This is a genomic window from Bacillus sp. AFS041924 (assembly GCF_002577195.1).
GTDB lineage: Bacteria > Bacillota > Bacilli > Bacillales > Bacillaceae_G > Gottfriedia.
The window spans coordinates 1-115,343 of record NZ_NULG01000020.1 but is presented as its reverse complement, the minus strand read 5'-3'; the positions used below and the strand labels follow the sequence as shown (position 1 = coordinate 115,343).

The 115,343-nt window shown below is 33.4% G+C and carries 98 protein-coding genes, 6 pseudogenes and 1 other annotated feature (1 of these 105 running past the window's edge); of the genes and pseudogenes, 88 read left to right on the top strand and 16 right to left on the bottom strand.

Features of this window, described 5'->3' with window-relative positions:
- The 4 genes from COC46_RS07525 to COC46_RS07510 all read left to right on the top strand — a co-directional run.
- Positions 1–2,066 carry the 3' portion of a DEAD/DEAH box helicase gene (locus COC46_RS07525; protein WP_098809125.1) on the top strand. Its footprint begins 1,135 nt before the window's first position, so the window shows 2,066 of its 3,201 coding nt (coding positions 1,136–3,201); its start codon lies off the left edge, out of view; the stop codon is at positions 2,064–2,066.
- Between the two features lie 175 nt (positions 2,067–2,241).
- Positions 2,242–3,606 carry a 4-aminobutyrate--2-oxoglutarate transaminase gene (gene gabT, locus COC46_RS07520; RefSeq protein ID WP_098809124.1) on the top strand — a complete coding sequence of 455 codons (1,365 nt, stop codon included), beginning with the start codon at positions 2,242–2,244 and terminating at the stop codon, positions 3,604–3,606.
- Position 3,607: 1 nt separating this feature from the next.
- Positions 3,608–5,032 (top strand): aldehyde dehydrogenase family protein, encoded by a 1,425-nt coding sequence (locus COC46_RS07515; protein WP_098809123.1) that lies wholly within the window; start codon positions 3,608–3,610, stop codon positions 5,030–5,032.
- Positions 5,033–5,362: 330 nt separating this feature from the next.
- Positions 5,363–6,067, top strand: coding sequence for an HAD family hydrolase (locus tag COC46_RS07510; protein ID WP_098809122.1), 705 nt, complete (start codon positions 5,363–5,365; stop codon positions 6,065–6,067).
- Between the two features lie 122 nt (positions 6,068–6,189).
- On the opposite strand, the gene COC46_RS07505 is transcribed toward COC46_RS07510, so the two are convergent.
- Positions 6,190–7,038, bottom strand: a complete 849-nt coding sequence (locus COC46_RS07505; RefSeq protein WP_176545090.1) for an MBL fold metallo-hydrolase — start codon at positions 7,036–7,038, stop codon at positions 6,190–6,192.
- A gap of 554 nt (positions 7,039–7,592) precedes the next feature.
- Here COC46_RS07505 and COC46_RS07500 point away from each other — a divergent pair.
- The 8 genes and pseudogenes from COC46_RS07500 to COC46_RS07465 all read left to right on the top strand — a co-directional run bounded on the left by COC46_RS07500 (position 7,593) and on the right by COC46_RS07465 (position 13,518).
- Positions 7,593–8,389 (top strand): annotated as a pseudogene (locus COC46_RS07500) (SDR family NAD(P)-dependent oxidoreductase).
- Positions 8,390–8,936: 547 nt separating this feature from the next.
- Positions 8,937–9,260 (top strand): PadR family transcriptional regulator, encoded by a 324-nt coding sequence (locus COC46_RS07495; RefSeq protein WP_098809120.1) that lies wholly within the window; start codon positions 8,937–8,939, stop codon positions 9,258–9,260.
- Between the two features lies 1 nt (position 9,261).
- On the top strand, positions 9,262–9,639 hold the full coding sequence (locus COC46_RS07490) for a DUF1048 domain-containing protein (protein WP_098809119.1): 378 nt from the start codon (positions 9,262–9,264) through the stop codon (positions 9,637–9,639).
- 18 nt (positions 9,640–9,657) lie between these two features.
- Positions 9,658–10,002: a DUF1048 domain-containing protein gene (locus COC46_RS07485; RefSeq protein ID WP_098809118.1), complete on the top strand. Its 345-nt coding sequence runs from the start codon at positions 9,658–9,660 to the stop codon at positions 10,000–10,002.
- A gap of 79 nt (positions 10,003–10,081) precedes the next feature.
- Complete coding sequence (locus COC46_RS07480) at positions 10,082–10,843, top strand: ABC transporter ATP-binding protein (RefSeq protein ID WP_098809117.1); 762 nt, start codon at positions 10,082–10,084, stop codon at positions 10,841–10,843.
- Positions 10,843–11,607 carry an ABC transporter permease gene (locus tag COC46_RS07475; protein ID WP_098809116.1) on the top strand — a complete coding sequence of 255 codons (765 nt, stop codon included), beginning with the start codon at positions 10,843–10,845 and terminating at the stop codon, positions 11,605–11,607. The genes COC46_RS07480 and COC46_RS07475 overlap by 1 nt, the downstream gene beginning before the upstream one ends.
- A gap of 384 nt (positions 11,608–11,991) precedes the next feature.
- Positions 11,992–12,495: a GNAT family N-acetyltransferase gene (locus tag COC46_RS07470; protein WP_176545089.1), complete on the top strand. Its 504-nt coding sequence runs from the start codon at positions 11,992–11,994 to the stop codon at positions 12,493–12,495.
- Positions 12,496–12,798: 303 nt separating this feature from the next.
- A complete protein-coding gene (locus COC46_RS07465; RefSeq protein ID WP_098809114.1) occupies positions 12,799–13,518 on the top strand; it encodes a YoaK family protein in 720 nt (239 codons plus the stop codon).
- A gap of 47 nt (positions 13,519–13,565) precedes the next feature.
- Here COC46_RS07465 and COC46_RS07460 read toward each other — a convergent pair whose 3' ends face one another.
- Together COC46_RS07460 and COC46_RS07455 are read right to left on the bottom strand one after the other, a co-directional pair.
- Positions 13,566–14,270: a DUF554 domain-containing protein gene (locus COC46_RS07460; RefSeq protein WP_098809113.1), complete on the bottom strand. Its 705-nt coding sequence runs from the start codon at positions 14,268–14,270 to the stop codon at positions 13,566–13,568.
- 27 nt (positions 14,271–14,297) lie between these two features.
- Positions 14,298–15,272 carry an NAD(P)H-quinone oxidoreductase gene (locus COC46_RS07455; protein WP_098809112.1) on the bottom strand — a complete coding sequence of 325 codons (975 nt, stop codon included), beginning with the start codon at positions 15,270–15,272 and terminating at the stop codon, positions 14,298–14,300.
- A 612-nt stretch (positions 15,273–15,884) separates the two neighbouring features.
- On the opposite strand from COC46_RS07455, the gene COC46_RS07445 reads away from it, so the two are divergent.
- From COC46_RS07445 to COC46_RS07435, 3 genes are all read left to right on the top strand, one after another.
- Positions 15,885–16,451: an RNA polymerase sigma factor gene (locus COC46_RS07445; protein ID WP_098809110.1), complete on the top strand. Its 567-nt coding sequence runs from the start codon at positions 15,885–15,887 to the stop codon at positions 16,449–16,451.
- Positions 16,426–16,938: a hypothetical protein gene (locus COC46_RS07440; protein ID WP_098809109.1), complete on the top strand. Its 513-nt coding sequence runs from the start codon at positions 16,426–16,428 to the stop codon at positions 16,936–16,938. Before COC46_RS07445 ends, COC46_RS07440 begins: the two co-directional genes overlap by 26 nt.
- Positions 16,939–17,018: 80 nt before the next feature.
- Positions 17,019–17,486, top strand: coding sequence for a hypothetical protein (locus COC46_RS07435; RefSeq protein ID WP_098809108.1), 468 nt, complete (start codon positions 17,019–17,021; stop codon positions 17,484–17,486).
- A 51-nt stretch (positions 17,487–17,537) separates the two neighbouring features.
- Here COC46_RS07435 and COC46_RS07430 read toward each other — a convergent pair whose 3' ends face one another.
- On the bottom strand, positions 17,538–18,050 hold the full coding sequence (locus COC46_RS07430) for a GNAT family N-acetyltransferase (RefSeq protein WP_098809107.1): 513 nt from the start codon (positions 18,048–18,050) through the stop codon (positions 17,538–17,540).
- A 258-nt stretch (positions 18,051–18,308) separates the two neighbouring features.
- On the opposite strand from COC46_RS07430, the gene COC46_RS07425 reads away from it, so the two are divergent.
- From COC46_RS07425 to COC46_RS07365, 13 genes are all read left to right on the top strand, one after another.
- Positions 18,309–18,680 (top strand): VOC family protein, encoded by a 372-nt coding sequence (locus COC46_RS07425; protein ID WP_098809106.1) that lies wholly within the window; start codon positions 18,309–18,311, stop codon positions 18,678–18,680.
- Between the two features lie 326 nt (positions 18,681–19,006).
- Positions 19,007–21,280 carry an AAA domain-containing protein gene (locus COC46_RS07420; RefSeq protein ID WP_098809105.1) on the top strand — a complete coding sequence of 758 codons (2,274 nt, stop codon included), beginning with the start codon at positions 19,007–19,009 and terminating at the stop codon, positions 21,278–21,280.
- Between the two features lie 95 nt (positions 21,281–21,375).
- Positions 21,376–22,551: an amino acid deaminase/aldolase gene (locus COC46_RS07415; protein ID WP_098809104.1), complete on the top strand. Its 1,176-nt coding sequence runs from the start codon at positions 21,376–21,378 to the stop codon at positions 22,549–22,551.
- The gene (locus COC46_RS07410; RefSeq protein WP_098809103.1) at positions 22,539–23,846 is read left to right on the top strand and encodes a D-arabinono-1,4-lactone oxidase; all 1,308 of its coding nucleotides are present in this window, start codon (positions 22,539–22,541) and stop codon (positions 23,844–23,846) included. The genes COC46_RS07415 and COC46_RS07410 overlap by 13 nt, the downstream gene beginning before the upstream one ends.
- A gap of 170 nt (positions 23,847–24,016) precedes the next feature.
- The gene (gene efeO, locus COC46_RS07405; protein ID WP_098809102.1) at positions 24,017–24,865 is read left to right on the top strand and encodes an iron uptake system protein EfeO; all 849 of its coding nucleotides are present in this window, start codon (positions 24,017–24,019) and stop codon (positions 24,863–24,865) included.
- Position 24,866: 1 nt separating this feature from the next.
- Positions 24,867–26,117, top strand: coding sequence for an iron uptake transporter deferrochelatase/peroxidase subunit (gene efeB / locus COC46_RS07400; RefSeq protein ID WP_098809101.1), 1,251 nt, complete (start codon positions 24,867–24,869; stop codon positions 26,115–26,117).
- A gap of 9 nt (positions 26,118–26,126) precedes the next feature.
- Positions 26,127–27,839 carry an FTR1 family iron permease gene (locus COC46_RS07395; RefSeq protein WP_098809100.1) on the top strand — a complete coding sequence of 571 codons (1,713 nt, stop codon included), beginning with the start codon at positions 26,127–26,129 and terminating at the stop codon, positions 27,837–27,839.
- Positions 27,840–28,080: 241 nt separating this feature from the next.
- Positions 28,081–28,599 carry a peptide-methionine (S)-S-oxide reductase MsrA gene (msrA, locus tag COC46_RS07390; protein ID WP_098809174.1) on the top strand — a complete coding sequence of 173 codons (519 nt, stop codon included), beginning with the start codon at positions 28,081–28,083 and terminating at the stop codon, positions 28,597–28,599.
- A 96-nt stretch (positions 28,600–28,695) separates the two neighbouring features.
- Entirely contained in the window at positions 28,696–30,135 is a 1,440-nt protein-coding gene (locus COC46_RS07385; RefSeq protein WP_176545088.1) for an MDR family MFS transporter, read from the top strand.
- A 25-nt stretch (positions 30,136–30,160) separates the two neighbouring features.
- A complete protein-coding gene (rarD, locus tag COC46_RS07380; protein WP_098809098.1) occupies positions 30,161–31,096 on the top strand; it encodes an EamA family transporter RarD in 936 nt (311 codons plus the stop codon).
- 30 nt (positions 31,097–31,126) lie between these two features.
- Positions 31,127–31,603, top strand: coding sequence for a Cys-tRNA(Pro) deacylase (gene ybaK / locus COC46_RS07375; RefSeq protein ID WP_098809097.1), 477 nt, complete (start codon positions 31,127–31,129; stop codon positions 31,601–31,603).
- Positions 31,604–31,624: 21 nt separating this feature from the next.
- Positions 31,625–31,885, top strand: coding sequence for a DUF1294 domain-containing protein (locus COC46_RS07370; RefSeq protein ID WP_098809096.1), 261 nt, complete (start codon positions 31,625–31,627; stop codon positions 31,883–31,885).
- Positions 31,886–32,114: 229 nt separating this feature from the next.
- Complete coding sequence (locus tag COC46_RS07365; protein ID WP_098809095.1) at positions 32,115–32,414, top strand: SMI1/KNR4 family protein; 300 nt, start codon at positions 32,115–32,117, stop codon at positions 32,412–32,414.
- Positions 32,415–32,454: 40 nt separating this feature from the next.
- Here the strand turns inward: COC46_RS07365 and COC46_RS07360 are convergent, their stop codons facing one another.
- Both COC46_RS07360 and COC46_RS07355 read right to left on the bottom strand, forming a co-directional pair.
- Positions 32,455–33,678, bottom strand: coding sequence for an MFS transporter (locus COC46_RS07360; protein ID WP_098809094.1), 1,224 nt, complete (start codon positions 33,676–33,678; stop codon positions 32,455–32,457).
- 418 nt (positions 33,679–34,096) lie between these two features.
- Positions 34,097–35,281 carry an alanyl-tRNA editing protein gene (locus COC46_RS07355; RefSeq protein ID WP_098809093.1) on the bottom strand — a complete coding sequence of 395 codons (1,185 nt, stop codon included), beginning with the start codon at positions 35,279–35,281 and terminating at the stop codon, positions 34,097–34,099.
- A gap of 147 nt (positions 35,282–35,428) precedes the next feature.
- Here COC46_RS07355 and COC46_RS07350 point away from each other — a divergent pair, with 147 nt between their 5' ends.
- The 6 genes and pseudogenes from COC46_RS07350 (at position 35,429) to COC46_RS07330 (ending at position 38,862) form a co-directional block, all read left to right on the top strand.
- The gene (locus COC46_RS07350; protein WP_098809092.1) at positions 35,429–35,689 is read left to right on the top strand and encodes an autorepressor SdpR family transcription factor; all 261 of its coding nucleotides are present in this window, start codon (positions 35,429–35,431) and stop codon (positions 35,687–35,689) included.
- 49 nt (positions 35,690–35,738) lie between these two features.
- Positions 35,739–35,846 (top strand): DUF1648 domain-containing protein, encoded by a 108-nt coding sequence (locus COC46_RS23110; protein WP_369700029.1) that lies wholly within the window; start codon positions 35,739–35,741, stop codon positions 35,844–35,846.
- A complete protein-coding gene (locus tag COC46_RS22145; protein WP_176545084.1) occupies positions 35,806–36,117 on the top strand; it encodes an SdpI family protein in 312 nt (103 codons plus the stop codon). Before COC46_RS23110 ends, COC46_RS22145 begins: the two co-directional genes overlap by 41 nt.
- Positions 36,118–36,129: 12 nt before the next feature.
- Positions 36,130–36,333 (top strand): annotated as a pseudogene (locus tag COC46_RS07340) (SdpI family protein); the annotation flags it as partial.
- 123 nt (positions 36,334–36,456) lie between these two features.
- On the top strand, positions 36,457–38,079 hold the full coding sequence (locus COC46_RS07335; RefSeq protein ID WP_098809089.1) for an ABC-F family ATP-binding cassette domain-containing protein: 1,623 nt from the start codon (positions 36,457–36,459) through the stop codon (positions 38,077–38,079).
- A gap of 327 nt (positions 38,080–38,406) precedes the next feature.
- Positions 38,407–38,862, top strand: coding sequence for a YkvA family protein (locus tag COC46_RS07330; RefSeq protein WP_098809088.1), 456 nt, complete (start codon positions 38,407–38,409; stop codon positions 38,860–38,862).
- Between the two features lie 67 nt (positions 38,863–38,929).
- On the opposite strand, the gene COC46_RS07325 is transcribed toward COC46_RS07330, so the two are convergent.
- Positions 38,930–39,406, bottom strand: coding sequence for a nucleoside deaminase (locus COC46_RS07325; protein WP_098809087.1), 477 nt, complete (start codon positions 39,404–39,406; stop codon positions 38,930–38,932).
- Positions 39,407–40,202: 796 nt separating this feature from the next.
- Here COC46_RS07325 and COC46_RS07320 point away from each other — a divergent pair.
- The 3 genes from COC46_RS07320 to COC46_RS07310 all read left to right on the top strand — a co-directional run bounded on the left by COC46_RS07320 (position 40,203) and on the right by COC46_RS07310 (position 43,965).
- The gene (locus tag COC46_RS07320; protein WP_098809086.1) at positions 40,203–41,375 is read left to right on the top strand and encodes a lactate 2-monooxygenase; all 1,173 of its coding nucleotides are present in this window, start codon (positions 40,203–40,205) and stop codon (positions 41,373–41,375) included.
- 309 nt (positions 41,376–41,684) lie between these two features.
- The gene (locus tag COC46_RS07315) at positions 41,685–42,437 is read left to right on the top strand and encodes an ABC transporter ATP-binding protein (RefSeq protein WP_098809085.1); all 753 of its coding nucleotides are present in this window, start codon (positions 41,685–41,687) and stop codon (positions 42,435–42,437) included.
- Position 42,438: 1 nt separating this feature from the next.
- A complete protein-coding gene (locus COC46_RS07310; RefSeq protein ID WP_098809084.1) occupies positions 42,439–43,965 on the top strand; it encodes an ABC transporter permease/substrate-binding protein in 1,527 nt (508 codons plus the stop codon).
- Between the two features lie 445 nt (positions 43,966–44,410).
- On the opposite strand, the gene COC46_RS07305 is transcribed toward COC46_RS07310, so the two are convergent.
- The gene (locus tag COC46_RS07305; RefSeq protein ID WP_098809083.1) at positions 44,411–44,599 is read right to left on the bottom strand and encodes a hypothetical protein; all 189 of its coding nucleotides are present in this window, start codon (positions 44,597–44,599) and stop codon (positions 44,411–44,413) included.
- Between the two features lie 263 nt (positions 44,600–44,862).
- Here COC46_RS07305 and ilvE point away from each other — a divergent pair, with 263 nt between their 5' ends.
- From ilvE to COC46_RS07250, 10 genes and pseudogenes are all read left to right on the top strand, one after another.
- Positions 44,863–45,753 carry a branched-chain-amino-acid transaminase gene (gene ilvE / locus COC46_RS07300; RefSeq protein ID WP_098809082.1) on the top strand — a complete coding sequence of 297 codons (891 nt, stop codon included), beginning with the start codon at positions 44,863–44,865 and terminating at the stop codon, positions 45,751–45,753.
- 6 nt (positions 45,754–45,759) lie between these two features.
- Positions 45,760–47,427 carry a dihydroxy-acid dehydratase gene (gene ilvD / locus COC46_RS07295; protein ID WP_098809081.1) on the top strand — a complete coding sequence of 556 codons (1,668 nt, stop codon included), beginning with the start codon at positions 45,760–45,762 and terminating at the stop codon, positions 47,425–47,427.
- Positions 47,426–47,661: a binding site (T-box leader), on the top strand. Its footprint overlaps the gene before it by 2 nt.
- Positions 47,662–47,760: 99 nt before the next feature.
- Positions 47,761–49,449, top strand: a complete 1,689-nt coding sequence (gene ilvB / locus COC46_RS07285) for an acetolactate synthase large subunit (protein WP_255294845.1) — start codon at positions 47,761–47,763, stop codon at positions 49,447–49,449.
- Positions 49,449–49,964 carry an acetolactate synthase small subunit gene (gene ilvN / locus COC46_RS07280; RefSeq protein WP_098809078.1) on the top strand — a complete coding sequence of 172 codons (516 nt, stop codon included), beginning with the start codon at positions 49,449–49,451 and terminating at the stop codon, positions 49,962–49,964. Before ilvB ends, ilvN begins: the two co-directional genes overlap by 1 nt.
- Before the next feature lie 9 nt (positions 49,965–49,973).
- The gene (ilvC, locus tag COC46_RS07275) at positions 49,974–51,014 is read left to right on the top strand and encodes a ketol-acid reductoisomerase (RefSeq protein ID WP_304362829.1); all 1,041 of its coding nucleotides are present in this window, start codon (positions 49,974–49,976) and stop codon (positions 51,012–51,014) included.
- 3 nt (positions 51,015–51,017) lie between these two features.
- A pseudogene (locus COC46_RS07270) lies at positions 51,018–52,139 on the top strand (2-isopropylmalate synthase); the annotation flags it as partial.
- Between the two features lie 41 nt (positions 52,140–52,180).
- Positions 52,181–53,248: a 3-isopropylmalate dehydrogenase gene (leuB, locus tag COC46_RS07265; protein ID WP_098809075.1), complete on the top strand. Its 1,068-nt coding sequence runs from the start codon at positions 52,181–52,183 to the stop codon at positions 53,246–53,248.
- On the top strand, positions 53,245–54,639 hold the full coding sequence (gene leuC / locus COC46_RS07260) for a 3-isopropylmalate dehydratase large subunit (protein ID WP_098809074.1): 1,395 nt from the start codon (positions 53,245–53,247) through the stop codon (positions 54,637–54,639). Before leuB ends, leuC begins: the two co-directional genes overlap by 4 nt.
- On the top strand, positions 54,617–55,192 hold the full coding sequence (gene leuD, locus COC46_RS07255; protein ID WP_098809073.1) for a 3-isopropylmalate dehydratase small subunit: 576 nt from the start codon (positions 54,617–54,619) through the stop codon (positions 55,190–55,192). The genes leuC and leuD overlap by 23 nt, the downstream gene beginning before the upstream one ends.
- Positions 55,193–55,431: 239 nt before the next feature.
- Positions 55,432–56,157 carry a YwaF family protein gene (locus tag COC46_RS07250; RefSeq protein WP_098809072.1) on the top strand — a complete coding sequence of 242 codons (726 nt, stop codon included), beginning with the start codon at positions 55,432–55,434 and terminating at the stop codon, positions 56,155–56,157.
- Between the two features lie 88 nt (positions 56,158–56,245).
- Here the strand turns inward: COC46_RS07250 and COC46_RS07245 are convergent, their stop codons facing one another.
- The gene (locus COC46_RS07245) at positions 56,246–56,689 is read right to left on the bottom strand and encodes an immunoglobulin-like domain-containing protein (protein WP_141550878.1); all 444 of its coding nucleotides are present in this window, start codon (positions 56,687–56,689) and stop codon (positions 56,246–56,248) included.
- A gap of 434 nt (positions 56,690–57,123) precedes the next feature.
- Here COC46_RS07245 and COC46_RS07240 point away from each other — a divergent pair, with 434 nt between their 5' ends.
- The 12 genes from COC46_RS07240 (at position 57,124) to COC46_RS07185 (ending at position 70,850) form a co-directional block, all read left to right on the top strand.
- Entirely contained in the window at positions 57,124–57,972 is an 849-nt protein-coding gene (locus COC46_RS07240) for a DegV family protein (protein WP_176545087.1), read from the top strand.
- Positions 57,973–58,897: 925 nt separating this feature from the next.
- Positions 58,898–59,905, top strand: coding sequence for a zinc-dependent alcohol dehydrogenase family protein (locus tag COC46_RS07235; protein WP_098809069.1), 1,008 nt, complete (start codon positions 58,898–58,900; stop codon positions 59,903–59,905).
- 182 nt (positions 59,906–60,087) lie between these two features.
- Entirely contained in the window at positions 60,088–61,236 is a 1,149-nt protein-coding gene (locus tag COC46_RS07230) for an acyl-CoA dehydrogenase family protein (protein WP_098809068.1), read from the top strand.
- Between the two features lie 29 nt (positions 61,237–61,265).
- Positions 61,266–62,417, top strand: coding sequence for a thiolase family protein (locus tag COC46_RS07225; RefSeq protein ID WP_098809067.1), 1,152 nt, complete (start codon positions 61,266–61,268; stop codon positions 62,415–62,417).
- Positions 62,418–62,447: 30 nt separating this feature from the next.
- Positions 62,448–63,218, top strand: a complete 771-nt coding sequence (locus COC46_RS07220) for a 3-hydroxyacyl-CoA dehydrogenase (protein ID WP_098809066.1) — start codon at positions 62,448–62,450, stop codon at positions 63,216–63,218.
- Between the two features lie 335 nt (positions 63,219–63,553).
- Positions 63,554–64,774: a phospholipase D-like domain-containing protein gene (locus COC46_RS07215; protein WP_098809065.1), complete on the top strand. Its 1,221-nt coding sequence runs from the start codon at positions 63,554–63,556 to the stop codon at positions 64,772–64,774.
- A 189-nt stretch (positions 64,775–64,963) separates the two neighbouring features.
- The gene (gene argC, locus COC46_RS07210) at positions 64,964–65,995 is read left to right on the top strand and encodes an N-acetyl-gamma-glutamyl-phosphate reductase (RefSeq protein WP_098809064.1); all 1,032 of its coding nucleotides are present in this window, start codon (positions 64,964–64,966) and stop codon (positions 65,993–65,995) included.
- A gap of 13 nt (positions 65,996–66,008) precedes the next feature.
- A complete protein-coding gene (argJ, locus tag COC46_RS07205) occupies positions 66,009–67,232 on the top strand; it encodes a bifunctional ornithine acetyltransferase/N-acetylglutamate synthase (protein WP_098809063.1) in 1,224 nt (407 codons plus the stop codon).
- Positions 67,233–67,246: 14 nt separating this feature from the next.
- The gene (argB, locus tag COC46_RS07200) at positions 67,247–68,017 is read left to right on the top strand and encodes an acetylglutamate kinase (RefSeq protein ID WP_098809062.1); all 771 of its coding nucleotides are present in this window, start codon (positions 67,247–67,249) and stop codon (positions 68,015–68,017) included.
- Positions 68,010–69,173, top strand: a complete 1,164-nt coding sequence (locus COC46_RS07195; RefSeq protein ID WP_098809061.1) for an acetylornithine transaminase — start codon at positions 68,010–68,012, stop codon at positions 69,171–69,173. The genes argB and COC46_RS07195 overlap by 8 nt, the downstream gene beginning before the upstream one ends.
- Positions 69,174–69,326: 153 nt before the next feature.
- Positions 69,327–69,794, top strand: coding sequence for an NUDIX domain-containing protein (locus COC46_RS07190; RefSeq protein WP_098809060.1), 468 nt, complete (start codon positions 69,327–69,329; stop codon positions 69,792–69,794).
- Positions 69,795–69,935: 141 nt separating this feature from the next.
- Complete coding sequence (locus COC46_RS07185) at positions 69,936–70,850, top strand: aminoglycoside phosphotransferase family protein (protein WP_098809059.1); 915 nt, start codon at positions 69,936–69,938, stop codon at positions 70,848–70,850.
- 147 nt (positions 70,851–70,997) lie between these two features.
- On the opposite strand, the gene COC46_RS07180 is transcribed toward COC46_RS07185, so the two are convergent.
- Entirely contained in the window at positions 70,998–72,077 is a 1,080-nt protein-coding gene (locus COC46_RS07180) for a site-2 protease family protein (RefSeq protein ID WP_098809058.1), read from the bottom strand.
- 226 nt (positions 72,078–72,303) lie between these two features.
- On the opposite strand from COC46_RS07180, the gene COC46_RS07175 reads away from it, so the two are divergent.
- From COC46_RS07175 to COC46_RS07150, 6 genes are all read left to right on the top strand, one after another.
- On the top strand, positions 72,304–73,767 hold the full coding sequence (locus COC46_RS07175; protein ID WP_098809057.1) for a long-chain-fatty-acid--CoA ligase: 1,464 nt from the start codon (positions 72,304–72,306) through the stop codon (positions 73,765–73,767).
- 181 nt (positions 73,768–73,948) lie between these two features.
- The gene (locus tag COC46_RS07170) at positions 73,949–74,710 is read left to right on the top strand and encodes a hypothetical protein (RefSeq protein ID WP_098809056.1); all 762 of its coding nucleotides are present in this window, start codon (positions 73,949–73,951) and stop codon (positions 74,708–74,710) included.
- 638 nt (positions 74,711–75,348) lie between these two features.
- Positions 75,349–79,512: a S8 family serine peptidase gene (locus COC46_RS23010; protein WP_098809055.1), complete on the top strand. Its 4,164-nt coding sequence runs from the start codon at positions 75,349–75,351 to the stop codon at positions 79,510–79,512.
- A gap of 582 nt (positions 79,513–80,094) precedes the next feature.
- Positions 80,095–81,543, top strand: coding sequence for a sensor histidine kinase (locus COC46_RS07160; protein WP_098809054.1), 1,449 nt, complete (start codon positions 80,095–80,097; stop codon positions 81,541–81,543).
- Complete coding sequence (locus COC46_RS07155) at positions 81,540–82,226, top strand: response regulator transcription factor (RefSeq protein ID WP_098809053.1); 687 nt, start codon at positions 81,540–81,542, stop codon at positions 82,224–82,226. The genes COC46_RS07160 and COC46_RS07155 overlap by 4 nt, the downstream gene beginning before the upstream one ends.
- Positions 82,227–83,215: 989 nt before the next feature.
- Positions 83,216–84,811, top strand: a complete 1,596-nt coding sequence (locus tag COC46_RS07150; protein ID WP_098809052.1) for an FMN-binding glutamate synthase family protein — start codon at positions 83,216–83,218, stop codon at positions 84,809–84,811.
- Between the two features lie 168 nt (positions 84,812–84,979).
- On the opposite strand, the gene COC46_RS07145 is transcribed toward COC46_RS07150, so the two are convergent.
- Positions 84,980–85,900 (bottom strand): S66 peptidase family protein, encoded by a 921-nt coding sequence (locus tag COC46_RS07145; RefSeq protein WP_098809051.1) that lies wholly within the window; start codon positions 85,898–85,900, stop codon positions 84,980–84,982.
- Positions 85,901–86,059: 159 nt separating this feature from the next.
- On the opposite strand from COC46_RS07145, the gene COC46_RS07140 reads away from it, so the two are divergent.
- The 6 genes from COC46_RS07140 (at position 86,060) to COC46_RS07120 (ending at position 92,883) form a co-directional block, all read left to right on the top strand.
- The gene (locus COC46_RS07140; protein ID WP_098809050.1) at positions 86,060–87,244 is read left to right on the top strand and encodes an amidohydrolase; all 1,185 of its coding nucleotides are present in this window, start codon (positions 86,060–86,062) and stop codon (positions 87,242–87,244) included.
- A gap of 154 nt (positions 87,245–87,398) precedes the next feature.
- On the top strand, positions 87,399–89,033 hold the full coding sequence (locus tag COC46_RS07135) for a peptide ABC transporter substrate-binding protein (protein ID WP_255294842.1): 1,635 nt from the start codon (positions 87,399–87,401) through the stop codon (positions 89,031–89,033).
- Positions 89,034–89,383: 350 nt separating this feature from the next.
- On the top strand, positions 89,384–90,058 hold the full coding sequence (locus COC46_RS07130) for an ankyrin repeat domain-containing protein (protein WP_098809048.1): 675 nt from the start codon (positions 89,384–89,386) through the stop codon (positions 90,056–90,058).
- A gap of 55 nt (positions 90,059–90,113) precedes the next feature.
- Complete coding sequence (locus tag COC46_RS07125) at positions 90,114–91,082, top strand: DUF4822 domain-containing protein (protein ID WP_098809047.1); 969 nt, start codon at positions 90,114–90,116, stop codon at positions 91,080–91,082.
- A gap of 711 nt (positions 91,083–91,793) precedes the next feature.
- Entirely contained in the window at positions 91,794–91,916 is a 123-nt protein-coding gene (locus COC46_RS22660; RefSeq protein ID WP_255294841.1) for a hypothetical protein, read from the top strand.
- Positions 91,917–92,151: 235 nt separating this feature from the next.
- Complete coding sequence (locus COC46_RS07120) at positions 92,152–92,883, top strand: SIMPL domain-containing protein (protein WP_098809046.1); 732 nt, start codon at positions 92,152–92,154, stop codon at positions 92,881–92,883.
- Positions 92,884–93,585: 702 nt separating this feature from the next.
- Here the strand turns inward: COC46_RS07120 and COC46_RS07115 are convergent.
- Entirely contained in the window at positions 93,586–93,855 is a 270-nt protein-coding gene (locus tag COC46_RS07115; RefSeq protein ID WP_098809045.1) for an excalibur calcium-binding domain-containing protein, read from the bottom strand.
- 486 nt (positions 93,856–94,341) lie between these two features.
- Here COC46_RS07115 and COC46_RS23105 point away from each other — a divergent pair, with 486 nt between their 5' ends.
- From COC46_RS23105 to COC46_RS07085, 7 genes are all read left to right on the top strand, one after another.
- Positions 94,342–94,521: a hypothetical protein gene (locus COC46_RS23105; RefSeq protein ID WP_369700027.1), complete on the top strand. Its 180-nt coding sequence runs from the start codon at positions 94,342–94,344 to the stop codon at positions 94,519–94,521.
- Positions 94,522–94,532: 11 nt separating this feature from the next.
- The gene (locus tag COC46_RS23100; RefSeq protein ID WP_369700026.1) at positions 94,533–94,685 is read left to right on the top strand and encodes a sugar-binding domain-containing protein; all 153 of its coding nucleotides are present in this window, start codon (positions 94,533–94,535) and stop codon (positions 94,683–94,685) included.
- A gap of 4 nt (positions 94,686–94,689) precedes the next feature.
- The gene (gene lsrK, locus COC46_RS07105) at positions 94,690–96,252 is read left to right on the top strand and encodes an autoinducer-2 kinase (protein WP_098809044.1); all 1,563 of its coding nucleotides are present in this window, start codon (positions 94,690–94,692) and stop codon (positions 96,250–96,252) included.
- Between the two features lie 19 nt (positions 96,253–96,271).
- Entirely contained in the window at positions 96,272–96,640 is a 369-nt protein-coding gene (locus COC46_RS07100) for a cupin domain-containing protein (protein WP_098809043.1), read from the top strand.
- A gap of 3 nt (positions 96,641–96,643) precedes the next feature.
- A complete protein-coding gene (lsrF, locus tag COC46_RS07095) occupies positions 96,644–97,435 on the top strand; it encodes a 3-hydroxy-5-phosphonooxypentane-2,4-dione thiolase (RefSeq protein ID WP_098809042.1) in 792 nt (263 codons plus the stop codon).
- Between the two features lie 777 nt (positions 97,436–98,212).
- Positions 98,213–98,635 carry a hypothetical protein gene (locus COC46_RS07090; protein WP_098809041.1) on the top strand — a complete coding sequence of 141 codons (423 nt, stop codon included), beginning with the start codon at positions 98,213–98,215 and terminating at the stop codon, positions 98,633–98,635.
- Positions 98,636–99,317: 682 nt separating this feature from the next.
- A complete protein-coding gene (locus COC46_RS07085) occupies positions 99,318–102,833 on the top strand; it encodes a S8 family serine peptidase (protein WP_098809040.1) in 3,516 nt (1,171 codons plus the stop codon).
- 335 nt (positions 102,834–103,168) lie between these two features.
- On the opposite strand, the gene COC46_RS07080 is transcribed toward COC46_RS07085, so the two are convergent.
- A complete protein-coding gene (locus COC46_RS07080; RefSeq protein WP_141550877.1) occupies positions 103,169–103,387 on the bottom strand; it encodes a hypothetical protein in 219 nt (72 codons plus the stop codon).
- Between the two features lie 550 nt (positions 103,388–103,937).
- On the opposite strand from COC46_RS07080, the gene COC46_RS07075 reads away from it, so the two are divergent.
- The 3 genes and pseudogenes from COC46_RS07075 (at position 103,938) to COC46_RS07070 (ending at position 108,755) form a co-directional block, all read left to right on the top strand.
- Positions 103,938–105,020 (top strand): HupE/UreJ family protein, encoded by a 1,083-nt coding sequence (locus COC46_RS07075; RefSeq protein ID WP_098809038.1) that lies wholly within the window; start codon positions 103,938–103,940, stop codon positions 105,018–105,020.
- A 93-nt stretch (positions 105,021–105,113) separates the two neighbouring features.
- A pseudogene (locus COC46_RS23095) lies at positions 105,114–106,085 on the top strand (metallophosphoesterase N-terminal domain-containing protein); the annotation flags it as partial.
- A gap of 147 nt (positions 106,086–106,232) precedes the next feature.
- On the top strand, positions 106,233–108,755 hold the full coding sequence (locus COC46_RS07070) for an outer membrane protein assembly factor BamB family protein (RefSeq protein WP_255294840.1): 2,523 nt from the start codon (positions 106,233–106,235) through the stop codon (positions 108,753–108,755).
- 935 nt (positions 108,756–109,690) lie between these two features.
- On the opposite strand, the gene COC46_RS22140 is transcribed toward COC46_RS07070, so the two are convergent.
- Positions 109,691–109,846 carry a hypothetical protein gene (locus tag COC46_RS22140; RefSeq protein ID WP_176545083.1) on the bottom strand — a complete coding sequence of 52 codons (156 nt, stop codon included), beginning with the start codon at positions 109,844–109,846 and terminating at the stop codon, positions 109,691–109,693.
- A 240-nt stretch (positions 109,847–110,086) separates the two neighbouring features.
- On the opposite strand from COC46_RS22140, the pseudogene COC46_RS07065 reads away from it, so the two are divergent.
- The 5 genes and pseudogenes from COC46_RS07065 to COC46_RS22135 all read left to right on the top strand — a co-directional run.
- Positions 110,087–110,632: pseudogene (locus tag COC46_RS07065) on the top strand (gamma-glutamyltransferase); the annotation flags it as partial.
- A 22-nt stretch (positions 110,633–110,654) separates the two neighbouring features.
- A pseudogene (locus COC46_RS07060) lies at positions 110,655–111,226 on the top strand (chromate transporter).
- Positions 111,192–111,560 (top strand): chromate transporter, encoded by a 369-nt coding sequence (locus COC46_RS07055; protein WP_369700025.1) that lies wholly within the window; start codon positions 111,192–111,194, stop codon positions 111,558–111,560. The pseudogene COC46_RS07060 and the gene COC46_RS07055 overlap by 35 nt, the downstream one beginning before the upstream one ends.
- 44 nt (positions 111,561–111,604) lie before the next feature.
- Complete coding sequence (locus tag COC46_RS07050; protein ID WP_255294839.1) at positions 111,605–111,832, top strand: hypothetical protein; 228 nt, start codon at positions 111,605–111,607, stop codon at positions 111,830–111,832.
- A gap of 237 nt (positions 111,833–112,069) precedes the next feature.
- The gene (locus tag COC46_RS22135) at positions 112,070–112,225 is read left to right on the top strand and encodes a hypothetical protein (RefSeq protein WP_176545085.1); all 156 of its coding nucleotides are present in this window, start codon (positions 112,070–112,072) and stop codon (positions 112,223–112,225) included.
- A gap of 185 nt (positions 112,226–112,410) precedes the next feature.
- Here COC46_RS22135 and COC46_RS23090 read toward each other — a convergent pair whose 3' ends face one another.
- Both COC46_RS23090 and COC46_RS22655 read right to left on the bottom strand, forming a co-directional pair.
- Entirely contained in the window at positions 112,411–112,593 is a 183-nt protein-coding gene (locus tag COC46_RS23090) for a tyrosine-type recombinase/integrase (protein ID WP_369700028.1), read from the bottom strand.
- A 183-nt stretch (positions 112,594–112,776) separates the two neighbouring features.
- The gene (locus COC46_RS22655) at positions 112,777–112,992 is read right to left on the bottom strand and encodes a tyrosine-type recombinase/integrase (RefSeq protein ID WP_255294843.1); all 216 of its coding nucleotides are present in this window, start codon (positions 112,990–112,992) and stop codon (positions 112,777–112,779) included.
- A 247-nt stretch (positions 112,993–113,239) separates the two neighbouring features.
- Here COC46_RS22655 and COC46_RS07035 point away from each other — a divergent pair, with 247 nt between their 5' ends.
- Positions 113,240–114,424, top strand: a complete 1,185-nt coding sequence (locus COC46_RS07035; RefSeq protein WP_141550876.1) for an FtsK/SpoIIIE domain-containing protein — start codon at positions 113,240–113,242, stop codon at positions 114,422–114,424.
- A gap of 319 nt (positions 114,425–114,743) precedes the next feature.
- A complete protein-coding gene (locus COC46_RS07030; RefSeq protein ID WP_304362828.1) occupies positions 114,744–114,947 on the top strand; it encodes an alpha/beta-type small acid-soluble spore protein in 204 nt (67 codons plus the stop codon).
- The last annotated feature ends 396 nt before the right edge of the window (positions 114,948–115,343 follow it).

The following is a 115,343-nucleotide window of genomic DNA, read 5'->3' as shown; positions in this document are numbered from 1 at the left end:
AGCTATATTTAGATCGAATAAAAAATAAATTACTTGCAGGACTTGAATTTCATTATAATCGCATCATGATTAATCCACTAGATAAAAGAGAACTCCAACTTAGTAAAACATTAATTAGAGATGAAGAAAAAGAATTGGAAATTTTACAATTAATGGAGGATAGTTCTTTTTCAAAAACAGAAGGTGGTTATTTCTTACAAAATGAAGAGCTCGAATACGAGTTTTTAAGAAATATAGTTCCGAAACTTGAAAAACTAACTAAAATTTATGCAACGACTGCAGTTAGAAATAGAATTTTTAAAGAAAGTAAGAAACCTCAAATACGTGTTAATTTAAAAAGAGAACGAAACAATTGGTTGGAATTTAAATTTGAATTAGATATTCCTGAGAAACAAATTAAAGAGGTTTTATTAGCTTTAAAAGAAAAACGGAAATTTTATCGATTAAATGATGGCACCTTGTTTTCACTTGAAACGAGAGAGTTACAAGAAATAAAGCGATTTTTAAATGCAGTTCCTACACAGGAATTTGATTATGAAAGTGTATTAAATTTACCGATAAAAAATGGACTATATTTATTAGATTCTATTGAAGAAACTAGTTTATTTAAAATTGAAGATCGATTGAATCATTTTTATAAAAGTTTAATAAATCCAAATGAAGCTGAAGTTGAAGTACCTAAAGCATTGAAAAATATGTTAAGAGACTACCAAATATTTGGGTATAAATGGATGAAGAATTTAGCGAAATTCGGATTCGGTGGAATTTTAGCGGATGATATGGGGCTAGGGAAAACAATCCAAAGCCTTACTTATATCCAATCAGTTTTAAATGAAATCCGTTCATCTAATGAACCAATTCTGATTGTATGTCCAACTGCACTAACATATAACTGGTTAAGTGAAGTATTTAAATTTACACCAGATATTCAGGCGATTGTCATTGATGGTAATAAAAATGAGAGACTGAAAATACAGAAAGAAATAGAAAGTATTGATGTACTGATTACATCCTATTCATTATTAAGAAATGATATTAAGTGGTACGAAAAGCAAAAGTTTCACACAGTCTTTTTTGATGAGGCACAGAATTTTAAAAATCCTTTTACTCAAACGGCTAGGGTTGTAAAAAGGATAAACGCTGATCAGCGGTTCGCATTAACAGGAACTCCAATTGAAAATTCACTAGAGGAACTTTGGGCAATTTATCATGTGGTTTTTCCAGAGTTATTTGGAGGGTTAAAGGAATATAGTAATTTGACAAGAAAAACGATTGCTAAAAGAGTCCGACCTTTCTTGTTAAGGAGATTAAAAGAAGATGTTCTTAAAGAACTTCCAGAAAAAATCGAATCGAAGGAATCCGTCGATCTTCTTCCGGAACAAAAGAAATTATATGCTGCCTATTTAGCAAAATTACGTCATGATACATTAAAGCATTTGGCGGTAGATAAGTTTACATTGGGAAAAAATCATATTAAAATTTTAGCCGGATTAACACGTTTAAGACAAATTTGTTGCCATCCTGCATTGTTTATAGATGGATACAAAGGTAGTTCTGCAAAGTTTGAACAACTACTTCAGTTAATCGAATCTTCAAAATTAGCTGGTAGAAGGGTATTGATTTTCTCTCAATTTACTAAAATGCTTGACTTAATTGGTAGAGAGTTAGCAAAAATGGGAGAGGAATTTTTCTATTTAGATGGTCAAACTCCTTCGAGCGAACGATTAACGATTTGCAACAGATTTAATTCTGGTGAACATGACTTCTTCTTAATTTCATTAAAGGCTGGAGGAGTTGGACTCAACTTAACGGGGGCAGATACTGTCATTCTTTATGACAATTGGTGGAATCCTGCAGTTGAAAACCAGGCTACAGATCGAGCATACCGGTTTGGACAAATGAATGATGTTCAAGTAATCAAACTGATTGCTAAAGGAACGATTGAAGATAAGATGATTGAACTTCAAGAGAAGAAAAAACAGTTAATAGAAGAAATCGTTGAAACGAATGAAAATAAATCATTTAATTTAACCGAAGAGGACTTACGTGAGTTATTAATGTTTTAAGCAGTAATTGCCGCTCTCCCTGAGTGGCTTTTTCCCTTGGAAAAAGAACAGTTTGTTGCAAAGTTTTATTTCATTCTTAAATAGATAAAAGCGAGTATATTAGTAATGAAGCTAATAATTTTAGTAAATTAATAGACCGTAAATGAAATAAACTTTTTGAAAGGGAGAGCTTAACATGAGCAATAATCGAAAGTTTGTTAATGTCTCAGCTGGAGTTCCAGGACCTAAAGGGAAAGAATTAATTGAATTACGTAGTCAATTTGTCCCGAATGGAGTTGGAAATAATACACCTGTTTTTGTAGAAAAGGCGAACGGCTCAATCGTGGAGGATGTAGATGGAAATAAATTTTTAGATTTTGCTGGAGCGATTGGCACCTTAAACGTAGGTCATACTCCTAGTAATGTTGTACAAGCGATTAAAAATCAATCAGAACGTTTAATCCACTCCTGCTTTCATGTAGGAATGTATAAACCTTATATTGACTTAGCTAAAAAATTAACTGAAATTACACCTGGGGATTTTCCTAAAAAAACTATTCTATTAAATAGCGGTGCTGAAGCAGTTGAAAATGCTGTTAAAATTGCTAGAAAGTACACAGGGCGTTCTGGAATAATTTCATTTACGCGAGGCTTCCATGGAAGAACTTTATTAGGTATGTCGTTAACAAGTAAAGTAAAACCATATAAATATAAAATGGGACCATTTGCCCCTGCTACGTATAAAGCTAAATTCCCTTATTTATCAAATCGACCAATCGAGTTATCTGAAGATGAGTATATTAATTTTTGTATTTCTCAATTCAAGGATTTTCTATTAACAGATGTTTCACCAGAGGAAGTGGCTGCCGTTATTATGGAGCCTGTGCAAGGTGAAGGTGGGTTTATTGTTCCGCCAAAGAAATTTGTCAAAGAAATATATACAATATGTAAGTCACATGGAATTTTGTTTATAGCTGATGAAATACAAACAGGTTTTGGTCGAACGGGTGAATTATTTGCTTCGACATATTTTGAAATTGAACCAGATTTAATCACAATGTCAAAGTCAATTGCAGCGGGGGTACCAATTAGTGCTGTGACAGGTCGATCTGAGATAATGGATGCTGCATCACCTGGTGAACTAGGTGGAACATATGGTGGAAGTCCATTAGGATGTGTAGCAGCGCTTGAAGTGATTGAAAAAATTCAAAATGAAAAACTTTGGATTCGAGCAAGAACAATCGGAGAAAAAATTAAATCATTTTTTAATGAACTGAAAAATGATATCTCGGTTATTACTGATATTAGAGGACTTGGAGCTATGGTAGGCGTAGAATTTACGAATCCTTCTTCTGGTCAGCCAGCAAAAGAATTTGTTGCTGCTTTAACAAAGAAATGCTGTGAAAATGGAGTAATTGTTCTAAGTGCAGGTGTTCATAGTAATGTGCTCCGGTTCTTGACTCCTTTAGTTATTACTGATGAAGAATTAAATGAGGGCCTAGATATTATAAAACAATCTATAAGCCAAGTTGCTAGTCAGCTTGTAACTGAGGTGAAATAGAATGAAAAAACAATTTTATATAAATGGAAGATGGGTTGAAGGTGAAAAACATGAAAACCTGGTTGCCCCGCATTCTGATGAAATTTTAGCCGAAATACCGATGGCTACGAAAGATGATTTAGAAGAAGCGATTGTAGCTGCTAATAACGCAAAAAATAAAATGGAAAAACTTAGTTCATATGAAAGAAGTGTTATTTTAGAGCAATTAGTTGAACAATTTAAAGAAAATCGTTCACAGCTTGCTGGGATTTTAGCATTAGAAGCTTCTAAGCCATTAAAAGCCGCTTTAGGTGAAATAGATCGAACAATTGCGACTTATAAAATTGCCGCTGAAGAAGCGAAAAGAATGTATGGTGAGACACTACCTCTTGATGCAGTTCCTGGTGGAGAAGGTAGAGTTACGTACACTGTTCGAGAGCCAGTTGGTGTAGTCGGTGCAATTACTCCATTTAATTTCCCGTTTAATTTAGTTGCACATAAAGTTGGCCCAGCAATTGCTGCAGGAAACACAATCGTTTTAAAACCTGCTAGCCAAACGCCACTTTCGGCGATTGCTTTAGCTGAAATGATTGATAAAACCGATTTACCTAAAGGTGCTTTTAATTTAATTACTGGAAAGGGCTCTCAAATTGGAGATGCTTTAGTAAAACATCCAAATGTAAACGCAATAACGTTTACCGGTAGCCCTGAAGTAGGAATCTCATTAAAAAACAAAGCAGGATTAAAAAAAGTAACATTGGAACTAGGATCAAACTCAGCATTGATCATCGATGAAGGGGTTAAACTAACTGATGAATTAATCAATCGTTGTGTATGGGGGGCCTTTATATATAACGGCCAAGTGTGTATATCTCTACAACGAATTTTTGTTCATAATACTTTTTACAATGAATTCGTACAGAAGATGAAACATGCTACCGAATTATTAAAAATCGGGTCGCCATTAGACCTTCAAACTGATATTAGTGCACTGATTTCTAAAAAAGATGTTACAAGAATAGATGAATGGGTTAATCATGCAATGAAAGATGAAGCAGTGCTTGTAACTGGAGGGGAAATAATAGATGAACGCCTCTATAAACCTACTATATTAACAAACGTAAAGAATAGTAGTGAAGTTTCATGTAAGGAAATATTTGGTCCGGTTGTCGTTATTAATTCATATGAAAATCTAGATGATGCAATAAATGAAGTAAATAATAGTCGTTATGGATTACAAGCAGGTATTTATACTGACAACCTACAAAAAGCATTATATGCTACTAAAAAATTACATGTTGGTGGCGTCCTAGTAAATGATGTCCCTACATTCAGAGTCGATTTAATGCCATATGGTGGAGTAAAAGAAAGCGGTTATGGAAGAGAAGGCATAAAATATGCAATTCAAGAGATGACGGAAATGAAACTAATCTCTATTAAACTTTAATGTAATTTCAAGGACTCATCATGATTAATAATGATAAGTCTTTTTTTACGGATTTGAAAAATTTTCAGAAAGTGTATCTTGTTCAATTCGATGGCAGGTTAAGGTAAAATAAATGAATTTATTATTTTGTGTAATTTGAAATAATCAGTATTCGTTATCAAGAAAATTTGGAAAAACGAACATTCAGTTGTTTTCTTAAGTATTTTAAGATTAATATAAGGACACTTTGCAAAATTGCATATATAATTAGATAGGCTTTGACAAAAGTCACAACAGACAATATGAAAATTAATAACTATGTGGTTCAGTTGGAAAGTGAGAAAAATAATTATGAAATATGATTTAATTTTTGATTTAGACGATACATTAATCCAAACCCAAGCAGCATTTCGTCATAATACAGACTTATGTGCGAATCTAGTATATCAAGCGTTAGATGAAAATGTAGTTATTAACGACATTAAAGAAGTTTTTAATAAAATCGATCTAGAACTAATAAAGGAAATGGGGTTCAGTAAAAAGCGATATCCTTATGCATGGGAATCAACCTTAGAATTTTTTGCAACACGACATAATATAGAGATATCAAGTATTGTGAATGAACAATTACAATCATTAGCAAAAATGATATTTAAAGTTGATGTTCCACTGCAAAGAGACACATTTATTATAGAAGAATTGTCAAATCACAAAGATGTAGCAAGTATGACAATATTGACTTTAGGTGAAAAAGACGTACAATCAAAGCGAGTGATGGATACTGGCTTAGTACATTATTTTGATAACGTATTAATTACGAATAAAAAAGATATAAATACTTATCTTGAGGTAAAAGAAAAATTAAGTAATCCGGTTATGATTGGGAACTCACTTAGAAGTGATATTATTCCTGCATTAGATGCAGGGATGAAAGCAATTCATATTATTAGAGATTCATGGTCTTATGACGAAATTGAGCATAATCATAAAATAGAGAGTATTCAGTCTTTAGTCGAAATAAAATTACTTTTATTTGGAAATTTGGTAAACATATAAGGGCTTTTTAAGTCCATTTTTATTTATCAATAACTTATAAATTTGTAGTACAAAAATAGGATAGAAAAGCAGAACTCATTTCTGCCTTTCTATCCTTAATTTTTATGTGTGACACATTAGGTTTACTGACGTGATTTTTCAAACTGGTTCTTGATACTCTGAGTTAATAGGAATTCGGTGTTCTGCCAGTCCGGATACAGTTGCATCATTTTCTGTTTTGCCTCTTCTTCCGTCTCAGATATTTCAACGGCGTTCAATAAATCATCCATATACGTTTTATCAATTTCAAAAATTGATACATCCGTCGGTTCACCATGTCCAGGATAGATTGTCGGTTCGAGTGGTCCGTATTTCTTCTTGAGTAGCACCAATTGTTCCTGCCAGTTCTTGATATGCTCTCGCTCAACTCCAACACCTAGCCAGATGTGAACTTTATTATAAGTAAGATCCGAGGTGATGAGTGCATTCAGGTCGGGAGAGAAAATAGTGGTCACATGAGCACTCTCTGTTGGTGGATAATCTACATTAACTTCAAGCACGCTTCCTCCTGGAAGGATGATTTCGTTTGTTTCTAATACTTCTAATCGCATATAATAATCAAATCCATCTGGGTATTGTTCGGATTTTGGTTTCATATTCGGTTCACCTTCAAGCCAATCCACAGAATCCATCCATGCTGTAAAGTTAATGATATCGTCTTTTACCTCCTTTGAAGCAACGATAATTTTAAGATCGGGAAATTCTTGCAACATAGCCCCCATACCGAGATAATGATCCGGATGTCCGTGTGTAATTAGCATTTTCGTAGGTATAGTGCCCTTTGACAGTGCAAGAGCCGCAACTTTTCGTGCTTCCTCGCTGTTTCGTGTGCAGTCTACAATAATGGTTCCTTTCTTATCTGAAATAATATAAGCATTTACATTAGCTTCTTCAGCATGGTATACGTCAATCGTAAGTTGTTGTTCTTTCACTTGATCAATTCCTCTCTTTTAACAATAATAGTTGTGATGGATTTCATTATCCGAATGGTAAATTTCCTCACGTATTTTTACCTCTTGTTAATTGGCTCTTCGTAAAACAGAACATAAAAATTCAATCATTCAGGATACTTCTTTATAAAAAACTAAGACTAAATAAGCAAATATAGAAAAGATAGATCTATTATACCTTTACCAAATCTATGGGGATATAAGGTACTTTTTTGTGACTATGTAACTTCAAAGTACGTATTATTTTTATTTACTGAGCAGAAATAGTAACTTCTGGTGACATTAAGTATGTTACGCAAATCATTATTTTTTTTAAAAATGATTGCTTTATTTTGGGAAATAGGAAATAGTACTGGTGTTTATAGAGGGTGTTGCTATTATGAACAGTAATGATTAGTGGGACTTCTAAATGTATAGAGAGAAGGATGGACACATAACTTTTCGTTTTACATCAATTCTCAACTTTACAAAATAAACGTAAATATCCATTTACACATAAATCAATTCATCTAAAACATGAAACGTGAGGGGGCTACATGCAACTGAATTTAAAAGGTAAAACAGCACTGGTTACTGGGGCTACTGCAGGAATAGGGAAAGCCATCGCCACTTCATTAGTAGTGGAAGGTGCAACTCTCCTTATTAATGGACGTAGTGAAGACAATGTTAGTGAAACAATAAATGATATTCGTGTACAGTAGTATCCCGATGCGATCCTTCAATCTGCAGTATTTGATCTAGGAACAGAACAAGGGTGCCAAAAGATTATTGAGCAGTACCCTGAAGTAGACATTCTAATTAACAACTTAGGGATTTTTGAACCTGTAGAATATTTTGATATCCCTGATGAGGATTGGTACAAATTATTTGAAGTAAACATCATGAGTGGTGTTCGACTTACTCGCCGGTATCTAAAAAAAATGATTCAAAGAAATGAAGGCAGAGTCATCTTTATTGCAAGTGAAGCAGCCATTATGCCATCGCAGGAAATGCCTCATTATAGTGCCACTAAGACTATGCAACTCTCACTTTCTCGCAGTTTAGCGGAGTTGACGAAAGGAACAAATGTGACTGTCAATACGATTATGCCCGGTTCTACTTTGACTGCAGGCGTGAAGACGATGTTAACTAGTCTTTATCCTAATGAGAAATTGACAATTGAAGAGGCTGAAAAACGATTTATGAAAGAGAACCGTCCAACTCCATCATTCAAAGACTTATTCGCCCGGAAGAAATAGCCAATCTCGTCACATTCATAAGTAGTCCTCTTTCCTCAGCCATTAATGGATACGCATTGCGAATAGATGGGGGCTTAGTACGTAGTGTATTTTAATAAATAAACAAAAGAAACAATAATAATAGACTCAGTCCATTATTATTGTTTCTTTCAATCGTATTCTAATTTGGATTGCTAATGTAATATACAATTAATCTAATGACTTTACAAGTTCACTACTCAGTGTTACAATATACAGGTACTAAGTAATACTGAATATTAGTAACACTAAATACCTAAAAATGTGTTTGAATTTTTTTATAAAAAGGTTCACATTTTCTCTACTCTGTAATACAATATACTATTACTAAGTAACACAGAATACCATTCGTACTAAATAGTTGGAAATGTCTATAAAATTTTTTAATAAAAATGGTTCACATTTCAACTACTGAGTAATACTATATACTAATACTAAGTTATACAGAATACCACTCGTTCTAACTAGCTGAAATTGCTCATATAAAAATTAACATATGAAATCATTGCACTATAGGCTATTTAGATTTTTTATTAAGCGCTACTAAGTGATACTGAATATCTGTAATACTAATTAGCTAAATAGGTGGTTCTCTCTATACAAAAAATAAAGGAGGTGACTGCTATGGAAAATTTAACAGAAATGCTCAAAGGTTCGTTAGAAGGTTGTGTACTTGAAATCATCAGTCGAGGTGATACTTACGGCTATGAGATTACCCGTCTCCTTAATGACTTAGGATTTACAGAGGTTGTCGAAGGTACAGTTTATACCATTTTGATACGCTTAGAAAAGAAACAGTTAGTAAATATCGAGAAAAAACGATCAGAAATGGGTCCGCCTCGTAAGTTTTATTCATTAAACGAATCAGGGCGTGAGGAGTTACAACAATTCTGGAAAAAATGGAATTTTGTTGCATCAAAAATTAATATCCTAAAGGGGGAGAAATAGTATGAAGAAATTTATAGAGCTAATCATTGGTGATTTAGAAAGCAAGAAGGAATACAAGGCATTTATGAAAAAAGTAAATGCCCTACCGAAAGATTACGCTTTTGTGTTTAAAAAGATTCAAAAGTATATGTGGAATTTTGGATATGGATTTGGTGAAGAAATCATTAATTTGTATGAACTATTTGAAGCTAGTTCAGCAGAAGGTAAGCATGTGCTAGATGTTACCGGTGAGGACGTTGCGGCATTTGCCGACGAATTGATGGCTCTCTCAAGACTAGATGGAGAATCGACGAGTATATTAGGAGGGCAAGTTGAACTGGGAAAAGATATTGAGAATAGAGTTAAACAACAAGTAAAAATATGGACGAATAAAAAATAAAGTAGGGGGCTAAATACAATGGTAAATTTCTTCAAAAAGATACTTGACGACAAAAAAGAATACAAAGAAATGATGGCGCGTGTCGAAGCATTGCCAGGCGACTACTCAGAAGCCTATAAAAAAATCTGCAAATATATGTGGACTTTCGCGTCTGGAAGCGGCATGGATATGTTGAGAATCCAGTACGATCTTATTGATTTATTTGAAGAAGGTGCACAAAAGGGCAAAGACGTATTAGAAGTGACTGGTGATGACTTGACAGCATTCGCCAATGGACTTACTGACCAAGCAAAAAGATGGGATGATAAGTTACGCGATAATTTGAACAAAAGCATATTAAATCGTGTGGGTAAGAAAAAATAACGGAATAGTTTTTTTGAAAAAAGCTAGTTGTAGGCGCAACGAGAAAGCTTCTTCAGCTTTATATATGGGAGGGAAACAAATGAATAATACAGCAATTTCAGTGAAAGGGCTGAAAAAATCCTTCAAAGATAACGAGGTTCTAAAAGGAGTAGATTTTGAAGTGCAAAAAGGCAGTGTATTTGCTCTTCTAGGGTCAAACGGTGCCGGTAAAACGACAATCATAAAAATTTTAACTACTTTACTAAAAACAAACGATGGAGAGATTGAAGTTTGCGGTACCAATCTTCGTACAAAACCTGAGCAAGTACGTGAGAAAATCAGTTTAACAGGTCAAAATGTGGCAGTAGATGATATTTTGACAGGGCGGGAAAATCTTGACTTAGTAGCAAAACTACGCCACTTACCTGATCGAAAAAAAGTAGTAGAGGAAAGTCTACGCCGATTTGATTTAGTAGAAGCTGGTGATCGAGCTCTTGCTACTTATTCAGGTGGAATGAAACGCCGCTTAGATTTAGCTATGACAGTACTTGGGTCACCGGAACTTATTTTTCTTGATGAGCCTTCTGTTGGGCTTGACCCAGAAGCACGTTTAGCATTGTGGGAAGTGATTCGTGATATGGTGAAAGCTGGTATAACAGTTTTTCTTACAACGCAATATTTAGAAGAGGCTGAACAACTAGCTGACCGCATTGCAATTTTACACGAAGGAAAAATTCTTGTTGAAGGAACAATGGATGAATTAAAAGCCATTCTTCCACCTAAAAAGGTGGAATACGTAGAAAAACAGCCGACACTTGAGGAAATATTCCTCACAGTTACTGGAAAGAAAGGGGAATTATAATGAGTGGAAACCATTTTTTCAGTGATACTTTTACAATGAGCAGTCGAGTGATGAAGCATTCACTTCGAAGTATTGACACAATTATTACAACGATTCTCATGCCCATTATGCTTATGCTTGCTTTCGTCTATATTTTTGGTAGTGCCATGACATTAGATAAAGTAGATTATGTGAATTTTATCGTTCCAGGTGTGTTGCTTATGTGTATTGGAATGGGGATTTCCTATACAGCAGTTCGAGTGAATACAGACATGACAAGAGGGATATTTGATCGATTCCATTCCATGCCAATTGCCAAATCATCGATCCTTGGAGGGCATGTCATCTCTACATTACTATTAAACTTATTATCTGTTATTTCTGTGATGCTCATTTCTTTCCTAATGGGATTTCGCCCTCACGCTGATTTTGTAGAATGGCTACTAGCAATTGGTATGATCTTGCTTACCATTTTTTCTTTCACTTGGATTGCAGTAGCATGCGGGCTTATGTCAAAATCATATGAAGGTGCGAGCATATTCTCTTATATTCTTATGGGCTTAATGTTTGTAAGTTCGGCCTTTGTTCCAACAAATAATATGGGTAGCAAGCTTCGAGCATTTGCTGAAAATCAGCCTATGACACCAATCGCAGAAAGTGTACGTTCACTATTAGCTGGGCAGCCGAATGATGGTGCGATTGTAACAGCATTATTTTGGTTAGTTGGAATTGGGATTTTGTTTTATGTGATTTCGATGAAGGTATATAAAAAACGAATGAAATAGTTGATAAAGTACACGCTGGAGAATTCTTTCGGTTTGTACTTTTTTTTGATAGGGAGAATGAAAATTTTCAAGTCCTAGATTCTAGTAAAGCATGTGTTAGTTCAATCAAAAGCGCAGAATGACGATTTTTTTATTCAAAAACTTCAGAATTGTATGTTATATTTGAGTGAGAACAATTCTATCGTAAATGAAGGATGTTATGCTGATTTCCGCTAGATTTGAGGCTCATTGTTGTTTTGACCAGTATAGGAGCTCTCAGACTTCATTTTCAATATACTCTTAAGTTAGTATCTAATAATTGAAATCAATATTAACCATTACATATAAAATTTTCTATTAAAAGTCAAAATAATGATATTTCATAAATTCGAAGGGAGATTTATTATGGAAATTCGAAAGTTAACGATTGAAGATTTACCTGAATTTATTCGTTTAAGAAGTGAAGGGTTAAAATTATCACCAGAAGCATTCGGTGAAAGTTTATTAGAATATGAGAAAAAATCAATGGAACAGCATTCTATTAATTTCCCTAAAACTTACGATAATTTTATTATGGGTGCGTTCGATAAAGAGGAACTTGTGGGAGTGGCAGGCTTCTACCAAAAAAGATCTGAAAAAATGAAACACAAAGGAACAATTTGGGGAATGTATGTAACGCCAACCTACCGTGGTAAAGGGGTAGGGAAAAAAGTTTTAAGTCATGCGATACAAGATGCAATTAAAATCGAAGAGATTTTACAAATTGAGTTAGCAGTCATTTCATCGAATCAGTCGGCAAAAAGACTTTATGAATCTGTAGGGTTTGAAAGCTTTGGAACAGAAAAAAGAGCTTTATTTGTAAATAATCAATTTTACGATGAGGATCATATGGTTAAGGTAATTAAATAAGAAGAAAAAGATGATCAATTGAATGATTTGGTCATTTCAGACTACCCGCCAAACGCTCGCTTTCTTCNNGACAAGCGCTTGCAATCAGTTTGAAAATCAAATTTTTGGTACTTTGTCACACACTGAGATGATCAAATGAATGATTTGGTCATCTTTTTTTATTATAGATAAATAGATAGTTAATGTGGAATTCGATTATTTTATTATTCAAATGTTGGATTTTTGTTCACATTTTTATACATAATAACTGTGTTATGATTGTGATAAGTTATCTTTTAGTAATAGTAGCAGGAGAAAACTAGATTGAAATCTACACAAAAAATAATTCCATCATTATCATCAAATTCAGTATACCTTGGATTATTATTAGCATTAGTAGGTGGGTTTTTAGATGCGTATACATTTATTAGCAGAGACGGCGTGTTTGCCAATGCCCAAACAGGGAATCTTGTTCTACTAGCAATCAATCTATCTTATGGAAATTGGAAAAACGCTATCGATTATATTCTACCGATCATTGCCTTTATTCTAGGAGTACTGGTAGCTGAAACTGTTAAACGTCCACGTTTAAGAGAATTTTTATATAGCTATAGACGCTCAATTCTTCTATTAGAATGTGCCGTATTAATTCTAGTGGGGTTATTACCTAGTAGTGTTCCTAATTTAGTTATAACAGTTTGCATTTCATTTGTATCTTCCTTGCAAATTTCAACATTCACCCATTTAGATAAGTGGGCATATAATTCAACTATGACAACTGGGAATATTAGAATCGCTTCACAAGCGGCATATACGGCATTTATAAATCATGACAAAGAAGCCAAAACAAAATTTAAGGAGTTTTTAGTCATTATTCTATCCTTTTCCTTTGGAGCGTTGTTTGGGAGTTTTGCTACAAGGTATATTGGGAACCAGTCTGTTTGGATTGCAGCGGGAGTGTTATTGATCGCTATAATTTTATATCATAAAGACAAAGGCTATTTTAGAAAAAACTACGTAAAATGGTATAAAAAACGAGCCTAATTTTTTGGCTCGTTTGTGTTTGTAGAAATAGTTTCAACTATTTATCTTTACTTAAAAAATTGAATCAAACAAACAAATATCAGAGCAAATAAAATGGAAGGTAACATATTTCCAATTTTCATTTTTACTAAACCTAATGTATTCAATCCAAGCGCTATTAATAAAATTCCACCAGTACCTGAGATTTCTGCGATGATTGAATCTAATAAATGTTGAGTAACTAGATTTGGTACAAATGATGCAAAAATAGCAATGAAACCTTGGTAGATTAAGACTGGCACTGCAGAGAGTAATACGCCAATTCCAAGAGTCGATGTTAAAATGATGGATAGAAAACCGTCCATCATCGATTTAGTAAATAAAATTTCATGATTATGACGAAGACCGCTATCTAGGGCTCCAAGTATCGCCATCGCACCAACACAGAATAATAAAGTTGAAGTAACAAATCCTTTCGAAATTGAGCCTTCATTTTTTGATTTAAATTTACTTTCTATAAATTGACCTAATTTATCTAATTTACTTTCAATATCTAACCATTCACCCACAACTGCACCTAATGCTAAGCTGAAAACAACGATTAGAACCTGATTAGTTTTCATAGCTAAAGTAAATCCAATGACTATGATTACGAGAGAAATTGACTGAGTTACTAAGTTTTTCATGCGATCTGGAATTCTTTTAATAAATAAACCTAGTAATGAGCCTAAAATAATAGCTACTGCATTAACGACTGAACCGAGTAATACCATGATAATCCCCTTTAGCTTGCATTTAATTTAATCTATGTTTATAACTATTTTTCCGATATTTAAATTGTTCTCCATTCGAGTATGTGCTTCATTAACTTCATGCCAGCTATACACAGAATCGATAACAGGTTTTATTTTCTTATCAGAAAAAAGCGGTAAAGCATATTTTTTAAATTGATTTGTTAAATGGATCTTTTGATTAAGTGTTTGCGAACGCAAAGTACTTCCGATTACGGATATCCTTTTTGTTAAAAGTGGTAATAAGTTTACGTCGCTCACTTTAACTCCACCCATAGTACCGATCAAAATGAGTCTACCGTTAGTATTTAAAGATTGAAGGTTTTGATGGAAATAGGATGCACCAATAAAATCTAAAATGACATCTGTTCCTATATTTTCTGTAATTTTTGCAACTTCCGTTTTAAAATCTTGAGTTTTGTAATTTACAACATGATTTGCTCCTAGTTCAGTACAAGCTATGAGTTTCATTTCATTCCCCGCGGTCACGATTGATTTTGCGCCAAACTCTCTAGCAAGTTGAATCGCAGCAGTTCCGACTCCGCTAGCACCTGCATGAATTAAAACAGTTTCATTTTCTTTTAATTTACCTAGCTCAAATAAATTTAAGTAAGCCGTTAAAAAAACTTCTGGTATAGCAGCGGCCTCTTCAAACGATAAATGATCGGGTATAGAAATAGCTAAATCTGAGGGGATAGTAACATATTGAGCATAGCCTCCACCTGGCAACAAGCCACAAACACGATCGCCAATCCTCCAATTCGTTACGTTTGCCCCAACTTCTTCAACCGTACCAGACATCTCTAAACCTAAAATTGGAGATGCGCCTTCAGGTATAGGATATTTACCATGTTTTTGAAGTAAGTCAGCTCGATTAATAGCCGTAGCATGAACTTTAACAAGAAGTTCATTTTCACCTAAAACAGGCATTTGATAATCATCAATAAATAAATGCTTTGATTCATCAATTTGAACTGCTTTCATTCTCAAAACCTACCTTTAATTTAGATAATCCTTATCATACTATATAACTAATCGAAAGAATATTTTAAAAACTTGGATTGATGAAAAAAGTGTAAGTGATTGCAGTATCTTCATTGACCTGTCATATTTTAATAGTGAGATTGAATTTCTTGTTTTACTAAATAGTAATTGTATATTTTCTTGTTCGGTGGAATGAGGAATTAATTAGTAATTAATTCCTCATTTTTAAGAGTTTGCTATTTAGAGGAAAGGAATAAAGTTCTTGTAGAAAATGATTGTTAGTCGAAGTTGATCCAGTTAAAACAACTATTCGAGTTCGAAATGGAAATCAAGATTTCGATTTTTCAAAGCTTTTAACTTCGAAAATGCAAAAAATGTTATTGTACAATCAATATTTAGATAGTTTTTTAGAAGGATATGGAACCTTTAATTCAACTAGTATAAGAGTCACGCGTGTGGCTTTTTTTATTTATCAATATTTCTTATGTGTAATACACGTAAACAACTTTCTAAATCATACTTTTTTTAAAAAAGAAAAAAATACATAAAAAATACCGAACGATTACTTGCTTTGAAGTGTATATAGAGTAAGAACTGAAAGGAGGAGTACTTGTGCCTGAAAGTATTGACAAAGATCGTTTAGAAGTCTTGTTTAATAAACACTCGTCATTGGTGTATCGAACTGCTTACTTTTTAACCAAATCAAGTGCTATGGCAGATGATATCACACAAGAGACTTTCATTCGCATCATTAAAAAAATCCATTTATATGATTCAACAAAACAAATTGAACCTTGGATTTATCGAATCACAGTAAATATCACTCGCAACATGATTCGTAAACAAAAAATAAAGAAGCTTTTTGGCATGAATCCTATTGCTCCATTAGAAAATAGTGTTGAACAATCGATATTACAAACCGAAATGGAGGATCAACTTTGGAAAGAGATAAACTTGCTACCTCAGAAAAGTAAGGAAGTGATCATTCTACATTATTATTTAGAATTAAAATTGGATGAAGTTTCGGATTCTTTAAATATTCCGATCGGTACATGTAAATCTAGACTAAATTACGCGCTGACGAAATTAAGAAGTCGTTTATCGAAAAATGAACTGTTTAAGGTAGAAGAAAAACTTAAAGGGAGGGAGCTAAATGAAGGGAAACAATCCTATTTCTGAAATTAAACATATTTGTCAAAAGAATTTAGATGAGCAGAATCCTTCTGTCACATTTCACCAAGTATGGAGTAAAGCTAATTCCAATCAGGGAAACAAGCGATTTCAAAAACCATTCGTTTCTGTTGTAATTGTTTTATTTCTAGCATTTTCAATTTTTAATATTTTTCCTATAAAAAATGAATTAATGGAAGCAGTAGGTGATACAAAGGTAAATGAAAGCACTTCTGCGGATGACTCTATTGGACTATTAATTGTTAACGGAATTGAATATCGGTTTGATGGGGTTATTAAAAATAAGGAATATACATTTAATAACCAAATTGGAATCGTTCATGAAGTTGTCAAAGATCGTACGATTCTAAAGGACAATTTCTCCTCTAATATGTTAAGTGTAGGCGATAAAATCTATACTACAAACGAGGACACAAAAGTCATTATTGTAGAACAGGAGAACGGGACAATCTTTAAATTTTCAAAAACTGACTAATGAATGTTAAAGATAACTTATAGTAAGAATCATATCGTTATAGTCTTCAAATGTCTATTTTGTAAACGGAGGGATCTTTAATGGCTAGAAGATTAGGTTTAGCTCTACTTTTTACTTTTTTTATTCTCACAGGCTGTTCAATAAATGAGGCTTTGAAAGGTAGTAAGCCTCCAAAAACAATGATCCAAATAGATAAACAAACATATGAAACGAAGTTAGGTACTTATTGCTGGATTAGAAATGGACATGGGGAATGCGTTGATACTGCAGGGCCAGTCGAACTATTAGAAGATGAAAAGCCGATTGTAGTAAATCCTGGAGAAAACGTCACAATTAAGATGAATTATCATCAAAAACCAAATGAAATCCATTTAACTCAAATAAATAATGATAAGGAAATTGAAGTAGTAGTAGTGAAGAATCAATTTACCGCACCGATTAAAAAAGGGGTTTACTATTATTCTTATGGAGTATGGTGGAAGGATTCTAAAGATAAGCACGTATCAAATGGCGATGCTTCTTATGTCTTCGTTTTAGAGGTGAAATAAAGAAATTGGTATGTTTTGAAAATATTTGTTTAAAACATACCAATTTTTAATTTATTCTTCTATAGGTTTTTTAGGTCCAATAAGATCTAATTGATAAAAGGCCAAGTCAAGCCATCTATTGAATTTATAACCTGCTTTTTTTATTGTACCTGAATACTCGAATCCAAAAGTTTTATGCATAGCAATACTATTTTGATTTTCTGCATCAATTCCAGCAATTAATGTCTTATAATCTCTTTCTTTCGCAATCGAGATTATTTCTTTCATTAATGAAGATCCAATACCTCTTTTTCTGTATTCATTATTTACATAAATCGAATGTTCAATTGAATATTTATAGGCTGGCCAAGCTCTAAAAGGTCCAAAAGTAGCAAATCCAACCACTTTGTGATTAAGTTCGAATACTAGTATTGGATAATCTTCATCCATCTTTTGTTCAAACCAAATTTGTCTGTTTTCAAGCGTTTGTTTTTTATAAGCATATATAGCAGTTGTATTAAGTATGGCATCATTATAGATTTCAAGAATGTCCAATAAATCATTTTGAGTTGCATGTCGAATCATGTCTTTCTTCCCCTCATCATTAAATTTCATCTATTCTTATTTTAAAACCTTTCATTCAAACCGTAAAATTGAAATTTAGTATCGTTTGCTATAGAGTGAATTAAAAAAATTAGAGCAAAATAGTATTAAATTTAATGCAGGAGTTCATCAATTAATAATGAAATATTATTTCTATGAATCATCCTTGTTAATTTGTCTATTCATTTTTTGAAATAAAGTAAAGAAATGGATTAAATACTATTTATTATAGGAGGAATTATGAAACTAGGCGCATTCTCTGTAAGTTTAACTGTGAGGGACATTAACAAATCAAAAGCTTTTTATGAAAATCTAGGATTTCAAGTTTTTGGAGGGGATATTACCCAAAATTGGCTCATTTTAAAAAATGAAAATAGCATTATTGGCTTATTCCAAGGTATGTTTGAAAAGAATATTCTGACTTTTAATCCGGGTTGGAATGAAAATGCCGAAAATCTAGAATCATTTACAGACATCCGAGAACTACAAAAGCAGCTTAAAGAGAAAGAAATTAAATTTCTAACTGAAGCAGATGAAACAACTGAAGGTCCAGCAAGTTTTATAATTGAGGATCCTGATGGTAATACAATTCTACTAGACCAACATAGATGAATTAAGAAATAAATGCAGAGTTCAAAGTTTCAATTATTTATATGGTTATTAATATAAGAATGAAAATGACTGTCTAATAGATAGTCTATTTTTTTTCATTAAATAGTTAGTTACAGATATTCCGATTAGACAAGGTGTAAAAATTTAATAAACTGCAATATTTAGTGTATGATTAGTAAATCAAAACTTTCAATCGTTTTAGTTAGAGCGAATTATTGTTAGATAAAATGGTCTGATTATTTAAATGCGCTTATTAACAAAAATAAAAATATGTATTAAGAGAAAAATTTACAATATCAATATCTAAAATTAGTTAGGTGAACTAAATGTTTTTAAACACACTAAGTGACGTAAATAAGTTAATTACAGAATGGCAAACAGCAATTGAGGCAGAGCGGAATTATCTCAAATTTCACGGCGGGAGAAGCTTTACCCTTTCTAAAGGTACTCCATTATATCAAATAGGAAATAGTACGGTTATTTTGTTCACGATTTATGCAGAAATTTTTGTCCCAGAAGGTACACCAGTTCGAATTAAAATAGAAAATCAAGAATATCAAGGAGAATTATTATCGTTTAAAGGCTCTCAAGTAGAAATAAAAATTAATGATAGAATAACTTCAACAATTCCTTATGCTGAACTTTTTAATGAACCATGGGAGTTGTTGGATCAATTAATCGAAAGACTTGAGGAAATTAAAGACTATCGAAGTAAACAAAAAAGAATTATGAAGCTTATAAACGCTGATTCTACTGCTAAACATTTAAGTAAAATGAAGAAAGAAAGTTCAACAAAACAAGAGTTAATTTATCGTTCATTTTATAATGCAACAACCTATATTTGGGGTCCACCTGGGACTGGAAAATCTTATAATTTGACGAATATTATTTTAAAACATTATGAAAAAAGTAAGTCTGTATTAGTGATCGCGCACTCTAATGCAGCGGTAGATGTATTAATGAAAAATGTTATTCGTGAATTAGAGCATAAAGATAAATGGAAAAGCGGCGAGATTGTCCGTTATGGTTACACGAAAGATGAAGTGTTGTTACAGCACGAAGATATACTTTCATCAAAACTAGTAGAGGTAAATGGAAGTATAAATCAATCTGAATTGGAAAATTTAGATGAGCGTAAGCATTCAATGCTAAGAAAAGCAAGAAGAGGCGCTGCTTCGAAAAGAGAATTAGATGATTTAAGTAAAATTCAAAATAAGTTAAATAAAATTCGTGGTGAAATTCGTGAAAAAGAAAAAGAGTTGATTGATCAAGCAAAAGTGATTGGAACGACATTATCCAAATGCTCCATTGATCCATTAATTTATTTACGAGAGTTTGATTTAGTCATTGTGGATGAAATTAGTATGGCATATACACCACAAATTGCTTTTGCTTCAACTTTAGGGAAACGGATTGTTGTATGTGGTGATTTTAAACAATTACCACCTATTGCATCATGCTTTCATAATGAATATGTGAAAAAGTGGCTACAAGAAGATTTATTTCATCATACTAGAATCGTCCAAAAAATTGAAAATGGAGAACCATTAATTAATTTAGTTTTACTAAATAAACAAAGAAGAATGCATCCAGCCATATCGGGCTTTACGAACAAGGAAATCTACCATTCGCTGGTATTTGATCATCCTTCCGTCAAAAAAAGACAAGAAATCTCAAAACATAGACCATTTCCAATGAAAGCAAATAGTTTAATCAATTCACAATTTCTAAAAACTTATGCATTAAAGGATTCAAATACAAATTCTAGATATAATTTAGGATCTGCAATTATTGCCATTCAAAGTATTCTTACAAGTATAGTAGATGGAGTCAAGTCAATAGGAATTGTTACACCATACAGAGCTCAGGCAAAATTATTGATGGCACTTCATAAAGAGATAATTGGTAAAACAAAATACAAAGATCTACCTATACAAATTGCAACGGTTCATCGATTTCAAGGAGCGGAATGTGATGTTATAATTTTTGATTCAGTCGATACATTGCCACAATACTCTCCAGGCTTACTACTAACAGATCAAAATAGCGAAAGATTAATAAATGTTGCACTGACTAGGGCGAGAGGTAAATTTATTCATATTGCGGATATTCCATTTATAAAAAATAAAACGACTTCAAATAAAACTATTAATAAACTAATTCATTATCAAATAAATAATGAATACAAAGTTAGTAAAGAAGATTTTGAGAAGTTTTTTCTAAAAAGTATTTCAAAGAGGTTAAAACTATTTTTTAATGATTCCATTGAACTTAAAAATGAATTATTAAATGATTTAAAGCATGCTAATAAAAAAATAATTGTCTCTATGCCAAATTTAACTAACATGTCATTGGAAATTAGAAAAATCATAAACGAAATTGAAGTACCAATTCTTTTTATAAGTGAAGCTCATTTTGAAAATCAAAAAAATAGAAATTTTATAAAAAAAGATCAAGTACAACCATTTATTATCATAGACAATGAATTATTATGGTTTGGTATTCCGCTTTCGAAAGTTAGTCTAAATCAATCAAATAATTCGGCAAGATTAAATTGTCCATTAACAATACAAACATTAAAAGGGTTTATCGATTATTAAAATTACACGGAGCATATTCTGTGTAGTTTTTTTATTCTTATTAATTAATTTCTTGCATAAATTAATAATAAAATTGCTGCAGGATAGGTGAATAAATGGTCGATCGATCGGTTTTTTCTAAAATGTCTATGCCTTGTGCTTTTTTAGATTGGGATGCTTTTGTTCAAAATGTTGATGATATCGCTAAAAATTCAAATGGTAAGAAAATACGAATTGCAACAAAATCAATTCGAAGTGTACAAGTTTTAAATTATATTTTAGAGAGTAATGACTGTTATGAGGGTCTAATGTGTTATAACCCTCATGAAGCAGATTTTCTAGCTGAAAATGGTTTTGATAATTTATTAATAGGCTATCCAACAATTGATGTAAAAGGTTTAAATAAAATCGCCTTACAAATAAAAAAAGGTAAAAAAATAATTTGTATGGTGGATGAGACGGAGCAAATAGGAATGATTGAAAAAGTTGCAGCAAAAAATGAAGTTGTCATTCCTCTTTGTATTGATGTTGACATGAGCACTTCCTATTTTGGATTTCATTTTGGAGTAAGAAGATCACCTATAAAAAATACAAGAGATTTAGTTCCGCTCCTTACACATATATTGCAATCCTTGAATGTTCGTTTAGAAGGAATAATGGGTTATGAAGCTCAAATTGCTGGGGTTGGTGATGATGCAAAAAATAGGTTTATAAAAAATAAAATTATTCAATTTCTAAAAAGGAAATCTTTAAGTGAAATTGCAAAGAGAAGAAAAGAAATTGTTAAATATATTGAAAAAGATGGTTATCAACTTGATTTTGTTAATGGCGGTGGTACAGGAAGTCTTCACTCTACTTCAAATGAAAAAGTAGTTACAGAAGTTACTGTTGGATCAGGATTTTATTCTCCTACTCTATTTGATGAGTACCGAAGCTTTCAATATCAACCTGCAATTGGATTTGCATTACCGATTATTCGAAAACCAGCTGATAAGATTTTCACTTGCACAAGTGGTGGATTTATAGCATCAGGGGCGGTGGGAAAAGAGAAATTGCCTACTCCATATTCACCGAAGAATTGTACTTTATTGCCATTAGAAGGTGCAGGTGAAGTGCAGACTCCAGTATTTTACTCAGGCAAGGAAGATTTGAAAATTGGCGAGGCAATCCTTTTTAGACCAAGTAAATCTGGTGAAATTGCAGAGCGATTTTCTCATTTATATGTTGTAAGTAAAAATAAAATAATTGACCGGTTTACAACATACCGAGGTGATAGGGGGTGCTTCCTATGAAAAGTATGTTATGGAAAAACTGGTCTGGTAGTGTAAAATTTAATCCAAAACAAATAATCTATCCCTCATCAATTGAAGAAGTTGTAAACCTCGTTAAAAGAGCGAACTCGGAAAAAAAGAAATTAAGAGTAGTAGGTTCTAGTCACTCATTTACTCCACTCATTTCTACAAATGATTATTTAATTTCACTAGACAACTTAAATGGAGTTATTTCAATTAATAAAGAATCAGAAATTGCCGAGGTTTGGGCGGGTACTAAGTTGGAGCAATTAGGTCATGAATTATATGAATCGGGTTATTCTCAAGAAAACCTAGGAGATATAAATGTTCAATCGATTGCTGGAGCATTTTTAACTGGAACACATGGTACAGGAATTGATCATGGAATACTATCCACACAAATTGAGGAGATGACTGTAGTATTACCATCGGGAGATATTTTAGAGTGTTCCAAAACTAAAAATACCGATTTATTTAGGGCGTTTGGAGTATCATTAGGCTTACTAGGCATCGTTGTTAAATTTAAAATTAGAATAAAACCTGCTAAAACCTACCGTTACGAAAGTAGAAAAGTTAATACAGATGAAATATATAGAAATCTATCAAGGTTAAAAAAAGATAATGAACACTTTGAGTTTTACTTATTTCCATATTCAAATTATGTTCAAGTTAAGCTAATGAATGAAACAAGAACGAAGAAACATTCTTTTAAATTTGAAAAATGGAAGGTCGCAACATTAGAAAATAAAGCATTTTGGTTATTAAGTGAAGTTAGTAGAAACTTTCCAAAAAGTAGTTCACAAATTAGTAAAATAAGTGGAAGTAGTGTCCCAAATTCAAGGATGGTCGGACCAAGTCATGAATTATTTGCGACAACTCGAAATGTGAAATTTAATGAAATGGAATATAGTATTCCTGCTGAATATATGAATGATGCGAGTTTAGAAATACAAGAGGAAATTAGAAATAAACGCTTTAACGTTCATTTTCCAATTGAATGTCGTTTCGTCAAAGGTGACAATTTTTTAATAAGTCCTGCCTCAATGTGTGATTCAGCTTATATTGCAATCCATATGTACAAAGGAATGCCTCACCAGGAATATTTTAATAGAATCGAAGAAATTCTTCAAAGCTATAATGGAAGACCCCATTGGGGAAAAATGCATTCAATGAATCTAGAAAAACTGAATCATTTATATCCATCACTATCAAATTTTCTTGATATTCGAAGTAAATTAGATAAGAATAATATTTTTGTGAATGCTTATTTATCGAAATTATTTGAGATCGAATGATCATTAAATTTACGTTTAATTTCTATCGTGATAAATGACTGAACTAGCTTCAGTCATTTTTTAATGAAAATTTAATTGAAAATATTTATCAATTGTATTATGATTGGAACTGATAATAGTTATCAATATCAATTACATATATTTAATTTTAGATTTTCGGGGGTATTTTCATGAAGAAGCAAACTACAATGATCGCAATTTCTCTTGCTACAAGTTTAATGATGGCGGGTTGTGCACAAAAAAGTGAAGAAGCTAGTAATGTAAAAAAAGATTCAAAAGTAGAAGCAAAAGTAAATTTAGATTCAGAGATTAATAATTATAGAGATTTCGTTATATCACAAACTGAAGAGTTTGTAACAAATACTCAAAAGTTTGTGGATGCAATTAATGCCGGCAACATGGCAGAAGCTAAACGTTTATATCCGATTAGTCGTTCATATTTCGAAAGAATTGAGCCAGTAGCAGAATCATTCGGTGATTTAGATCCAAAAATCGATGCACGTGAAGGCGATGTACCTGCTAATGAGTGGACTGGTTTCCACAAAATTGAGCAAGTTCTTTGGGTTCAAAATACAACAAAAGGTCTTGAAAAATACACAGAGCAATTAATGAAGGATGCTAACTATTTACGTGCGAAAGTAGAAACAGCAGAAATCGATCCAGTATTATTTGTAACTGGTCCAGTGGAATTATTAAATGAAGTTTCATCTTCAAAGGTTACAGGTGAAGAAGAACGATATTCACACACTGATTTAGCTGATTTTGCAGCAAACGTAGAAGGTTCAGCTAAAATCCTTGAATTATTATCTGATAAATTAAAAGCAAAAGACACTGATTTAGCTACAACAATTGAAAATCGATTCAATGATTTAATGACAACATTAAATACGTATAAAAAAGGTGACGGGTATGTTGATTACAAACAGTTAAAAGAAGATGAAGTAAAAAAATTAGCTCAACAAGTAGATGCTTTAGCAGAACCGATTTCTCAAGTTGGGTCAACATTAGGGGTTAATTAATATGAAAAAATTAGAAACGAATAAAGTTTCTAGAAGAGATGCATTAAAACTGATTGGAGTTGGCGGAGCTGGTTTACTTATTGGTGCAACAGGAATTGAAGCTGCTACTGATAAAGTAACTAATTTCTTTTCACCAGCTAAAGCGGATGCAAGAGAGATTCTTCCGTTTTATGGAAAGAACCAACAAGGGATCACAACTCCTGCTCAAGATTTTATGTATTTGGCGTCATTTAAACTAGAGACTATTTCAAAATCGGATGTCAAAACAATGTTTAAAAAATGGACTGAAGCAGCAGCGTTAATGAGTGAAGGAAAAGAACTTGGTGATTCTGAGTTTCCTTCATCTCCACCAATTGATACTGGCGAAGCAACAGGTCTACAACCAATGAAGCTTACGTTTACATTTGGAGTGGGTCCTACATTTTTTGATCGATTATCAATTCAATCTAGTAAACCATCGGGGTTAAAAGATTTACCTCATTTCCCTGGTGATGATTTAAGAGAGGAATGGAACGGTGGAGATATCGTAGTCCAAGTTTGTGCAAACGATCAACAAGTTGCATTTCATGGCGTAAGAAACTTGATTCGTATTGGTCGAGGAACAGTTAGTTTAAAATGGATGCAGCACGGTTTCCAACGCTCATCTGGAGCTGATCCGACTGGTAGTACACCTAGAAACTTAATGGGCTTCAAAGATGGTACTGCAAATCCAGATACAAAAGATGAAAAAGAAATGAACACTCATGTTTGGGTTCAAAATGGCGATAGTCCAGCATGGCTATCAGGTGGATCATATTTAGTTGCAAGACGTATTCGTATTCGTGTTGAAGAATGGGATCGTAGTTCTTTACAAGATCAAGAACAAACATTTGGACGTCACAGGGCAACTGGTGCTCCAATTGGTGAAAAGAATGAATTTGCAAAATTGGATGTAAAGAAAACAGATGATAACGGGAAATTAGTAATCCCTGCTGATTCACATGTTGCTTTAGCAAGAGGAAAAGGAAAAATTAAAATTTTAAGAAGATCTTATTCATATACAGATGGACTTGATATTCAAACGGGAAAATTAGATGCAGGCTTAATGTTTGTTAGTTTCCAAAGAGATTTAGAAAAACAATTTATTCCATTACAAGATAAATTAGCAAAAATGGATTTATTGAACGAGTACATTGAACATAATGGTAGCGCAGTTTTTGCTTGCTTCCCAGGAGTTAAAAATGGAAGTTATATAGGTGAAGGATTACTCTAGGTGAATGGCATGAAGAAAAATATCCTATTAATCATAAGCTTACTATTTTTTAGTTTAATCGTTAGTCCGTATCATAAAACGTTCGCTGAAACTGATATACAAGAACAAGTACTTTCACATATTGGTAACTCATTAACAGAAGTTAAAAATGGTGAAAAAGATAAAGTGAAAGCAGATTTATTAGCGATTAAAGATTTAATTAAAAATGAGAAAAAAACTTCAAAATTAAATAAGCTTGTTAATCAAGCAATTAAAGATATTGATCAAAATGATCTTCCAACAGTAAAAAATGATATTCGCGAGGTAGCTTTTGAAACTGAAAAGTGGATTGAAAATACGAATGAGAAAAAAGATCTTTCACAGATTAATATTAGTAAACTAGTAGCTCATTTAAATAATGTTAAATCTTTATCAAATGAATCGAAATGGGACGAAGCAAAATTAGAGTATAAGCAATTTGAAATCGAATGGTCTAAAGTAGAAAATGATATTCGAAAAGCAAACAGCGGATACTATGGTTTAATTGAAGCGAATATGATTACTTCTAGGTCGATATTGTTTACTGAAAATCCTTCAATTACAAAAGTTAATGATTCTTTTACTAAATTAATTGATGTATTGAATAATCCAAGAAGTGAATCAACAAAAAAGGTAAGCATTGAAAAAGCAATTAAACTAGTAAATCAAACAATCAATTCTGTAGAAACAAATGATGCCAAGAAGGCAGAATCTACATTTAATGAATTTATACAAGATTGGCCTTATGTAGAAGTAATGGTTCAAGCAAATTCAATGGAATTATATAAGAAGATTGAAAATGATACATCTATTGCATTAACTCAGTTAACTGAAGAGCCAAAATCGGCTGCAACGATGAAAACTTTAAAACAAATTCAGAACAATTTAAACTTAGCTACGAAAAAAACATCTTACACAATGTTTGATGCAGGAACTATTGTATTTCGTGAAGGTTTAGAGGCATTAATTATTATTTCTGCTTTACTAGCATTAGTGTCTAAAGGCAAGCAAGAATCTGCGAGTAAGTGGATCTTTGTAGGTGGTGCTTTTGGTATTTTAGCTAGTTTAGTAGCAGGTCTATTATTTCAGTTCTTATTATCAAGAATCTCAGCTGGGATAAGTAATCAATTAATTGAAGGAATTTCTGGTCTAATTGCAGTTATATTCATGCTAACAGTTGGCTTATGGTTACATAAACAATCTCGTCAACAAGAATATAGTAGTAAGATGAAAGAGAAAGCCAAGGCAGCTATTGCAGGCGGCGGAATACTCTCACTAAGCTTACTTGCATTTTTTGCAGTATTTAGAGAAGGTGCCGAAACGGTCGTATTTTATATCGGTATGAGTTCATCAATTACAACAAAAGAATTGATTACTGGTTTTGCATGCGGTATCATTTTACTCGTTATTATTGGATTCTTCATCTTAAAAGGAAGTAAAATCATTCCGTTAAAACCGTTTTTCACAATTGCAAGCTTATGTATTTATTACTTGACGTTTAAATTCATTGGTCAAAGTATTCATTCTTTACAAGGAATAGGATACTTACCTGACCATATGAGTACAATTTTTCCAACAGTGCCTAAACTAGGTATCTATCCATCTCTAGAAAGCATCATTCCACAACTAATTTTATTACTATTTGTCATTTGGTTGTTTGTTGGAACTAGAATTAAAAAACATAATAAATCAATTGCTGCATAATAAAGGTGTGAAAACAGACATAATTGTCATTTGTATAGACATTTTATGTCTGTTTTTTGTTGTTTTTCAACTAACCAATAGTCCAATCAGTTTTAAAGAATAGACATCATAAGAAATTGGTAATTTGTGAGCTAAAATATTTAAAAATTTATTTAAAAGAGATAAGATAAGGATAAAGAAATATGAGAGTTTAACATAAAAATATTATGTAAACTAGGTAAGTTAAGGAGGATTTAATATGATTCAAAAAGCTACATTTGCAGGTGGTTGTTTTTGGTGTATGGTAACACCGTTTGAGGATTTACCTGGTATACATGGTATTGTTTCAGGTTATATGGGTGGAGAGTTAGAAAACCCTACTTATGAAGATGTTAAAAAGGGAACTACAGGTCATTATGAAGTAGTTCAAATCACTTTTGATGATGAATTGTTCTCATATAACAGGCTATTAGAATTATTTTGGCCACAAATTGATCCAACAGATCCAGACGGTCAATTCCAAGATAGGGGTTCACAATACCGAGCTGCAATTTTTGTACATAATGATTCTCAGCTTAATGAAGCTATGGAATCAAAAGAAAAATTAATTGAAAGTAATATTTTTAAGAAACCGATCGTAACTGAAATTTTACAAGCATCTACGTTTTATGAGGCTGAAGAATATCACCAGGACTATCATAAAAAAAATCCAAAACACTATAAAGAAGACAGAGCTATGTCTGGAAGAGATGAATTTATAGAAGAAAATTGGAAAAAGTAGGCGGGAAATAATAGAAGCTCCATTAGGGCTTCTATTATTTTTAAAGCAGTGGTGAAAATGGCTTTTTTGATCATTGCTCTAGAACGGAGGTTTAATATGGAAACAAATCGGAAGTTAGTAACAATTGGTTTGTTGGTTGCTGTTACGTTGTCAGCTATTGAAGGGACGATTATTACAACTGCTACACCAACGATTACGACAGAATTATCTGGTGTTAAGCTGATGAGTTGGATTTTTGCAGCTTATATGCTGGCAATGACTGTTACGACACCAATCTATGGGAAGCTCTCGGATTTATATGGTCGTAAAAATTTACTAATGTTTGGCATTATTCTATTTATTTTTGGTTCAGTACTCTGTGGTTTTTCGCAAAATATGGGTCAATTAATTTTATTTCGTACAATACAAGGACTAGGTGCTGGAGCTGCATTACCTTTAACAATGACTGTAATAAGTGATTTGTATCCTTACCAAGAACGAGCTAAAGTACAAGGATTTATAAGTGCAGTATGGGCAGTTTCAAGTGTCATAGGGCCATTAGTTGGAGGATTTTTTGTAGACTTTATTTCTTGGCGTTATATCTTTTTTATTAATTTTCCATTCGGTATCATTTCTATTATTCTATTTTGGAAGTATTACCACCAAAAAATTGATCGCAAAAATGCAATTTCGATTGATTATTTAGGGTCAATTCTTTTTATTTTAAGTACTTTATCTGCATTATATGCTTTAGTTGTCGGGGGAGAGCAACATAACTGGACTTCTCCAAATCTAATTTTTCTTTTTGCGTTTGCCATTATTTTATTTGGATTATTTCTATTTGTTGAAACTAGAGCAAAGGAACCATTATTACCACTTTCTCTTTTCAAAATCCGTAATTTAGTCGTAACATATGCAGCTATGTTTATTGCACATGCACTTCTTATATCGATTGAGGTATATTTACCTGTATATAATCAAAGTGTGTTTGGACTAAGCGCTACGGAATCCGGTTTAATGTTAATTCCACTTTCATTCGCTTGGACATTGGGCTCATTTTTATCTGGTCGTTTAATTAAGAAGATGAAAGCTAAAAGTATCATTCTATTAGGTGCTTTTTTATGTATAATTGGTGCATTAGGGATGAACTTTTTCCACGATTCAAAAGTATTACTATATCCATTTAATGCATTTTTAGGTTTAGGCTTCGGTTTATCCTTTCCAATCTATATGATCCTTATTTCTTCAGCTGTAGAAATGAATCAAAGGGGGATAGCCATTGCTGCCAATTCTTTTTTAAATACTTTTTCACAGACTATTTCGGTTGCTGTGTTAGGAACGATTTTTACGATTAAGGCATCCGAAATATTGAATGGCCATAAATTAGTTCTTAGTGCACAAAATCAAGCCAAGCATCTGTCTACAGTAAAAGCAGTAACAGCTGGTTTTGAAATGATTACTTTATTTATGGTTGTATTTAGTATCATTACGTTTATTTTCGTCTTTTTTCTACCGTCTGAACAAGTAGAAGAAAAAAATGCTGAAATAGCACATTAATTATTGAAAAGAAAGCTGGGAGAGAATGAACAACACACTTAAAGGGATTTTGTACGGTGTACTTGCATACGTGGCTTGGGGTGTATTACCAATTTATTGGAAACTAATTCAAGATATTTCACCTTTTGAAATATTAACACATCGTATTATTTGGTCTTTTGTAACTTTACTACTTTTCATTCTTCTTACAAAAAAATTAGAGCAGTTTAAAATTACTTGGAAACAAGTTGTAAGTAATAAAAAAGTATTAGTTTCAATGATAGCTATTTCATTATTAATTAGTTCCAATTGGTTAATTTACATTTGGGCCGTCAATTCAAACCATATTCTTGATGCGAGTTTAGGCTATTATATTAATCCATTAGTTAGTATTATACTCGGTGTAATCGTTTTGAAAGAGTCATTGTCAATTTGGCAAATAGTATCAGTCTGTTTAGCTACAATTGGAGTAGGGTATTTAACAATTATGTCAGGGACCTTACCAATTATCGCAATCATTTTATCATTAACTTTTGCATTTTATGGATTATTGAAGAAAATCCTTAATATCGATTCTTTTTTAAGTCTGACAATCGAGACATTGTTAGTTTTTCCTGTTGCTTTAATTTATTTTAGTTTTCTATCCACTAAAGGCCAAGCAGGACTGATACAAAGTGCTCCAGTTGAACAAATTTTAATCGTTGGTGCAGGTTTAGTAACAATCATACCATTATTATTTTTCGGTAAAGCAGCACAATTGATCCCGTATACTTATGTAGGGTTTTTGCAATTTATCTCACCAACGATTAGTTTATTAATAGGTGTTTTATTATATAATGAAAGTTTTTCAAAGAAAGATTTTGTGTCATTTTCATTTATTTGGCTAGCATGTATCGTATTCGCTGTGTCAACTACACCGTTTATGAAATCAATTGAACAAAAGCTTAAAAAACGAAATAAGAAGCAATCAATATCAGCTTAAAATTAGTTTAGAGCATTGAAAGGAGTAAAAATGGCAGTCAGTAAAACAAATGCAATGAGAATATTAGATAAAAAAAAAGTAAACTACGCAACATTAAATTACGAATCGAAAGATGGTAAGATTGATGGTGTTTCAGTTGCAAATAAAATAAATAAAGATCCAGAATTAGTTTATAAAACACTGGTATCAATTAGTCAATCTAAAGCAATTTATGTATTTGTCATACCAGTCGAAAAAGAATTAGATTTAAAATTAGCCGCAAAGGCTGCTGGGGAAAAGAAAGTTGAATTATTACCAGTCAAGGATCTGCTAGCGAATACAGGATATGTTCGGGGTGGTTGCTCACCGATTGGTATGAAAAAGCAATATCCAACTTTTATTGAAGAATCTGTTAATACGATAGATGAAATTATTGTTAGCGGTGGTAAAATAGGTATACAACTTCAATTGAAAGTAAATGATTTAATACAAACAACTCGAAGCAAAATAGCTAAAATTTCAAAATAACCGAGTGTTATGAGGGGTCCGATGGTAGGGTATTTTATTTTATATTTAGTAATAATCAATATTGTTTCATTTGCAATTATGGGAATCGATAAATCCAAGGCAAAAAGGAAAGCATGGAGAATTCCAGAGCGAATCTTATTTTTAGTTGCTATTATTGGAGGATCAATCGGTTCGATTTTAGGCATGTATTATTTTAGGCATAAAACAAAACATCCAAGATTTGTTTTCGGTTACTGGATCATCCTATTTATTCAATTTGTTATCTATTTTTTCTTACTTTAATTTAATGGGATAGTCTTTCTTTAATTGTGTAAAATATTTTTATGACAATTTAAGGAGGCGAATGAAATGGGACGTGGTAACGGTGGTAGAAAAAATAATTCTAGTCAAAGACAGCCAAACTACGAAGATAAGTCAAATTTATCTGAGTCAAAAAAAGCACAAAAGTAAAACAGTTAGCCTGTTATCACATTGTTGATACAGGCTTTCATATTGGAAATGGGGAATGAAAATGCAAAATGAATGGTTTTCAAGAATAAAAGGATTAGGTATCGATGAGGTCTCTAATGAAAATATGACAGTTTATTTTATTAAGGAAGAAGATTTAAACGAGGCTAAGAGGGACTTAAGTAAAAAAATACAATGGAACGATAATTGGCTAATTATTGGTTTCGACGATGAAACTGATGATGTCATTTTTATCAATGAGGAATCAGGGGAAGTATGTACTGCCTATGAATTTGAACGAAAGTGGGAAGTAGTAACCTTAAATTCAAGTGTGAATGAATTTTTAGCTACATATGGATATTGATAGAAAATAAAAAAGTATGAATTGAATTCATACTTTTTTATTACATTGATAAATTTTGTGGTTCATTGACAAATTCTGCTTTCGTTTTTTTGTCTTTCAATAATAATCTACCAAGAATAATAAATGAAATAGTACCGAAAATTAAAACCATATATCGTAAACCAATTGTATCTAAAAATAATCCAGTACTTAAAAGGACGATCTGAAATGTTACTCGGTCATACATACTTCTAAATGAGAAAAGTCGACCATGATACGATTTATCAATTGAAGTTTGAAAAACAGTTGAACAAACAGGAAAGAAGCAACCAACTGCAAATCCGAAAATTGCAAATGAGATCAGCGTCATCCAATGATGATTAGCAAAAAATAGTGAAAGCTGAGCAAAAGCTACTAAACCTGTAGAAAAGTATAATAATTGTTTATTCGTAAACTTAGTAGTTAATTGTTTAATAACAAATGCACCAATCATGAATGAGATCCCTTCACTTGTATAGATTAGACCTTTAATTGAAGGATCATGTTGAATATCACTAATTTCAATTACCATTAAATTAAATCCACCTAGGAATAGGATCGGAATCAGATTTAATATAAATAAATTTAAAATCGTTGGATTTTTTCTAATAAGCGAAAATATTTCTGTAAATCCTTTTTCATTTTTAGATTTTTTTGTTTTTTCTACTTTAATTGGTTTAACTGTAGGTTCTTCAATTCGTAAAAAGAATGTCATTAAAAATAAAAATGCATAGGCGATCATGCTCAATCCGTATACGTTTGTTAAACTAGTTGACACGACTAATATTCCACCAATTGATGTCCCAGCAATTCTTGATATAGTTGAAATATTCATATGGATACCATTTAATGTCAATAACTGTTCGTTTTTCACAATCATAGGGATTACAGCTTGCAGCGCTGGAAAGTAAAATGCAGCAGAAATTTGCAGCATAATTAAAAATAAGACCATGAAAAGAATACTTTCATATTGAATTGCAAAAAACATTAGGATCACACTTAAAGTTCGACCTAATCCACTAATTAATAAAATACTTTTCTTTGAATATTGATCAATTAAGCGTCCTGCTAATGGACCAACGAAAACTCCTGCTAATAAACCGAAAAAAAGAATTAACGATTTAAAGAAATCAGAAGGTACATGTTTTTGCATAAATTCTAAATTTCCGATAATTCCGAACCAAAGACCTATACCAGCTCCAAATTCACCGAACAAAACGATCCACACGTTTCGGTTTTTCCACATATAAATTTCTCCCCATCTACCCTAAATATTATTCGACAAAGTCTATTATCTCACCAATAGTAAAAAAAGACTATGAAAAATATAAATAAAAAAGGGGCTGTCTCAGAAGGCCGTTGAATGACGACATTTTGAGGCAGTTTTTATGTTGTTTACTCTAAATTTAGCCATTTCTCTTCTGATTTACGAAATACAGGACTGAGTGCTATTCTCTAAATTGGATTTAAATGAGTTTCTGCACTAATTGTTTAGGTTTCTGAATTATTTAAGCGGAATCAAACATTAATTGAGCCGGTTTCAGCATTAATTAAGCGAAGTTCACAAAGTGTTCGACTTCCGTGATAACAAACTAAAAAAAAGTGCTCAAAAGTCTTTTGACTTTTGGGCACCATCTAAAATCTCGAAATATGTATTTTTCTAATTATGCGTTTACTTGAGGAAGAAGAATACTTTTCAAAAAATATTCTGCTTGGTTTAATTGGATTGACGTTTCAAATGTAGCTTGTGCTTGTTGAGCACCGCCACCACCTTTTCCTTCAACCTGTTTTAGTAAATTTTTAATCAGGTCTCCACAATGTAGATCATTTTTAAGCTGATTAATGACTAATAATTTATTCTCATTTCCACTTAAAAATACTAGTAATGATGGTTTTTTAGCTTGAATTGCTTTTGCAAGTAATTGTAAGTCTTTTACTGATTCTTCTTTAAAGGATTTAATAATCAGATCATTTGTTGCATTAGAGAGTAGTTCGTTAGCTATTGAATCAAAAATAGTTCCTTTCATTTTTTCAATCTCTTTTTGTGCTTCTTTTAATTCGTTCATCGTTTGCTCAATTTTATCGACTACTAGATCAGTATGTGAGTTAAATAATTGATTAATATTTGTTACTGTTTTAGTAGTCTTTTGAATTTCTTCTAGTGCTCTGAAACCACATTTAAAGTGAAGTCGTGTTGTTTGTCTAACTTTCTCTGTTTTAAGTAGTTTTAGTAAGCCAATTTCACCAGTTTGCTTAATGTGAGTACCACAGCATGCAGATACATCAGTATGTAAAATCTCAACAATTCTTATATTCTCTTCAACTTTAGGTAATTTGCGAAGCTGAAGTGTATTTAATTCATCTTTATTAACAAAGTAGGTTTTTATTTCAATATTAGCAAGAATTTTTTCATAAACTGCACGTTCAATTTCAATTAATTGTTCAGATGAAAGAGAAGGTGTATCTAAATCAATTGTAACGGTCTCTTTACCTAAATGGAAACTAACTGTTGGGATATCAAATAGTTCGATAATTGTTGCGGATAATAAATGTTGGCCACTATGATGCTGCATATGATCTACTCGGCGTTCCCAATTTATTTCGCAATTTACTTCTGTTTTAGTTGGCTTTTCTTTTAATACATGAATAACTTCTTGATGATCCTCAATTAATTCAATAATTTCAATACCATCTATTTTACCAAAATCAGATGGCTGCCCACCACCTTCAGGATAAAATGCAGAATCCTCTAGTTTAATATGAAATAATGAATCAACTTCTTTTATTTCAGTAATTTTAGTCATCCAATTTTTTAATGATGGTTGTTCAAAGTATAGTTTATTTGCCATTATAATCCCTCTAATCTTTGATTTCTAATTGAAACTAAATAAAAACTTAAAATAATTTATTTCTAATCTTAGCATAATTGACAATTACATAATAAATTTTAGTATTTGGTTAATTAACTAAATACTTATTTTTTAGAGGTGTAAAATATGAATGAACTATTTAAAGTACTTTCGGATCCAACACAGAGGAAGATATTAGATTTATTAAAAGAAAAAGTTTTAACCGCTGGGGAAATTTCAGAGCAGTTTGATATGTCTAAACCAAGTATTTCGCAGCAACTTAAAATATTGAAGTCAGCCCAATTAATTCAAGATGAAAAGAAAGGACAGTTTGTTATCTATTCTTTAAATATGACTGTTTTCCAAGAAATTATTAGTTGGGCATACAGTTTTAAAGAAAAGAAGTGACTTATTTTGAAAAAGCATATAATTGCTATTAATATTTATTTGCTCAATCGTGTTATGGATCGTTAACTTTCATGATTTACCAAGTCAATTGCCGGTACATTGGGATTTTTCAGGTCATGTTAATAATTACGATTCGAAAATACAAACGTTTTATTGAATTGCACGTTCTCATGATTTTTGTCTATTTATTACCCATTATTACCCCAAAGATTGATCCAAGAAAAGAGAATTATAAATTTTTCCAAAGAAGCTTATCTTTTATGGCAACAGGAATCTTATTTATTTTCTTTTTAATTAATATGAGTGTTTTATTTTATGGTTTAGGCTATAACATTCATATTGGACAGGTGGGCTTTTTATTGATTGGTCTTTTATTTATGTTTCTTGGAAATTATATGCCACATGTACGTTCGAATTACTTTATTTGAGTCCGTACACCTTGGACATTAAGTAACGAAAATGTTTGGAAAAAAACACATCGCATTTGTGGAAGATTATTTATGCTCGTTGGTTTATGCTTCTTATTGCTTTATTTTATTCCGCTGAATGATAAGAGAATGGTTGTGATTCCATTGATTATTTTATTAGTCGCGTTCCCAACTATTTATTCATATATCGCTTTTAAGAAAGAAATGAAAAACTAAAATATGCAATATTTTTGCAAAAAATGGTTATTGTTTTGAAATTATTTTAGAAAAAATTTAAATTCCTAATAAAATATGGTATTGTAAAGAGTAGAGCAAAAGAGTTGGAGGAATAAAATTAAAATGATTACAGTTTCTAATGTTAGTTTGCGTTTTGCGGACAGAAAATTATTTGATGATGTTAATATAAAGTTTACACCAGGTAACTGTTACGGTTTAATTGGTGCAAATGGTGCGGGTAAATCTACGTTTATAAAAATTTTATCTGGTGAGATTGAGCCTTCAACAGGTGATGTAATTGTAACGCCAGGTGAGCGTCTTGCAGTATTAAAACAAAACCAATTTGAATATGAAGAGTTTGAAGTTCTTCAAACTGTTATTATGGGTCATACTCGTCTTTTTGAAGTAATGAAAGAAAAAGATGCAATCTACATGAAAGAAGATTTCACTGAAGAAGATGGCATGAAAGCTGCAGAACTTGAAGGTGAGTTTGCAGAGTTAAATGGTTGGGAAGCTGAATCAGAAGCTGCGATTTTATTAAAAGGTCTTGGCATTACAGAAGACCTACATTATAAAAAAATGGGTGAATTACAAGCTGGAGAAAAAGTTAAAGTTTTACTTGCTCAAGCACTATTTGGTCAACCAGATATTCTTTTACTAGATGAGCCAACGAATAACTTAGATCTTAAAGCTGTTCAATGGTTAGAAAACTTCTTAATTAACTTTGAAAACACAGTTATCGTTGTATCACATGACCGTCACTTCTTAAATCAAGTTTGTACACATATGGCTGATTTAGATTTCGGTAAAATTCAACTTTATGTTGGTAACTATGATTTCTGGTATGAATCAAGTCAATTAGCTCAAAGATTAATGTCTGATGCTAATAAGAAAAAAGAAGAGAAAATTAAAGAACTACAAGGATTTATTGCTCGATTTAGCTCGAATGCATCTAAAGCAAAACAAGCTACTTCACGTAAAAAACTTTTAGACAAAATTACTCTTGATGATATTAGACCATCATCTCGTCGCTATCCATTCGTTGGATTCACGCCTGAGAGAGAAGTTGGTAATGATTTATTAACTGTAGATGGAATTTCAAAAACAGTTGATGGCGAAAAAGTATTAGATAATGTACGTTTTACAGTAAACAAGGGTGATAAAATTGCTTTTGTTGGTAAAAACGACGTTGCAATTTCAACTTTATTTAAAATTTTAATGGGTGAAATGGAGCCAGATACTGGTTCATTTAAATGGGGTGTAACAACTTCACAAGCATTTTTCCCTAAAGATAACTCTGAGTTCTTTGAAAAGAGTGATATGAACCTAATCGAATGGTTACGTCAATTCTCTCCACAAGATGAGTCTGAAAGCTTCCTACGAGGATTTTTAGGACGTATGCTATTCTCAGGTGAAGAAGTAATGAAAAAAGCTTCTGTATTATCTGGGGGCGAAAAAGTTCGTTGTATGCTATCAAAAATGATGCTAAGTGGAGCAAACGTATTAGTGTTAGATGATCCGACTAACCACTTAGACTTAGAGTCAATTACTGCATTAAATAATGGTTTAATTGCATTCAAAGGTACAGCTTTATTTACATCACATGACCATCAGTTCATTCAAACGATTGCAAACCGTGTCATTGAAGTGACACCAAACGGTTTAGTTGATAAAGAGTGTACTTATGATGAGTTCTTAGAAAATAAGGATTTACAAAAGCAGGTAGAATCTTTATATAATATGTAATTTGAATTAGCACAAGCTTGTTATGAGCGTTATCACAATGAATTCGAATATAATGTAAAATAGAAACCACTAAAATTAGTGGTTTTTATTTTTGAATACCATATTTTCGTAATGGAAACCCTATGTGGTTGATTTCCATTAGAGGTTGCAATAAATAAAGAAAAAGAAAAATCTACCTTCAATCATGTTCATTTAATGTAGAGCTTAGCTAATGACTGTTTTATATATCGAAAATCTAAAATCATTAATCCATAAATAGTTGTTTTTTTCATACTTTTATCTTGTTTTCACATTTGATAAACTATAAAAAAGGGAGGAGAAAAAAGAATGTCTGAGTTAGATAGCAATAAATTTTTTCAAAAATATGTAAAGAAGGCTTCTTCCTATTTAGGAAATAAAGAAAAATCTACACAATTATTAAAAAAAGCAGCTAAGTTAGCACCAACTAAAAAGGGAGCATTAGGTGAAGCTTGGGAAAAAGTAAATTTATTTATTGATTTATTTAAAGCCTATATAAATGGTAGCTATAGAGATATTTCTACAAAATCGATCTTAACCGTTATAGGTGCATTAATTTATTTTGTAAGTCCAATCGATGTAGTACCTGATTTTATTGTAGGATTAGGTTTTTTAGATGATGCAACGATTTTAGCGTATACTTTTAAACAAATTAATAAAGATGTTGAAAAGTATAAAATTTGGAAAGAAAAAAATAATGGAAAAGCAGATTCTCTTAATTTAGTGGAAATTGAACCGACAAAACAAGACCATGAATTGGATTAATATTTGCACAATTGTATAAACAAAAAGGTTGCCATTAAATGCTAATAGGCAACCTTTTTGAACTATATTAATAATTTACACGGATATCATCATTAGCCCAAACTTTGAAAGGGTTTTCATTATCTTTTACACTAATGATAATTTGTTCACTTGGGATGGTTCGATCTTCATAGGGCAGAGAAAGTTCGTTGTAAATATGTGCATCATCAAATCCAATTTTCGCAGCATCATTTTTAGTGAAAAAATAATATATTTTTGAAATTCTAGACCAGTAAGCAGCACTTAAACACATTGGACATGGTTCACAGCTAGTATATAAATCAGCATCCTTTAAGGAAAATGTTCCTAAATTCTGACAGGCATTCCGAATCGCCTGTACTTCAGCGTGTGCAGTTGGATCATTTAATGTCGTTACACCATTAACGCCTGCACCAATTACTTTACCATCTTTTACTATTACTGCCCCAAAAGGTCCACCATTCTTATTTAATAAATTTTCGTAAGCTAGTCTAACACTTAATTTTATCCAATCAGAGTGATTCAAACTAACACCACCTTAGTATTTTTAAATCCTAAAAAAATAAAAAGGTTTGATTGTCATTTATTAAAATTTCTCCACAATCTCTCCTTATAATTAAAATCTCTTAGAAAATTTATAGATAAGCTACTATCATTCCAAAGTTCTTTAAGAGTAAGCCTTATATGTTTAAAAAATTAACTTATTCTATTTGTACACGATATTACAATATTTAAGAACAAATTTAATCTTTCAAGTGAAAGAAATTACTTCTTAAAATATGGAATTTGTGATTTATTATCTTTGATAGGGTAAGAGCTGGTGAGTATACAGTACAATTAAAATAGACTAGTAGAATGTACGATATAAACTAACGGGAAAAACAAATAAATTCTCATTAATAGTTCTCATAACACCGTTCCTTTTCTATTTTAATTTTTCAAATAACTAGATTACTTTACTTATCATCTAGTTAAAACCAATTGAATAGGAACGAGTGTTAATTTAGATTAAACCTATAAATATACAACGGAATTTACAAATTATTCATAAAACTGTTAGTTTATTTATCTAATAAATGTCTTAAAAATGAAGCATGAATACTAGTTTAGTTATAATTGTACTTTTAAAGTTTCAAGGAAGTTTTTTAGATTTGTAAAGTTTAAAAAGATACTATTTCTAGTGGCCATTAAACAAAACGAGGAAATAGTTAGTTTACAAATTACATAAAATGTCGAATGGTTTATTAGGAAAATTAAAGGAGTTATCTGGTTTAAATCAGAATATGTAAACGGTTACAAATACTTTTAAGGATGTGTTTCGAATGAATAATTTCGGAAATAATATTCAATTGCAAGTATATAGTAGTGGGAAAAAAAGTGAGATTCCAGTTAGATTTGAAGATTTAGAAAGGTTAGCTAAAGAACAATTAGCAGAAGGGCCTTTTTATTATATAGCAGGTGGCGCTGGTAGTGAGCGCTCGATGAATGAAAATCGATTAGCATTTGATAAATGGAAAATTGTACCTAGAATGTTACGCAATGTTGCAAAACGCGATATTAGTATAAATTTATTTGGTAAAACTTATCATTCACCTGTTTTGTTTGCTCCAATTGGAGTGCAGTCTATTGCACATCCAGAAGGGGAACTTGAAGCTGCAAGAGCTGCTGGAGAATTGAATATTCCATATATTACTAGTACTGCATCAACTTATTCATTAGAAAAAGTTTCCAATGTATTAGGCGATTGTCCTAAATGGTATCAATTATATTGTAGTAGGGATATGGAAATTGCAGCGAGTATGATGAAACGTGCTGAAGCAAATGGGTATGAAGCAATTGTCATTACACTTGATACTTCAATCATGGGTTGGAGAGAGAAAGATATTGAAAATGCATATTTACCATTTTTACAAGGACAAGGTATTGGCAACTATTTAGAAGATCCCGTTTTTTGCTCAAGATTAAATAGTAAGCCTGAGGAGGATCCACAATCAGCAATTTTATTATGGACAAGACTATTTGGTAATCCTTCATTAACGTGGGAGGATTTAGTATTTTTACGAAATCAAACGAAATTACCAATTTTATTAAAGGGAATTTTACATAAGGATGATGCAATGCTTGCTTATGAATATGGTATGGATGGCATTATTGTTTCGAATCATGGCGGAAGACAGGTTGATGGAACAATTAGTACTTTAGATGCATTAGAAAGTATTTGTAAGGAGTTAAAAGGTAGATTAACAATTTTAATGGATAGTGGCATTAGAAGAGGGGCTGATATATATAAGGCATTAGCGATCGGTGCTGATGCAGTATTAATTGGCAGACCATATATGTATGGCTTAGCACTTGCTGGTAAAAACGGGGTTGTCCAAGTAATGAAAAATATTTTAGCTGATTTTGACCTAACGATGGCTTTGTCGGGTCAAAAAAATATCAGTGAATTAAAGCCATCTTTACTAGTTAGAGAGAATTTAAGTAAGCATTTTTAAAATTTAAAAAGAGCGATCTCCTAAGTACTTTAACTTTTGAGTCGCTCTATATTTTTGGATAATAAAATTTCAGCGGTGTTTTTGATTTCAGCATATTTTTTATATAAGCCTTTTCAAAAATAGCAACAAAAAGCATTTAGGCTAAACTTAATCGATATGCATCTCCCACGTATTACTGGTGTTGGGGAAAGAGTCTGCTGTCGGAAGATGAAAAAATTATCATAGGTCCTAATTTTTTTACTTAAAGCATAAGAAAACTTGTCCTCTAACTATATATATTTATAAGTAGTTTAAAAAGGGAGGACTAGGATGATTCAGTTTCAAGATATATCTTTTCAGTTTTCAAATGGAAAATATGCAGTTCAAGATTTATCGTTTTCGATTCAAGCAGGTGAATGTTTTGTATTGATTGGTCCTAGTGGTTGTGGAAAAACAACAACAATAAAATTAATAAATAGATTGATTAAACCAACAGATGGAGAAATTTTTTATCATGATAAAAACATTAAAGAGTATGATGAACATAAATTGAGGCGGGAATTTGGGTATGTACTTCAACAAATTGCTTTATTTCCACATATGAATGTTGAAGAAAATATTTCAATTGTACCTGAATTAAAAAAATGGAACAGAGTACAAATAAAAGAGCGCGTTAGAGAACTATTAGAATTAGTAAAATTAAATTCTTTTGAATTTAGTAAAAGACAGGTTTCAGAATTATCTGGTGGCCAAAAGCAGCGTGTAGGAGTAGCGCGGGCTCTCGCAGGAAATCCTAGTCTATTGTTAATGGATGAACCATTTAGTGCATTAGATCCAATTACAAGATTACAATTACAAAAAGACTTGAAGCAATTAAAAACAAAGATAAATAAAACAATCCTTTTTGTTACACATGATTTAGATGAGGCATTTTATTTAGGTGATCGAATTGGGATTATGCACGATGGTGAATTAGTTCAAGTCGGTACAAAAGATGAAATACTAAATAATCCGATCAACCCATTCGTCGAACAATTTATAGACAACTATCGTAGTAAAGTTGTATTGAAGGAGGGGATATAAGATGATTATCTCCTCGTTTACCACGACTCTTGTAAATAGAAAAGAGCAATTATTAACAGCTTTGTTAGAGCATATACAAATTTCAGTGTTTGCATTAATTATTGCAATTCTTCTAGCTGTCCCGATAGGTATTTACTTAACGAGGAAGAAGACTGTATCTGAATTCGTAATTGGAACGACAGCAGTTATTCAAACAATTCCATCATTGGCTCTATTAGGAATATTAATACCATTAGTCGGTATTGGAAAGATTCCAGCGGTAATCGCGTTAAGTGTATATGCATTATTGCCGATCTTGAGAAATACATATACCGGAATTAAGGAGATTGATCCAATCCTTTTAGAAGCAGCTACGGGGTTAGGAATGAACGGTACTCAGAGACTCTTTAAGGTTGAATTACCACTAGCATTGCCAGTAATTATGGCAGGAATTCGTACAGCAATGGTCATAATTGTTGGAACTGCAACAATCGCAGCTTTAATTGGAGCTGGAGGTTTAGGAAGCTTAATATTACTTGGAATTGACAGAAATGATATGAATTTAATTATTTTAGGCGCAATTCCATCGGCACTTTTAGCTATTTTATTTGATTTTATTTTAAGATTAATAGAGAAGTCGAGTTTTAAGAGTTTTTCATTAAGAATTATTACTACTTGTTTTGTTGTATTAGCATTATTATTTTCCCCATTAACGATTAAATCTTGGAATAAAACGGATCTGGTAATCGCTGGAAAACTAGGGGCGGAGCCTGAAATAATTATGAATATGTATAAATTGATGATTGAGAATGAAACGAATGTAAACGTTGAAGTTAAGCCTAATTTTGGTAAAACGACATTTGTATTTAATGCATTAAAAAAAGGTGATATTGATATTTATCCAGAATATACTGGCACCGTCGTTTCTACTTTTTTAAAAGAAAAGACTGTTAGTAATGATGCAAAAGCAGTATACGAACAAGCTGCTGAAGGTTTAGCAAAAAAGTATAATTTAACTTATTTGGAGCCTATGAAATTTAATGACACATATGCATTAGCAGTACCAGCAAATATCTCAAAACAATTTGGCATTCAAACGATTTCAGATGCAACTCAATTTGCAAATCAGTTAAAGGCAGGATTTACTTTGGAATTTACAGATCGTGAAGATGGATATTTAGGACTCCAAAAATTATATGGTTTGAAGTTCCAAAATTTAAAAACGATGGAACCAAAATTGAGATATGAGGCAATCAAGACTGGCGATCTCTCAATAATCGACGCGTATTCAACTGATAGTGAGCTTCAAAGTTATAACATGAAAGTGTTAGTCGATGATAAAAACTTATTTCCACCATATCAATGCGCACCACTTTTAAGAAAAGAAACACTAGAAAAATATCCTGAAGTAGGAAAAATATTAAATAAATTAGAAAATAAAATAACTGATGATGAAATGCGAGAAATGAATTACAAAGTTAACGTTAATGGAAAATCAGCGGAAAGTGTCGCAAAGGAATTTTTAAAGGATGTAGGCTTGTTAAAATGATTGTTTTAATAAGGGACTGTCTCATAAGTCAAGGAAGCTGATAAATGAGCAGTCCCTTTTTAGTTTTTAAAATGAATGTTATTACAAGAGGATAGGAATGGACAAGGGTGTTGAAGTAGAGGGGTGTATAGATTAGACACTCTTCATTCGTTATAGATAATTGGCATATCTGATAGAGTAGAGCATGTAATTTGAGCAAGTTTGTTAGCTTTTGATTGTGATTTATCGATAATGGCCGAAATTTAAGCATGTAACACCTTGACTGGTATGGGTAATTTTTTATCTTAATTGTAGTTTTCATAAATTTATTTGCACCTAGACTAATATTTGAACAGATAAGTAGTTAAAACTTTTCATTTTCATAAATAAAAAAGAGGGTTCCCTTAAAATGCTAAAATTTTGGGCGGCCCTCTTTTTTGTTATCATACGATAAGAATTTTACTGTTTAGTCATTATATGCTCCAGTTAACATCTCACTTACAAATGAATCATTTTCCCATTCATCATTTGAGAAATCGACTGAATATTCTTGATCGGATTTTTCGTCTTTGATCTGAATGTCAAAATGATTACTCATTACCTTCAACACTTCATTGATTTCGTTAACAGTCCCATTAATTTGTAAAGTAGCCATTTTTACTCGCCTCCGATTTTTAATTTACAGAAAATTCTGTTTAAAGTAACCATATGATAATCCTTTTATAAAAAAGTTTCAAGAGTAAAATTTTGTCGAAAAATTATTTTGAAAAAATGTAAAGGTTTTCATTGTTGATATACCAATATTTATACGATATTTGAATAAATTATGAATTTTAAATTTTCTAAAAACTTGTTGATTAATTTCTTAGATTGGAATAAAGTAAGTACAAATATTTTAACTCTTGAGGAGGATTAACCGTGACAGCCCAACAGATTTATTTAAATGGTGAATTCGTTCAAAAGCAGGATGCTAAAGTTTCTGTATATGATCATGGATATCTATATGGAGATGGAGTATTTGAAGGGATTCGCGTATATGAAGGTAATGTATTCCGCTTAAAAGAACATCTAATTCGATTATACGAATCAGCAAAATCAATTTTATTAACAATTCCATATTCTTTGGAAGAATTAACTCAAATTGTTGTTGAAACAGTAAATCGAAATAATTTACATAGTGGTTATATTCGACTCGTCGTCTCAAGAGGTGAAGGAAATCTTGGATTAGATCCAGCATCATGTCCAAGAGCTAATGTAGTTGTGATTGCTGAACAACTAGCACTTTTTCCACAAGAACTATATGACAATGGTATGGAAATTGTAACAGTAGCAACGAGAAGAAATCGAAGTGATGTATTAAATCCACAAATTAAGTCTTTAAATTACTTAAATAACATATTAGTTAAAATTGAAGCTAAATTAGCAGGTGTTCAAGAAGCACTTATGCTAAACGATCAAGGTTTCGTAGCTGAAGGTTCAGGTGATAATGTTTTCTTAGTAAAAGGGAATAAATTAATTACTCCACCAAGTTCAGCAGGTGCATTAGAAGGAATTACAAGAAATGCAATTATGGAATTAGGTGACACATTAGGTTACGAAGTGGAAGAAAAATTGTTCACTAGACATGATGTTTATATAGCAGATGAGGTTTTTCTAACAGGTACAGCCGCTGAAGTAATCGGTGTATCAAAGGTAGATGGTCGAGTGATTGGTACCGGAAAACCTGGACCAAATACTCAAAGGTTATTAAAAGCATTTCGTCAATTAGTAGTAGAAGATGGAGAAAAAATTTACGTAAAACAAGGGTGATAAATTGTGCGAAGTGACATGATCAAAAAAGGAATCGATCGAGCGCCGCATCGTAGCTTATTATTAGCGGCAGGCGTTAAAGAAGAAGATTTTCATAAACCATTTATAGCAATTTGTAATTCATATATTGATATTGTCCCAGGTCATATTCATTTAAGGGAAATGGCTGATGTTGTAAAACAAGCGATTCGAGATGCTGGTGGCGTTCCATTTGAGTTTAATACGATTGGTGTCGATGATGGAATCGCAATGGGCCATATCGGGATGAGGTATTCTCTACCAAGTAGGGAAATCATAGCTGATGCAGCTGAAACAGTCGTAAATGCACATTGGTTTGATGGAGTATTTTATATGCCAAACTGCGATAAAATTACACCGGGAATGCTAATGGCAGCTGTTCGTACAAATGTACCAGCCGTTTTTGTATCAGGTGGACCAATGGCAGGAGGACTTTCTAAAGACGGAAAGGCTTTATCACTAGTTTCAGTATTTGAGGGTGTTGGAGCTTTTAAATCAGGAAAAATGAGTGTAGAAGAATTACTCGATATTGAAAAGTCAGCATGTCCAACATGTGGATCATGTTCTGGAATGTTTACAGCAAACTCAATGAATTGCATTATGGAAATGCTTGGAGTAGCACTACCATACAACGGAACAATCCTTGCAACTAGTGCAGACAGACATAAATTAATCCGCGATGCAGCCCATCATTTAATGGATTGTATTGAAAATGATATTAAGCCAAGAGATATCATTACAAAAGAGGCGATTGATGACGCATTTGCATTAGATATGGCAATGGGTGGTTCGACAAATACAGTATTACACTTAATGGCGATCGCAAATGAAGCAGGAGTTGATTACGACTTAAAAGATATAAATGAAGTAGCAAGAAGAGTACCATATTTATCTAAAATTAGTCCCGCTTCCCACTATTCAATGCATGATGTGCATTTAGCAGGCGGAGTTCCAGCAATTATTAAAGAACTTACTACAATACCAGGAGCGATTAATAGTGATCGCATTACGATTACAGGAAAAACTTTATTCGAGAATGTGCAGGAAGCTACAATCTCAAATAGTGAAGTCATTCGTAAAAAAGAAAATCCTTATTCAGAGACGGGGGGATTATCAATATTGCATGGTAATCTTGCCCCAGACGGAGCGGTCATCAAAGTTGGTGCCGTTGACCCTTCAATTCAAACCTTTATTGGTGAAGCAATTTGCTTTGAATCACATGATGAAGCGGTAGAAGCAATTGACCAAGGTGTTGTTAAAGAAGGTCATGTCGTTGTCATTCGATATGAGGGTCCAAAAGGAGGACCTGGAATGCCAGAAATGCTTGCACCAACTTCATCAATTGTTGGTAGAGGATTAGGAACGAAAGTCGCTTTAATAACAGATGGTCGTTTTTCAGGTGCAACACGAGGAATTGCAATTGGGCATATTTCTCCAGAAGCAGCTGAAGGTGGACCTATTGCATATATTGAAGATGGTGATGAAATCATTATCGATCTATTATCTAGAAGTATTACATTATCGGTTACTAACGAAACTTTAGAAACCCGTAAAAAATCAGTTAAATTGCATGAACCAAAAGTAAAAACAGGTTATTTAGCAAGATATGCAAAGCTAGTGACTTCTGCTAATACAGGTGGAATATTAAAAATATGAAAAAGCATTGAAAGAGAAAAGTAATTATGAAAAGGATCTTCAGAGAGTCGGTGGCTGGTGTGAACCGATGACCTTGATTAATGAAACTCACTCTTGAGTGTCAGGCTGAAGTAGTAATACGGTAAGCTTGAACGTTGGCCACGTTATAGCCAGATTTTGGTTATCCAAAATCCCAAAGTTAGGTTATGAACCTAAGAAGAAGGGTGGTACCGCGAAAAGTCTTTCGCCCCTTCAGCATCTGCTGAAGTGTGGAGTTATGGCTTTTTTTATTGCGAATAAATGGGTAAGTTTTATCCGAAAATGGAGGGAAAAGTAGAAATGAGTCATCATTCAATGAGAACTCTGTCAAAAGAATTGTCAGGTGCAAATTTACTAATTGATGCTTTGAAGGAAGAAAATGTTGAAATGATTTTTGGTTACCCTGGAGGGGCAGTATTACCATTATATGATGCACTTTATGATGCTGATATTCCTCATATTCTAGCAAGGCATGAACAAGGGGCCATTCACGCTGCAGAAGGATATGCACGAGTGACCGGACGACCTGGAGTAGTAATCGCAACAAGTGGTCCTGGTGCTACAAATGTTGTTACTGGGTTAGCGGATGCGATGATGGATTCATTACCACTAGTTGTTTTCACTGGTCAAGTTGCGACAAATGTAATCGGGACGGATGCTTTTCAAGAAGCAGATGTGATCGGTATTACAATGCCAGTTACAAAGCATAACTACCAAGTGCGTAATGTAGAAGATGTACCTCAAATCGTAAAAGAAGCATTTCATATTGCTTCAACCGGCCGACAAGGTCCAGTTGTAATTGATCTTCCTAAAAATATGATGGCTGAAAAAGGAGTGAAAAAGGATGAAGTAGAAGTTCAATTACCAGGTTATCAACCGACATATGAACCAAATTTTATTCAAATAACAAAGCTTGTAGCAGCGATTGAAAAAGCAAAAAAACCAGTAGTATTAGCTGGAGCAGGCATTTTACATGCAAAAGCGGCTAAAGAGTTTACTGAATTTATTAAAAAGTTTAATCTCCCAGTTGTTAATACGCTTTTAGGGTTAGGTGGATTTCCAGCAAATGAGGAATTATTCCTCGGAATGGGTGGAATGCACGGTACTTATACAGCAAATATGGCAATGTATGAAAGTGATTTGCTCATAAATATCGGAGCAAGATTTGATGATCGATTAACAGGCAATTTAGTACACTTTGCTAAAAATGCAGTCGTAGCACATATCGATATTGATCCAGCTGAAATAAATAAGGTTATTCCAACTAATATTCCAATCGTTGGCTGTGCGAAAGAAGTACTAAAGGTTTTATTAAAACAAGAAGTAGAAAAACAAAATCATAGTGAATGGATCGAGCTCCTTAAAAGTCGTAAAGAAGCCTTTCCTTTACAGTATGAAGCGAGTAGTGAAGTGATCAAACCACAAACAGTCTTAACTTTACTTCACTCAATTACTGAAGGTAAAGCCACAATTTCTACAGATGTAGGTCAACATCAAATGTGGGCTGCCCAATATTATCCATTTAAAGAACCACATAAGTGGATCACATCTGGTGGACTTGGAACGATGGGATTTGGATTACCTTCAGCAATTGGTGCACAGTTTGCGAAACCTGATGAATTAGTTGTTGCTATCGTTGGTGATGCTGGATTCCAAATGACTTTGCAAGAATTGAGCATGATCAAAGAACATAATTTACCAGTTAAAATTTTAATCTTAAATAATGCAGCTTTAGGAATGGTAAGACAGTGGCAATCAGCATTTTATAATGACCGCTTCTCTAGTTCTCTATTAGACTGCCAGCCTAGTTTTACAAAGCTTGCAGAAGCATACGGTATTAAGGGAATAACGATATCAGATCCAAATTTAGTAGAAGAGCAATTAAGAGAAGCAATTGAATTTGATGGACCAGTTTTAATTGATTGCCGGGTACATCAAGCCGAAATCGTTACACCAATGGTTCCACCAGGTAAAGGAATTCATGAAATGGAAGGGGTGAAATAATGAAACGAGTCATTACATCGACTGTATTAAATAACAGTGGCGTTCTTAACAGAATTACAGGAGTTATCTCGAGAAGACGATTTAATATTGAAAGTATTTCTGTAGGTCATACAGAGCAAGATCATATTTCTAGAATTACTTTCGTCGTTCATGTAGATGATTTACAACAGGTTGAGCAATTGATAAAACAGCTTCATAAGCAAATTGATGTGATAAAAGTAGCAGATATTACTGAAGAATCAGTGATTGCTAGAGAACTAGCCTTAATCAAGGTAAGTACTAATGCTGCTACTAGAAATGAAATTTATAGCTTAATTGAACCATTTCGAGCTTCCGTTATTGATGTAAGTCGAGATCAGATTGTCGTTCAAGTAACTGGTAACTCTGAAAAGGTGGAGGCTTTGATTGAATTATTAAGACCTTTCGAACTAAAAGAAATAGCTCGTACAGGTGTAACTGCATTTACTAGATCTGCTAAACATAAGGAGCATGCTCAAAAGCTACTCTCTTATTAAAATAAAAATATAAAACAAAAAAATTGGAGGAATTTAAAAATGGCTAAAGTTTATTATGGTACAGATGTGTTGGAAAACGTATTAGTAGGGAAAACGATTGCAGTAATTGGATATGGATCACAAGGTCACGCACACGCTTTAAATTTACATGACAATGGACATAAGGTTGTAGTTGGTTGTCGTCCTGGAAAATCATGGGATGCAGCTGCGGCCGATGGTCTACACGTGACAACTGTTGCAGAAGCTTCAAAGGCAGCGGACGTAGTAATGATTTTATTACCAGATGAACATCAACCAAATGTATATAAAAATGAAATTGAACCTTACTTAGAGAATGGTAATGCGCTTGCGTTTGCACACGGATTTAATGTACATTTTGATCAAATTGTCCCTCCAGCAAATGTAGATGTATTTTTAGTAGCTCCAAAAGGACCAGGACATCTTGTACGTCGTACTTTTGTCGATGGTGCAGCAGTCCCAGCATTATTTGCTGTATACCAAGATGTAACTGGTGAAGCAAAAAACGTAGCTCTTTCTTATGCTGAAGGAATTGGTTCTACTAGAGCAGGTGTACTTGAAACAACGTTTAAAGAAGAAACTGAAACAGATTTATTTGGAGAGCAAGCGGTATTATGTGGTGGTGTAACATCATTAGTAAAATCAGGATTTGAAACTTTAGTAGAAGCAGGATACCAACCAGAAGTAGCATATTTCGAATGTTTGCACGAATTAAAACTCATCGTTGATTTAATGTACGAAGGTGGAATGAGCTATATGAGATATTCGATCTCTGATACTGCTCAGTGGGGCGATTTCGTATCTGGTCCAAGAGTCGTTGCAAATGAATCAAAATTAGCGATGAAAGATATTTTAGCAGAAATTCAAGATGGTACATTTGCGAAAGGTTGGATTAACGAAAATAAAAATGGTCGTCCTGTATTCAATGAAATTAATGAAAGTGAAAAACAACATCAGCTTGAAGAAGTTGGAGAAAAGCTTCGTGCAATGATGCCATTTATCCAAAGAAAAGAAAAGGTCGAGGTGAAATAAAAAATGAGTAAAATTCAGTTTCTTGATACAACATTACGTGATGGCGAACAATCTCCAGGGGTTAATTTAAATCGATTTGAAAAACTCGAAATTGCTAGACAACTAGAGTCTTTAGGTGTTGATATCATTGAAGCTGGTTTTGCCGCTTCTTCGGAAGGTGACTTTTTAGGTGTTCAAGAGATTGCGAGACAGATTCGTTCTGTCTCCGTCTCAAGCCTTTCTCGCGCTAAAGATTCAGATATTAAAACAGCATGGGACGCGTTAAAAAATGCTGCAGAACCGAGACTTCATATATTTCTAGCGACAAGTGATATCCATATGAAATACAAGTTAAATATGACGAGATTAGAAGTTTTGGAAACTGCTAAACATTGTGTACAGCTTGCAAAATCCTTTTTTCCAAAAGTGCAAATTTCTGCTGAGGATGCATGTCGCACAGATCGGGCATTTCTTGCTGAATTTGCCGAGTCAGCCATTAAAGCAGGGGCAGATGTTATCAACATTCCAGATACAGTAGGATATACAAGTCCTTCAGAATACTATGATCTGTTTAAATATTTACAAGAAAATGTACCTTCTTACCATAAAGCGAATTTCTCTTGTCATTGTCATGATGATTTAGGAATGGCAGTAGCAAATTCTTTAGCGGCTATACAGGCTGGAGCAAAACAAGTAGAGTGCACCGTAAATGGGATTGGTGAAAGAGCAGGAAACGCAGCATTAGAAGAAATAGCAGTTGCACTGCATATAAGAGAAGACATGTATCGAAAAAATACTAATTTACGATTACATGAAATAACAAAAACAAGTGAACTTGTTAGTCGTCTTACAGGTATGGTTGTCCAGAAGAATAAAGCGATTGTTGGTACAAATGCATTCGCACATGAATCAGGAATTCATCAAGATGGCGTATTAAAAGAACCGACAACTTATGAAATTATCCCTCCTTCATTAATTGGGCTTTCTACCAATTCATTAGTCTTAGGAAAACATTCAGGACGACATGCTTTTACTGATCGATTAAAAGAGCTTGGATTTAATTTTTCTACTGAGGTAATAAACGAGGCGTTTACTCAATTTAAAGCTTTGACAGATACGAAGAAGGATATTAGAGATGAAGATTTATTAAATATTATTAGTAAGTGGAGCGAAAAGGAGGTTCTAAAATGAAATTAAATATCGCATGTCTGCCAGGAGACGGAATCGGACCAGAAATAATGAGTTCAGCTGTGCAAGTTTTAGAACAGATTGCACAATCGTATCAACATAACATCACTTTTTCTACAAATTTATTTGGAGGCCACGCTATTGATGAAACAGGCACTTCATTACCGAATGAAACATTAGAAAATTGTTTAAATTCGGATGCAGTGTTATTAGCGGCAGTAGGTGGGCCAAAATGGGATCAAGGTACTGAGCGACCAGAAAGTGGTTTATTACGATTAAGAAAGTCACTTAATTTATATGCAAATATTCGACCTGTAGATGTTTATGATGAATTAGTCAATCACTCACCTTTAAAATCTGAACAAGTAAGAAATGTAAGCTTTGTCGTCGTTCGAGAATTGACAGGAGGAATTTACTTTTCAGAACCGCGTTTTCATAATGATAATGAAGCAACTGATACTCTTTCATACACTAGAAATGAAATTGAACGAATTGTAACGTATGGATTTGAACTAGCGAAAACGAGAAAAGGAAAGCTTACATCAGTTGATAAAGCAAATGTCTTAGAATCTAGTAAACTTTGGCGAAAGGTCGTCAATGAATTAAGTTTAAACTATCCAGAGGTCGAAGTTGAGCATGTACTTGTCGATGCAGCTGCGATGGAATTAATTAGAAATCCAAGAAGATTTGATGTAATCGTTACTGAAAATTTATTTGGTGATATTTTAAGCGATGAAGCTTCCATGATTACAGGTTCGTTAGGCATGCTACCTTCTACGAGCAGATCCGGAAATGGTCCTTCATTGTATGAACCAATTCACGGTTCAGCACCAGATATAGCAGGACAAAATAAGGCTAATCCTATTGCGATGTTAAGGTCTGTTGCAATGATGCTTAGAGACTTTAATCTAGTCGATGAAGCAAATTCTATTGAAAATGCGATTGTAAATACAATAAATAACGGAATTTTGACAGGTGACTTAGGTGGTAAAAGCTCGACGACTGAATTTACTGAACAAGTATTAAAAGAGTTACAATTTCAAACGGTTGGAGGTACAAGTCGATGAAACAAACATTGTTTGATAAGCTTTGGCAAAATCATGTTGTAACTGGTGAAGTAGATAAACCACAGCTTTTGTATATCGATTTACATTTAGTCCATGAAGTTACTTCTCCACAAGCATTTGAGGGTTTAAGAGTATCCAATCGAAAAGTAAGAAGACCAGAATTAACCTTTGCGACAATGGATCATAATGTCCCTACAGAAAATCAATTAGTGATTACAGATTTAATCGCTAAACAACAGATGGATACATTAAGAAATAATTGTCAGGAATTCAATATTCCTTTAGCAGATATAACTGACGAAGATCAAGGTATTGTCCATGTAATTGGCCCAGAGCTTGGTTTAACACAACCAGGAAAAACAATTGTTTGTGGAGATAGTCATACATCTACACATGGCGCATTTGGTGCACTAGCATTTGGAATTGGAACAAGCGAAGTTGAACATGTATTAGCAACACAAACATTATGGCAAGTAAAGCCAAAATCAATGGGTGTAAAACTTGAAGGTAAGCTGCCAAAAGGAGTGTATGCAAAAGACATTATTCTACATCTATTATCAACATACGGTGTTTCAATGGGAACCGGATATGTTATTGAGTTTTACGGTGAAGCCATTACAAATATGTCAATGGAAGAGCGCATGACATTATGTAATATGGCAATTGAAGGAGGAGCAAAAGCAGGATTAGTTGCTCCAGACCAAAAGACTTTCGATTACTTAAAAGGTAGAAAATATACAGTGAATTCATATGATCAAAAATTAGTAGAATGGAAGAAATTATATACTGAAGAGGGAGCAACCTTCGATAAAACAATTGAAGTAGATGTAGCAACCCTAGCACCTTACGTAACTTGGGGAACAAATCCTGGAATGGGCGTAAGAATTGATGAAATTCTTCCAAAAGCTAAAGATGAAAACTACGAACGAGCATATGAATATATGGGATTAAAACCTGAAATTACACCTAAAGAAATTCCTGTTCAACATGTATTCATCGGTTCTTGTACAAATTCAAGATTGTCAGATTTAGAGGAAGCAGCAAATTATCTTAAAGGTAAGAAAGTAAAATCTGATGTGCGTGCATTAGTTGTTCCAGGTTCAAAAAAGGTCCGTAATCTAGCGATGGCAAAAGGGTTACATACGATCTTTATTGAAGCAGGATTTGAGTGGAGAGAAGCTGGTTGTTCAATGTGTCTAGCAATGAATCCAGATCAAGTACCAGCCGGAGAACATTGTGCATCTACATCAAACCGAAACTTTGAAGGCAGACAAGGTAAGGGTGCAAGAACACATTTAGTAAGTCCGGTAATGGCAGCGGCTGCTGCAGTTCATGGCCATTTTATTGATATTCGAAAGGAGCAAGCAAATGAAACCGTTACGTACGCATAAAGGTACAACTGTATCAATCATGTTAGATAATATCGACACTGACCAAATTATTCCTAAACAATATTTAAAACGGATCGAGCGAACAGGCTTCGGAGAATTCTTATTCGATGAATGGCGATATCATGACGATCGCTCACCTAATAAAACTTTCGCTTTAAATTACGAGGAGCGAAAAAACGCATCTATCTTAATAAGTGGAAATAATTTTGGTTGCGGTTCGTCCAGAGAGCACGCACCTTGGGCATTAAATGATTATGGCTTTACCGTTATTATTGCGGGTAGCTTTGCAGATATATTTTACAATAATTGTATAAAAAATGGCATGCTACCGATCGTCTTAAATGATGAGATTCGCGCACAATTATCCACGTTAAATGGAAGTCAAGAAATTGAAGTAGACCTGGAAAAACAAGTAGTAAAAACAATATTTGGGAACTATGAATTTTCAATCGATCCAGTTTGGAAAGATAAATTACTAAATGGCTTAGATGATATTGCCATTACGATGAAATATGAAAATGAAATTGAAAAATATGAAAAATTATACGTTTAACTAAAAAAAGAAGTATCTTATAAGTTAACTTACTTATGAGATACTTCTTTTTTGTTCTGTTTCGAGTGAAATGTAGGAAATTGTAAGAGTTTTTTTAAAGTAGATTGTTGTTTTGCTATTCCAACTAAAGTCTCATGCCCCAAAGTAGAAACACCTGGTCCGAACTGTCTGTATAGAACTGGTAAAATTTGCCCCAAACTAAGAATCATAAAATACAATCAAGTAATGGGGTATTTTGCTTGCAAAAATTTTTTCAATTTCATCCAAAAATGAACCCGTTTCACCTTTTTTCAGTAGAACATCTTTTGACCATCGCACTCATTTTGATTTTTAGTGTTCTTCTATTTGTCTTTAGAAATCAAATTCAAGAGAAGGGGAAAGAACGGATTTTTCGTTTCTCTTTAGCAATTCTATTATTGGTATCTGAAACTTCTTATCATATATGGCTTGTGTATGAGAATGCTTGGTCGAGTAAAACGTCATTACCACTTCAACTTAGTGATATTGTAGTCCTATTGGCAATTGTGATGCTACTGACGAATAGCTACAAACTGTTTCAATTCATGTATTTTGCTGGTTTAGGCAGTTCCATTCAAGCCATTATTACTCCTGATCTCGGCCAGTTTTCGTTTCCACATTTTCGATATATCGAGTTTTTTGTTTCGCACGGAGGAGTTGTCCTTGCTTGTTTGTTAATGGTAGTGACCAAAAAATATCGACCGACCATCCCTTCCATGTGGGTGACGGTTCTCATTGTTAACATTTATGCAGCTTGTATATATTTTGTTAATAAGATACTGAAATCAAACTATCTGTACATTATGAAAAAGCCTAAAAATGCTTCGCTATTAGATTATCTTGGATCATGGCCTTGGTATCTTCTATCAATGGAATTGGTGATGATTGTAAGTTTTTACATTCTATACAGTCCTTTTTGGTTAAAAAGGAAAATAGATGAAAAGTAATTGAACCGTTTAGTAGAATTGTTGGGAAGGAGAGAGGATTAAATTCCAATTTCCTTCTTTTTATTATACGTAATGTTCAAAGCGGCAATTAAAGTATTTGAAAAATAGAAGATAGTTTAATGGATTTGTCTCCATTTACTGAAAACGACTTAATCACTCGATAAAAACCTGGTTCAAGTGGTTTCGAAAAACTCGCTGAACCAATTGTAATCGTTTCATCTTTTATCTCTGATTGCTTGATTACTAAACCAATTTGATCAAACCCAACATCTTTTCGAAATGGGACCTCTGTCCACGACTCTGTTTTCTCATTAAATCGTTCAATCGTATATTGTGTTCCATAAAATAGCGGTTCGCCATTATTGACGATTGAAAGAGTAAGGAGTTTGGTCCCTTTTTTATAATACTGTCCATCAAGATTCATAGATACTTGAATCGTACCATCTTGAACTGTGTCAGGAATCGAATTATGCGGTGAACCTACAAAGGATTGAAAAATTTGCTGACTAAAGACGTGTTCATTTGAATTCATTGAACATCCTGAGAGAAAACTTAACAATACAAAAACATAGAGATACAAACCTTTTTTCATTTTTTTCACCTCTTAGGAGAAGAATTCAACATAAGAGAAGAAGTTCCTTTTTTACAAGGTACTTTCTATTTAAAATTCTATTATTCTATTAATTATTAAAAATAATCATAAACATTCTTCGCTAACAATAAATACGTCACTGAAATAAACAGGGCACGTACATATTCACTTCTATTTTCTTATCGCTACTGAAAGAAGAGTTTCTTTATGGAAAAATAAGACGCTTATTCAAAGAACCGACAAAAATAATATGATTTATTTATCTTAATTTTGTCGATAAAAATAAATTTAATTGAAAAATAATTGATTGAATATTTAGGTTATTGTTTAATAAGATTAAAAATACATGATTAATTCAGGAAGAGGTGATTAACTTGAAACTTAAACTAATTGTAGATAGTTCTGCGGATCTTCCAACTGAACTATTGAAGAAATACGATATTTCAGTAATACCATTAAGAGTCTATGACCAATTTGAAAAAGAGTATTTGGATGGGGGAAATTTAAAAGCTAGTGAGTTAATGGAAAGAATGAAAAATGGAGAGAATTTTACTTCATCATTACCTTCTTACGATGCAATTTATCAGACTCTAGTCTCGAACTGTACAGCACAAAACTGTGTATATCTTACATGTTCTGGAGATTTATCTGGTACTTATAATTTCGCGCAATTAGTCAAACTAGATATACTCGAAAACAATCCAAATGCTTCAATTCATATAATTGACACTAGATCAGTATCACTTGGAATTGGAGTACTAGTTATGGAGTTAATCGAAAGCTTAAAAATTGAGGAGCCATTTGAAAATCTAATCAATGAATTAAACAACAATATAAATAAGATACAACATATTTTTACAATCGAAGATCTTCAATATTTAATACGAGGAGGGCGTGTAGGTAAATTTGCTGGTTTTCTAGGAGGAATGCTAAATATAAATCCAATTATGGAAATAAGTGAAGGAAAGTTTAAACCACTTGAAAAAGTACGAGGTCGAAAAAAAACAATAAATCGTATGCTCGAATTAATAAAAATTAGAAAAGATGAACTTAAAAGAACTGTTGGAGTTGTGTATGGAGTAAAAGATGATTCTACTGAACAATTTATAAAACAGCTACAGGAAATGGTAGGTAGTGAAAATATCATTGAAAATTCAGTTGGAGCAGCAGTTGGTGTCCATACTGGACCTAGCACACTAGGCATCTTTTTTCTATCAAAATAAAAAGTTAATTTCGACTCTCAAAGTGGTGAGAGTTTTTTTTGTTTATCTTATACTATTAATTGTAGAAAATATATCGTAATAATAAAAAAAGATTTAGGGAAATAAAGAAATGAAACGTATTTACTATAAATAGACATGTTTATTGATAATCATACATAGAATGACAGCGTAAAGTATATAAATATTAGAAAATTAGTAGATTAAAAGTATAGAAAACGTGTTAATTCGGACTCAGTAGATTATTCCTGTGGAAATTAATTTTAGTAGGATAGAAGTTTAAGGTGTTTATTTTTTCAATAGGAAAGAACTTGTGAAAATGTAGGGTGGACAACTTAATGAATTGGGTGGATTGGAGGATTGAAATAAATAATTAGATTAGTATTAGGGCTTTTTTACTTCATTATAATAGAGAAAATATCACGATCATTATGGAGATGAATTTAGTTCGTTTTGAAATTAGTTAGTAGGAGCTGTCCATATAAGTGTAAAAAAATAAAACAATAAGATGTTTATATCAAAATGTAACTAGTAAAACAAGCATAAAAATAAGTTTATCTCATCAAAAAAAATATAAATCTATCAAATAAATAAGCCTTTAGTAAAATGATTAGTCAGTTTTTAAAGAATTTCAATCAAAGGAACAGGTACTGTTTCACTAGTATTGACGTGATCTGAAATGCTATATTTTGAATGATATTAAATAAATTTCACGTACCGAAATTAGCTGAATCTACTTAATTCCACGATCTTAATAAGTAAAGAAAAAAACGATTAAAATCTCTACTAATTTCTCACTCCAAAAGCCCCAATCTTTTTACTAAACCGATTTTAATATTTTTTGGTAAAATAAAACTGAACAAGATTTAATGAAATACATAATAAAATTTCTGCCACTAATTAAAAAATACTAAAAGGAGTGAACTAATTGAAAGCTTATATTTTAAGAGACACGAAAGGACCCGAGTCACTAAAATTAGAAAATGTCGAGATTGGTACGATTAATCCAAATGAAGTAGTAATCAAGTTAAAAGCAGCATCGCTAAATAGACGTGACTTTTTTATTACACACGGTATGTACCCTGGGATGAAATTAGATGCAATTTTGGGATCAGACGGTGCTGGAGTTATTGAGGCAATTGGAGAAGAGGTAAAGGGTTTTTCTGTAGGTGATGAAGTAATGATGAACCCGAGTTTAAAATGGGGAGATCGTGACGATATCAATTCGGATGAATTTACAGTACTTGGTATGCCTTCAAATGGTACATTTGCTGAATTTATTAAACTACCAGTTGAAAATGTTTATAAAAAACCAGCATACTTGTCATGGGAAGAGGCTGCAGCTATTCCATTAGCAGCACTTACTGCATATAGATCATTAATCACTCGTGGTCAATTACAAAAAAATGATACAGTATTGATTCCAGGAATCGGTAGTGGGGTGGCATTGTATGCATTGCAAATTGCTGTTTCATTTGGGTCAAAAGTAATTGTTACGTCTAGTAGTAATGAAAAAATTGAAAAAGCATTAGAATTGGGTGCGATCGCAGGTTTTAATTATCGAGAAAATGATTGGTATAAGAAGCTTCGTAAAGAGTTAGGATTGGTTAATCTAACAATCGATGGAGTTGGTGGGGAGTCATTTAATCGATTAATTGATTTGACTGCTCAAGGTGGGAGAATTGTCTCATACGGTGCGACTAATGGACCAGTTCCTCAAACAGTTTTACCAAAAGTATTCTTTAAGAATATGGATATTAGAGGGACAACGATGGGAAGTCCAAGAGAGTTTGAACAAATGTTAGCATTCTTTACGGAACATGAAATAAAGCCAATAGTAGATCAGTCATTTGACTTTGCAGATGTAATCAGTGCATTACAAAGAATGGGTGAAGGAAATAATTTTGGTAAAATTACGATAAAAATAGGTTCATAAGTACTATATTTAAGAGATTGACTACAATCAAAAGAACTGTCCAAAGCAGTTCTTTTTTTTTGCTCCTTGATAAATTACAATTAACATCATATGATTATTACATATGTAATATTTAAAATATTTCGTATTTTGAATATTGTAAGCGTTTTAAAAAAGGTATTATTTATTTAGGGGGGCTTATTATGAAACATTCTTACTTAACGAGAGAACATGAAATCTTCCGCACGGCTCTTAGAAAATTTTTACAAAAAGAAGCTGTACCATTCTATGAAGAGTGGGAACAAAACAGAATGATTCCAAGGGAATTTTGGGATAAATTAGGTAATGAAGGATTTTTATGTCCATACGTAGATGAAAAATATGGTGGATTAGGTGTAGATTTTGGCTATTCTGTCATTATTATAGAGGAGCTTGAAAAGGTAGGATCAAGTTTTGTAGGAATCGCATTACACAATGATATTGTTGTACCTTACTTGACTATTTATGGAAACGAAGAGCAAAAAATGGAGTGGCTGCCTAAATGTATTACGGGTGAGTATATTACAGCAGTTGCGATGACAGAACCTGGTGCTGGATCAGATTTAGCAAATATTAAAACAACTGCAGTAAGAAAAGGGGATTACTATATCGTAAACGGAGAAAAAACGTTTATTACGAATGGGATTCATTCAGATTTGATTATTATTGCAGTTAAAACTGATACGACAATTCAACCTGCCCATAAAGGAATTAGTTTATTAGTTGTCGAAAAAGATACAGTTGGGTTTTCTAGAGGTAAGAAATTAAATAAAGTAGGACTTCATAGCCAAGATACGGCTGAATTAATTTTCCAAGATGCAAAAGTACCTGTAAAGAATTTATTAGGTGAAGAAGGAAAAGGCTTCTACTACTTAATGGAAAAACTTCAACAAGAACGATTAGTCGTTGCTTTAGAAGCATTAGTTTCAGCGGAATCAATGCTAAAAGTGACAACTGAATATGTAAAAAGCAGAAAAGCATTTGGAAAATCAATTGCAGGGTTTCAAAATACTCAATTCAAACTTGTAGAATTAGCAACTGAAATTGAAATTGGTCGCACGTTCATTGAAGATTTAATTTATAAGCATATGCAAGGTGTAAATGTTGTGAAGCAAGTATCAATGGCAAAATGGTGGATTACAGATTTAGGTAAAAAAGTTGCTTCAGAGTGTCTTCAATTGCATGGAGGATATGGATATATGGAAGAATATGAGATTGCTAGACGTTTCAGAGATATTCAAATCATGTCAATTTACGCAGGTACAAATGAAATCATGAAGACAATTATTGCGAAACAATTAGAATTGAATTAAGCCTAACTTACAAATGGAGGATCACATTTATGAGAGAAGTAGTTATTGTTGATGCTTTAAGAACACCTATAGGTAAAAGAGGTGGCAGCTTTAGCGAAACAAGACCTGATGACTTAGCTGCGATTGTACTAAAGGAATTAGTAAGTCGAAATGAATTTGATCCGAAAGAAATAGATGATGTTATTATGGGCTGTGTTACACAAATTGGGGAACAAGCTGGCGATGTTGGTAGAATTGCAGCTTTATTGGCGGGTCTACCAATTGAAGTTCCCGGTGTTACCATTGACCGTCAATGCGGTTCAAGCCAACAATCTGTCCATTTTGCATCGCAAGCAATTTTAAGTGGAGATATGGACATAGTCATTGCAGCTGGTGTAGAAAGTATGACGCGTGTACCAATGTTTTCAAATTTAAAAGGATCAAAATGGAATGAAAATCTAACAAGTATGTTCGGTGAATTTAACCAAGGGATTTCAGCAGAACGCATAAATGAGAAGTGGAACATTAGTCGAAATGAGCAAGATGAATTTGCTTATAATAGCCATCAAAAAGCATTAAAAGCGATGAAGCAAGGCTATTTTGAAGACGAAATTGTTGACGTTTCTGTTCATAATCAAGAAGGTGAACTTGTTAAAGTTACAAAAGATGAAGGACCGAGAGAGAACTCATCAATTGAAAAATTAGCTACTATAAAACCAGCATTTATCGAAACTGGTTCGGTTACCGCTGGTAATGCAAGTCAAATTAGTGACGGTGCAGCAGGACTACTTTTAATGAGTAAAGAAAAAGCTCATCAATTAGGATTTAAGCCAAAGTTTAGAATAGTTGGGCGAACTGTAGTGGGATCAGACCCTCAATTAATGTTAACAGGTCCAATTCAGGCTACTCAAAAAGTTCTACAAAAATGTGGTTTAACAATCGATCAAATCGATTTGTTTGAAATAAATGAGGCATTTGCTACTGTTCCTTTAGCATGGCAAAAAGAACTTGGAGTTCCATTTGAAAAATTAAATATTTTCGGTGGAGCGATCGCATTAGGTCACCCACTTGGTGCTAGTGGCGCAAGGGTAATGGTTACATTGTGTAACGCCTTAGAAAAAACAGGCGGACGCTATGGATTACAATCTATTTGCGAAGGTCATGGTATGGCAAATGCAACAATTATCGAGAGAATAAATTAATAACTTACTTCAAATTGGGGGATTTAAAAAATGAATATTCGTGAAAGCATTGCAATCGTTACAGGTGGAGCATCAGGTTTAGGAGCAGCTACAGTAAGAATGATCGTAGAAAACGGTGGGAAAGCAGCTATTTTTGACTTAAATGAAGAGAGAGCTTCTAGCTTAATTTCAGAATTAGGCGAAGACAAAGTTTGTTTCGAAAAAACAGACGTATCTTCAGAGGAGAGCGTAAAAACTTCGATTTCAAATGTTTTAACTAAATACGGTTCAATCAATACTTTAGTAAACTGCGCAGGTATTGTTTTAGCTGAAAAAGTAATCAAAAGAGACGGGATACACTCTTTAGAATCATTCCAAAAAATTATTAATGTAAATTTAGTTGGTACATTTAACGTTATTCGTTTAGTAGCTGAACAAATGATTACGAATGAACCAAATGAATTTGGTGAAAGAGGAATTATCATTAATACAGCTTCAGTTGCGGCGTTTGATGGTCAAATGGGGCAAGCAGCTTACGGTGCATCTAAAAGTGCAGTAGCTGGAATGACATTACCAATTGCAAGGGATTTATCAAGATATGGCATCAGAGTCATGAGCATTGCTCCTGGTATTTTTGAAACGCCAATGTTTGATGTTTTACCAGAAAAAGCTAGAGAATCATTAGGAAACATGGTTCCATTCCCATCACGTCTTGGTAAGCCATCAGAATATGCACATTTAGCGAAAAGCATTGTTGAAAATCCTATGTTAAATGGTGAAGTAATCCGCTTAGATGGTGCAATTCGTATGCAACCGAAATAAGTAAGACAAGAATTAGAGGCAGGAAGAGCAGGTAAATACTTGCTCACCTGCCTTTTTTCTTTTTTTAATGCCTCTGTTAATATTAATTGTCGATTTTAGTTAAATTCGAGACTAATNNGAAACTTTAGACCCCGGAGGGAGGCTAAGGGAAGCGAAGTACCTGGAATGGAAAATCAACATTCTTTTTTTGCAAAGCCTTTTTAATAGAAATAAATTGATTCATAAATAGTAGAGACGCTTAAACAAAAAAATGCTAATTATAAAAAATATATATGGATATTTATGTCATTTTTTTCAAAAAATACTTTTATGCCAAACAACAATAAGAGGAAGATATGAAAAAAATATTAAAATTCATTTTTAAAACTTTAGTACTGTTATTCTCGTTATTGGTCATTTTATTTGCATTAAATGAAATTGAAATGGAATATGCTCAAAAAGAAAATATTTATGCAAAAAAGCCTATAACTTATCCAATGGGAAATAGCGATTTGTCTATTTTTTTGAATGGCAAAAAATTAAATAAACAATTATTTGATGACATTAGAAATGCAAAAAAAGAAGTGCATATCTATTTTTTTTCTGTATCGAATGATCGAGTATCACATGAATTTCTAGATATCTTAAAAAAGAAAAGTGACGAAGGAATTCCAGTATATTATGCAGTCGATCGTTTAGGTGGAATTTTATTAGAACGGAAAGAAAGAAAATCTTTAATTGATCATGGAGTCCATTTTACTTATTTTAATAAACCTAAATTGTCTTATTTTTTTGCATCAATAAATAACCGAAATCATCGTCGAATGACGATTATTGATGGGGAAATTGGCTATATTGGTGGATTCAATATAGGTAAAAAGTATATAGATGAAAAAAAAGGATTAATACCATGGGAAGATGTTCAGCTTCGTTTAGTAGGGAGTGGTGTTGAAGGGTTAGAAAAGCAATTTGTACATGATTGGAGAAAAAATTCAGACCAAAAAATTACACAAATGGAGATCAGTAAAAAGGTTGGGAAAAGCCAACATCAATTTGTTTCTTATACTAAAATAGGGATCGATAAAGAATATAGTAAATTGTTTAAACAGGCAAAACATTCGATTACAATCTATTCCCCTTATTTTATACCTAATAATAAACTCATCTGGAATACATTAAAAGATTCTGCAAATAATGGAATTGATGTAAAAATATTATATTCACATAAGTCAGATGCACTTTTAGTAGAACAAGCAGCAATCCCATATATAAAGCAAGCCTGGAAAAATAATATTAAAGTATACGGGTATAAAAAGGGTATTTTTCACGGTAAGGTTATAAAAATTGATGATAAGGTCTTAATGATCGGCACAGTGAATTTTGATTCACGGTCATTTCATTTAACGGATGAATTAGATTGCTATATTTATGACCAACAATTTATTAATCAAGTTGAACCAAAATTAGCCAATGTATTTAATCATGCTTTTGAAATTACGCCTGCCTATTTGAAAAGCTTACCTTTTAAAGATCGAATTAAGGAAAAAATAGCGAAAGTATTTGAGTTTTATTTATAACCTAGATCAATTCATTTAACTAGTTGTACTGTATTTTTATTTATAGAATACAATAAAAAAATAATGAAAGATTAATCATGGAAAATGGTTAATCTTTTTTTATTTTCAATTATTTATAAAAATACAATTGATTTTATATTTATTCATATTTATAATGGGGAATATAATTTTATAAAAGGGGATATTAAAATGAAAGTCGGTATTATGGGAGCAACTGGTTATGGTGGTCTAGAATTAATTAGATTACTTTCAATGCATCCGGAAATAAGTGGTATGAATTTTTATTCAACATCAGATTATACTGAAGATTTGTCTGCGTATTATCCACATTTGCCTACAAATACTAGTGGGCCAATAAAAAAGTGGAATAAAAATATATCAGTTTCTGAAAATGATATTTTGTTTTTTGCGACACCCCATGGAGTTAGTAGTGAATTAGTGGAAGAGATTGATTTTTCAAAAACAAAACTAATTGATTTATCAGGAGATTTCCGTTTAAAGAAAGAAGAAACATATCAAAAATGGTATAAACAAACACATCCTTGTTTTGCAAAAACAAACGAATTTACTTATGGACTATCAGAACTTAATCGAGAAGCTATTATGCAATCGAATCAAATAGCTAATCCTGGATGTTATCCAACAGCTACATTATTAGGAATCGCACCATTATTAAAAGCTGGAATTGTTGCGAAAAATTCAATCGTGGTAGATGCGAAATCTGGAATTTCTGGTGCTGGAAAAACCGCGAATCAAATTACTCAATTTATGAATCGAAATGAGAATTTAACGGCGTATAAAATAACTGAACATCAACATATACCTGAAATCGAACAATTTATTGGATCAATTGATTCAACTCAGGATTTTATTTCGTTTACTCCACATTTGATTCCAATGACAAGGGGCATTTTGTCAACAATCTATGTTAATTCAACACGTGAAATTAGTAACGAAGAAATAAAAGAAATATATAACCAAAGTTATGAAGATTCCTATTTTGTAAGAGTAAGAGACGGGATCCCTTGTACAAAAGATGTTTATGGTTCTAATTTTTGTGATTTATACGCAACTTATGATGATCGTACAAATCGAATCACTATCGTTTCTGTCATTGATAACCTTGTGAAGGGTGCTGCAGGTCAAGCGATTCAAAATATGAATATTATGTTAGATTTACCAGATGAAACGGGTTTACAATTTTCACCAATATTTCCTTAAGGAGAGATAGAAGTTGATTACTAAAGAAAAGAATATAAAAAAAGTAAATGGAACAATTACATCACCAAATGGTTTCTATGCTTGTGGAGTTCATGCAGGTCTACGTTATAAACGTAAAGATTTAGGATTAATTTATTCAAAAAAGCCTGCTTCAGTTGCGGCAGTTTACACATTGAATTTATTTCCAGCTGCTCCAATTAGTATGACGAAAAAAAGTATTGCATATAGTAATAAGCTTCAGGCTGTTTTAGTAAATAGTGGTTGTGCAAATGCGTGTACAGGTAAAAAAGGAGAGGACGATGCCTACTTAATGAGAGCTTGGTGCGCAAAACACCTTAATTTACCAGAGCACTTAGTCGCTATCGCATCGACTGGCGTAATTGGTGAATATTTAAAAATGGATCGATTAAAAAGCGGCATTGATAATTTAACGCTTGGAAATAAGTTAGACGATGGTGAAGATTTTGGTCAGGCCATCTTAACAACAGATACTGTGATTAAAACGACTTGCTATGAAGTTATGATAGACGGCAAGATTGTTACGATTGCTGGATCTGCTAAAGGCTCTGGGATGATTCACCCAAATATGGCAACTATGCTTGGTTTTGTAACAACTGACGCTACGATTAGTTCAGATCAATTGCAAGCGTTATTAAAAGAAGTGACAAATAAAACATTTAACCAGATTACTGTTGATGGAGATACTTCAACGAATGATATGGTTTTAGTGATGGCAAATGGAGCAGTAGAGCACGAGGAATTAACGAAAACTCATCCTGATTGGGCAAATTTCGTTGCCGCATTTCAATTAGTTTGTGAGGATTTAGCTAAAAAGATTGCTAGAGATGGTGAAGGGGCAACTAAGTTAATAGAAGTTAATGTAAACGGTGCATCAAATCAAAAGAATGCAAACCAAATCGCTAAAACGATTGTAGGGTCAAATTTAGTAAAAACAGCGGTTTATGGAGAAGACGCAAACTGGGGAAGAATTATTGGTGCTATTGGATATAGCGGCATTGAAGGAAATTTTAATCAAATCGACATTTCCATTAATGGAGTAACTGTATTATTTGGTAGCAAGCCAGTTGAATTTGATGAAGAAGAAGCAAAAAACGCTTTGAAAAATGAAATTGTTTATATTGATGTCCATTTACACGATGGAGATGCAGCTGGTACTGCATGGGGATGCGATTTAACTTATGATTATGTGAAAATAAACGCAAGCTATCGCACATAAGGGGGAATTGATCAATGGAAACAGTAGTCATTAAACTTGGAGGTAGTTTAATCCATAACTTATCAAATACATTCTTTGAAAATATAAACCAATTAAAAATGAGCGGCAAAAGGGTCATCCTTGTACATGGTGGGGGACCACTAATTAATAGCTTATTAGTAAAATTCTCGATTCCAATAGAAATGGAAGACGGCATTCGTAAAACTTCAACCGAGGTATTAGAGATTGTAGAATACGTGTTAAACGGAAAAATAAATAAGGATTTAACGATTATATGTAATCAGTATAATTTAAAAGCGATTGGACTATCAGGATGTGACAATCTATTATTAGAAGCTTCACTTTTTAATAAAGGAAAATTAGGCTGGGTTGGCGAGATTGAAGAAGTAAATACGAAACTATTAGATTTATTACTTAGTAATGATTATGTACCAGTTATCTCACCTGTAGGAGTAGATAAAATTGGTCAAAAATATAATATTAATGCAGACGAAGCGGCCAAAAGTATTGCCAAGGCAATGAATGCGGAATTACTCTGTTTTATTACAAATTCAAATGGCGTCTTGGATCAAGAAAATAATTTAATTCAAGAGATTACCCCAAGCAAGGTTGAACAATTAATCGATGAAAATACAATTTATGGTGGTATGATCCCAAAAGTGACAAGTGCTTTAAATGCATTAAATGTTGTAAAGTCAGTTGCAATTGTTGGTGAGAATTTCTTAAATGAAAATGGAACGATTAACGGTACAGTTTTTACAAAAGGAGTTGTGTTAAGTGAGTAATTTATTCCCTACTTATCATAAAAAAACAATTAATTTTCTTATTGGAAAAGGTACTTACCTGTTTGATGACGAACATAACAAGTACTTAGATTTTTTAAGTGGTATTGCTGTTTGTAACTTAGGTCATTGTCATCCTAAAGTTGTAAATGTATTGAAAGAACAAGTAGAGTCAATTTGGCATGTATCAAACTTATTCACAATTAAAAAACAAGAAGAGCTAGCTGAAGTTTTAGTAAAAAGCTTTAAGGATGGATTAGTATTTTTCTGTAATAGTGGCACAGAAGCAAATGAAGCAGCAATAAAATTAGCAAAAAAGCATACTGGTAAATCGCATATAATTAGTTTTAAACAAAGCTTTCATGGTCGTACATTTGGATCAATGGCTGCTACAGGTCAGTCAAAAGTTCATGAAGGTTACGGCGAAATGTTAAGTGGTTTTACATATGTACCATACAATGATTTAAATGCTTTACAAAATGAAATTAATGAAAATACTGGTGCAATTATTTTGGAGGTAATTCAAGGTGAAGGTGGTGTAATCGTTGGTAATAATGATTTTTTTGAAGGGGTTCAAACTCTTTGTGAAAAACATGAATTATTACTCATTGTTGATGAAGTACAGACCGGAGTGGGCAGAACAGGAACAATGTTTGCCTATGAACAAACTCCATTAAATCCAGATATTATTACGTTAGCAAAAGGCTTAGGGAACGGCTTTCCCGTTGGGGCAATGCTTGGCAAAAATAAATTAGCTAGTACGTTATCACCCGGTTCGCACGGTTCTACATTTGGCGGAAATTATTTAGCAATGGCGACAGCTTTTGAAACAATTAATATTATTAACGATCATACATTTTTAAATGATGTAAAAGATAAAGGAACTTATTTATTTGATAAATTAACTGAAGTAAAAAATGAGTTTCCTCAAATTTTAGAAATACGCGGTAAAGGGTTAATGATTGGGATCGAGTTAACTCTTCCAGTTGATCAATTAGTTAATCAATTTTTAATAAATGGTTTAATCGTTGGTACTGCGGGAGCAAATGTACTTAGGTTATTGCCACCATTAAATGTATCTTTTGAAGAAATAGATGAAGCAATCCAAATTATGAAACAAGTACTTTCTGCCTATTTTTTAAATAGCCAAGTAAAATAACATAAGGTAAGCAAAAACTAAGAGGCATGCATGGACATATACCATGATGCCTCTTTTTGTTTAGGGCTATTTGACTATTTGTAAAAATAGATTGAAAGTTGCATTAATTTTTTAGATAATGGAATAATCACTATGATTGGGGGCGGAAGTAATATGTACCATATTCGTGTAAGAGCATGTGCATTAATCGTTGAAAATGATTCAGTTTTATTAATTCAATTTACAGATGAGGACGGGATTCATTACAACTTACCAGCTGGTGGAACCGAACCTGGTGAGACAATTATTGAAGCGGTAAAAAGAGAGGCTTTTGAAGAAGCAGGTGTAGAAGTTGAGGTCGGAGATTTAGTATTTGTTTCTGAAAATGCACCCCATATGACTGGACATAAAGTACATGGATTGAGTTTAATGTTCCGCTGTCATATTAAAGAAGGCTCAGTCCCAACTCTGCCAATTAACCCAGATCCAAATCAAACTGATGTACTGTGGATTCCAATTAATGAATTAGACAAAATCGTCTTATTTCCTAATATTAAAGATCAAATTACTCAATATGTTAAAGGTGAGTATCAAAATAATCGATTAATTGAAGAGTACAAACTAAAAGAACAACTTATTTAAAACTACTTTTGTATAATAAGAGTTGAGATCCCTTTAGGAAAGATTGCAAAAAAAGCAGTGGACTTAACTTTTTTTCTTTTTTAAGCTCACTTCTATTTTCTGTCAATCATTAAAAATATTCTTTGAGAAAAGAGTGATTAATTGATAAAACTACCAGAACAATTTATTAAAACAATTAAAGATATTCATAAGGAAAAAGGAGAAATATGGTTAGAGAATTTTGAAGACTTATGTAAAAAATGCGAAATTCGATGGAATATGAAAATTTTATCTCCTTTTGAATTATCATATAATTTTGTAGCTCCTATTATCATTGATGGGCAGTCAAATGCTGTAATCAAGTTAGCTGTACCCAACGCGGAATTTAATGATGAAATCGAAGCATTAAATGAATGTAAAGACGCTGATTTTGTTAAAGTCATTGATTCTGACCCCGATGAAGGAATCCTAATTTTAGAACAACTTCTGCCTGGCAATACACTTGCTTCAATCGAAAATGAAGAAGAGGCTATGTTAATAGCAGTTAAAGTCATGAAAAATCTTTGGAAAAAACCAACAACATTAACTAAACTACCCACTATTTTAAATAGAGAAAAAAGCTTTAGCCGAATTGTTGAGAAATTTCCTAATGGCATAGGTCCATTTTCAAAGGACACGCTATTAGATGCGTTTTCTACTTTTAAAGAAATGAATAAATCTCAAACAACCCAATACTTACTTCATGGGGACTTACACCACTATAATCTATTAAATGCTGGAGAAAATACATGGAAAGTAATAGATCCAAAAGGTTTAGTAGGTGAAAGAGAATATGACCTTATCCAGTTTCTATTGAACAATTTAGAAGGAAAAGATATTTCAAAAACACTAGAAAGACGAATTGAACGATTAGTAAACGAATTGGATCTAAATAAAGAAAGATTACTACTATGGGGCTATTCACACGCAGTACTATCAACATGCTGGAGCTTAGAAGACGAAGGGACTTATAATGAATACTTTTTTAATGCTATAAATATTTTTAAACAATTACATAAAAAATTATATTCATGCTAAATTAGCATCTTTCTCTGAAAACCTGTACCTCTTCAATGATCAAGTCAAAGATAGATTAGTAGAGCTGCTTCACGCAAGAAAGCTTATTAAAAAAATGTACAAAAAAGAAGAACCTATTTTGATCAATTCAAAAAGGTTCTTCTGCTGTTATTTCCCTAAAACATGTTCAATTAATCCATAACTCCAAAAACCTAATAAAGCTAAACTACTCGCTAAAATGATATAGGCAATAAAGATTTGCCATTTTTTACGATTACTAGAAACATAGTAGGTTTCTAAAGTCTCTTGTTGTTTTACTAAAGGCGCAATTCTTTTATGTCTAATTTCTTCTATCTTTTCATCAATATAATTTCTCCAGTCCAAGTCCGGTTCGTTGATGCGTGAACGAACTGATCGAATGATATAGTTAATTTCATAACGCTCTTTATGTATTTCTAATTCTAATTTCTTTTTATCTTCAAAAAATGGGATAAAGAAACGTTTATTAAAATTCCGATCAGAATACAAATTGAAAATACCAAATTGAAATTGTTTAATCGTATGCTCATAGAGCTTAATTTTTTCTTTAATGACAGTTAACTGGTAAGCTTCACGAATCCTTTTAATAAAAGTCGTAATGCCTAAAATAATAATATAAAAAGCAATAAAACTAGGCTGATAAAATAAAAACACTAACATTATCATAATACCAATAAACCAAAAAATTGGTGGTAAAACACTTAAAATTCTACCGCCATCTAAAGGAGAAAGCGGAATTAAGTTAAATAAATTTAATATACAGCCTAAGGCAATTACTAATCCAAAAAATTCATTATGTGTGTAATAATAGAGCGGAATTGCAGGTAAAATTGAAATTAATCCTACTAACGGACCACCGAATGCTACGTAAGATTCCGTTACTGCATCTTTTGGCATTTCCTTAAGTGAGATGACTGCTCCGACAAACGGAATAAAAAATGCTGGTGAAGTTGGGAGCCCCTTTTGTTTTGCAGCAATTAAATGTCCACCTTCATGACAAATTAATAAATAAACGAGTGCGAATGCAAAATACCATCCAAACGTAAATCCGTAAACAAATAAATATAATAACATACTTAAAAAAGATAAAAATTTTGCAGCTTTTAATAGTGGTAAAATTAGCTTTAATTTAGTAGCAATTAATGCGAATACAACCCCAATTCGTATTAACGACTTTTTCGTTTTACTATTGATTATAGGTTGTGCCATTCGTTATCACCTTCTCGCAAATTATGATATGATTATGTAGTATTAAAATTATATCATTAAAAAATATTTGTTTGATAGAATTAAAGTAAAATAGGTCTTTTTAACGATGAATTTAAGGATTAAATAATAATTTAAATCAAATAATTGGTTAAAAAGAAGTTTTTTTATAGAATAATTAATTTATATGAAAAACGAATAACGAAATTAACTAAGGATTGATAAAGTAATGAATATATATGGGATGATTAAAGAAGTAGCTGAAACGAAAAGTAAAAACTTAGCTTATATTTATAATGGAAACAAAACAAATTATGAAGACCTTATTTCATCATGTGAAAACCTGGCTCAACTATTGAAAGAAGAAAAGATTGAAAAAGGAGATAAGGTTGCAATATTACTCGGAAATTCTCCAGACTTTATTCAAGTATACCTAGCAATATTAAAACTCGGTGCGATTGTAATTCCATTAAATCCAGCTTTTACGGAAAGTGAAATTAGTTATATATTTAAAGACTCCCAAGCTAGACTAGTAATCTCTACTAGTGATCAGAAGGAAAAGCTTAAAAAAGTTAAAGAACAGTGTTCTGCTTTATTAAATATTATTTTAATAGATGAACCGAAAGAGACAATAAAAAATCATATAGATATAATCGAAATTCAACAAGATGATACGGCAGTTATTTTATATACATCCGGTACAACCGGTAATCCTAAAGGGGCAATGTTGTCTCATAAAAATTTAATTGAAAATGCTAATGACTTTACAAAATTAATAGAATTAAGTGAAGATGATCGAATGATTTGCGTCCTTCCTATGTTTCATTCATTTTGCTTAACTTTATGTGTAAATATGATTTTCTTAAATGGTGCATCAACGATCATTATTCCTAAATTTCATCCAGCGGATTTAGTTGAAATTATTAAAAAAGAAAAAGCGACTTTAATTGCAGCAGTACCGACGATCTATAATTATTTATATCAATTAAACAGTGTAACAGCAAAAGATTTTAGCAGTTTAAGAGCCTGTATTTCTGGTGGTGCCTCGATTCCGATTGAATTATTGCAGTCAATTCAAGAAAAATATAATATTTTAATTGTAGAAGGCTATGGATTATCGGAAACAGCCCCTGTTCTTACTTTCAACCCATATCGAGGGATTTGTAAGCCAGGATCAGTTGGACTTGATCTGCCTAGTGTAAAGACAAAAATTGTCAATGAAAATGGAGAAGAAGTTCAAACGGGTGAAATAGGTGAAGTTGTTGCCATCGGTCCGAATGTAATGCGTGGCTATTTAATTAAAAAAGTAGAAACTGCCAAAGCATTTAGTAATGGTTGGTTTAAAACTGGCGATTTAGGTAAAAAGGATAAAGAGGGTTATTTATTTCTTTTAGACCGAAAAAAAGACGTCATCATTACAAATGGATATAATGTTTACCCTAGGGAAATAGAAGAACGTCTTTATGAACATCCTGATATAAATGAAGCAGCGGTTGTTGGAAAACCTGATCAATTATTTGGTGAAAGTGTATGTGCATATTTAGTAGTATCAAATGATTTACTTACAGAAAGAGAGATTATTGATTTTTGTAAAAAAGCACTTGTTTATTATAAAGTACCAAAGCACATTTATTTTGTTAAAGAACTACCAAAAAATAGTACTGGGAAGATATTAAAAAGATTGCTTAAGTAAATAAAAAGAAGAAAGAAAGTTCAATATTAAAAATTGAACTTTCTTTTTTTGGTTAAAGCTCGAAATCTCGTTGGTATGAATATAAATCTATCTAATTATCAAAATTTATTAACAATTACGCTTTGCAACTCATCATGATTATGTGATTATTAAGATAGTATTCAAACGAAGGAGATATTTGATGGGAAAGAGCATTTATATAGTGTGTGTAAGTGTAATGTTACTAGTTCTAACGAGTTGTACAATGCAATCATTTACAGGTAACCATTTTAAGTTGGATGATTCTAATAAATTAACTTCATTTAGTGCACAAAAAGGAGATGTGTACTATGTTGATTATTCATTTGTTGTCAATAAAGGTAGAGTAGATTTAACTATTTATAATAAGAAAACAGGTGATATCGTTTTTACAACTTCAATAAAAAAGAAGGCAAAATTCCAAGGTTCCTTTGATATACAAAAAAACGGTACATATGTCGTCCAAATGGATGGATATAACGCTTCTGGTGAATATAAATTTAAGCTTTATGATGAAGCGATGGGAAAAAAGGTAAAAGAGAAATCAACAATTGAACAGATGGATGAGATGTTGTTAACAAATACAAAAAACCACGATTATGAAATAGAGAGATGGAAGGATAAAAAAAATACTTATTACAATGTAACTTTCAAAACAGATTACCCAGGAGTTGAATTGTGTACGTTTGATGGAATAAAAAATGAAAATAGTGGATTAATAGCAGGTAATGATGATCGCCAGGACGATCTTGTTGCACTACCTACTCTAATTGATATTTGGAAGAGTGCAAAAACAATGATCCATTTTCATATACCAAATGAAAAAACAATAGGTGGAATGGTAATATGCTATATTCCTGTTGAAAAAGATGGGGAAACGCTTAGTGAGGAAATCAAATATGATCGAATCCTATTTCATAAATAAAGATAATGGAATGCACCTTTTAGGTGTGTTTTTTTATTTGTTCCTATTTAAATATCTTCATCGGAGTTAGGTCTTAACTAAAATAGATATTAATTGCCAACAGAGACAGTCTGGTGGTTTTTTATTATTAAGAATTACTCAACTTACTTTTTTAATGAATAATATTATTAAAATATTACGAATAGATCTATCTTCAGATGAAATGAAAATTATGTCTTTTTAAAAAAATATCTGTTTAATAAAGAAAGAATATACAGAAATTTCAAAATAATACAGATAAATCCCGCAATTTTTAATCAAAAAATATTACAAAAAAATACAAAAATCTCATTCACTTTAAAATTAATAATTGATTAATATTTTCCTAAATTAAGTTTGTTTTTTAAGGTTTGTTAGTGTTCAGACCTTAACAAATGGTTTTGTATGATTAGTTTTTGTCGTCCTTGTAGTAAGTTTAGAATTTAGAAAATGCCTTTTTGTTCATAAATTGTTTTTTAGGGAATTTACAAATAATGGAATTCTTGTCGTAAAATGACACTTTTCTCATCAGGAATTCCCCCAATACACAAAGATAAATTGTCTTATTATAATAATAATTGTAAGATTTTTCAGAAAAGTACAAAAAAAGGAGAAGGCAGATGAGGAAGAAAAAGAACAAAAAATTTGTCAGTGCAATGACTGTTGGGGTAATGACTACTAGTTTACTATCAACTAGTATAATCCCAGGGCACAAAATATTCGCTGTGACGAACTCTACAGGTTCAAATGTTAGCATTAAGGATATTGATAGTTATTTAAAATATTTATCCAATGCCGATCGCGAAATGATTCACAGCATGCAGGAGAATAATTATTCTGAAGGGTTAAAAATCTCGCCTGAGGTAGATTTACATGTAGATACTCCATTAAATGTAATTGTTCAGTTTAAACAAGCTCCATCTGAAGTTGATTTTAAAATCAAACAAAATAGCGGCCTTAAAGCCTCCATTAAAGAATCTAGGGATAAAGTATTGGAATCCCATAATAATTTTAGAGCACAATTAAATGGAAATGCAAAACTAAAATCTATTGGTATTAAAAGAGAATACAAAAATGTCTTCAATGGTGTGGCAATGACCGTACCTGCTAATAAAGTAAAAGAAATATTAACATTAGAATCGGTAAGTGCAGTTTACGAAGATAGGCAAATATCGGTCGAACCATATGTTGAACAAATTGGGGAACCAATTAACAATTCATCAATAAAATTAAATAATATAGAGCAAATCGGTGCTAATAAGTTACACAAAGAAGGAATTACTGGAAAGGGCATTAAAGTAGGTGTCGTTGATACTGGTATTGATTACACTCATCCTGACTTAAAAGATGTTTATAAAGGTGGATATGACTTAGTTAACAACGACTCTGATCCAATGGAATCAAGCTATGAAGATTGGAAAAAATCTGGACAATCAGAATTAAATCCAACCTCTGGTGAACCGTGGTATACCGCACATGGAACGCATGTATCAGGAATTATTGCAGGAACAGGTAATAATGAATCAGATTTCGCCATTACGGGTGTAGCTCCTGAAGTTGAACTTTATGGGTATAAAGTTCTTGGACCTTATGGTACTGGATCGACAAAGACGATACTTGCAGGAATCGAAAAAGCGGTAGAAGATAAGATGGATGTTATTAATTTATCTTTAGGTGCACCTATTGCCAACCCGCTAGATCCATTGGCAGTTGCGATAAATAATGCTACTTTAGCTGGAACAGTTTGTGTATTAGCTGCAGGAAATGCAGGACCTAACCAATATACGATTGGTAGCCCAGCTTCATCGGCACTTGGTATTACAGTTGGAGCGAGCAGTTCGCCTATTACGATCCAAACTAGTAATGCAGTCGCAACTTCAGCTACTGAAACAGCTAAATTGGATAATATGAGAATGATGGGTTCAGATTATACTAATCTAAATAATTTAAAGGGAACTAATCTACCAATAGTTTTTGTAGGTAAGGGACAAGTTGCAGATTACAACGGTAAAAACGTGAAGGATAAGATTGCACTTATCGAGCGAGGCGTTTTAACTTTAAATGAAAAAATTAAAAATGCAAAGGCAAACGGTGCCAAGGCAGTTATTATGTTCAATAATATCGCTGGTGAAATTTATATTCCTTATTATTTCGGAAATAATTTCGACTTTATCCCAACCTTTAGTATTCCAAATGATCAAGGTACACAACTTGTAAATATGTTAGCTAAAGGCAACGTAAATTTAACGATGAATGATTTTGGTTCTTTTGATACAGAAGGAGATAAATTGGCTGACTTTAGTTCAAAAGGACCAGCAAGAAGATATTATGATATAAAGCCCGAGGTCACCGCACCAGGAGTGGCAGTTTTTTCTTCAATCCCTGCCTATTACAATGGAGTATCCCATAAGGATGACTACGAACATGCGTATGCTCGATTTGATGGTACATCGATGGCTGCGCCCCATGTTGCGGGTTCGGCTGCCTTAATTTTACAAGCTCATCCCGACTATACGCCTGAGCAAGTTAAGTTAGCCTTAATGAATACAGCAGATCCTTTAAATGGAGCCTATAGTGTATTTGAAGAAGGATCAGGAAGAATTGACACAGATGAGGCCGTACACTCATCAATTCGTATTGGTGTGAAGGATAAAGCCCCAACGCTTGATGAAAATGGAATAAAAATGATGATCCCTGAGACAGCTGGTGACTTAAGCTATGGAGCAATTATATCAACAGATGAAGATTATACAGACAAAAAGACGATTGAACTGACGAACAGTTCAAACAAGGATAAAGTATTTAATGTAAAGGTTCATTTTAATAATATTGACAGTTATGATAAAGACGCAAAAATAAATGGTATTACACTAGATGTACCATCTAAAGTTATAGCTAAAGCTCATGAACTATCAAAAATTAAACCAAAGCTAACTGTTCCAAAGTCAGCCGAATTAGGATTATACGAAGGCTACATCATATTTACGAATAAAGAAGATCAAAATGAAGTCTATCAAATACCATTTGGCTTAAATAAAATGGAAGAAGGAATAAAAGAAGTTTTATTAACAACAAAAGCATTTAATACAAGAAGAGATTTGCCATTCCCAATCTCTGGATCTACTGGAATTGCATTCTCTCTAAACAGTCGCATGGAGTCAATCAATGTCATATTAAAAAATGCAGATACTGGTAAAGAGTTAGGAATCATTGACTCCTTCGGTGGGGGATATAATGAAGGAATGACATATGGTTTAGAAGCTGGATTTAATGGACTTTACTTCCCATTTACAGGAAATCCTAAACAACCAGTACATATTACTAGAGCCCTTGCATCTCCAGGAAGATACGAGATTGAAATTGTAGGAACAAACGAAAAAGGGAACATATTTAAAAAGTCAGAACAAGTCGTAATAGATAACACACTACCAACAATGAAAATGAATACACCAGGTGGAGTTTACGAAGTTGATGAAAATGGTCTCAAAATTAGCGGAAATATTTCAGATGCAAGTATTGATCAAATAAATAAAAATGGTAATATTCTTGATCAATCCCAAAATAAAGTTAAAGTAACAGGTGCACAAAACCCAATTGGGAATGTACCATTAGTCGTTGACAGTAAAGGGAATTTTGAATACACAAGAAAAATCCAAGCAGAGAAAAATTTCTCAACAATGACACTATTAGGGCAAGATATTGCTACAAACGGTATACAAAATCACCCTAGTCAAACATACACATTGGTCAAAAAAGGACAACCTTATATTAAATTAACGACTGACAAGTATGATGCAAAATACGGAGATACTGTAAAAGTGACATTAAGTGAATATAATATCAAAAATCTAATGGGTGGTGAATATACACTTACTTATCCAAAAGATGTATTTGAATACCAAAGCATAGAATTGACTAGCGAATATGTAAATGTAGCAAAGGAATTAGGTTTAACAGCTAATCTAACAGCACAAGATCAAAAAACTGATACATCAAACAATTGGCTTAAATTAACGACAATCTTAGATGGACCTACTCCTTCAACTGGAATTAATGCAAATATGCCTATAGCGACCATTACGTTTAAAGTTAAAGATAAACCAAGTATATATACAAAATGGATTCAACAATTTGGATTTCAAACTGCTAAAGCTAACATATTAGGTCAACCGCAAATGACAATCAACAATAAATTTGGACAAGGTGTTAATATTATTCCGTCCTACTCAATTCTAGAAGGTGGATTCCTCCCAGATGGATTTATTCCAAGTAATTTAATATGGTTAGATCCAAATAAGGATTATTCTAAAGTAGATGCAGAAGTATATGTCATTGGTGGCAAAGACGGAAAACGTTATGATGCAACGATCAACAGTGCAGCTAGATTCTCAGTATCTAATCTTCCATTAATCGATCAATCATATGAAATCGTAATCAAAATACCTGGGCATTTCGAAAGACATGTAAAGGTTGATGAAATGGTAGATTCATATGACGCGTTGAATTCAGGGAAATTAAAATATTTCTACTACGCTACAATAAGAGGTGGAGACGTAAATCAAGATAATGTAATTGATTTATTAGATGTAATTTATATCGAAACATACTTAGGAACAAATAAACGAAGTGCAGATATCAATTTCGACGGAAAAGTTGACGAGAAAGATCTTGATTATGTAAAGAGAAACTATTTAATGGTAAATCCTGATTTTTCGGGAAATATCAAACCAGTTACAAAATATAAAGGTAAAACGATTGAAGATTATATTAAACCATTGGGTTAATTGTTTTTAGTTGTTTTTGGCCACTAGGTGTTTTTACGCTGGTGGTTTTTTTGTGGTTGAGAGTAAGAGGGGAAGGAGCAGATGAGAAAACTTAAGTTACAAGTGGGGATGAGTAAGGAAACAAGGATAAGAATAAGTGAGTTCTTAACTAATGAAGGGTCTTGAGTAAGAAAACTTGTGAAAAAAAGAGAGTTCATAGGATAGATCCTCATCAGAAAGCCGACTCCTGACATTAAGACTTTGATAAATTCTTAAATTATTTGATACATTTCGTTCTTTTAGATTTTTCATATTCCACATCCTTTCAATCTATTATTACATATGAACTAACATATTAATTTGAAGATTTAATGACTTTTTTACTTTCGCAGTTAGAAAAGGGCAGTAGAAAAAAGATAGCTGGTCCTTTACTTAAAACATTTTAGACTTATTTCATACAAATTTTACACTTTTTTAAGATTTATATGATATAGTTCACTTAATTTCTAAAGAAATCTTGAAAGTGCAGTTTACGAATGTATTTTACATGCTAAGAATGAAGAATGATCTGATTTAAATACTTAATCTAAGTGAGTGAAAGAAATGTCAATAAGAATGAGGTTTTTGCTGTCTTATATTGGGGTGATTTTGTTTTCAGTCACTTTATTATTGGCAGCAGGTTTTTTAATTATTTTTGCTATAACAGGAGATGTCAAGTCAGTTGAGAATCTTTACAAAAAGACTTATGTACAAAAACCTTTGACTACAGTTGAAGAAAGTATGTTTCTTGATTTGAAGCTTCTTGCTAAACATAATCCTAATCAATTACTTAATAAGCAAGAGATTAAAAGGATAGAGCATAAAAATATCGATATTGTTGTTCGAAAAGGAAAAAATGTTGAGTATGCTTCTCAAACGCTTGATAAAAAAAAGTTGGAGCAAGTGCTTCCTGGATTTGAGGAAACGAATATTAATACTCGTGATACGATAAAAATAGATGATTTATTTTTTACTTATGTTAAATTTGATTTTTATTTTCCAGATCAAAACCAAGGGAGTATTTTCGTTTTAAAGAAGGCAAGTTCTTATACAGAGGTCATACGTAATTTGTTTCCGATATTACTAGGTTTATTGTTAGTTTTATTTATCATAATTATTGGAATGTTAAATTATTTAGTTTCACGAAGTATTATTAAACCAATTTCATTGCTTAAAAAAGGTGCTGAAAAAATTAAAATTGGGGATTTAAATTTTGTAATTGATACGAATTCAAGTGATGAGATAGGCGAGTTAAATAAAGCATTTGAAGAGATGAGATTAAAACTAAAAGAATCTATAAATCTCCAGATTCAATACGAGGAAAATCGAAAAGAGCTTTTATCGAATATTTCACATGATTTGAAAACACCAATTACTTCTATTATTGGATATGTGGAAGGGATCAAAGATGGCGTAGCAAATACTCCTGAGAAAATGGAGAAATATTTATCGACAGTCTATTCGAAAGCAAAGGATATGGATGCATTGATTGATGAGCTATTCTTATTTTCCAAGCTGGATCTAAAAAAAGAACCATTTCATTTTGAAACGATCGAGATTAATAAATATATAGGAAACTACGTAGAGGAAATTTATTTGGATTTACTGCAACAAGGAATCGAAATACAATTCAGTCATTTGAATAAGTCACTTGATGTGACAGCGGATCGAGAGAAATTGAAAAGAGTATTGTCAAATTTAATAAGTAATTGTGTGAAATATATGAACAAAGGGCAAAAGAAAATTTCTATTTCACTACATGAACAAGTGAATGAATTAATTGTACAAGTAACAGATAATGGACAAGGTATTGATCCTGTAGCATTACCATTTATTTTTGAACGTTTTTATCGTGCAGAACAATCTAGAAATTCTCAAACTGGCGGTAGCGGTTTAGGGCTTGCCATCGCAAAACAAATTATTGAAGAGCACAGCGGAAAAATCTGGGCTTCAAGCGAGTTTGGTAAAGGGACGAGTATATTCTTTTCCTTAAAGAAAGGTGAGAAAAAGTGAAAGAAATATTATTGATTGAGGATGATATAAGCATTGCAGAATTGCAAAGAGATTACTTAGAAATAAATGATTTTCGTGTAGATATTCAGCATAATGGAGATGAAGGCCTAAAGCATGCACTAAAAGGAAATTATGATTTAATCATTTTGGATATTATGCTTCCAGGAAAAAATGGTTTTGAAATTTGTAAAGAATTACGCGCTGTAAAAAACATACCTATACTGTTTGTATCTGCTAAGAAAGAAGATATTGATAAAATTAGAGGTCTAGGTTTAGGTGCGGATGATTACATTACGAAACCTTTTAGTCCAAGTGAACTAGTTGCTAGAGTAAAAGCACATTTATCACGATATGAAAGACTAGCAGGAAACAATACCGTTTCAAAAACAATTTTTGTTCATGGGATTTCAATTGATCGTACAGCTCGTAAAATTTTTATAAACGAAGGAGAAGTGCCATTTACGACAAAGGAATTTGATTTGATGGTGTTTTTTGTAATGAACCCTAACCAAGTATTAAGTAAAGAACAACTTTATGAAAAGGTTTGGGGACTTGAGTCAGCAGCAGACGTTTCAACTGTAACTGTCCATATTAGTAGATTACGTGAAAAAATAGAAAGAGACCCTGCAAACCCAAAATTCTTGGAAACGGTTTGGGGAGCAGGATATCGATTTAATGTATAATGAACAGTTTAAAACCGCCACTAAGTGACGGTTTTATTTATTTTGCACTGTAAAGCAAATTTTATTATCAGTAAATTACAGGGGAATATGATCATTGTCGGCAGGTAATTTTTATTGAAGTATAAAGCAGATTAGCTGAATAAGTAAATTAGAAAATAGAAGTAGATTTTATTTAATAGATTGAATTTGTTATAGTGAGTCTTATAGTTAAACAACAATTGATTAATTGGGAGTCTGAAGATGAGAAATAAAAAAAGAAATAGAGACGGCTTTTTTAAAGATACCCTATTTGAGTTAATATTTGAAGTGGTTTGGAACATTTTAATGTTTATACCAAGACTTATCATTCGATTAATAGGGAACATTTGGTGAGGTAGTTAATCAAAATAGAGCTAATGAGTGCGATTGCAAATAAGTGCAGTCGTCTTTTTACAAATAAGACAGCATTGCAGTAAAAAATGAACTGTAAAAAGGATAAGTTTGTGAATAAATGTAATTAAACTAAAGCAAAAGTTGGTTAAACAAAATGACATCCCAAAATTTAGTAGTGAATTTACAGTTTCAGTCTCAATAATGAACTAGAGGATGATAGAAGAATAGCGATATTCGTGTGTGAGAGAGAATAAATAATTGCTTGTTGGCTAACGCATTGCTGTAGTTGAACAACCTTATAGTTGCTTCGGTAGCTTTTTTTACTCAAGTAAATGGCAATAAGGTTCAATTGTGATAGTACTATTTTAAGATTTATAGAATATTTATAAACGATAATATTAAATGGGTTCTATATAAAATAGGGAGATCGCTTATTTAAACGCGAAAAGATTCAAATGATGAAATATAAAAATTGTTAAGGAACGATTAGAGCCATGTAATAGAGTGTATTCGATGATGTAAAGCATTGTATAAATAAAAAGTAAATGTGTAAAGTATGAAATGTAAACTCGATTAAGGTTGTAATGTTACGGAACTTTTGTGAGGGGGAATTATCATTGGATATAACAAATGGTTTAATTATCCTTGGATTCATTTTTGTTGCTTTAATACTTCTAGTTTTAATAATAGGTACATTATATTTGTTTTTTATAGATCGTAGACAGAAGCAGCATCCGATACTCCGTAATTACCCAGTAATAGGACGAGTAAGGTACTTTTTAGAAACTATTGGACCGGAGTTGCGTCAGTATTTATTTAACAATGACTTAGAAGGTAAGCCTTTTTCTAGAGATGAATATGAGCATATTGTCAAAAAAGCAAAATATAAACGTGATGTCCTTGGGTTTGGGTCTAAAAGAGATTTTGAAGAAAAAGGATATTATATTAGAAATTCTATGTTCCCTAAATTGTCAGAAGAATTAAAAATGGACCAACAAATAAATGTAACAACAAACCGATATTTATTGATAAAAGAGCCTTTATTTACACAGAAGGAGGAACGATTAGAAAAAGACGATTCACTTGCATATTTGTTGGATGATAGTGATGCAATTGTGATCGGTAAAAACACGAGGTATCCTTTTATTGTAAAAGGTCAAATTGGAATGTCCGCTATGAGCTATGGCTCTTTAGGTGAAAATGCAATTACTGCACTTTCAGAGGGCTTAGCAATTGCGAAGGGGACATGGATGAATACAGGTGAGGGTGGTTTGTCTGAATACCATTTAAAGGGTGGTGTTGATATTATCATGCAAATTGGCCCAGGTTTATTTGGGGTTAGAGATAAAGAGGGGAATTTTAATTGGGATGCCTTGAAAGAAAAAAGTAAAATTCCTGAAGTGAAGGCTTTTGAACTAAAACTAGCTCAAGGCGCTAAAACACGTGGTGGGCATATTGATGGGGAAAAGGTAACAGAGGAAATTGCAAGAATCAGAATGGTAGAGCCCTATAAATCTATTGATAGTCCTAATCGTTTTCGAGAGTTTCAGGACTTTCCTTCTTTGTTTGACTTTATAGAAAAAATCCGAGAAGAAACAGGAAAACCAGTTGGAATGAAAGTGGTTATTGGAAGTGGTCATGAAGCTGATGAATTAGCAAAACATATAAAAAGCACTGGGAAAGGCCCTGACTTTATTACTGTAGACGGTGGTGAAGGGGGAACTGGTGCCACATACCAGGAACTGGCGGATAGTGTAGGGTTGCCAATTAAATCTGCATTGCCATTAATGGATTATGCTTTAAGAAAATATGGCTTACGTGATCAAGTTAAATTGATTGCTTCAGGAAAATTATTTTCGCCAGATCGAGTAGCTGTTGCATTAGCAATGGGGGCTGACCTTGTTAATATCGCGAGAGGATTTATGATTACGATTGGTTGTATTCAAGCATTAAAATGCCATTCCAATGCATGTCCGGTCGGTGTAGCCACAACAGATCCTGATTTACAAAAAGCCCTTGTCATTGATGAAAAAAAATATCGAACAGCGAATTATCTAATTTCAATGCGTGAAGGTTTATTTCGGATAGCTGCCGCAGCCGGTTTGGATTCCCCCGTCCACTTTCAAAGTGAACATGTCGTTTATAAAGATGAAAAAGGGAAAGTGTGGTCACTGAAGGAAATTTATCAATCAATGGTAGAAAAAGTAGATTAATAATAGTAACTTTATCATTTAATTTAATTTAATTTAATTGCAAAGTTGATATCTTCATATTGAAAGAACAAATTCGATAGTTGAACAAAAAAGACTACCTCGTGTAGTCTTTTTGTGCGACGATTAGTAGCATAGGGTGCTGACCTAGTCGGCACCCTTCAACTATCTCTATATGTGTACTCCAGGTTCAAATGATAAAGTTTGGTCCACTCCATTTATTGTGGTCGGGACTCCAAATGGGACTCCGTAATTTGGGGAACAGTGACCAATCGGAAATCCGCTTAGAACTGGCAATCCAAGTGGGACAATATGATCATACACAATTTCCGCTATTGTAAGGGACTCTTGACGTTTTTGAGGTCCGCAATCTTTAAAGTCTCCAAAGATTACCCCTTTACAGTCTTCAAACTTCCTTGCCAATCGCAATTGATTAATCATGCGATCAATACGGTATGGTTCTTCTTGAATGTCTTCAATAAATAAAATCTTTCCTCTTGTGTCCACCTCATAGGGTGTACCGATTGTGCTTGCTAAAACCGTTAGATTCCCGCCAGTCATCGGGGCAGTGACAGAGTGTGAAAATACAGGGTATGTATTTTTTTCAGAAGCAGTGAAGGTGAAACTAAGAGGTTCTAATAATTGCTTAAAAGAAGCTATTGTCTCTGGTGGAACAGTACAAGCGCCGCACTCTTGCATCATGGGCCCATGGAACGTCACCAAGTTTGCTTTTTGCAAAAAAGCAATATGCAGGGCTGTTATGTCACTGTAGCCCCAAAAAATCTTAGGGTTGTTTTTGATGAGTTCAAAGTCAATGTCTTGTAGCAATCTTCCGCTTCCATATCCTCCAGTTGCGCACAGCACTGCCTTTACTTCAGGGTTTGAGAAGGCTTCATGTAAGTCCGACACTCTGTTTGCATCATTTCCCGCAAGATAGCCACGCTTTTCTGTCATCCCTTTTCCGAAAAGAACATGTAGGCCTGCTTGTTCTAATATTAACTTCATCTTCATCACATTCTCTATATTTGGCGGACTTGATGGGGCAACAATCATCACTGTATCCCCTATTTTTAATGCATTTGGTTTTTGCATATTTCTCCCTCCTATTAGTATAGCACCTTATATATATTCTATATTTATCAGCAATTTCCTCATCTCACTTAGTTATTAAGAAATAATATTTATTTTAGGAGGGGATTATCTGTACGAAAGAGAATTTAACAATTCAAAATATGCAAGGGAGATGTTTAAGTGAAATCATTAGAAAATGTAGAATTTAAAACAGAGATTTCAAAAGAAAGGCTAGTGCAATGGAGAAGACACCTGCATAAATATCCAGAGCTTTCTTTTCAAGAGGAAAAAACCTCTCAATTTGTATTTGATACATTGCAATCATTTGGAAATTTGGAGCTCTCACGTCCGACTGAATATAGCGTGATGGCTAGACTAGTTGGTGGAAAGCCGGGTAAAACGCTGGCAATTCGTGCCGATATGGATGCCTTACCGATTGTCGAAGAAAACAGCTTTGAGTTTGCCTCAACAGTCCCTGGCGTGATGCACGCCTGTGGCCATGATGGGCACACCGCTATTTTACTTGGGGCGGCTGAAATTTTGGCAAAGCATAAAAATGAAATTAGTGGAGAAATCCGTTTCTTGTTTCAACATGCCGAGGAACAATTTCCAGGTGGAGGGGAGGAAATGGTAGAAGCGGGAGTAATGAATGGGGTTGATTTCGTAATTGGCTTACACCTCATGTCCGGTTTGGAAGTCGGGAAAATCGGAATCGTATACGGACCGATGATGGCAGCACCTGATGCGTTCCATATTACGATCAAAGGAAAAGGTGGACATGCGGCCCATCCTGATGATACTGTGGACAGTATTGCAATCGGAGCGCAAATAATAACGAATTTGCAGCATATTGTTTCGCGAGCAACCAATGCATTTGCGCAAAGGGTACTGTCAGTTACTCAATTTCATGCAGGAACAGCTGATAATATCATTCCTGATACTGCTGAAATAGTTGGTACAGTACGCTGCTTTGACGAAAAATTACGACAAGACGCAAAAGTCCGAATTGAACAAATCGTAAAAGGTATTTGCGAGGCCCATGGAGCAAGCTATTCCTGTCATTACCGATATGGATACAGACCGGTAATTAATCATGATGCAGTCACGAAAATAATGGAACAAACAGCAATTGAGGTATACGGAAATGATTCAGTTGTGTATATAAATCCGTCAATGGGCGGAGAAGATTTTTCTGCATTTTTACAAAAAGCGGACGGCTGCTTCTTTAAAATTGGTTCTGGAGCAGAGGTAAGTGAAAGTACATTTCCACATCATCATCCTAGGTTTACTATTGATGAAGATGCCCTTGTTATTGGCGTTAACATGTTCCTACATGCTGCATGTAATCTTTTAAATAATGAATAGTGACGTAACGATTTTTCTTGGAACAGATTGTGGAGAAATCCACGTCGTTCATGTTTATGTTCGATAAATTGAAAATATAAAGAGGTAATACGTTCTATTTACAGAATATTATAATAATTAAGTGTACAATTTGGATGTAAGGAGGATGATTTTATTGAATCAACAAACCAAACGTTTAACCGCTTTACTTCTTGTCATGGGTACAGCACTTGCAGGATGTGCAACCCAAAAAGAAAAGACTACATCAGTCGAGGGCTTAGGTAAGCCACATGTAAAACAAGTGCTGCATTTAGTTGAAACATCTGAGCTTTCATCAATGGATTCCTCCCTTGTGGAAGACTCTACAACTCTCAGTGTGCTAAATAATGTGATGGAGGGGTTATTCAGACAAGGAAAAGACAGTCAGCCAGTGCCTGGAATTGCAAAATCTTATACGGTAAGCAAAGATAGAAAGACTTATCTATTTAAACTGAGAGATGCAAAATGGTCTAACGGCGACAAAGTGACAGCGCATGATTTTGAATATGGCTGGAAACGTACATTAGATCCGGAAACTGCTTCACAATATGCTTACATCATGTATGATGTCAAAAACGCAAAGAAGATAAATGAAAAGCAACTCCCTGTAGAGCAATTGGGAGTAAAGGCAATCGATGATTATACGTTAGAAGTACAACTTGATAATCCTGTGCCGTATTTTCTGAGTTTGACCACACTTGCCCCGTTCATGCCGCAAAATGAAAAAGTTGTAGAGGAGCAAGGTAAGAATTACGGAATGGAAGCAAACTCAGTCGTTTATGACGGCCCGTTCAAAATGAGTGAATGGAAGCATGAACAAAGCTTTAAACTTGTGAAAAACTCTGGATATTGGGATAAGAATACAGTTAAGCTTGATGAAATCAATTTTAATATTGCGAAGGATAATTCCACAGCAATCAATTTATATCAGACCGGAGCAATTGATAGGGTAAGTCTAACAGCTGAATTTGTGGACAAGTATAAAAGCGATAAAGAATTTAAAACAGCGCAAGAAGGAAGACTTATTTATTTAAAGCTAAATAACCAAAATCCTATTTTAAAAAATGTGAATGCACGTAGAGCAATTGATATGGGCTACAACAAAAAAGAAATTACAGACGTACTCTTAAATAATGGGTCAACACCAGCGTACTACTTTGTTGCTAAAAATTTGGCATTTGGTCCGGATGGGGAAGATTTCGACGATACAACAGGTGATTTCAATAAAACGAATATTACAAAGGCAAAGGAATATTGGGAGAAGGCTAAACAGGAGCTTGGAAAACAAAGTATCGCTTTAGAACTTCTGATTACAGAAGACGATAATAATAAAAAGATTTCCCAATTTTTGAAGTTTGAACTTGAAAAAAACCTACCTGGATTAACAGTGAACATTAAAATGCAACCTGCTCAACCTAAATTTGCGCTAGAAGATAACCTACAATACGATATCTCTCTTGCAGGATGGGGACCGGATTATCCGGATCCGATGACGTTTTTGGATAAATGGGTGACAAACAATAACATTGCGTATTCAAATCCGAAATATGATGAATTGATCACAAAAGCAAAAACGACTCTCCTACAAGATCCAAAATTACGATGGGAGGCTTTAGCAGAAGCTGAAGAGCAATTGCTTGGAAAGGATGCAGCCATTTCTCCTATGTATCAGAATGGTGTGGCTTATTTAGAGAAATCTTATGTGAAAAACGTCTACAATCACCCATATGGGGTGAAAAATTCCTACAAATGGGCGTACATAAAAAAATAAATGGCTTGTTGAAATCTGAAAGGTATATAAAAAATTAATTCTTAAAAAGAAAATAGAACAAACAGATGCTGTAGCTACATTAGTTTTCGTAGACTGTCCAATTGGACAGTCTATCTTTTTGTTCAAAAAACAACATTTTAATTAACAAAGCTCATCTATAAAGATATATTATAGAAAATTTTATACTTTTTTAAGAATTTGTTTAGAAGGAGTTTTAATTTAAGGTTTAATATAGGTTTCAGACGAACGAAGGTCTAAATTATGGAAAAAGATTGGAGTGAAATTTCCCAGGAATAAATTGATGTTTTTTCATGATGGTATGTAATTGAAAAAGGAGGACACTGTACTTTATGTGGAGGTTTTTTGCGGTAGTATTAGGCTGCATACTTTTACTACAAGGATGTTCCTTATTTGAAAAAGGGGGAAAATCAGTGAAAGAACGACTATTTCAAGCAACAAAGCTAGGAGAAACAGATACTGTCATAAAACTGATTGAAGATGGTGTGAATCTTAATGCTCAAGACTCAACTGGACGAACTGCTTTGATGATTGCAACTTACAATAATGATGTCAAAACGGCAAAAGTACTAATTGACGCTGGAGCAGATGTTAATATTCAAGATCACATGAAAAACAGTCCCTTTTTATATGCTGGTGCAGAAGGCTTTATAGATATTTTAAAACTTACAATTAAAGCTGGAGCTGACCCATCAATTACGAATCGGTATGGTGGTACTGCATTGATTCCCGCTTCAGAACATGGGTATGTAAATGTTGTCAAAGAACTTCTTACATATACCGATATTGATGTTAATCATGTCAATAATCTTGGATGGACGGCTCTATTAGAAGCAATCGTTTTAAACAATGGGAATCAAATTCAACAGCAAACAGTACAAATCCTAATTGATCACGGAGCAGACGTTAATTTAACTGATAATGAAAATGTCACACCTTTACAACATGCACGTGAAAAGGGATTTAAAGAGATCGAAGCCATTTTATTAAAAGCTGGAGCAAAATAACCAAAGTTTATTAGACTCATTAAATACGAGAATTTAGTATAAGGAGAAGAATAAAATGAACAAAAAAACAAAAACAATTTCATCTGTACTACTTGGAGTCACATTAGTATTAACTGGTTGCAATACGGCAGCCAATGCACAAGTTGAACATCACAACAAAAAGCAAGAAAGTGCATATAAAGCACCTAAAAAAGTAAAAAAATTAACTAAAGGACAAGTAATGTCAACTATTTTAAGTAGCACAGATTGGCAAGGAACAAGAGTGTATGATAAAAATCATCATGATTTAACAAAAGAAAACGCGAATTTTATAGGGCTTGCTAAATATGATACGAAATCTGGTAGATATGAATTTTTTGATGCTAAAACGGGACAAAGTCGAGGAGATAAAGGTACATTTTTTATTACAAATGATGGTAAAAAGAGAATTCTTATTTCAGAATCTATGAATTATCAAGCTGTTGTCGATATGATCAAATTAAATAAAAATATTTTTACTTATAAGAGAATGGGAAAAGATGCAAAAGGTAACGATGTAGAAGTATTCGTAGAACATGTTCCTTATAAAGGAAAAAAGCTGGCCTTTACTGATCCAGATAAGCAATTGAATTCTACAACAGGTGATATTGTAAAAAATATTGATGGAGATAAAATTTTAGGTAAAACACTTTGGAATGGTACAAAAGTCCTTGATGAACAAGGAAATGATGTAACTAAATATAATTCAAATTTTATAAGTCTTGCAAAATTTGATGAAAAAACAAATAAATATGAGTTTTTCAATCTTGCAACAGGAATTAGCCGTGGTGACTATGGTTATTTTGATATTGCACACGAAAATAAAATTAAAGCACATGTTTCGATTGGAACTAATAAGTATGGGGCTGTACTTGAGCTGACTGAACTTAATAAAAATAAATTTACTTATAAAAGAACGGGTAAAGACAAAGATGGAAAGGATATAACAATATTTGTAGAACATGAACCTTACAAAGGTGAATTTAAACCATTGTTTAGTTTCTAAAAATAAATAATTCAAAAGAATGGGTGCCCAAAAGTCAAAGTACTTTTTGAGCACTTTTTTTAGTTTGTTAGCACGGAAGTCGAACACTTTGTGAACTTCGCTTAAATAATTATGAAACTGGCTCAATTAATGCTGAAACTGGCTCAATTAAAGCTGAAACCGGCTTAAATAGTGCTGAAACCAGCTAAATTTAATGTTGGATTCCGCTTAGATAATTAAGAAACTTACACATTTAGTGCAGAAACTCATTGAAATCAAATTTAGAGAATAGCAATCAGTTCAGAATTTCGTAAATCAGAAGAGAAATGGCTAAATTTAGAGTAAAAAACATAAAAAACTGCCTCAAAATGTCGTTATTCAGCGACCTTTTGAGACAGCCTCTTATTCTGTTATAGGAAATTTCAATTACTGAGCATTCCCTATTCTGTTAAATCTTGAGTCATTGAATAGAAATAAAAAAATAATGGTCCTTTCATTATTTTTTTAAAATTTATTTGATTTTTTCTAAATTCCCCCAATACAACGAGCATTGGTTTTCTTGATTTATAAGGTGTTTATTGACTATAAAGAACCAAAAATTGGATAATACAGCTTGCTTTTCAAGGTGAAAGATATAAAATTCCCCCAATTGGAATTAAAGATATTATCTAGTTTAATTATAGTAATTAGTATCTATTTAACTTTCAATTTATTAAAAAAAGGGGTATTAACATGTTTAACAATTCTACATATTACGAGTGTAGTGTACCTGAATACGAAGTACCATTAGAAATCGGGAAGCAAAGAGACCAAATTGATGAATACATTGATGAAGAAGACTTAAATGGTGTCTGAAGAGATGCGAAAAAAATGCAGTGGAAATCCGTCTGTTTTTGAATAAATTTAATTCGTTTAGCTTGTATACTATTGGAGTTACTCTAGTTTACAAGCTTTTTTTTGTGGATGGGTTGTGAACACTTAAAATCTGAATCTCTCTATTCTGAGTTAATCGTTTTTTTTCACAGAAAAAGGTCCGAATACATACAATAAATGGCACTAATACAAATTTTTTTCATCTTAAAAGGATGTGATGGAGATTTATCCATTAAATAATTATAACTTATTAGGAATGCGATATGATTATACAACACCTCAATATCAAAGTGCTTTCGGCTCAAGAAATAGGAATAGTAATTATACGATTAAAGCAACTGGAAAAGGGGAGGTATCTGTAAAGCCAGATCAGTCGTCTGTATTAGTAGGTACTATCGTTGAAGATATGAAAGTACAAAACGCTCAGTCACAGAACGCGATTATCTCGAATAAAATGATAGATGCATTAAAAAGCATAGGCATTAAACAAGACGAAATTGAAACGAATTCATATACAATAGACCGTATTGTTGAATACCAAGATTCGCAACAAGTTTTTAAAGGATATCGTGTAAGTCATCTATTTAAAGTAATCGTGAAAGATCTTGCAAACGTTGGTAAAGTTATCGATGTTGCAGTTGAAAATGGAGCAAATGAAGTAAGAAATCTTACTTTTGAAGTGTCAAATCCTGAACCATATTACCACGAGGCATTACAAAAGGCCACAATGAATGCAAAATCTAATGCCGAAAACATTGCAAAATCGCTAGGTTTATCGATCAATAGCATTCCGATTTGGATTGCTGAAGAAGGGATTCAAATTGTACGTCCACTTTCTTCTTTAACAATGACTGCAGCCGCATTCAGCGGACCAAGTACTCCAATCCAAGAGGGTCAAATAAAAATAACTGCATCTGTCCAGTCGATGTTTAATTATGTAGGTCATTAATTGAATAAAAGTTCAATTTGTGAAAATAGATTAAATTAAAAACAGATAATACCTATTTACAAATAAACAGAAAAATGGGGTAATATAAAAAATTTCAAATGAGGAAAGTAAGTTTATGATGCCGACTAATTGCTAATATTAATTTGATTTTAAATTAATATGTTTTCCAAGTGAGTTTGAAAATTGCCTAATTATTAGGTTTATTTGTTATGCTCTTATGGAAAAAAGGCAAATTAGAAGGTAACTTACTTTACTGATAACGAAATGAATATTTATTGAATACGTTTTGTATTCCATCAGTTTTTATGAAACTGATATGAGGCATATAGGATCTATTGGATGCTAATATAGGCTCATAATAAATTATAAATCACTAAGTTTATTAGACTATGAGAAGATACCTTCTTCTTATAGTCTTTTTTATTAGGTTTTTTCAAAAATCTGTAACGAATAAATAATCAAATTGTATCGAGGTTCTCTTCTTTACCTTTTCCATAAAATACGTAACGAAATTTATGGATGAAAGAAGGAATTTTTATGTTTGAATTAAAAATAAATGGACTTAAAAAATCCCCGCCTCTCCTAATTTTTAACTATTTATCAGAATCGTTGATGATCCTTTCATAAATATTTTTCCGATGATTTTTTTCCTGCTCTATTACTGCCTTACTCACTTTGAGAAGGGCTTAAATAGTCTACTTATTATCTTTCACATGCAATTTTATCTTTATCTCTATCCAGTCCTTTATTCTTGTCATATAATGCTTTTGAAACAAACGGCTTGTACTTAGTTTTTCCACCTTTATTTTTAACGTTCTTAGCTTGCGCAACTCCACCAGGATATACTTTATTCAACGCCTTACAATTTTTATATTTAACGATTTTTGTAGCAGCGTGCGATGTATCACTTACTCCTGTAGACATTCCTAAAATTAGTCCTGTTGATAATAAAATAGAACATACTTTTTTCATAGTAAATCATACCTTTCTTTTATGTATTGTTTGAAATTATCATTTCCTACTTAACGAAAAATAATCCTTTCCTTAAAACAGGATTTCCAGTGATTGCTTCAATACCTAATCTATTTCTAATAGAGTCACTTCGGTACGATTCATTGGACTTTTGTCATTACCTCAATAAAAAATTCAGAAACGCTTACAACCTGTCCGAAAAAAAATTACGATATAATTCATCAGTATTTGAAGACGACAGTAGTTAATTATTACAGCAAAAAATTACAAAAATATTACCAGTCGGAAATAAAATATTGAATGGTCGGAAACTTATTTTGAAAGGTCTTATTATTAAAATTACGGATATATTTCTAATAAGCAGGTGAACAATTTTTTTCATAGGGAACTTTTGTTAAGGGGTGTAGTAGATGAGCCAAGATCGTTACACGGAAAATATGCTGATGAAAGTAGCCTGGTACTACTATAAAGAGAACTTAACTCAAAATGAGATCGCTGATTTACTCGTTCGGCGGTATTTATCCTGATGCCACGATTATTCAGGAAGAAAAAATGACCATGAACGAACTGGCATTTATTAAACATCAGAATGCAGTAAGCGATATTTTAGGTCAATTTTACGATCGAAATGTAAAATTATTGATTTGCCAAACCATAAAAGGGTAATCGGAACAGACTTGAAGAGTCTAAGATCCTTAAACGTTATAGCCGTAGCTGGCGGAGAGAAAAAAATTGATGCCATCTACGGAGCTTTAAAAGGAAAGTATATTACGACGTTAATAACAGATGAAGCTACAGCTATTTCATTACTCAATATGGAGGTGAAATAAATCAATGGCGTATATTCTGGCATTTGATGCTGGTAACGGTAGTATTCGCGCTGTTTTGTTTGATCAATTAGGAAATCAAGTCGGTTTTTCTCAAATAGAATGGAACCATTTATCAAATGAAAAGTATCCAGGATCTATGGATTTTGATTGGGAAACAAATTGGAAGTTAGTCGTTCAGTGTGTAAAGTCTGTTATTGAAGAAACAGGAGTTGACGCAAAAAATATAAAAGCGATAAGTGCCACGAGTATGAGGGAAGGAATTGTCCTTTATGATAAAACGGGTAAGGAGATTTGGGCTTGTGCAAATGTAGATGCTCGAGCTTCAGATGAAGTCAAAGCATTAAAGGAATTAGATCCTGAATTAGAATACAAGATTTATAGGTTATCAGGTCAAATGTTTGCATTAGGGGCACTTCCTAGGCTTTTGTGGATAAAAAATCATTTACCAGAGATTTATGAAAAAGCCACCTACATGACTATGATTAATGATTGGATTCTTTATAAATTATCAGAGAAACTACAAGTGGATCCTTCAAATGGGTGTACTACAGGGATATTTGATATTGAGAAAAGGAATTGGGAAAGTGATGTAGTAAAAATGTGCGGACTAAAAAATAATTTATTTCCGCCGGTAAATGAAGCTGGTACCGTTATCGGTTACGTGACGGATAAAGTAGCAGCGTATACAGGTTTGAATGCAGGAACTCCGGTTATTTGTGGAGGCGGAGATGCTCAAATGGCATCTGTTGGTGTCGGTGCGGTAAAAGCGGGGCAAACCGTTGTATCAGGTGGATCATTTTGGCAACAGGAAGTCAATGTGAGACAGCCTTTAGTTGACAAAAGTGGGCGTATCCGGGTTAATTGCCATGCAGTGCCTGAATTATGGCAGCTAGAAACCATTGCTTTTTTCCCCGGGCTTGTAATGAGATGGTTTCGTGATGCATTTTGTGATTTGGAAAAAATAGAAGCAAAAGTGACTGGTAGAGACCCGTATGAAATTTTAGAAGAAAAGTCAAAAAATGTTCCAATCGGGGCAAATGGGATTATTCCTATCTTTTCGGATACGATGAATTATAGCGCTTGGCGCCATGCATCTCCATCATTTATTAATCTCACTCTAGATCCTCTAAAGACTGGTAAAAAAGAAATGTTTAAATCGATTCAAGAAAATGCTGCGCTTATCACACTAGGAAACTTAAAGATTATAGAAGAAGAAACTGGTTATTATCCAAGTGAAGTTATTTTTACAGGTGGTGCCTCGAAAGGAAAGCTTTGGAGTCAAACCCTAGCAGATGTCCTTGGAGTACCAGTGAAAGTACCTGTAGTTAAAGAAACAGCAGCATTAGGCACCGCATTATTTGCAGGGATTGGGATAGGAATTTATGAGAATATCCATCAAGCAGTTAACCAAGTTGTAAAGTGGGAGAGGACACATATACCTAACAATGAAAACCATGACCAATACCTAGAAATCTATGATAAATGGAGAAGTGTATATCTAGAACAGCTTCAACTTGCTGATCGTGGTTTAACCACTCATATGTGGAAGGCACCTGGTCTGGAATAATGTGAAAGGGTGTGAAGGGATGAAGAAAGTTCACGAAAATGACTTCGAATATCGGTTTGGCGACAACGGGCCGAAATATTTAACAAAAGGTCCGAACATAGATATTGGTGTGGTTGTATTGAAACCAGGTCAAGACTTCCAAAATCATTATCATACAGTTTGCGAAGAAATTTTCTATATCCTAGAAGGGCAGATAGATTTCTATATTAATGGTAATAAAGTTCCTACAATACCAGGTGATATGATTCAATGCCGCCCAGGCGATGCTCATTACCTTATCAATCAAACTGACAAAACCTTTAAAGCCCTCTTCATTAAATCTCCGCATATTTTGGAAAGAGATGTTGTGAATATAAAGAATCCAGAAATCAAGTTAAGGAGTGAATAGATAGTGAGCTGGGGATTTCAAAATCGATTAAACAAAATATTACCAAATAAGAGGGCAGTAATGCTTGCGATAGATCATGGCTATTTCTTAGGGCCAATAAGAGGTTTAGAAAAGCCTGAGGAAACTGTCAGAGAGTTACTTCCGTACACGGATTCACTATATTTAACAAGAGGTACACTTGCAGCATGTATTCCGAAAAATACGGAAAAACCAATGGTTCTTCGTGTTTCGGGCGGTCCTACAACGTTAGGGAAGGATCTAGCGAATGAAAGGATCGTTACTTCAATAAAAGAAGCAATTCGCCATAATGTTGTTGGTGTAGGGGTTTCGGTTTTTATTGGATCTGACTATGAAACCCAAACAGTAACAAATCTTGCTCAAGTTGTAACTGATGCTCATGATTACGGAATACCTGTACTTGGAATTACTGCAGTCGGAAAAGAGCTTGAAAAACGGGATGCCAGGTTCTTAGCATTAGCTTCAAGAGTTCTTGCTGAAATGGGTACTGATATTGTGAAGACTTATTACTGCGACAACTTTGAACAGGTAACGAGTAAGTGCCCGGTTCCTATCGTTATTGCTGGTGGTCCAAAATTTGATACAATTCGTGAAGCACTAGAAATTACGTATAATGCTATGGAGCAAGGTGCAGCTGGGGTGGATATGGGAAGAAATATTTGGCAATCTCAGCATCCTCTTGCAATGATCCAAGCGATACATTCCATTGTTCATAAAAGATTCACAGTAAATGAAGCAGTAGATTTATATGAATCATCTTCAAAAGTAAAAGCTTAATATGTGTAACAATAGGAAACCTTTTATGATACCACCCTAATGGTACGAATACAGTATCAGCCGAAGTGGTTAGTAAACAAGGCTTTAAAGTTACGACAAGTCCAAAAACAATAACTGTATCACAAAAATAATTAATCAATTAAGAAAAGTGTAGGGATGTAAAAATTTCTTGCACTTTTTTATTAGTTTAAAAGATTGTTAGTTTTAATAAGTGAAAATTGATACGACCAGGCCCCCATTAGCCCAGATCGAATTTCATAATCCCCTATGTATTCTAATTATGCAGCTACCGATTAAAAACAATGCAAATGCCGGATCTGCAACAGTTAATAAATTTTTTATAGTGATAGGTGGAAAAAATGAGTATATACTTGTTTGAAGAGGTGTTTATTTAAGTTGTTTGGCTGATCGACGCATAAATTCCCTTAAGGAAATATATTTTTTGTTTTTAAAGAACATCTTTACTGGTATAGTAATAGTTAGTTGAGCCCACAGATGTCAGTTAAGTAGACAAAGTCATAGGACATGGTGTTTTTTGTCAATGTTCCTTTCAGTCCTAATCTGGGTAGTTACCTCACGTTTAATCTTTGTCGATCCTTCTAAGTATTTACGTGGGTTAATAGCAAATTAAAGCTTATTTAGAACGGATTATACAGTACCTAACGGGCTATAAATATCAATGAAAAAGTATCTTTGAAATATGCTAAGCGGTAAAAATCCGCATTTTCCAGATGATATTTTGCATGAAGTAAGTACTTAAAGGGAAGTGAAAGTAAAATGATTTATATATGGAATATAGAAAAGATCATTGAAGATACGTTAGATAAGCACAATTTAAATATTGACTATGAAATTAACAATAATCTCACATTCCCTATGAGTTATAACGTATCGACTAATACTATAAAATTTAATTATCTTCAAGTTAACGGTTATATCAGTAATATTAGAATTAAAGAAACAGATGAGAACTTTGTAAAAATTATTCTTTATCACGTGATTGGTTATTATTTAGATTTTAAGAAAAACAAACATGATTTAAGAATTCTAATGTATGGTGAAGATGAGGAAATCGCAAAGCTTAGGTCTGAAATAGAAACAAATGCATGGATTTATGGGAGAACATTGGTCCCTGAGCAACTCTTACATTCATATGATAAAGTACGAGAATTAGATAAAGCTCTAATAAAGGGCCAATAGCCTTAGCGTTATCTATGTTCTTAAGTAATAAGACATGATAGAACGTTAAGTTTTAACTAAAGAATGGTTTAACTTATATTAAAGAGGATTAAATTAAGTATCAGTAAATTTACAGCTTTGAGATTGATTTTATACAAAAAAATAAGTAACAAATATCTATGAATTTGAGTTATTTAAATCGAAAAAGTGAAAGGGAGATTATCTGAAAAGATAACCTCCCTTTGTTATGATGTTTCGGAAATTTCAGGAAAATAAGTTAGTTTCTATTTAACTCTAATTTACTTTAGACCATAAGCCTTAATAATTTCTTGTTTAATGCTATTTCCCGCATCATCCCAGCTACTTGCTCGAAGTGAGACGAGGAAGCATCCTTAAGCAGTGTGATTCACAAATAATCTTTTAACTAGTATATATAAGGTACTGCCAGAATTTGATAAGTTTATAAACTTAATCCGTTCATTAAAATATTATTCGACTAAAATAGACTATTTCATCTGTTTTACTACAAAGAAAATTAACAATCTTATTAATTTAGATAGTTTGAAAGTCCCGACAGATAACCCAATAGGTTAGTGTAATTAAACCAACTATAATAAATCTAGTATTCTATTTTGCTATTAGTAATTAATAGATTAATAGAATTATTTTTTTGTCTTAATCTAGAAGGGATGGAGAATCAAGAATGAAAAGCAGAAGAAGTTTTCCTTACAAAGTACTTGCAACAACGACGTTAGCAACAATGTTATTTTCATCGACTGGATTTGCTGAAGGAACAGATGAAAATCAAGTCCCAGCTCCAACTGTGGATGAAATTGTAAAACAGGGTCAAAAGATTTTTGCTGAAGAACAGAAGCAAACTTCGGAAGATGCTGTAGATCCATTCGGCTATAAAGATTTAAAAAAAGCTCAAGCTTATCAACCAAATGATAAAGTACGTGTAATTGTTGAAGTTGAGGAACCAACAACTTCAGATTCTTCTACTCAAACGAAAAGAACTCGTTTTAAACAAAAGCAAGATCAAGTAATCTCACAAATTTCGAAGGAAAGATCAGTTCCTAAAATTAACCAACGTTTCTATGAAGGTTTTAATGGATTTAGTATGGAAACTGAGTATAGTAACCTAAAGGATATTGAAGCAACACCAGGGGTTACGAATGTACATATCGCAAGAAAGTTCCAACCTACAATGGGAGGAAGTAAAGAATTAGTACAAGCACAAAAGGTATGGCAAAGTTATGGATACCAAGGTGAAGGCTTGTTAGTAGCGATTGTCGATACAGGTATTGACTATACACATAAAGACATGGCAATCACTGAAAAAGGTAAATCAAAAGAAAAGTGGACGAAAGAAAATATTCAAAGTAAGCTTGATCAAACGAGTGCCCCTGATGTTTGGTATAGTGACAAAGTTCCAACTGGTTATGATTGGGCAGATCATGATACAGACGTAATTCCACATAGCACAGGGAATTCGCATGGTATGCACGTTGCAGGTACAGTTGGTGCAAACGGTGATGAATCAAATGATGGTGTGCAAGGTATTGCTCCAGGTGTTCAGCTATTAGCAGAAAAAGTATTCTCTGATAAAGAAAATGGAGCATATGAAGATGATATTATTGCTGGAATTGAGCATGCGGTAACATTGGGAGCAGATGTCATTAATATGAGTTTAGGCACTGATTCAGGATTTGTTAGTGAGGTCGATGATCCAGTTCAAAAAACGATTCGTGAAGCGACTGAACAAGGTACACTTGTAGTTGTAGCGGGAGGAAACTCTGCTTATAGTACACAAAATAATTTGCTGCAATCTTCTTTAAAGCCATATGCTGAAAATCCAGATATTGGTACAGTTGGGGAGCCTGGGGTAAGCCCTTATGCTATTTCTGTTGCTTCATATGAAAATACAAGTATACATATGAGTACGCTACAAGAAGAAAATGGAATGCAGCTTCCATATAAAGATCAAACACAATATAACTTTAACCTGTCAAAAATATTATCACCATTAGAATCATATGAAATGGTATATGTTGGAGAAGGTAGAACAGCAGATTTTAAAAATCTTCCTGATTTAACAGGTAAAATTGTCGTAGCAAAACCAAATGTAAAGTATGGTACTTACACTTATATTCAATCTGAGGCGAAAAAGAAAAACGCAAAAGCGATTCTCCTTGTCCCTGCAAATGAGGATATTGATTACCCGAGAGTTTATTGGAGTAATCTCTCTATATTTCCACAAGCAGCTACGACAAGTAAAGCCATCGGTGATGCATTAATTTCGAAGTTAAAAAGCGGGTATATTGTCAAAATGAAACCGTCTAAAGGGGTTTATGTTGATAATCCAAATAAGAACACAATGTCATCCTTTTCATCATATGGTGCGCCACACACATTAGACTTTAAACCTGAACTATCTGCTCCAGGAGGCAATATTTACTCTACTGTATCAAACAATGGATATGAAGTGATGAGCGGTACATCAATGGCAACTCCACATGTTGCTGGTGGTTCAGCTTTAGTATTACAATCGCTTTATGAAAAAGGCTTACAACATTCAGAAGATACAGCTCTAAAAGCGAAAATTGCTTTAATGAACACTGCTAAACTTGTACAAGATCCTCGTACGAATAATGAAGTGCCATATTCACCACGAGTTCAAGGTTCTGGTTTAATGCAAATTCAAAATGCGATTAATACGCCTGTTATTGTTACAAGGAAAAGTACTCCTCTTGAGCAAGCAGGAGCAGTTGCATTAAAAGAAGTTAATAATAATATTCACTTCAAATTAAATGCAGAAGCTCTTCAAAATCTGAATGTAAAAGATTTAGAGTATCAAGTGTATGTAGATGTATTTACAGATGGTAGAGAAACAAAAGAATTTGACCTAGACTATGATGGGAATTTAGATTCAAAAGAATATTTAACATTAAAAAGTGAGCGAATCCAAGGTGCTACGGCAACTGTAAATGGTGAAACAGTAACAAGCACAGAAGGAAAGACATTAAAAATTAAACCGGGTCAAGCAAAAAATCTTGATGTTCAGATTCAACTTCCATCAAGCTTAAAAGACGGTTCTTTTGTTGAAGGATACGTACGTCTAGTTCCTTCTGGAAATAATAGTGATTCAGCAGTACCGTTATCAGTTCCTTACATGGGATATTATGGCGAATGGGATCAGCCTCAAAACCTTGATCCAGCAGCATTTGATAAAGATGCATTCTTAGGTTATACAACGCTTTGGAATGATGAAATTGGAGCAGAAGGAGTATGGCCATTAGGTTATGATCCATACACAGGAAGATTTAATATGGATCGTATCGTAATGTCTCCAAACACTCCATTAAAAGAAGTGTATCCATCATTTACTGTACTACGTAACCTAGAGAAGGCAGAAATGTATGTAGAAGACCAGGAAGGTAATTTAATTCAAGATTTAGGTGACTTTAGTGAATACACTGGTTCTGGTCAGCCTTGGAAATTCCGTAAAAACATTATGTCATACCGTAACTTTTTGTATACTGGATACGGTTGGGATTTGAAGGATCAAAATGGACAATTAGTGAAAGATGGCGTTTATAACTATGTCATCAAAACGGTACTTGATTATAAAGATGCGAAGTCACAAATTGTCAAACTTCCATTTCATATTGACTCAGTTGCTCCTGTGGTATCTGATATTAAAGTAACGCCTAAAGATGGGCAATATGAAATCTCATTCAATGCAACTGATAGTGGAAGTGGTTATAATGGAGCAATCATTTGGTATAACGGAAAATATAAGTCACTACCAAAAGGTGCAAAATCTACTCTAGTAAACGAAGAACCAAAAGGCGTAGTAGTGTTAGGAGCAGACTATGCACGTAACCACAGTTACACAGTTTGGGGTGATCCTTCTTATATTACTGAAGGAATGCTTGTTAGCAGTTTTAATGTCTATCCATACAAAAATGTAAATGCAAAAACTCCTGCAGGAATCAGTGGATTTACAAGTAATGATGTAAATTGGAAAATTTATGTGAAAGATGCTAACGGACAAGTAATTGAATCGTTTGACGTAGCAAATAAAAATGAAATTCACTTAAAATGGACTCCAGAGGCAGATGTTCCAAATGGTACGTATACAATATATGCGGATGTAACTAGTAGAGATGGATTTAAAGTAACAACCAAGCCACAAACAGTTACAGTACAGCAATAAGGATATAAAAAAAGTGTAGGGAATATTTTTTCCTACACTTTTTAATTATATTTCTTACAAAACTTTCAGAATACATTCGCATATTATATGTAGTGACTTTCTACCCATTATGATTTAATTAGTTTTCCCAGTTTATAATGTAGCTTGAAAATGTAATTACACTACAGTTAGTCCCAGTTCTTTAAAAAAAGAGACTTGTCTTTATTGTAGTTTATAGTAATCTTTCAATAGGGCGTATGTTCGAATTAAATAAAAAAGACGATACCCTAAGATACCGTCGTTTCATTCTCTTATATATAGATTGGTGGGAAGCCGTTTTCATAAAATTTTGTGATTTACTTTCCGAAAAATTCGAACACTATTTGAAGGAATGTTTTCTTTTCCTTTGTACTTGCTGTCTCAAACTGCGCTTGTTTCTGTTCTTGAGTAAATTCTGAAAACATTTGCTTAATTTCTTGTTTTAATCGAATATTTTCCATAAGCAACTTATCATGTCTTTCCTCTGCTTTTTGTTCATACCCCTGTAATGCCTTCTCTACTCTAGCATTAACCAAATCCCCCATTAGCTAATTTTGAGCATCAACAAATACAAACCTCCTATAGTGAACCAATGTATCCCGGATATAAAAGACTTCAGTATGTTAGATATGCAGAGAAGAGAGAAACCGGATGTTCCTGGTTTCTTTTTTCTTTAATTTTAGAAGAATTAAAGAAATTCATTAATCAACTATGCTTCACTTTTCTTACAGTGTTTAGAAGTTTTTTTATGGTGTTTTTTATTTAAATAACGTTTATATTTACTTGTTACAATGAACACAAAAAGTAAGTAAGCTGGGATGAATTAAGGTACTTTTTTTGATGTATTTACTTTAGGCTGCTGTAAACAATTATTTTCAATGTAAAGATTGAGAGAATCCTTTAGTTTATCGGAAGTTCTTTTTTTCGACTAAATTTTACAAATATTTAATATTTACAAAAAACTATTTTAATACCAACCATTTACTATTAACTAGTATGTTATTGCAAGTGAAAGGGGGGGGAAAGTGAAAAAAATGCGAGCTAATTTTTAAATGTTAAATTTATAGATTAAAGGTGTGAAAGACTTTGAAAAAAATAGTAGTTAAGTTTGCTGCAGTATTTTCCTTTATCACATTAATGTTTTTGCCTATTAATGCATCAGCCCACACCGATAACAGTGAAGGGTATTCGAAAATTACGATGAAAAGGGAGAAGCTTCAAGTAGAATTACACCTCGATTTTTTCGAACTTGGGCGGCTAATCAATTTTGGCGTTCGTCCTGGTGATGAGGAAGACCTACTGAAAAGTGCTTTAGCAAAACAACGTGGGGCAGTTGCTGAGTATCTTGATTCCCACTTCGAAGTATATACCAATGGTGCAAAAGCAATGGGATCTGTTATTTCTACTGATATCGAAAATAGGGTAGGGAGGGACTACGCCAAAATAGGAATCGAATTTCCTATACCATCAGACGAATCTTCCGTCCAAATAAATTATAGTGTTTTCTTTGATGATAATGATTCTATGCATCGAAATATCATGACATATGATTTAGATAATAAAAATGGTCAATATATTTTCAATGCAGAAGATAGAGAATTTAATACTGGAAAGGAAAGCTTGGCAGGGCAGTTTTTCCGGTTCGTTCAACTCGGTTTCCACCATATCATGATTGGTTATGATCACATACTTTTTGTCATGGCCCTCGTATTTGGGGCTCGCCGAATTACGGATGTTCTAAAGGTCATTTCAGTATTTACATTAGCTCACAGTATCACTCTGGGGTTAACCGCTTTAAAGCTGGTCCAATTCCCTTCTGACATAATAGAGCCACTTATTGCTCTTAGTATTGCATTCGTAGCAGTAGAAAACTATTTTGGTTTTTCAGCAAAATATCGATTTGCCGTTGTATTTGGATTCGGTCTAATTCATGGCGTCGGCTTTGCAGGTGCTTTACAGCTTGCTAACGATGTGACCTGGAGATCACTGTTATCGATTTTGTCATTCAACGTTGGTGTAGAAGCAGGACAAGCCTTAATTATTCTCATTTTATTTCCTTTACTTGTGTATATCCGCAGGTTTCAATGGTCCACTGTCGTACAGGCAGCAGCGACGGCTGGTATTTTTGGAATCGGGCTGATGTGGTATTTCGAGCGCTTCTTCGCTTGATAAAATAACTAAGCTTTTAAGGAGGTGGTACGTACATTACTTATTGAGGTTCAATTATCGGGGAAGTTATCTAAAAAACCAGGAGGAGAAATCATGAAGCCAATAGAAGTCAACGGGAAAAATATAAAACAAAAACTTAAACCTTTTGCTGCAGTTGCAATGTGCGGTCTCGCTTTTACTGCTGTAATTAAACCAGTTGTAGCGGAAAATCCTACAGCAACTATAAAGGGTACGGTCTTCGCTGACAAAAACGGAAATGGGAGCCGTGATGGGAATGAGGAGGGCATTCCACATGTTTCCGTATCTGACGGTAAAAATATAACAGTTACAGATGATCAAGGTAACTATACGTTAACGATTGATGCAGATAGACGTCAGGACGATATTGTTTTTGTAACAACCCCAAGTGGATACACCGTACCGACAGACAAAAACAAAACACCTCAGTTTTACAAGCAATTGGGAAATGTTCAGGCTGAGGAAACAAAGGAACAAAATTTTGGTCTTTTACATACGCCAGAGAGCAATAATCCGAACTTTAGCTTTGTTAACATTGCCGATGTACACGTTCAAGAAGGTACAGCCAACAACCGTGAACGCTTTACAGACCAGTTAGCGCAAATTAATCAATCAACAGGAAATCCGGCCTTCATTGCCGTAAGTGGAGATTTAACCAACCGAGCAGACGATACGGAATTCAAGGATTATCAAGCAAGTACTGCTACATCTTCACTTCCAGTCTATCCGGCAGTTGGAAATCATGATTTTGCCCCGGGTTCGGACTATAAGACGAGAATTGATAAGTACCGTAATTATCTCGGACCGGAGTGGTATTCCTTTGATTATGGCAATCGGCACTTCGTAACATTAGAAAACAATTTAGGTTTCAATGAATCCGACCAGTTTGAGTGGTTAAAGCAGGATCTTGAACTGAATGCAAAAAACAAAGAAGTTGTTGTATTTGTTCACAAACCAATGAATACTCCGGAAACCCCGTCACCGAGTAACACGAGAAAATTTATTGAACTACTTAGCCAATATCAAACGCGCTTGGTGATGGTTGGACATACTCACGTCAATGATGTAGCCCAGGATACAATTCCTGGCGCAAACCATGTGACAACCGTTTCCAGTGCCTATACGATTGACCAGATGCCGAACGGCTTCCGTATGGTTACCTTCCAGGGGGACAAGCAGGAAGAGAACTATAAAATGTATGACGTGAAGCAAAACGCAGCGATTGTTCATCCTGCAGCAGGCAGTGAAGTCCCGCAAGGAAAAATGGACATTTTGGTAAACGCATACAATACAACAAGTAACGTCACTAAAGTTGAATACCGTATTGATGGCGGTTCGTGGAGAAAGCTAAAACAAAGTAGTGGAATGGCATGGCATAAACAATGGGATGCTAGAAAAGCAGACAAAGGACAGCATGCCATTGAAGTTAGAGTAACAGATGATGGGGGCAAGACTTGGGTTAAAAATAATATGTTCAAAATTGTTGATAATGAAACTCGGATTAAACCGAAGAAGGGAACAGACTGGTCAATGTTTCACGGGAATGCCCAGCATACCGGGGAGGCAAAAGATACACTTGCAGCTGGTCTGAGCCTTGATTGGACATACCGTACACCTGGAACAATTCTTACTTCGTCACCTGCCATTTCAAATGGTGTGGTTTATATTGGTACACGCGATGAAAGCGGTAATGAGCATCATGCTATCCACGCAGTTGACCTTGAGACAGGTAATAAGAGGTGGGAAGTTAAAGCAGATGCACAGGTACAAGCTTCGCCTGCTGTTGCAGACGGAATTGTATACGCTTCTTCGATTCGTGGTACTCTTTATGCCATGAATGCAGAAACCGGAGAGGTAATTTGGGAAAAGACCGTTGGCAAGGATGAGGTACAGCGAGCTTGGATGTACTATTCTCCAACTGTAGTAGATGGAGTAGTCTACCAGGCATACAGCACAGGTAGTGGTGGAAAAATAATGGCTATTGATGCCCGTACTGGTGCAGAAAAATGGAATGTTCCATTAGCTGGCGGCTGGATTGTAGAATCTACTCCTGTCGTACAGGATGGGAAAATTTATGTTGGAGGAGATGGCGGCTGGCTGATCTCACTTGACGCTTCAACCGGTAATGAATTATGGAGGAAAAAACCTGCTGGCGGCTGGATGCACTCTATGCCTTCTATCTCGAATGGACGGGTATATATGGGGTACGGTGGCGGATTGTTGGTTAGTCTTGATGCAGCTACTGGCAAAGAGCTATGGCGTTACAAGAGTCCAGATGCATCCTATATAGCTGGCGGTACAACTGGTTCATCTCCTGCAGTAGCGGATGGTATGGTATATATGGGATTCCCGGATGGAAACGTAGCTGCGTTTGATGCAGTTACTGGTACAAAGAAGTGGAGCTATCGCACGAAGGGTGGAATTATTTCTTCTGCAGCGGTTAGTGGTGAAACTGTATTTATCGGCTCAAACGATGGAAATCTTTATGCATTTGACAAATTAACCGGACAACCTATATGGGAGCACGAAATAGGAGCATGGGTAGCTTCTTCCCCGGCTATTTCCGGAAATACGTTAGTTGTAGGAGCATTAGACGGGAATCTGTACGCTTATACTCCAGGAGGAAAGGCTGCACAACGCTGGCCGAGACTAACTGGAAAAGTAACGGACAGTGTAACAGGAGAACCGATTGGAGGAGCAACGGTTGTTGCGACTGATAGCCAAGGAAAAAGTCAGGTTTCTACAACGAATGCTGACGGACAATACCTTATCGGATTACAGCCTGGCAAATATTCTCTTACTGCTAAACGCAGGGGCTATCAAATCGGTGCACCGGTTTCCATAGAAGTTGCTAGCGGAGAAGTGAAAACAGTTCCGTTTAAAATAAGTGGAATCACAGCACCTGTGGCAGGAATGTCCTTGGAAGCTCCGGATTTTAATGCAGGAAGCCCGCGGCTCGATGCAATGACGGGACAAACTTATCACTATATCATGAATACTCGTATCCAAGCGACGATTTCCTCACAAATTGGCGCTAATAACCTGGCAGGTACATTTCAGCCGGGCTGGCTTGGGGACATTGCCTTGCTTGATGAGAACGCACTGGAAACGCTCGATTGGAGTGAATGGATCCTTTCACCGACAATGAATGATCCAAACCGTCCATGGAACCGTGATGGAGAGTGGCTGTCATTATCGAATGTCGAAACGGTTGGCGATACCATCCATGCATCCGGACAGGCACAAATAGATCCTTCTATTAAAACTTCTGTTACTTATCGGGCACTTCCAAATGCACCTGTGGTAAAGTTTACGCTCGAATTGGAGAATACGGGTGAGAATGATTTTAATGGTTATTTCCAATATCTGCTTGATCCAGACAGTGCAGATGACACAGCATTTGTTCCAGGTATTACGAAAACAAATCCTGGCTTCATGACTTTAGGGTGGACTGGAAACTATATTTATGACGGTCCGAAAACTGCCATCTCCAGCCCTGCACATGGAATTGCTTGGACTAAAGACCAGCCTTCCGGATTAAGTGCTTTTGGATATATTTTCGGAGCATCGTTTGATGTAAACATGAAAGCTGGCGAAAAACGTACGATTAGCTGGTATCATATTACGGACTATCCTGCCGATGGAAGCAATCCTGCAGCAAATATTGCTAAATGGGCAAATCAACTTAGTTCAATTGATTCGGAAGCAATACATTGACCTTGACCTGAGCTATATATTTGATCAAGTAAAATGTTATAAACACTAGATAAGATACATTTTAGACATATTAGTCATTACCAATTGGGATGATGAAGATGCGATATGTGAAGAAATGAAGGGTTGTTTAGTGACCCTATTTTAAACTGGTATATTAGAAACCAAGGATTTTATAATTCAATAAAATAACCCTGTATCCATAATTAGGAACAGGGTTATTGAATCTTATTTATTATACACAACTCTTATTGCCTCACTATTCTTATACTTATTTTCTTTTTCTTTTGATTTTTGGTTTTCTTTATAACATTAACAATAACATCATTTTTAATATGTTTTCATATTAATTTCACTGTCGTTGTTTTTATTATTTATATCTATATTGTTATTATAGAAGACGTTCTTCAACAATCGGACCAGAAAATTGAATAACAGTAGGATTTACTCTTTTAAGGACTTCCCTATATTGCGGAGAGTCCTTTTTTGGTGATAGTATAACGCATTGGCAATTTACTTTAGGTATATTCCCTTTACCTATTTTCCCTTTGCCGATCTTCATTCACTTATTAGTTGTATTGATTTATTGATACTCTTAAAGAAATTTACGATAAAGAATGTATTTGTAGCAGCTTAAAGGAGCTACTGCATTTCAGGTTATACCTTTTACCTCTGAGTTTGTTCGTATTATTGATGTCGGTAGCAGCACAGTGATAATCAGCATTCTTAGAGGTTGAATCGAATATATAGAAAGATTTAAAACAAACTATATATAGTAATGTTTCTAACTAGCATTTTAAACAAATAAAAGGGAAGAAAAAAATCTGAAATAATGGCAGGTTTGCTAAATGCTGCAGTTTTCTTAAATGAAAGGTAAAATCTTAATTATTGAGAGTCCTCCTATAGATTGGGAAGTTCCAACTATATTGCTGAAAAATTTATATTTCATCTAAAATGTCTTTTAATGCATCTCGTAAGACTTGTGAAAAGTTTATTTTCTTCTCTTTTGCTAAGTCATCAAGATACTTCGGAATAGTAAGTGTTTTTTCTACTATGGAATAGTCTCTTCCAGATGTTTTGTTTAAGTTATTCATGCTAGTAGCTCCTTTAATTGATAGAATGATGCTTCACCAGAGTAGTAGTACTCATGAAGTTCCCTAAAGTCTCAGTATGGAGTAATTCCCTAAGATTTTACCTAAAAAAATAAGATAGTTATTAGAGGCATTTAGACATAATGACTTCCTTAAAGTGGTATCAATTATATTATTAGTCAAATAGCTATTTCTTTATGTATTAAATGAAGGTTTGAATAAACAGGCTTAATTGTATATAAGCTATATCTTGCAACAGCAGATGGGGAAGGCAACATGGTATCGTTTATCCAAAGTAATTACATGGGTTTTGGTTCAGGTGTTGTTGTGCCGGGAACAGGGATTGCCTTACAAAATCGAGGACATGATTTCAGCCTTGATCCTACTCATTTCAACTGTTTAAAGGGTGGTAAGAAAACGTACCACACGATTATTCCTGGATTTTTAACAAAGGATAATCAGCCTTTTGGACCATTCGGTGTAATGGGAGGATATATGCAGCCACAAGGACATGTTCAAGTTATTATGAATACAATCGATTTCCACTTGCATCCTCAAGCCGCTTTAGATGCACCAAGATGGCAGTGGAAGAAAGATAAAACAGTGGAAGTAGAAAAATCATTCCCTTCACACATTACAGAAGATCTCGTACGAAAAGGGCATGATATTAAAGTAGCAGTAGACTCAGGTTCATTTGGACGTGGACAAATTATTTGGAGAAATTCTGAAACAGGTGTATTGATGGGTGGCACAGAATCAAGGACTGATGGGGCAATTGCTAGTTGGTAGTTCACAGTAAAGGATTGATTCTATGAAACAACTAGATATTTTTATCGCATTTTTTCGCAGCAGTATGCTTGGATATGGAGGAGGACCTACAACGATTCCTCTCGTTCAGAAAGAGGTAGTAGAACGGTTTAAATGGATGAGCAATGAGGAATTTGGTGATGTGTTAGCGATTGGAAACACATTGCCTGGTCCGATCGCAACAAAAATAGCGGGATATATCGGATTTCGCATGGTTGGTGTACTTGGAATGATAAACGCCATCGTTGCCACCATCTTACCTACTATCATTTTTATGATTATATTACTGAGTACATTAATTGTGTTCAAAGATTTGAAATGGGTTCAAGGTATGACAAAAGGGGTGTACCGGTAGTAGCAGTAATGCTTGGAGTCTTAACTTGGGAATTCGTAAAGAGTTCTTCTAAAGGACTAAAATGGTTTTTTACGACTCTGCACATCATTGTAGCATTAGTACTTATTGAATACTTCGGTATTCATCCAGGGTTATTAATAGGTGTTCTTTTAATAATTGCTCTTGTAAAACCGACAAATATGTCTAGTGAAAAGAAAAAGCAGAAGGGGCTATCCGCATGATGACGTATTTGCATATCTTTTGGTTTTTTTCATCACTAATATTTTAGGATATGGTGGGGGACCAGCAACAATTCCCCTTATTCAAAAGGAAGTGGTAGGACATTTCCAATGGATGACTACGCAAGAGTTCAATGAAACTTTAGCTATGGGAAATGCCTTACCTGGGCCTATTGCAACAAAAATGGCAGGTTATATCGGCTTTCAAGAAGGCGGATACATTGGATCATTTATTGCAGTCTTTGCAACAGTTGCTCCGTCTCTTATACTCATGATAGCTCTAATGGGCCTGTTGTATAAATTTAGGACGTCTCTTCAAGTTAAACGTTTCCAATAGCTCCCCAAATTGTGAATCACTTACTTCCTGAACGAAGAGGGTTAATGTCGGGTGTTTTGCTAGGGCTTGCGAACTTGTCAGGAATTATTGGTCCAGCTGTAACTGGTATTGTAGTTCAATCTGCAGGCGATAACATTAGGAACGGATTTAATTACTCTGTAATAATGGCTGCCACTTTATTATTAATTGCCAGTCTTGTTTTCTTCATTTTTACAAAACCTGATAAACACAATAAAAATTTACCATTATCATCAAAAGTTGCAAATTTATAGAAATTTAATAAATTGTGAATCACTTGGATTAAATGCGCTTATCATTCGGATTCAACAGGTCATTTTTCCTTATTATATAATTAAATAGTCAATATGAATGGAATCCATTTTATTATGGATTCTTTTTTAGTTAAATACTAGAGTTTATGTTTAACTATAACTTAGTCAAAAAGATCTATATAATTCATCTCTAAGGGTTTTTTATAGTTTATAAGTTTCATATTAGGAAGGCAAGTCGTGGTAAAAGTAGACTTAGATCGTGATGGGTATGCCTGGAAAGCCGACATTGAGAATAGTATGGGTGCAACATCTGTCTCACTTCGAACTAGTGCATGGTATGATGCAGGTAAAAGTATTAAACAAGAGGTTATTAAGGTTTTTGGTCTTAAGTGATTGAGAGTTAAATAGCAACTCTTGTACAAGTCAATTATCTTTAAATGAATTCTTGCTGATATATTTCAATAAGATAAGTGAAGGCAGATTATCTTGTGCGATAATCTCTCTTCACTATTTCCATAAACTATAAATAACTCTATGGCTTTTTAGTTTCTTCTATTATATATAAGTTATTATCAAACCTAGAATGTGGATTTATTCTTCCATAGCAACCCTACATTTGTTTCTCGTTTTTCATGTTTAGCAAGATAAATTTGTGTTGTCTTAATACTTTCATGTCCTAAGCTTGTTGAAATTGAATAGATATCAGCTCCGTTTTCTCGAAAATGTATCGCATACCAATGACGAAAAAAATGTGCACTTATCTTACCACTACGTGTGTGATGATGTAAAATGGCAGCTTTGTTCGACTGATCATTTCCGATACAAACTTAGATAAATGATTTGGACTATATGGCTTCATTGTACTAGTTAATATTAAATACGAATCATCCAACGAATTTAACTCCGTTTCTAATCCTTTTCTTTTTCTTAATTGTACAAGTGCATCAAATACATACCATTATATATACTTCAAGTTCTTTTCGACCTTTTCCCATGATTTTTAACCAATATCCACTAGGATCCTTTGAAAGATCCTTCCATTTTGCGGTCGCAAGCTCTGCAGCACGTAATCCACTTGTAGCTAGGGTTATTAAAATCGTGTAATGCAAAGGAGAAGTCTTGTAAAAGTCTAAAATTTGCTTTACTTCCTCATATGTTATATCTCGATTCGGTAAATCATTTAGAGTTACATTAGCCGAAACGAGTGAGTAATGAAGAGGGGGTTCTATATATTTTTGTTCATATAAATATTTGAAAAATCCTTCACCCCAGTATTCAATCCTACCATTATCTAAAACAATCGAAATAGAAAAGACAGAAGATTACTCGAATCAAATTCTTAACGCTTTTAACTCTTTGAATATTAAAGGTGGGATATCATATCTTTCTAAACAAATTGGTCTGACCTTGATTCAATATCAATTCCAGTTGAACCACCTGAAATTTACTACTATCAGTAATTTAGCAAAAGACTTACGAGTAGCATTAGGCCTAACTTACTTAAGTATAGAAGGAGGGAATATACCAAATACAATTCGCATCTCAATTCAGCGAAAGGATCGAAGTATTGTTACATTAGGAGATGCATTGAGTAGATTGAAAGAAGACTTATCAACCCATCAAGTACCAATTTTCTTAGGAGTAGATATGCTGGGTAATCCAGTTTTTGATGATTTTGGAAGGATATCTCACTTATTAGTTGCTGGTTCGACTGGCAGTGGTAAAAGTGTATTTTTATCTACATTGCTAACTTTCTTTCATTTAACAAAGAGTTATGATGAACTGTTACTCTTTTTAATTGATCCGAAACAAGTTGAATTTTCACCTTTTGAAGATTCTCCACTAGTCGAAAAAGTAATAACTAAATCATCTGAAGCAATCAATTTATTAAATTCTTTAGTACTTGAAATGGAAAAACGATACGAATTGTTTAAAAAAGAAAAAGTTCGCAATATTAGTCATTATCGTAAGAAATGGCATATTATAAAGAACATCGTTGTCATAATAGATGAATATGCAGACCTATTTCTATTTGATAAATCAGTTGAAAATTATGTCTGTTTATTAGCACAAAAAAGCCGAGCTGCAGGAATCTTTTTGTGCATTTGCACTCAAAGACCATCAGTTGATGTGGTATCAGGTTTAGTCAAAGCAAATCTCCCAAGTCGAATTGTATTTAGACTTACTAGTATGCATGATTACAAAACGGTACTGGATGGAAAACCACCATTCGTACTTATGGGAAAGGGTGATAGTGTTGCTCAATTAGAAGGGAAAGAGAACTTCATGCGTTTACAAAGCTGTCTTGTTGCCCCGACAGAAAGTGAAGTAGATGCAATAATTGAGCAACTTGTCACTTCAAAAAGCATTCAAGAAAAACAAAACTACTCATTGCCAATATCTAATACACCACCTACAAAGAAGGAACTGGTATGGAAATTTATCAAGCGTACAAGTGATACTAGGCTACGTTCAATCTTAAAAGAAGTAGGTGGTGATATGGGAGAAATAGTTCAGATCATGAGAGAATTTGTTTGCGAAGGTAAATTGGAAGCTCCCTCAGGTAAAGATAGAAGATATAAAATAATTTAACATAAAAATGTAATGAGCTGAAAATTGAAACAGCTCATTTTTTTTAGTCAATATTTAGGTAATTTTATTCCGGTATGGTAAACATAAGCTTGCTATTGTGGCTATTGCCAAACTAGATAAGAAATCTGAATCCATTGAATCTATACAGGCTTTTTAATAGGGAATTTCTATAAAAGGATGGACTGTAATTCGAGTTTCTCATAATGTTGTAGACCATTCCTAGTAATTTTATGATAATTTGAATAGTTATTAATTTTAGAGTAATACTAACTCCAATCTGATAATAATATCAGACAAATAATATTTAAAAGGAGCTAAAATAATGGCAAGAAACTCTTCAAATCAATATGCTACACAAAATGCTTCATCTGCAATTGAGCAAATGAAGTGGGAAATTGCAACAGAATTTGGAGTAAATTTAGGCCCAGACTCGACAGCTCGTTCAAACGGTTCAGTAGGTGGAGAAATTACGAAACGATTGGTTCAAATGGCAGAACAAAGTCTAGGTGGATATTCTAGATAGAATATATAAATAAGTGTAATAAGAGAGAAGTTTCTATATTATTAGATAACTTCTTTTTTTGTTAAGTTATATCCTATTTTGTAGTTTTTTGGGTCGCCGGGAATGAAAACAGAGATAGATGTAAAATCAATAAAAGTAAAAAAATATTGAGAAGCTTAGAAAATTTGTTTTAAAATTTAGTAGGACCACTTTCCACTGTACACCATAACGGGTTGTAATCTATTCAAGCAAGCATATGGGTGGTTCATACCCATAAAAGATAATACCAATCACATGGCTAATTAGAGGAAGTTTACACTTTTATAATGAGCTAGATTAGGAGGAAACAGTAAGAGTAGAATACGTATTTAAGTTTATTTGTGAAACTCTTCACTTAAACTAAATGGCAGTTTAGTT

Excerpts from the sequence above, each read along its gene's own strand:
- gabT (WP_098809124.1), top strand. The coding sequence starts at position 2,242 with ATGAGCAATAATCGAAAGTTTGTTAATGTCTCAGCTGGAGTTCCAGGA.
- COC46_RS07515 (WP_098809123.1), top strand. The coding sequence starts at position 3,608 with ATGAAAAAACAATTTTATATAAATGGAAGATGGGTTGAAGGTGAAAAA.
- COC46_RS07510 (WP_098809122.1), top strand. The coding sequence starts at position 5,363 with ATGAAATATGATTTAATTTTTGATTTAGACGATACATTAATCCAAACC.
- COC46_RS07495 (WP_098809120.1), top strand. The coding sequence starts at position 8,937 with ATGGAAAATTTAACAGAAATGCTCAAAGGTTCGTTAGAAGGTTGTGTA.
- COC46_RS07490 (WP_098809119.1), top strand. The coding sequence starts at position 9,262 with ATGAAGAAATTTATAGAGCTAATCATTGGTGATTTAGAAAGCAAGAAG.
- COC46_RS07485 (WP_098809118.1), top strand. The coding sequence starts at position 9,658 with ATGGTAAATTTCTTCAAAAAGATACTTGACGACAAAAAAGAATACAAA.
- COC46_RS07480 (WP_098809117.1), top strand. The coding sequence starts at position 10,082 with ATGAATAATACAGCAATTTCAGTGAAAGGGCTGAAAAAATCCTTCAAA.
- COC46_RS07475 (WP_098809116.1), top strand. The coding sequence starts at position 10,843 with ATGAGTGGAAACCATTTTTTCAGTGATACTTTTACAATGAGCAGTCGA.
- COC46_RS07470 (WP_176545089.1), top strand. The coding sequence starts at position 11,992 with ATGGAAATTCGAAAGTTAACGATTGAAGATTTACCTGAATTTATTCGT.
- COC46_RS07460 (WP_098809113.1), bottom strand. The coding sequence starts at position 14,270 with ATGGTATTACTCGGTTCAGTCGTTAATGCAGTAGCTATTATTTTAGGC.
- COC46_RS07455 (WP_098809112.1), bottom strand. The coding sequence starts at position 15,272 with ATGAAAGCAGTTCAAATTGATGAATCAAAGCATTTATTTATTGATGAT.
- COC46_RS07440 (WP_098809109.1), top strand. The coding sequence starts at position 16,426 with ATGAAGGGAAACAATCCTATTTCTGAAATTAAACATATTTGTCAAAAG.
- COC46_RS07435 (WP_098809108.1), top strand. The coding sequence starts at position 17,019 with ATGGCTAGAAGATTAGGTTTAGCTCTACTTTTTACTTTTTTTATTCTC.
- COC46_RS07430 (WP_098809107.1), bottom strand. The coding sequence starts at position 18,050 with ATGATTCGACATGCAACTCAAAATGATTTATTGGACATTCTTGAAATC.
- COC46_RS07425 (WP_098809106.1), top strand. The coding sequence starts at position 18,309 with ATGAAACTAGGCGCATTCTCTGTAAGTTTAACTGTGAGGGACATTAAC.
- COC46_RS07420 (WP_098809105.1), top strand. The coding sequence starts at position 19,007 with ATGTTTTTAAACACACTAAGTGACGTAAATAAGTTAATTACAGAATGG.
- COC46_RS07415 (WP_098809104.1), top strand. The coding sequence starts at position 21,376 with ATGGTCGATCGATCGGTTTTTTCTAAAATGTCTATGCCTTGTGCTTTT.
- efeO (WP_098809102.1), top strand. The coding sequence starts at position 24,017 with ATGAAGAAGCAAACTACAATGATCGCAATTTCTCTTGCTACAAGTTTA.
- efeB (WP_098809101.1), top strand. The coding sequence starts at position 24,867 with ATGAAAAAATTAGAAACGAATAAAGTTTCTAGAAGAGATGCATTAAAA.
- COC46_RS07395 (WP_098809100.1), top strand. The coding sequence starts at position 26,127 with ATGAAGAAAAATATCCTATTAATCATAAGCTTACTATTTTTTAGTTTA.
- COC46_RS07385 (WP_176545088.1), top strand. The coding sequence starts at position 28,696 with ATGGAAACAAATCGGAAGTTAGTAACAATTGGTTTGTTGGTTGCTGTT.
- rarD (WP_098809098.1), top strand. The coding sequence starts at position 30,161 with ATGAACAACACACTTAAAGGGATTTTGTACGGTGTACTTGCATACGTG.
- ybaK (WP_098809097.1), top strand. The coding sequence starts at position 31,127 with ATGGCAGTCAGTAAAACAAATGCAATGAGAATATTAGATAAAAAAAAA.
- COC46_RS07370 (WP_098809096.1), top strand. The coding sequence starts at position 31,625 with ATGGTAGGGTATTTTATTTTATATTTAGTAATAATCAATATTGTTTCA.
- COC46_RS07365 (WP_098809095.1), top strand. The coding sequence starts at position 32,115 with ATGCAAAATGAATGGTTTTCAAGAATAAAAGGATTAGGTATCGATGAG.
- COC46_RS07360 (WP_098809094.1), bottom strand. The coding sequence starts at position 33,678 with ATGTGGAAAAACCGAAACGTGTGGATCGTTTTGTTCGGTGAATTTGGA.
- COC46_RS07355 (WP_098809093.1), bottom strand. The coding sequence starts at position 35,281 with ATGGCAAATAAACTATACTTTGAACAACCATCATTAAAAAATTGGATG.
- COC46_RS07350 (WP_098809092.1), top strand. The coding sequence starts at position 35,429 with ATGAATGAACTATTTAAAGTACTTTCGGATCCAACACAGAGGAAGATA.
- COC46_RS22145 (WP_176545084.1), top strand. The coding sequence starts at position 35,806 with ATGTTAATAATTACGATTCGAAAATACAAACGTTTTATTGAATTGCAC.
- COC46_RS07335 (WP_098809089.1), top strand. The coding sequence starts at position 36,457 with ATGATTACAGTTTCTAATGTTAGTTTGCGTTTTGCGGACAGAAAATTA.
- COC46_RS07330 (WP_098809088.1), top strand. The coding sequence starts at position 38,407 with ATGTCTGAGTTAGATAGCAATAAATTTTTTCAAAAATATGTAAAGAAG.
- COC46_RS07320 (WP_098809086.1), top strand. The coding sequence starts at position 40,203 with ATGAATAATTTCGGAAATAATATTCAATTGCAAGTATATAGTAGTGGG.
- COC46_RS07315 (WP_098809085.1), top strand. The coding sequence starts at position 41,685 with ATGATTCAGTTTCAAGATATATCTTTTCAGTTTTCAAATGGAAAATAT.
- COC46_RS07310 (WP_098809084.1), top strand. The coding sequence starts at position 42,439 with ATGATTATCTCCTCGTTTACCACGACTCTTGTAAATAGAAAAGAGCAA.
- COC46_RS07305 (WP_098809083.1), bottom strand. The coding sequence starts at position 44,599 with ATGGCTACTTTACAAATTAATGGGACTGTTAACGAAATCAATGAAGTG.
- ilvB (WP_255294845.1), top strand. The coding sequence starts at position 47,761 with ATGAGAACTCTGTCAAAAGAATTGTCAGGTGCAAATTTACTAATTGAT.
- ilvN (WP_098809078.1), top strand. The coding sequence starts at position 49,449 with ATGAAACGAGTCATTACATCGACTGTATTAAATAACAGTGGCGTTCTT.
- leuB (WP_098809075.1), top strand. The coding sequence starts at position 52,181 with ATGAAATTAAATATCGCATGTCTGCCAGGAGACGGAATCGGACCAGAA.
- leuC (WP_098809074.1), top strand. The coding sequence starts at position 53,245 with ATGAAACAAACATTGTTTGATAAGCTTTGGCAAAATCATGTTGTAACT.
- leuD (WP_098809073.1), top strand. The coding sequence starts at position 54,617 with ATGAAACCGTTACGTACGCATAAAGGTACAACTGTATCAATCATGTTA.
- COC46_RS07245 (WP_141550878.1), bottom strand. The coding sequence starts at position 56,689 with ATGAATTCAAATGAACACGTCTTTAGTCAGCAAATTTTTCAATCCTTT.
- COC46_RS07230 (WP_098809068.1), top strand. The coding sequence starts at position 60,088 with ATGAAACATTCTTACTTAACGAGAGAACATGAAATCTTCCGCACGGCT.
- COC46_RS07225 (WP_098809067.1), top strand. The coding sequence starts at position 61,266 with ATGAGAGAAGTAGTTATTGTTGATGCTTTAAGAACACCTATAGGTAAA.
- COC46_RS07220 (WP_098809066.1), top strand. The coding sequence starts at position 62,448 with ATGAATATTCGTGAAAGCATTGCAATCGTTACAGGTGGAGCATCAGGT.
- COC46_RS07215 (WP_098809065.1), top strand. The coding sequence starts at position 63,554 with ATGAAAAAAATATTAAAATTCATTTTTAAAACTTTAGTACTGTTATTC.
- argC (WP_098809064.1), top strand. The coding sequence starts at position 64,964 with ATGAAAGTCGGTATTATGGGAGCAACTGGTTATGGTGGTCTAGAATTA.
- argB (WP_098809062.1), top strand. The coding sequence starts at position 67,247 with ATGGAAACAGTAGTCATTAAACTTGGAGGTAGTTTAATCCATAACTTA.
- COC46_RS07190 (WP_098809060.1), top strand. The coding sequence starts at position 69,327 with ATGTACCATATTCGTGTAAGAGCATGTGCATTAATCGTTGAAAATGAT.
- COC46_RS07180 (WP_098809058.1), bottom strand. The coding sequence starts at position 72,077 with ATGGCACAACCTATAATCAATAGTAAAACGAAAAAGTCGTTAATACGA.
- COC46_RS07175 (WP_098809057.1), top strand. The coding sequence starts at position 72,304 with ATGAATATATATGGGATGATTAAAGAAGTAGCTGAAACGAAAAGTAAA.
- COC46_RS07170 (WP_098809056.1), top strand. The coding sequence starts at position 73,949 with ATGGGAAAGAGCATTTATATAGTGTGTGTAAGTGTAATGTTACTAGTT.
- COC46_RS23010 (WP_098809055.1), top strand. The coding sequence starts at position 75,349 with ATGAGGAAGAAAAAGAACAAAAAATTTGTCAGTGCAATGACTGTTGGG.
- COC46_RS07160 (WP_098809054.1), top strand. The coding sequence starts at position 80,095 with ATGTCAATAAGAATGAGGTTTTTGCTGTCTTATATTGGGGTGATTTTG.
- COC46_RS07145 (WP_098809051.1), bottom strand. The coding sequence starts at position 85,900 with ATGCAAAAACCAAATGCATTAAAAATAGGGGATACAGTGATGATTGTT.
- COC46_RS07130 (WP_098809048.1), top strand. The coding sequence starts at position 89,384 with ATGTGGAGGTTTTTTGCGGTAGTATTAGGCTGCATACTTTTACTACAA.
- COC46_RS07125 (WP_098809047.1), top strand. The coding sequence starts at position 90,114 with ATGAACAAAAAAACAAAAACAATTTCATCTGTACTACTTGGAGTCACA.
- COC46_RS22660 (WP_255294841.1), top strand. The coding sequence starts at position 91,794 with ATGTTTAACAATTCTACATATTACGAGTGTAGTGTACCTGAATACGAA.
- COC46_RS07120 (WP_098809046.1), top strand. The coding sequence starts at position 92,152 with ATGGAGATTTATCCATTAAATAATTATAACTTATTAGGAATGCGATAT.
- COC46_RS07115 (WP_098809045.1), bottom strand. The coding sequence starts at position 93,855 with ATGAAAAAAGTATGTTCTATTTTATTATCAACAGGACTAATTTTAGGA.
- COC46_RS23105 (WP_369700027.1), top strand. The coding sequence starts at position 94,342 with ATGAGATCGCTGATTTACTCGTTCGGCGGTATTTATCCTGATGCCACG.
- lsrK (WP_098809044.1), top strand. The coding sequence starts at position 94,690 with ATGGCGTATATTCTGGCATTTGATGCTGGTAACGGTAGTATTCGCGCT.
- COC46_RS07100 (WP_098809043.1), top strand. The coding sequence starts at position 96,272 with ATGAAGAAAGTTCACGAAAATGACTTCGAATATCGGTTTGGCGACAAC.
- COC46_RS07090 (WP_098809041.1), top strand. The coding sequence starts at position 98,213 with ATGATTTATATATGGAATATAGAAAAGATCATTGAAGATACGTTAGAT.
- COC46_RS07085 (WP_098809040.1), top strand. The coding sequence starts at position 99,318 with ATGAAAAGCAGAAGAAGTTTTCCTTACAAAGTACTTGCAACAACGACG.
- COC46_RS07070 (WP_255294840.1), top strand. The coding sequence starts at position 106,233 with ATGTATGACGTGAAGCAAAACGCAGCGATTGTTCATCCTGCAGCAGGC.
- COC46_RS22140 (WP_176545083.1), bottom strand. The coding sequence starts at position 109,846 with ATGAATAACTTAAACAAAACATCTGGAAGAGACTATTCCATAGTAGAA.
- COC46_RS07050 (WP_255294839.1), top strand. The coding sequence starts at position 111,605 with ATGTCGGGTGTTTTGCTAGGGCTTGCGAACTTGTCAGGAATTATTGGT.